The sequence below is a fragment of the Acidimangrovimonas sediminis genome (assembly GCF_002871005.1).
In the GTDB taxonomy this organism is placed as follows: domain Bacteria; phylum Pseudomonadota; class Alphaproteobacteria; order Rhodobacterales; family Rhodobacteraceae; genus Acidimangrovimonas; species Acidimangrovimonas sediminis.
The window spans coordinates 1-112766 of sequence record NZ_PHSN01000007.1 but is presented as its reverse complement, the minus strand read 5'-3'; the positions used below and the strand labels follow the sequence as shown (position 1 = coordinate 112766).

Below are 112766 nucleotides of genomic sequence, written 5' to 3'. Positions count from 1 at the left end.
GATCGTCTTCATCAGCGCGCGGTGCCGGTCGTGATCCGCCTTGATCTCGGCATAGATGTCGGACATCGTTTCCTCCTTGCAGTCAGTCGTGTTGGGTCAGTCGGGGGCGATCGGGGTCTGTCGGAACGCTTTGACGCGTCCCGCTGTTCCCATGTGCGGCGCTAGGACCGGCGAGGCGCGGATTTCCGCAAATCACAGAAAGCGTTACTTCCGGGGGGCAGGCGCCATGCTAGCATTCCCCGAGTCGGCGCGACGCCGGCCATGCCGGGCCCGCGGGCCCGCTGTGCCAGGATGACGATATGAGTTTTTCCCCCACCACCGCGGCGATCCGCTTCGGTTACGGCCTGTCGCCGACAATGCCGCCCCCCGCCTCTACCGCCGCCCTGATGGCCGAGCTGACCGCCCCCGACGCGATGGCCACGCGCTACCCCCTGCCCTCGCAGGAACAGGCGGTGACGCTGGGCCGCGCCCTGCGCGATGCCCGCGCGCTACAGAAGACGGAGGGCGACCGCAGTCGCAACCGCGCCGTGCGCGCGGCACGGCTGGCGCTGCGCGGCGCCGAGGCGGAGGCCTTCGTCAACCAACTGCAACGCGCGGTGCAGTCGCCGCATGGCTTCCGCGAGCGGTTGCAGTATTTCTGGTCGAACCACTTCACGGTGCAGGCCAAGAACAACATCTCCGCGCTCTACCCCACCGCCTTCGGCGAAGAGGCGATCCGCCCCCACCTGGGCGGCAGCTTTGCCGACATGCTGAAGGCCGCGACCACCCACCCCGCGATGCTGCTCTACCTCGATCAGAACAGCTCGATCGGGCCGAAGTCGCGGGCGGCGAAGCGGATGGACGCCCGGCGCAAGCGCCAGCTGGGCCTGAACGAGAACCTCGCGCGCGAGCTGATGGAGCTGCACACCCTCGGCGTGAGCGCGCCCTACACCCAGACCGACGTGCGCCAGATGGCCAAGCTGCTGACCGGGCTGGGGTTCAACTCCGAGGGCGGGTTCGTCTTTCGCCCCGGCTGGGCCGAACCCGGCGCCGAGACGGTGCTCGGCCGTCACTACGGCGGCGAGGAGCCGGCGCGGCTTGCCGACATCTTCGCAGCCCTCGACGACATCGCGGTGAACCCGGCGACGGCGAAACACATCTCGACCCAGCTCGCCACCCATTTCGTGGCCGACACGCCCGACCCCGGCCTCGTCACGGCGATGACGCAGGCCTACACCACCTCGAAGGGCGACCTGCCCACCGTCTACCGCGCGATGTTCGATCATCCGGCGGCCTGGGCGCCGGTCGGCCCCGGCGGCAAGGCGCGCCAGCCGTGGGACTTCATCGCCGCAAGCCTGCGCAGCCTAGGCCTGCCGCCCGATGCGCTCGACGGTCTCGACGCCGGTCGGGTGCAGCGGTTCCTGACCAACCCAATCAAGCTCATGGGACAGCCCTGGCAGAAACCCTCGGGGCCGGACGGCTGGCACGAGGAGGCAACGGCCTGGATCACCCCGCAGGGCCTTGCCGCACGGATCGACTGGGCGATGAAGGTGAACCGCTTCCTGACCCTTGCCGACGCGGGCCCCACCCCCGCCCGCGGGAAAGATACCGATAGCGGTATGGGCACAGGCACAGGCACGGACATGGCTGGCGACGGCATGTCGGGCAGCATGAGCGGCGACATGGGTGGCGAGATGGGAGGCGGCATGCCGGCGGCAGACAGCAACGCCGCCGACACGCCCCGGGCGAAGGGGCGCGCCGCGGGCGGCGATCCGATGCCCGACCCCCGGGCCTTCGTGCAGACCGCGCTTGCCGATGCGGCAAGCCCGACCCTGATCCAGGCCGCGGCCCGCTCCGAAAGCCGGGCCGAGGGTGTGGGGCTGATCCTGGCCTCCGCCGATTTCAACCGCCGCTGACCCCTGACGCGCGAGGGCACCATGTCCGACTTCCCGACCTCCCCGACCCGCCGCACCTTTCTGAAGGCCTCGGCACTGATCGGCTGCTCGGCCGCCGCCTGGCCGCTGATGACCCATGTCACCCTGGCCTCGGCCCCGGGCGACGACCGGCTGGTCGTGATCATCCTGCGCGGCGCGATGGACGGGCTCGATGTCGTCCGGCCCGTCGGCGACAAGGATTGGGCGGCGCTCCGCACCCCCGACCTCAACGGCAACCAGCCGCCCGTGATGCTTGACAATTTCTACGCGCTGAACCCCGCGCTCGGCGATCTGATGCCGCTCTGGCAGGCGGGGGAGCTTGGCTTTGCCCATGCCGTCGCCACCCCCTACCGCAACAAGCGCAGCCATTTCGACGGGCAGGACATCCTAGAGGCCGGGACCGGCCTCGACGTGCCCGACCTGAGGGTGCGCGACGGCTGGCTGAACCGGATGCTGCAATCGGTGCCGGGGATCGAGGCCGAAACCGCCTTTGCCGTGGGCCGTGACGACCTCAAGGTGATTGGCGGCAAGGCGCGCTATTCCAGCTGGGCCCCCGATACCCGACTGATCCTCAGCCAGCAGAGCCGGCTGTTGCTGGAACAGGTCTACCACGACGATCCGCTGTTCGCGCAGGCCGGCACCCAGGCGATGGACCTGGCCGACCAGCTGGGCGACGATAAGCCGATGGATCCGCGCCAGATGCGGCAGGCGGCGCAGCGGGCCGACCAGGCCTCGGCCCTTGCCGCCTTCGCCGCCGACCGGATGCGCGAAAAGACCCGCATCGCCGCCTTCTCGATCAGCGGCTGGGACACGCACCGCCGCCAGTCGGGCGTGCTCAGGACCCAGCTGACCGGACTTGCCCGGGCGATCCTTGCGCTGAAGAAGGGGCTTGGCCCCGAATGGAAGCGCACCACCGTCCTCGCCATGACCGAATTCGGTCGCACCGCGCGCGAGAACGGCACCGGCGGCACCGACCACGGCACCGGCGGCGCGATGCTGATGGCGGGCGGCGCGATCCGCGGCGGCAAGGTCTACGGCCGCTGGCCGGGGCTGAGCGAGACAGCGCTCTACCAGCGGCGCGACCTGATGCCGACCGCCGATGTGCGGCTCTATGCCGCCTGGGCGATGCGAGGGATGTACGGGATCGACCGCACGACGCTGAGCGACAAGATCTTCCCGGGGCTCGACATGGGCGACGATCCGCGCATGCTCTTGTGATCACGAAGGGCGCAGCCTGCTTTTCACCGCCCCCGGAATTCGCCTAGGATCGCGCCGTGATGAAGAGCAACGGGGGACATGGTGAATTTCTTCAGAAGCTGGACGGGGATCGCGATCCTGGCCGCGGTGGCGGTGGCGCTGCTCCTGCTCGGCAACGCGCAGTTGGAGCGTAGGATTGCCGAGATCGGGGATCCGCTGATGCCGTCGAGCGACACGAGCAGCTCCGGCAGCCCCGCCCCCGAGACAGGCAGCCCGGACACTTCGGCCCGAAACGACGGTTCAGCCGAGGCGACGCAAGCCACCGCCCCGGAGGCCGGCACGACGCCGAAGGGCGGAACGGACACGCCGAAGCCGTCCGAGACCGGCTCCGCGGCAGACACCACCGCCCCGCAAGCGGCTGACGGAAAGGCTGCCGCAAGCGCCCCTGCGCCCACCCCCGGTGCGAGCACGGCAGGAAAGACCGCGGCGGACAAGGGCACGGACAACGCCTCCGTCGCCGCCAGTGACCCGGGCGCCGACAAGACGACGTTCGACAAGGCGGCGGCGGACAAGACGGCACGCACCGCGCCTTCCGCGGCCCCCAGCGTGGCGACCGGCACCGCCACCGACGGCACCCAGGCCCTGTCGGGCGACACCCTGCGTATCGGTGACGCAAGCTTTCGCATCGCCGGCCTGACCTGCCCCTCCCCCGACAGCGACGCAGGCCGCCGCGCCAGCGCCACGGCCCACAGCTTCATGCAGAGCCGCGGCACGATGACCTGCAACTGGCACGAGACCTCCGCCGGGCGGATCGGCGACTGTACCGCCGATACCGGCGACGGTGTGCGGCGCCTGTCGGACGTGCTGCGCGCCTCGGGCGACTGCCGTTGACGCGGCCCGCCGACCGTCGCCGCCCCCGCGGCATCCCCGGCCGGGCCGCACGGCGGGGGATTGCCTGACCCCGGGGCCTGCGCTACCCCGTCAGGATCCCTTCGCCCCACTGCAGAGCGAGCATCCCATGGCGCAGACCCCGAAATTCGGCCGACCGCTTCCCGACTGGACCCCGCCGCGTGCGCCCGATGCCGAGGTGCTTGAGGGCCGGTTCGCCCGGCTCGAACGACTCGATGCCGATCGCCACGCGGCCGACCTTCACCGCGCGAACTCCGCCTCCGACGCGATCTGGAACTACCTGCCCTACGGCCCGTTCGGCGCGGCGGCCGCCTATCACCGCTGGGCGCGCGAGATGGAGGGCAGCACCGACCCATTCTTCTATGCGATCCGCGACCGCGCCACCGGGCACCTCGGCGGTGTCGCCAGCTACCTGCGCATCACCCCCTCCGTGGGCACGATCGAGGTGGGGCACATCAACCTTTCCCCCGAGCTGCAGCGCACCCCCGCCGCGACCGAGGCGATGTACCTGATGATGCAATGGGCCTTCGAGGCGGGCTACCGGCGCTACGAATGGAAATGCGACGCGCTGAACCTGCCGTCGCGGCGCGCGGCGCAGCGGCTGGGCTTCAGCTACGAGGGCACCTTCCGGCAGGCCACGATCTACAAGGGCCGCAACCGCGACACCGCCTGGTTCGCCGCGATCGACGCCGACTGGCCGCCGCTCAAGGCCGCGTATCAGGCCTGGCTTGCGCCCGGCAACTTCACCGACGCGGGCGGCCAGATCGAGCGTCTGTCGGACCTCACCCGCCTTGTCAGGGTCTCGGACGATCCGGGTCTGAAGGGCTGACCCTCCGGCCGTTTCTGGCGTCCTGCCACAGGCCCGCATCGGCGATCCACCAGCCCGGCTGATACATCGACAGCGCCGCCGCCCCCTGCGCCGCCCCGCCGGCACTGGCGAAGAGGCCGAAGCAGGTGGCGCCCGACCCCGACATCCGCGCCAGCAGGCAGCCGGGCAGCGCCGACAGCGCGCGAAGCACCTGCTCCACCTCGGGGCAAAGCGCCATCGCCGGCGCCTCGAGATCGTTGCGCTGCATCGACAGCCAGCCGGCCAGCGCCGCCGCGTCAGGCCAGGCCGGCAGGGTTTCGGGCATCGGCGGGTTGTCGGGGCTGGCAAGCGCGCGAAACACCGCCGGGGTCGATACCGCGACGCCGGGATTGGCCAGCACCATCCACACCGGCGGCACCCCCGCCACCGGGCTCAGCCGTTCGCCAAGGCCCTGCATCCGCGACGCTTCCGCCGCCACGCAGACCGGCACGTCGGCCCCCAGCCGCATCAGCGCCTCCGCCCCGGGCATTTCCCGGCCCGTGAGCGCCGACAACGCCCGCAGGCCCGCCGCCGCGTCCGAGGACCCGCCGCCGATCCCCGCCGCCGCGGGCAGATGCTTGTCGAGGGTCAGGGCCACGCCGTCAGCCCCGAGGAGCTGCGCGGCGCGCAGGACGAGGTTGTCGCCACCCACCGGCACCCCCTCCGCACGCGGGCCGGTCACGCGCAGCGTCAGCCCCGCACCGGGGGCAGCACTCACCCGGTCACCTACATCCGCGAACACCACCAAGCTGTCGAGCAGATGATAGCCGTCGGCCCGGCGGCCGGTGACATGCAGCGTAAGGTTGACCTTGGCCGGGGCGAAGGCCTCAGCCGGCATGGTCAGCCGCCATTGGTCGTCACGGGGTTGGAGGCCTTGGCCGGCTCTTCCGGCATCTTGCCCTCCTCCTTCAGCACCGCGTCCAGCCCCTTCGACAGCTTCTCGCGCAGCCGCGCGGCCAGCTGATCGTCGGGCCCGTAGGACAGCGCGCGGCGCCACTGGAACTGCGCTTCCAGCTTGCGGCCCACCGCCCAGTAGACATCGCCCAGGTGATCCGTGACCACCGGGTCCACCGGCTCCATCTCCGACGCCTTCTCCATCACCGGCAGGGCCTTTTGCACGTCGCCCATGCGGTAATAGGCCCAGGCCAGGCTGTCGCGGATGAAGCCGTCGTTCGGCCGCTCCGACACCGCCTTCTTGATCAGGTCGAGCGCCTCGTCCAGCTTCTCGCCCCGGTCGACCAGCGCATAGCCGAGGTAGTTCAGCACCTCGGGCTGATCCGGATTGAGCTTGAGCGCCTCGCGCAGGTCGGGCTCGGCCCGGGACCAGTCTCCCGCGCGTTCCTCGGACATGCCGCGCATGTAGAAGACCACCCAGTCCCCGGCCTCGCGCTTCACGCCGATCAGGTCGACCGCCTTGTCGTAGGCCTTGACCGCCTCGCCCCAGCGCTCCTGCTGGCGCAGCATGTCGGCATAGCCGGCCTGCACCTCGAGGACCTGCGGATAGACCTTGGACAGACGGCCGAGGATATCGGTCGCCTCCGCCGCCCGCCCCTGGTCGTAGAGGGTGTCGGCCCGGCCCATCTCGGCCACGAAATAGGACGGGTCGTCCTTGGGCACCGACCCGTAGACGTCAAGCGCGAGGTCGTATTGCCCTTCCTTGTTCAGAAGCTGCGCGGTCAGCAGCGCGGCCCCGGTCAGGTGCGGCCGCAGATGCAGCGCAATGCGCGAGAACATCAGCGTGTAGCTGTCCGACGCCTGCCCCTGCAGCGCGGTGGCCACGGTAAAGAACACTTCGGCCAGCCCGTCGCGGGCATTGCGCACCACCGTGAACGGCAGCGTCTCGCCGGCCTTGAGCTTTTCGCGCATCGCGTCGATGCCCGGGTCGCTGCCCTGCGGGAAGTTCGCGTCGAGAAGCTGCAGCGCCTGCTTGCCGCGTTCCAGCTGGCTGAGGATCTGCGCCTCGGCGATCAGGCCGCGGCGGGTCAGTTGCATGCCCTCGGGGCCCTTGCCGCCTAGGATCTTCTCGGCGCCCTCGAAATCGCCGACCGACGCCAGCGCCAGCGCCTTGTGATACAGGCCGAACCCCTGCATTGCCGGCGCCTTGATCACCTTGTCGAAGGCGGCGGTGGCCTCGCTCATCTTGCCGGCGCCGAGATCGGACCAGGCGGAGACCAGACCGTCGACCAGCGACCCCACGCCCGACCCCTTGTCCAGCTCGGCCAGGACCGCGTCGTATTGGCCCTTGTCCAGCTGATCGCCCAGCAACACGAGAAGCGCGACCTGGCTGCGGATGTGGCGCTTCTGCATGTCCCGGGCGATCGGGACGGCGGCCCCGAAATTGCCGAGCAGCACGTCGGACTGGATCGCCGTCTCCATGATCGCCGGCTGGGTGTTGTCCAGCGCCAGAAGCTGGCCGGTATAGCGCGCCGCGGCGGCGTAATCGCTGTCGTGGCTGGCCTGGCGCGCGGCAAGGTAGGCGCCGGCCGTGCCCGCGGGCAGCAGCGTCAGCGCATCGTCCTGCGCCGCCTTCGCCGGAACTTGCTTGGCGGCGGCCTCGCCCTGGGTCGCGGCGACAAGCGGCAGCGGCAGGGCGACGAGGCCGGCGGCAAAGGCGGAGACGAGGCCAAGGCGGAGGGCACGCATCAGATCGGGTCCTTTCACGGGCTAAATCGCTTCCCCAAAGCTAATGGCCCGCCCCGCCGGAGGCAATGAGCAGGCCCGCGCAATCCGATCTTTTCGCGAAATCCCGCGGAACCGATCACTGCTTTGCGCGTTAGCTGACGGGATTGGTGCGGCGGCAGGCAGACCGGGAACGGTGCGGCCCCCGGCGCAGGCCGTGCACCAGTCCCACTTTCCCCTTTTCCGTCACGACCCGCCGCCATCTGGCAGCGGCGCCGATGTGCCCCGCACGACCGCGGCCGCGCAGGACATCTGCCTTACATGTTGGGGTAGTTCGGCCCGTCGCCGCCCTGGGGCGTGGTCCAGTTGATGTTCTGGCTCGGGTCCTTGATGTCGCAGGTCTTGCAGTGCACGCAGTTCTGGAAGTTGATCTGGAACTTCGCCTCGGCGCCCTCGCCCACGACCTCGTACACCCCTGCCGGGCAGTAGCGCTGCGCAGGTTCGGCATATTTCGGCAGGTTGACCCCGATCGGAACCGACGGATCCTTGAGCTTCAGGTGGCAGGGCTGGCTTTCCTCGTGGTTGGTGAAGGAAAAGCTCACGTTGGTCAGCCGGTCGAAGCTGAGCACGCCATCGGGTTTCGGATAGTCGATCGGCTGGAAATCCTTCGCCTCGCCGGTCGCGGCGGCATCGGACTTGCCATGACGGAGCGTACCGAAGAGCGAGAAGCCCAGCGTGTTGGTCCACATGTCGAGCCCGCCAAGCGCGAGGCTGGGCCAGAGGCCCCATTTCGACCACATCGGCTTCACGTTGCGGACCTTCTTCAGATCCTCGCCGATGTCGCCCTCGCGCACATCCTTTTCATAGGCGGTCAGCTCATCGCTCGCCCGGCCCGCCTCGATCGCGGCATGGGCGGCCTCGGCCGCGGCGATGCCCGAAAGCATAGCGTTATGGTTGCCCTTGATCCGCGGCACGTTGACCATGCCCGCCGAACATCCCAGAAGCGCCACGCCCGGCGCCACCATCTTGGGCAGCGATTGCAGGCCGCCCTCGGAAATCGCCCGCGCGCCATAGGCCACGCGCTTGCCGCCCTTCAGAAGCTCGGCCACCATCGGGTGATGCTTGAAGCGCTGGAATTCCATGTAGGGGTAGAGGTAGGGGTTCTTGTAGTTCAGGTGAACCACGAAGCCCACGTAGACCTGATTGTTCTCAAGGTGATAGACGAAGGACCCGCCGCCCGCGTTCGAGTTCAGCGGCCAGCCCATCGTGTGGGTCACCGAACCCGCCTTGTGCTTGGCCGGGTCGATCTCCCAGATCTCCTTCATGCCGAGGCCGAACTTCTGCGGACAATGGCCTTTCGACAGGTCGTACTTGGCGATCACCTCTTTCGACAGCGACCCGCGCACCCCCTCGGCAAGGAAGACATACTTGCCGTGCAGTTCCACCCCCGGCTCGTATCCCGGGCCCTCGGTGCCGTCGGGGTTCTTGCCGAACTCGCCCGCGACCACGCCCTTCACGCCGCCCTTCTCGTCATAGACCAGCTCGGAACACGACATGCCCGGGAAGATCTCCACCCCCATCTCCTCGGCCTGTTCGGCCATCCAGCGGCAGACATTGCCCATCGAGACGATGTAATTTCCGTGGTTCGACATCAGCGGCGGCATCGGCCCGTTCGGGATCTTCATCTGCCCGCCCTCGCCCAGCACGAAGAACCGGTCCTCAGTCACGGGGGTGTTGAGGGGGGCGCCCTTTTCCTTCCAGTCCGGGATAAGGCGGTTCAGGCCGACCGGGTCGAGCACGGCGCCCGACAGGATATGCGCCCCCACCTCGGAGCCCTTTTCGAGGACGACGACGTTCAGACCCTCGTCGAGCTGCTTGAGCCGGATCGCGGCGGAGAGGCCCGCGGGGCCTGCGCCGACGATCACGACATCATATTCCATCGCTTCGCGGGTGGTCTCGGTCATCATCTACCTCCTGGGGGCGCACGTCCGGCGCCGTCTCGTCCCTTAATTCGCGGCTCCAGCGTTAGCGCGCCGATGCGCGCAGGGCAATCGTGACGCCGCATCAGAAGGATGCAAGCGCAGAAAAAACGTGCTCCGGCGCCGGTGGCCACGGCGCCACTTTCCACACTCCTGCCCCCGCCATCCCCCGTGCCCCACACCGGCACACAACCGCAGGCCTAACCGCTCCCCCCGCCTTGCCTCTTGCATTTGCCCCCCATCCCGGGTCAGGTGAGGAGAAACGTGGAACGGCGCCATGGCCTCCGGAGGAGGCCAAGTGGCGTCTTTTTTGCAAAGTGACCGATGGAAAAGATCCCGATGACACGCGCGGGCTACACCGCGCTCGACGAAGAACTGAAGGTGCTCAAGTCCAAGGAGCGGCCCGAGGTGATCCGTGCGATCGCCGAGGCACGCGAACATGGCGACCTGTCGGAAAACGCCGAATACCACGCCGCCCGCGAGAAGCAGAGCTTCATCGAGGGCCGGATCAAGGAACTCGAGGGCATCCTCGGGCGTGCCGACGTCATCGACCCGGCCAAGATGTCGGGCACGATCAAGTTCGGCGCCACGGTGACGCTGGTCGACGAGGACACCGACGAGGAACGCACCTACCAGATCGTCGGCGAGGCCGAGGCGGATATCGAGCGCGGCCTGCTCAACATCAAGTCGCCGCTGGCCCGCGCGCTGATCGGCAAGGATGAGGGCGACAGCGTCGAGGTGCGCACGCCCGGCGGCGAGAAGGCCTACGAGGTCCTGTCCATCCGCTTCGTCTGAGCGGAGGCCCGGGAGGGGTGTCCGGAGGGTCGGGAATGAACGAGAAATCAAGCGAACCCGGCGGCGCGCCGGGCGCGAGCGATGACGCGGATCGGCCGGTCGCGACCGGCGGCAACGTGTCGGAAGCCCTGCGCGCCGACGCGCAGGAGATGGCGGCGCGGCTTGCCGCGCAGCCATCGGCAGCGCCACGGCTTGGCGGCGCCCATGCGGCCCCCGGCGGGAACGGCGCGAGAGCCGGAAACGGCGGCACCGACACCACCGGTGCGGGCACCGCGCAGCGCGCCTCGGCGGGCAGCGCCGGGCCGGGTGGTGGGGCGGGTGCCGGGCCGGGTGGCGGAGCGGGCCCCGGTCCGGGCGCCGCCCCGCGGACCGTCAGCGGACAGGTCTCCGGCTTCGGCACCTATGCCCGCCAGCGCCCGCCCGAGCGGATCACCCAGACCGAGGTGATCGCCGGAGCGCTGACCCTGATCTGGGTGATCGCGGTGGGCACCTTCTTCGGCCTGACCGGCGGCTCGGTCACCGGCAGCGGCGCGCTGACCGCGGTGATGACCCTGCTTGCGGTGTTCCTGCCGGTCGCGATGATCTGGGTCGCGGCCCTGAACGCCCGCACCGTGCGCGACCTGCGCGAGGAGGCCCAGCGTCTGCAGGCCGCCGTCGACGGCATGCGCGCGGCCTATGTCCAGCACAGCCAGGCCGCCTCCCTTGGGATTCGCCCGACCGTCGAGAAGAAGCTCGACGAGATCGCCGCCGCCCAGCGACAGACCGACGCCACGCTTGCCACCTTTACCTCGCGCCGCGACCACCAGCGGGTGATCCCGTCGATCGACCGCAAGGCCGCGCTGACCATCGCACCCGCCGCCGCGGCTGACGAACAGCCCCGCCTCGCCCTTGGCACCGCGCCGGATGAGGGCCAGCGCCCGGTCGAGACGCAGGCCTTCGTGCGCGCCCTGAACTTTCCCGAGTCGGTCGACGACAAGGAAGGGTTCCGGGCCCTGCGCGCCGCCCTCGAGGACCGCGAGACCGCGCGCCTGATCCGGGCGGCACAGGACGTGCTGACCCTGCTCAGCGAGGACGGCATCTACATGGACGACCTCAAGCCCGACCGTGCCCGCCCCGAGGTCTGGCGCCTTTTCGCGCAGGGGCAGCGCGGCCACGCGATCTCGGGCCTCGGCGGCGTGCGCGACCGGTCGAGCCTTGCACTGACCGCGGGGCGGATGCGCGCGGACCCGGTGTTTCGCGACGCAGCGCACCACTTCCTGCGCCAGTTCGACAAGAGCCTGGCCACCTTCGAGAAGGCCGCGACCGACCAGGACCTGGCCAACCTGGCCGAAACCCGGACGGCCCGCGCCTTCATGCTGTTCGGCCGGGTGACCGGAACCTTCGACTGAGTGTTTCCGGATCACACACTAATCACGGCGGCGTGACGCGGCTATCCTGACCGCGTTTCCGGGCAGATCCTCCTCCCGGTCCGGAGAGGTCGCACCCCCATGGTTCTGTCCACGCTCGCCCACACCCGCCGGCACGTCCGTGTTGCACTGTCCACCGCCGAAGGGCGCCTACGCCTGGCCGCGGGCCGCCCGCCCAGGCTGAGCGGCGCCTACCCCGATTACACCACCGCACTGGCCGCCGTGCCCCCAGGCGCGATGGGCGGCTACGACCATGCCGAGATCGCCGATGTCGCCTTCGAGGCGATGTGCGCCCTGACGCTGTGGGACTATCCCGTGATGCTCTGGCTGCGCGAGATGTGGCACGACGGCATCGGCATCGTCGACGCGGGCGGACACATGGGGACCAAGTACATCGCCTTCGGGCCACACCTGGCGATCGACCGCGCCCGCTGGACCGTCCTCGACCTGCCGGCGATCTGCGCCGCCGGACGTGCGCGGCAGGCCCGCGGCGCGCTGCCCACGGCGATCGGGTTCGCCACCGCGCCGCAGGAGGTGCCGGCCTGCGACATCCTGCTCGGCTCGGGCCTGATGCAATACATGGACGCGCCGCTTGCGTCCCTGATCGGGGCGCTGCCGGCGCGCCCCCGGAGGATCATCCTCAACAAGGTCGCCACGCGCGAGGGGCCGACGGTGGTGACGCTGGAGCGGATCGGCGGCGCGCGGGTTCCCTACCAGATCCGCAACCGCGCCGGGTTCGAGGCCGAGCTCGCCGCCCTGCCCGGCTATCGTCTGCGCGACCAATGGGAGATCGCGGGCCTGCAACGGGTGATCGGGACCCACCCCGCGCTCGGCCCGAGCGACAGCCGGGGCTACGTGCTCGACCTGGCGGAGTGACACGGCAGGCGCCCTCGTCGTCGCGCCTCCGCGCGCTCCTCGTGGCCGGGGCGGACGACGCGTGCCCGCGAAGGGCACAAGGAGACGGCCGTGGGGGTCGCAATCTGCGTCGCAGTCAGCCGAAGCTCCCCGCGAACTCCTTCCTCAGCAGCGCCTTCTGCACCTTGCCCATGGTGTTGCGCGGCAGTTCCGGCAGCACCGCATAGCCCTTGGGCTGCTTGAACTTCGCAAGCCGCGCTTCAAGCGCCGTGCGGATCGCCGCCTCGTCCGGCCCGTCGCCCGTGGGCACCAGCACGGCAAACACCGCCTCGCCGAAATCCGGGTGGGGCACGCCGATCACCGCCGATTCCAGCACACCTGGCTGTTCGTCCAGCACCAGCTCGACCTCCTTGGGATAGACATTGTAGCCGCCCGTGATGATCAGGTCTTTCTGCCGCCCGACGATCGAGATGTAGCCGCGGTCGTCCTGGGTTCCGATGTCGCCGGTGATGAAGAACCCGTCCTCGCGCAGTTCCTCGCGGGTCTTTTCCGGCATCTGCCAGTAGCCCTGGAACACGTTCGGCCCGCGCACCTCGATCATCCCCGGCTCTCCCTGCGGCAGCGCCGCGCCGGTTGCGGGGTCGGTGATCTTCACCTCCACCCCCGGCAACGGAAAGCCCACCGTCCCCGCCCGGCGGTCGCCGTCATAGGGGTTCGAGGTGTTCATGTTGGTTTCGGTCATTCCGTAGCGCTCGAGGATGCGGTGCCCTGTGCGTGCCTCGAAGGCGAGGTGCGTCTCGGCCAGGAGCGGCGCCGAACCGGAGGTGAAAAGGCGCATGTGCTGCGCGATGTCGCGGGTGAAGCGCGGATCGTCCAGCAGGCGGGTATAGAAGGTGGGCACCCCCATCATCGAGGTCGCCCGGGGCAGGTGCGCAAGCACCGCGTCGGTCGAGAAGCCCGGCAGGAAGATCATCGACCCGCCCGCCAGCAGCACCGTGTTCGAGGCGACGAACAAGCCGTGGGTATGGAAGATCGGCAGCGCATGAAGGAGGACATCCTCCGAGGTGAAGTGCCAGAACGCCACCAGCACCTCGGCATTGGACAGAAGGTTCGCATGGCTCAGCATCGCGCCCTTCGACCGGCCCGTGGTGCCGGAGGTATAGAGAAAGGCGGCAAGGTCCTCCGGCGCCCGATCCACGGGGGTGAAGCTGTCGGGCCGGGCCGCCACGAGATCGGCAAAGCTGCCCGCACCGTCGGCCCCCATGGTCAGGGTCCGGGCGCCATGTGCGGCCGCGACCGGCGCGAGGGCATCGCGCTTCGCCGGATCGCAAAGGAACACGCGCGGCGTCGCGTTGCCAAGGAAATACCCCACCTCGTCGGGCGTATAGCCGGTGTTCAGCGGCAGGAAGATCGCTCCGGCCATCACCGTCGCGGCATAGAGCGCCAGCGCCTCGGGGCTTTTGGCCACCTGCACCGCCACCCGGTCGCCCGGCGCGACCCCCTCGGCCACCAGCGCATCGGCCTGCCGCGCGATCAACGCGTGGAAGGCGCGGCCCGTGATCTCGGTCCCGTCGGGCAGGATCAGGAAAGCGTCGTCGCGCGCGGCAAGCGGCGCGAAGAGCGCGTCGTAAAGTGTGTTGGCCATGGGCTCCTCCATCCGGTCGGCCATTTCTGGCACTTCGGGGAAAGAGGCTCAAGGTGGCGGGAGACGCGGCACCACTTCATCCGCCCCTGCCACGGGGTCGCGACCCGGGATCCGGGCGGCGCCCGCCCTCCCCCGGCAGGGCACAATGGCAACGTCTACGCACGGACAAACGCTGGAAGGGGTGGGTCAGCTACAGTGCAGACCATGAACGTAGGGCAGCGCCCGCCCGAGGCCGGGCGGGTGCCTGATCGAGGCTCAGCAGAGCAATCTCAGGCGGCCTTTACCGCGCGGACATGCGGGGCGGCCTCGATCACCAGCGGGTGCAGGCCCTCGCCCCCCGCCTCGATCGCGGCGAAAAGCTGGGCGCGCATCCGCGGCTCCCAGAAGTCGCTGATGTGGGCGGCAACCCCGGCGACGCCCTCGTCATGGGGTTTCGAGGCGAAGAAGGTGGCGATCTGGTTCGCCATGCGGATCAGCTTGTCAGGCGACATCTGCGTTCCTTTCCGGACGGATGCGGTCGGGATGGGTGAAGACCTCGAACCCGTCGCCGCGGGCGAGGCCTATGAGGGTAAGGCCCAGTGCCTCGGCCAGCCGCACGGCATGGGCGGTGGGGGCCGAGACGGCAATCATCACCGGCGCCCCGAGGGCGGCGCATTTCTGCACCATGTCGATGGAGACCCGGCAGGTAAGCACTACCGCCCCCATGCCAGTGTCCACACCCCCGGCAAGCAGCGCCCCCGCCAGCTTGTCGAGCGCGTTGTGCCGGCCCACGTCCTCGCGCGCCAGAACCATGCCGCGGCCGGGGATGAAAAATCCCGCGCCATGGGCGGCCCGCGTGACGTCGTGCAGCGACTGGTGGCCGGGCAGCGCGGCCATCGCCGCCGTCACCTGTGCCGGGGTCAGGGAAAGCGCGGCGGTAACCTGGGCCACATCGCGCAGCACCGCCTCGATCGAATCGAGACCGCAGAGGCCGCAGCCCACCGGCCCGGCCATGTGCCTGCGCCGCGCGGCGAGACGGGCCTCGGCCTCGGTGCCAAGCCACATCTGAACGTCGATCCCGGCCGCACCCACGAGGACCTGCAGGTCCTCGATCTCGTCCGGGGTGGCGATCCCCTCGGTCAGGGCGAAGCCACGCCCGAAATCTTCCAGATCCGCGGGCGTGGCCATCATTACCGCCTGCGTCGTGCCGTTGAAGGACAGCGCGACGGGCATCTCCTCGGGCAGTTCGCGCTGGCGCTCCGACGTCTCACCGCCCCGGTAAACCCGGGTGGTGTGCGGACGGTGTGCCTTGGCGGGGCGTTTTTTCATCACTCGGCCGCCGGCAGCACGCGGCGGGCGGCCTCGGACTGCGCCTCGTATTCCACCTGCCATTCGGAGGGGCCGTTCGAGGGCGCGACCTGCACCGCCGTCACCTTGTATTCCGGGCAGTTCGTCGCCCAGTCCGAGAAGTCGGTGGTGATGACGTTGGCCTGCGTCTCGGGGTGGTGGAAGGTGGTGTAGACCACCCCGGGCGCCACCCGGTCGGTGACCTTCGCACGCAGGCTGGTTTCCCCGGTGCGCGACGCCAGCCGCACCCAGTCGCCGCTACGCAGCCCGCGATCCTCGGCATCCTGGGGGTGGATCTCCAGCACGTCCTCGGCATGCCAGGCAGTGTTGTCGGTGCGCCGGGTCTGGGCACCCACGTTGTACTGGCTGAGGATCCGCCCGGTGGTCAGCAGAAGCGGGAAGCGCGGGCCCACCTTCTCATCCGTCGCGACATATTCGGTGCGGATGAACTTGCCCTTGCCGCGAACAAAGCCGTCGACGTGCATGATGGGCGAACCCTCGGGGTGTTCGTCGTTGCACGGCCACTGCACGGATCCCAACTCGGTGATCCGCTCGTAGGTCACGTTGGCAAAGCTGGGCGTCGTGGCCGCGATCTCGGCCATGATCTGCGAGGGGTGGGTATAGGTCCAGCCCGCGCCCATGGCATTGGCCAGCGCCTGCGTCACCTCCCAGTCGGCATAGCCGTTCTTCGGTGCCATCACGCGGCGGACCATGTTGATCCGGCGCTCGGCATTGGTGAAGGTCCCGTCCTTTTCAAGGAAGCTCGACCCCGGCAGGAAGACATGGGCGTAATTCGCCGTCTCGTTCAGGCAGAGGTCGTGGACGATGACGCAGTCCATCGCCGCCAGACCCGCCGCGACATGGTGGGTGTCGGGGTCGGATTGCAGGATGTCCTCGCCCTGGATGTAGAGGCCCTTGAACGTGCCCTCGACCGCCGCATCCAGCATGTTGTTGATGCGCAGGCCGGGCTCATCCGAGATCTTGGTGTTCCAAAGCGTCTCGAAGATCGCGCGGACCTCGGGGTTCTTGACGTGGCGATAGCCCGGCAATTCGTGCGGGAACGACCCCATGTCGCAGGAGCCCTGCACGTTGTTCTGGCCGCGCAGCGGGTTCACGCCGACGCCCGGACGGCCGATGTTGCCGGTCATCATGGCAAGGTTGGCGATGGCAATGACCGAGGTGGAGCCCTGGCTGTGCTCGGTCACGCCGAGGCCGTAGTAGATCGCCCCGTTGCCGCCACCGGCATAGAGGCGGGCAGCCTTGCGCACCTCCTCGGCCGGGACGCCGGTGGCGGATTCGACCGCCTCGGGGCTGTGGCTCTCGTCGGCGACGAACGCCATGTAATCGGCGAATTCGTCCCAGTCGCAGCGTTCGCGGATGAACGCCTCGTCATAGAGCTTTTCGGTGACGATGACATGTGCCAGCGCCGTCAGCATGGCGACGTTGGTGCCGGGCTTCAGCGGCAGGTGGTGCGCCGCGCGGATGTGCGGCGACTTCACCAGGTCGATGCGGCGCGGGTCGATGACGATCAGCTTCGCCCCCTGCCGCAGCCGCTTCTTCATGCGGCTCCCGAAGACCGGGTGGCCATCGGTCGGGTTGGCGCCGATGACGATCATCACGTCCGAATGCTCGACCGAGTCGAAATCCTGCGTTCCGGCCGAGGTGCCGAAGGTCTGGCCCAGGCCATAGCCGGTGGGCGAATGGCAGACCCGGGCGCAGGTGTCGGTGTTGTTGTTTCCAAAGACCTGTCGGGTCAGCTTCTGCACGAGGTAGGTTTCCTCGTTCGTGCAGCGCGACGAGGTGATGACGCCGATCGAATCCTGCCCGTATTCGGCCTGCAACCCGCGCATGCGGTCGGCGGCGAAGGTCAGCGCCTCGTCCCATTCGACCTCGCGCCACGGATCCTCGATCCGCTCGCGCACCATGGGTTTCAGCACGCGGTCCTGATGCTGGGCATAGCCCCAGGCGAAGCGGCCCTTGACGCAGGAATGCCCGCGGTTCGCCTTGCCGTCCTTCCACGGCACCATGCGCACCAGCTCATCGCCGCGCATCTCGGCCTTGAAGGAGCAGCCGACGCCGCAATAGGCGCAGGTGGTGATGACGGAATGTTCCGGCGTGCCGATCTCGTGCACCGCCTTTTCGCGCAGGGTGCCGGTGGGGCAGGCCTGCACGCAGGCTCCGCAGCTGACGCATTCCGACCCGAGGAAGCTTTCGTGCATCCCCGCGCTGACGCGGCTGTCCCAGCCCCGCCCCTCGATCGTCAGGGCAAAGGTGCCCTGCACCTCTTCACAGGCCCTGACGCAGCGCGAACAGACGATGCATTTCGACGGATCGTAGGTGAAATAGGGGTTGGATTCGTCCCGCGGCAGGTAATCGGGGTTGCCCATGTCACCATCGAGCATGCCGCGCAGGCCCCGTTCCCCCAGACCACGGGCGCGCGCATCGCCTTTGGCCAGCGTGCCGGAGCCGTCGTCATAATGGTTCGCGCCGGGCTGATAGCGCACGTCGCGCAGGCCCACGGCGCCGGCCATCTCCTGCAATTCGCAATCGCCGTTGGCCACGCAGGTCAGGCAGTCCAGCGGGTGGTCGGAGATATAGAGCTCCATCACCCCGCGGCGCAGGTCCTTGAGCTTGCCGGTCTGCGTGTGCACGACCATGCCCGCCGCCACCGGCGTGGTGCAGGAAGCGGGCGTGCCGTTGCGGCCCTCGATCTCGACAAGGCACAGGCGGCAGGAGCCGAAGGCATCGACCATGTCGGTGGCGCAGAGTTTGGGGATGGTGATCCCCGTCTCCTTGGCCGCCCGCATGACCGAAGTACCCTCGGGCACCGTGACCTCGGCACCGTCGATCGTCAAAGTCACCATCGTCGTCGACCGGCTGGCGGGGGTGCCGAAATCCTGGTCGAGGCTGGTGGGAATGATGAAGTCCTTCATTCGGCGGCCTCCTGATGGGTGCCCGTGAATTCGTCGGGGAAATGGGTCAGCGCGCTCATCACCGGGTAGGGCGTGAAGCCCCCCAGCGCGCAGAGCGAGCCGAATTTCATAGTGTTGCACAGGTCGGTGAGGATCGGGATCGCGCTGGCATCACCGCCCGCGATCCGCTCCAGCGTCTCGACGCCGCGCACGGCGCCGATGCGGCAGGGGGTACATTTGCCGCAGCTTTCGATCGCGCAGAACTCCATCGCGAAGCGCGCCATTTCCAACATGTCCGCCGTGTCGTCGAAGATCGTCAGGCCCGCATGGCCGACCAACCCGTCGGCGCCCGCGAATTCCTCGTAGCCGAAGGGGGTATCGAACAGCGCGGGCGGGAAGTAGGCGCCCAGCGGCCCGCCCACCTGCACCGCCTTCACCGGGCGGCCGCTGGCGGTGCCGCCGCCGATGCCCTCGACGATCTCGCCGAGCGAGAGGCCGAAGGCACATTCGTAAAGGCCACCGTGCTTCACGTTACCCGCGATCTGCAGCGGGATCGTGCCGCGCGACCGGCCAAGGCCGAAATCCTTGTAGAAGGTCGCGCCATGCGACATCACCACCGGCACCGTCGCCAGAGAGATCACATTGTTCACCACCGTGGGGCGGCCAAGGAACCCTTCCAGCGCGGGTAGCGGCGGCTTGGCGCGAACCACGCCGCGCTTGCCCTCGAGGCTGTTGAGGAGGCTGGTTTCCTCGCCGCAGACATAGGCGCCCGCGCCGATCCGGATCTCCATCTCGAAGGTCTTGCCGGAGCCGAGGATGTCGGTGCCCAAAAGCCCGCCTTCGCGCGCCACGCGGATCGCCTCGGCAAAGACCGCGTTGGCGTCGGGGTATTCCGACCGGGCGTAGACATAGCCCTTGGTGGCGCCGGTCGCGAGGCCCGCGATCACCATCCCCTCGATCAGGGTGAAGGGGTCGCCTTCCATCAGCATGCGGTCGGCGAACGTGGCGCTGTCGCCCTCGTCCGCGTTGCAGACGATGTATTTCTGCTCAGCCTGCGCCCCCGCCACCGTCTTCCACTTGATGCCGGTGGGAAAGCCCGCGCCTCCACGGCCGCGCAGGCCGGACTCGGTGACCTCGGTCACGATCTGCTCGCCCGTCATCGCCAGCGCCTTGCGCAGGCCGGCAAGGCCGCCGTGATGTTCGTACTCCGCCAGGTCCAGCGGGTCGATCACGCCGACGCGGGCAAAGGTCAGCCGCGTCTGGCCCATCATCCAGGGCAGTTCGTCCGTCAGGCCAAGCGCCTTCGGATGGTCGCCGAATTCGGCGTCGAAGAGGGCGGGCACGTCGGCGGCGGTCAGCGGACCGAAGGCGCGGCGGCCATCCTCAGTCTGCACCTCCAGCAGCGGCTCCAGCCAGACCATGCCGCGGGTGCCATTGCGGGTGAGGGTGATGTCGAGCCCGCGCCTGGCGGCCTCTGCCTGAACGGCCTTCGCCACGTCGTCGGCACCGAGCGCCTTGGCGGCGGAATCGCGGGGGACGTAGATCCTCATTTGCCCACCTCCGTCAGCAGGGCATCGACCCGCGCCTCGTCGATCCGGCCCACGACCTTGCCGTCGATCATCGCGGCGGGCGCGCAGGCGCAGAGACCGAGGCAGAACACGGGCTCAAGCGTCACGGTTCCGTCGCGCGTCGTCTCGTGCCAGTCGATCCCCAGCTTGCCCCGGGCATGGGCGGCAACGCGGTCGGCCCCCATCGACTTGCAGGCCTCGGCACGGCAGAGCTTCAGCACGTGGCGCCCGGCCGGATCCTCGCGGAAATCATGGTAGAAGGTCATCACGCCATGCACCTCGGCACGGCTCAGGTTCAGCCCCTCGGCGATCTGTGGAAGCGCCGCGCGCGGGACGTATCCAAAGGCCTCCTGGATCGCGTGAAGGATCGGCAGAAGCGGCCCCTCGACGCCGTCATGGGTGGCAAGGATTTCCTCGACACGCACAGCGATGTCCTGATCGTCCAATGGCATAAACCCCTCCCGGCTTGGCTGGGGGCCATTTCTAACCTGCACGATAGGCAAATCAATATAGACATTCCGTCATTTGATTGATGCAATCTATCAAACCGAGCGCAATGTCCGGCCGAATGATGCCGCCAGGCGGCCCCCGGCCTTCCCCCTGACTGGCGCCATCCTAGGCGCCGGCCCCGACCGTCGCGATCTTGGCCGCATCGGCCAGCAATGCCTCCAGCAGCGGGGTGTGCGGCTCCCGCCAGGGCGCGATCAGCCCGACGACCGAATGGACCTCGGGCGCCCGGATCGGGATCGCGCGGAAATCCGCGCTGGCGAAGAGATCGGCCATCGCCTCGGGCACGACCGAGGCCCAGCGGCCGGTCGCGACATGGGCCAGCAGCGCGATCATCGAGTTCGACTCGACCGGGGCCGAGACCGCCACGCCCGCCTCGGCGAGGAAGTGGTTCACGATCCGGCGGTTCTGCATCTCCGGGGTCAGAAGGCACAGCGGGACCTCCCCCAGCTCGTTCCAGGCGATGCTGTCGCGTGCGGCGAGGTCCATCCTGCCCGACACCAGCAAGCGATAGCCCTCGGAGTAGAGCGGTACGCGCGCGACCCGGCCCAGCGGCTCGTTGTCGAGATAGGTGACGCCGGCGTCAAGCTCGAGATCCTCGATCTCCTGCAGGATCTCGGCCGAGGTGCGCGAAAAGATCCGCAGATGGACATTGGGATGCGCCGCGGTGAACCGGTCGGTCAGCCGCGCGATCATAGGCAGCGCGGTGGGAATGACGCCCAGCCGCAGCACCCCCGACAGGCCCGCGCGCACCGCCCGCATCTCCTCGCGCAGGCTGCGCGCGTCGCCCACGATCCGGCGCGCCCAGTCGAGCACCCGCAACCCCTCGGGCGTCAGCCCCTGAAAGCGCGAGCCGCGCCAGACCAGTTGCACCCCCAACTGGTCCTCGAGCTGCTTGATCGCGCTGGACAGCGTGGGCTGCGTCACGCCGCAAACCTCGGCCGCACGGCCGAAATGCCGTTCCGCCGCGAGCGCCATGAACATCTCGAGCTTGTCGATCATCCCGGGATCCTCCCCTGGCAAGAGGTAACACCCGCCCGCCCGCGCAACAATCGCCGCGCGCGGCCGCGCCGTCTCTTGTTCGCCGCGCCGCCGCCGCCTACATCGGGACGATGGCACGCTGGTCCCCCCTCCCCTCCCGCCCGACGGTCGCGGTTCTTCGTCTGCAGGGCGTCATCGCCGCGGGCGGCCGCCGCGGTGCCGGCATGAACGATGCCGCCCTCGCCCCGCTGATCGAAAAGGCCTTCTCCAAGGGCCGGCCCGAGGCGGTGGCGCTGACGATCAATTCGCCCGGCGGCTCGCCCGCGCAATCGAGCCTGATCGCCGCCCGCATCCGCCGCCTGGCGGATGAAAAGGAAATCCCCGTCCACGCCTTCGTCGAGGACGTGGCGGCCTCGGGGGGGTACTGGCTGGCGACCGCGGCCGACAAGATCTGGGCCGATCAGACCTCGATCCTCGGCTCCATCGGCGTGATCTCGGCAGGCTTCGGCTTTTCCGAGCTGATCGCCCGGCACGGGATCGAAAGACGAGTGCACACGGCGGGCAAGTCGAAAAGCTTTCTCGATCCGTTCCAGCCGGAAAAGCCCGAGGACGTGGAACGCCTTCAGGCCCTGTTCGAACCGATGCACCGGATCTTCATCGACCAAGTGAAAGCGCGGCGCGGATCGCGGCTGTCGTCGGAGGCGGAGCTGTTCGACGGCTCCTTCTGGCTTGGCCAGCAGGCGGTCGACCTCGGCCTTGCAGACGGCATCGCCCACCTCGTGCCGAAGATGAAGGCGCTTTACGGCGACAAGGTCAGGTTCCGGACCTACGGCCCCAAGCGCGGCCTTCTGCGGCGCCTCGGCGCCGAGGCCCTGTCGGGCGTCGCTGCCGAGGCGGAGGACCGCGCGCTGATGGCACGGTTCGGGTTGTGACCGGATGGTGAAGCTGGTCTCCCTCTTCCTGATCGCCATCGTCGTGCTGGCGATGTTCGGGCGCCTCCGGGTGCCGGGGATGAAGGGGCGTAAGCTCTCCAAACCCGGGACCTGCCCGCGCTGCGGGCGGTTCCGCATCGGGCGCGGCCCCTGCCCCTGCGAGACAAAGACCTGATGGCCATTGATATCGTGCAGGTGCTGGCCGGGCTGGTGCTTCTGGTGCTGGCGGGCGAGGCCCTGGTGCGCGGCGCCGTGAACCTTGCGCTCAGGCTGGGGATCCCCTCGCTGATCGTCGGGCTGACGGTCGTCGCCTTCGGCACCTCGGCGCCGGAATTGCTGGTGTCCGTCAAGGCGGTGACGCAGGACGCCCCGGGGATCGCACTGGGCAACGTCGTCGGGTCGAACATCGCCAACATCCTGCTGGTGCTGGGGATCCCCGCGATGATCTCGGTCATCCATCCGGGCGACAACCACGCGCGACGCAGCTACCTGACCATGGTCGCGGCGACGATCCTGTTCATCATCCTCGCCTTCCTCGGGCCGTTCCGCTGGTGGCACGCGCTGATCCTGCTCGGCGCGCTCGCGCTCATGCTGTGGGACAATTACCGCGAGGCGCGGGCCCATCGCGCCGCCGGCGACCCCGAGGAGGTGCTGGAGGGCGCCGACCCCGCCCTGCCCGGCTGGAAGATCGCGGCCTACCTCGTGGCGGGCCTTGTCGGCCTGCCGCTTGGGGCCCAGCTTCTGGTCGAGGGCGCGGTGGGGATCGCGCGCGCCTACGACATCTCGGAAACCGTGATCGGGCTGACGCTGGTCGCGGTCGGCACGTCGTTGCCGGAACTCGCCACCTCGGTCGCCGCGGCGTGCAAGAAACAGGCCGACGTGGCGATGGGCAACGTGATCGGCTCGAACGTGTTCAACCTGCTGGGCATCATCGGCATCGCCGGTCTTGTCGGGCCCCTGCGCGTTCCGCAGTCGATGCTGCATTTCGACCTGTGGGCCATGCTCGTCACGACACTGGTGATTGCACCTTTTGTCCTCGGGCGACGTAACATCACCAGGATCTGGGGACTCGTCCTGACCGCCGGCTATGTCGTGTTCCTGATCGCACTGGCACATTGACGCCCGACACGGGGCGCAGGAGGAACGTGATGCAGCCTGGCAAGGCATTGGTGACGGGCGCGGGCAAGCGCCTCGGGCGGGCGATGGCCCTGTATCTCGGGCAGCGGGGGTTCGACGTGGCGGTGCATTACGCCACCTCCGCCGACGCCGCGGAAGAGGTCGTGGCGGAGCTGCGCGCCATGGGCCGCACCGCCACGGCCCTGCAAGCCGACCTGCTGGACGAAGACGCAACCGGCACGCTGGTCGGCCGCGCGGCAGAGGCGCTGGGGGGCCCGCTTACCGTGCTGGTCAACAATGCCTCGATCTTCGAATACGACAATGTGCGCAGCATGAGCGCGGAAAGCTGGAACCGGGCGATCGGGTCGAACCTGCGCGCCCCGGTGCAGCTTGCGCAGGCCTTCGCCGAACAGGCCCCCGGCGCCATCGCGGATGCGGCGGGTGAGCCGGTGGCGCAGGCGATGGTTCTGAACATGATCGACCAGCGCGTCTGGAAACTGACGCCAGAGTTCATGTCCTACACCATCGCCAAGATGGGACTGTGGGCCTTTACCCGTACCGCGGCGCAGGGCCTTGCGCCCGACGTCCGCGTCAACGCCATCGGCCCGGGGCCGACGCTGAAGGGCGCCCGGCAGAGCGACGAACACTTCTCCCGGCAGCGCGCGGCGACCGTCCTGCAGCGCGGATCGGGGCCCGACGACATCGTTGCGGCGCTTGGATTCTTCCTCGATTCGCCGGCGGTTACGGGGCAGTTGATTTGCCCGGACGGGGGGCAGCACCTGGCCTGGCAGACCCCCGACATCCTGGGCGTGGAGAGTTGAACCAGGGCGCTCACGCGGGGCCGCACGGCCACTTGTCCACCCCCGCCGAAAGTTTCACACAAACGTTAGGAATCTGTTAGAAAAATCAGGAACTTGCATGGGCTATAAAATTTTTCCGCTTGAAATCAGTCGGTTATGATTGCGCTCATTTTTTCAGCATCCTAATGAATCCGCAAGAATCCTTCGAAAAATCAGGGCCGCCGGAAAGTTGCCACCAGACTTATCCACAAAATCCGTGGACAGCTTTTCTCTTGTCAACCTCGCCAATAGATTGCAGCCCGAAAGGGAATCGTAAGCTACGTTATGACTGAAAGCCCCTCTCCCGATTCGCCCGAAAGTCCGCGGCAGGATGCGGATGCGACGGATGCGCCTTCCCCCGATGCGGCGACCGCCGGCAGCGGCCCGGTGGCGACCGGTCAGGCGGTGATTCAATCGTACCTCAAGACGCTCGACGGCTCGCCCGGGGTCTACCGGATGCTGAACGAGAAGTCCGAGGTGCTCTACGTCGGCAAGGCGCGCAACCTGCGGGCCCGGGTGTCGAACTATGCCCGTCCCACCGGCCATTCGCAGCGCATCGCCCGGATGATCCGCGAGACGGCGTCGATGATGTTCCTCACGACCCGGACCGAGACCGAGGCGCTGCTACTGGAACAGAACCTGATCAAGCAGCTCAAGCCGCGCTACAACGTGCTGCTTCGCGACGACAAGTCGTTCCCCAACATCCTGATCAGCCGCACCCACGATTTTCCGCAGATCAAGAAGCACCGCGGCAAGCGCACGGAAAAGGGCCGCTATTTCGGCCCCTTCGCCTCCGCCGCCGCGGTGAACCGCACGCTGAACCACCTGCAGCGGGTCTTCCTGCTCCGCAACTGCACCGACTCGATGTTCGAAAGCCGGACACGGCCCTGCCTGCTCTACCAGATCAAGCGGTGCTCGGCGCCCTGCGTCGGCCGCATCGACCACGATGCCTACGAGGCGCTGATCGAGGATGCCGAGGCGTTCCTCGAAGGCAAGACCACGAAGATCCAGGCCAGCCTCGCCGCCGAGATGCAGGAAGCCTCGGACGCGATGGAATTCGAACGCGCGGCGGCCCTGCGCGACCGGATCAAGGCGCTGACCCAGGTACAATCCGCCCAGGGGATCAACCCGCAGGGCGTGGCCGAGGCAGACGTGATCGCGGTGCACGTCGAGGGCGGGCAGGCCTGCGTTCAGGTTTTCTTCATCCGAGGCCACCAGAGCTGGGGCAACCACGATTTCTACCCCCGCACCGGCTCGGGCGCCGAGGAGGGCGAGATCCTCGAGGCGTTCCTCGCGCAGTTCTACGAGAACCGCCCGCCGCCGCGGCTGGTGCTGACCTCGCACCCGGTCGAGGAGCATGACCTCGCCCATGAGCTTCTGTCGGCCCGCGCCGGACGGAACGTGGAACTGGCCGTACCCAAGCGCGGCGAGAAGGCCGAGCTGGTGGAAAACGCCGCACGAAACGCCCGTGAGAGCCTGGCGCGCAAGATGGCCGAAAGTGCCAGCCAGACGCGCCTGCTGACCGGGCTGGGCGAGGCCTTCGATCTTGACGGCCCGCCGCAACGGATCGAGGTCTACGACAACTCGCATATCCAGGGCACGAACGCGGTGGGCGCGATGATCGTGGCGGGGCCCGAGGGGTTCCTGAAAAGCCAGTACCGCAAGTTCAAGATCAAGGGGACCGAGATCACACCCGGCGACGATTTCGGCATGATGAAGGAGGTGCTGACCCGCCGCTTCACGCGCTTGCTGAAGGAAGACCCCGACCGCGAACTGGGCACCTGGCCGGATCTTCTGCTGATCGACGGCGGCGCCGGGCAGGTTTCCGCGGTGCAGGAGATCATGGAGGAGATGGGGGTCGAGGATATCCCGATGATCGGCGTGGCAAAGGGCATCGACCGTGATGCCGGCAAGGAGGAATTCTACCGCCCCGGCCAGCGGCCCTTTGCGCTGCGCCACAACGATCCGGTGCTCTACTTCGTCCAGCGCCTGCGCGACGAGGCGCACCGCTTCGTCATTGGCACCCACCGCGCGGCCCGCGCCAAGTCGATGAGCGCGAACCCCCTGGACGACGTGCCGGGCGTGGGGGCATCGCGCAAGCGGGCGCTGCTCGCGCATTTCGGCTCGGCCAAGGCGGTGACGCGGGCGGGCCTGTCCGATCTGCAGGCGGTCGAGGGGATCTCGGACACCATTGCCCAGACCATCTACGACTTCTTCCATCACGACTGAGGCGCCCCGCCCCGCCGCCTCTACGCCACCCCGCCGGACGGACATGGGGCTGGACGCGGCCCACGCCCCGGCTATCTGCTTGCGACATCCGGGCGACCGCGGCGCCGCCCGAAGACCGGCAGACACGAAGGGAGGATCACCATGGCAAGAACCGCGATCATCGAGGCCCAGGGCGGGCCGGAGGAGTTCAAGATCGTCGACCTAGAGGTCGGCGCCCCCGGCCCGGGCGAAATCCGCATCCGGCACGAGGCCGTGGGCCTCAATTTCATCGACGTCTACCAGCGCTCGGGCGTCTACAAGCTCGACATGCCGCATGCGCTGGGGATGGAGGCCGCGGGCGTGGTCACCGCCGTGGGCGAGGGTGTCACCCACCTCAAGGAGGGCGACCGCGCCGCCTATGCCGCCACCCCGCCCGGCGCCTATTGCGAGGAACGGGTGATGCCCGCCGCGCAGGTCTGCCCGCTGCCCGACGGGATCTCGTTCGAGGAAGGCGCGGCGATGATGCTCAAGGGCATGACGGTGGTCTACCTGTTCGAGCGGACGGTGCCGCTGAAGGCCGGCGACTGGGTGCTGTTCCATGCCGCGGCGGGCGGCGTCGGCCTCATTGCCTGCCAATGGGCAAAGGCGCGCGGCATCCACCTGATCGGCACCGCCGGAACCGACGAGAAATGCGCGCTGGCCAAGGACGCCGGCGCAGAACATGTCATCAACTACCGCACCGAGGATTTCGTGGCCCGGGTGAAGGAGATCACCGGCGGTCGCGGGGTCGATGTGGTGATGGATTCGGTCGGCAAGGACACGTTCGAGGGCTCGCTCAAGTGCCTGCGTCCGGTGGGCATGATGATCTCGTTCGGCAATGCCTCGGGCGTGGTGCCGCCCTTCGACCTTGGCCGCCTCGGCGCGATGGGGTCGCTGCAGGTGACGCGGCCCACCCTCTTCACTCACATCGCCCGACACGAGACCTGTCAGGCGATGGCGAAGCAGCTGTTCGATATGGTCGTCAGCGGCAAGGTGAAGATCGCGATCGACCAGCGTTTCCCGCTGGAGCAGGTGGCCGAGGCGCATCGCACGCTCGAGGCGCGCAAGACCACGGGTGCCACGATCCTGACGCTCTGAGCCCAGCCAAGGCGCAGGTTTCGGGGCAAGTTTCGGGGATGGGCTTCAGCGCAGCCCGTCCTCGCCCTTCACCTGCGCCACACTCAGCCCGCCCATGCGGTCATGCACCCGGCCGCCCCGCGCCATCGCCAGCGCGAACAGGATCTCGCCCGTCCGGGGGCCATCGGGCAGGCCCACCTCGATCGCATCGAAATGGCTGCGGACATAGGCTGCGTTGATATGGCCCAGCGGCACGTCGAGGCGCGCACCCATGCCGCCCACCTTCATCGCCGAGGGCACGATCGCCTTGGCCTCGCCCAGCCGCTCGCGCATCGCGTAGCCGCCCGGCACGTGCCACAGCGCGCCATGCTCGATCTCGCCGCCCTCGCCGACGATGGCGCCCTTGCCGTAGCTGTCGATGCCCGCAAGGCCGCCCATCGCCGCGATCAGGCGATCGGTCAAAGCCAGCCCCAGCGGCTTCAGGTCTTCCATCGCCGGCTGAAGCTCCGGCTCGTAGCGGCCTGCGAAGGGGTTCGCGACCAGCGCCACGATGGCCCCCCTCTGGCGCGGGGTGGCGGCGGCGGGGCCACCCTCGTGGTGGATTTCCTCGAGGAAGATCATGGTCTTGCGGATGGTGAAGTCAGGCATCAAGGTCCTCCGGATCAGGGGCGGGCACGGCAACCGTCGCAGGGGCAGCCACCTTGGCGGCGCCTGTCGCGGTGGGCACGGATTCCGTCGCCCGGGTCTCCCCCGCAAGCGACAGGAAGGCGGCGCCGATCAGGCCCCGCGCGTGATATCGGTGCGCCGCAGCAAGACCACGGTCAAGCGCGGCCCCAACCTCGTCGCGCGAGAGCGTTCCGACGGCAACGGTGACGAGGCGGCTGCCCAGATCGCTGTCAGGCGCCAGCTCCCGCGCGGGCCGGCGCACGATCGCGCAATGGCCCGGCAGATCGACGGCATTGGCGATCATCGTGGCGGCGGCGTCGGCCTCGGCCGCGGTGCGCGCGATGACGGTCACCGCATCGGCGATGCCGAGCGAGTGACTGCGCCCGCGCCAACCCGAGGTGGCGATGCCGCGCCACGGTTGGTCCGAGGTCAGGCCCAGCCCGGCAGCCCCCCCTGCGATGGCGGCGGACAGGCGCGCGTCGCCCGCCAGATGACAGGCGATGTCGCCGCCGTTGTTCACATGCGCCTTGGTCAGCCCCGGCACGGCGGCCATCGCCGCCAGCACCGCATCGGCCACCGCCCCCGCGACGGCGGCCATCGGGGTGATGAATTCCCCGGCATAGGGCGCGACCGCGGCGGCCATCGCCCGGGCGACGGGACCGGAGGGGGCCTGCGGCGCGGCAGACCGCAACACCGGGAGCTCGGCGACGAGCTCCTCCAGAAGGCCGCTGAAACGTGCCATGGCCTGCGCGTAGGCCAGCTCGCGCACCTCGGAATTGGCCCAGAGGATCAGGTCGATCGGCCCGTGGTTCAGGTGCAGCCGCGCGCCGTCGGGCAGGTATCCGGCCTGCACGGCCATCACCCCTTCGCCGGCGGCGCGACGGCGCGCCAGTCCGCCCCGTATTCGCCACCCTCCTCCAGCACCTGCCTGAGCGGGCGGATCGCCCCCTCGTGCCCACCCAGTGCAAGGTAATCCGCCCGGCTCATCGTGAATTCGAGCGGCGCCACCAAGGCGGGCGTCGGCACATGGCCGAAGGCATCGCCGGGCGTCTCCAGCACATCGACGAGGAAGGTGATCCCCCCACCGGGCCAGACCCAGGCCGGCGCGCCGCCGCAGGTGACGGTCGCCCGCCCGTCCTGCACCGCGCGTGTAAGGCGGACGGGGTTGCGCGTGGCGCCAGAGCGCAGGCTGCCCCCCGCCCCGCCGGTGAACATCACCGTGCACATCGCCGGTTCGCAATTCTCGGCGATCAGCGCGACCGAGGGGGTTAGCGTGGACGGCATAGGCTGCGGCGTCGGCACCAGGGCGTCATCGAGGACATAATAGGCCGCGTGCTCTCCCGTGGTCGACACCATCAGCAGCGACAGCCCCGGCCGCGCTCCCTTCTTCGCGTTCCATTCGCCCAGGATCGTCAGCGGGTCGTCGATATCCGTGCCGCCCCAGCCAAGGCCCGGCGCGGCCACCTGGAAATAGCGCCCGGGCGTGGACCGCCGGCCCTTGATGCGGATCCCGGTGTCGGGCCAGCCCAGCACCTTGCCCGCCTGATGTTCGCTGACCACGCCGGTGATGTGGTCATCCACCACCACCACCTCGTCGACCAGCCCCTGCCACTGCGCGGCAAACATCCCGATGGTGGCCGAGCCACAGCCGACCCGCATGCGCTCCTCGCGCACCCCGTCGACGATGGGCGCACAGCCGGCCTGCACCACCACCCTGGCGCCCGCATCGATCGTCAGCTCCACCGCCGCGCGGTTGCACAGCGCCATCAGCGCATCGCAGGTCGCCCGCCCCTCGGCCTTCGACCCGCCGGTCAGGTGATCGACCCCCCCCAGCGACAGCATCTGCGATCCGTATTCCGAGGTCACGACAAGGCCCACCGCCTCGCCCCCCGCGCGCACCACCGCGCCCTCGTCGCCGAGATGCCGGTCGGTGTCGATCTTCACCTTGACGCCGCAATAGGAATAGATCGCCTCGGTCACCACGGTGACCACGTCGACCCCCTCTATCTCGCGGCTGACGATGAAGGGCGCGGGCTTGTAATCGGGATAGGTCGTCCCCGCCCCCACGGCCGAGACGAACAGGTCCGCATCCGACAGCGTGCCATCCCAATCGGCCCTGAGGAAGGGGCGGATCTCACCCCCCGCCTCCAGCCGCCGGTCAAGCACCGTGGCCGGATCGCAGCGCACGATCCTGCCGCCGTGGTTGGCGTAACGGTCGCAGGCGCCGGTGCGGCCCTCGGCGACGTAGCACATCACCGGGCAGGCATCGCACCGGATCTTCTCGGCGCGCATCCGGTCGCCGGGCAACGCCCCCTCCGACGTGTCCGCACGCATGTCATGGGCCGGATCGGTCATGGGTGGCCCCCTGTGCTGTTCCAGGCGACGCAGACAAATTCCTTCGAAGGAATTTGCAAAACTCTTCGAAGAGTTTTGTCCACCCTCATCGTCCCGCCTCCCGGATCGCCCGGAGCACCCTGTGCGGCAGCGCCGGCAGATGCGTGACCCGCGCGCCGCTGGCATGGCGGATCGCCGACAGGATCGCCGGGGCCGTCGGGATCAGCACGTGCTCGCCCAGGCCCTTGGCGCCCAACGGCCCCTTGGGATCGGGCACCTCGATCAGGATCGGGTCGATCCGCGGCATGTCGCCGGTCGTGGGGATCAGATAATCGTGCAGGTTCTCGGTCCGGCCCGGCACGTATTCCTCCATCAGCGCCATCCCGAGGCCCTGCGCGATCCCGCCCTCGATCTGTCCCAGTGCCAGCAACGGGTTCACCACCCGGCCCAGGTCATGCGCCGCGGTGATCCGCCCGACCTTCACGGTTCCCAGCATCATGTCCACCGCCACCTCGGCCAGGTGCGCGCCGTAGCCGTAGACGGCATAGGGCACGCCCTGCCCGTTCTCGTCGAGCGGTTCGGTCGGCGGGTCGTAGCTCTCCTCGGCCATGAGAACATAGCCCTGCGCCCCCGCAGCGAGGTCGGCCAGTGCGATCTCGGCCGTGCCGGTACGGTCGGCGACCAGCAGCTTCCCGGGCGCGAGCGTGATCCGCGCATCGTCGCCCCGGTTGGTCCGCGCAAGGATCTGCGCCCTGAGCGCCCACCCCGCCCGCAGCGCGGCATTGCCCGTCACCACCGTCTGGCGCGAGGCAGAGGTCTTGCCGCAATCCGGCGTCAGGAAGGTGTCCGGCCCGACCAGCGCGATCTCTGCCACCGCGACGCCAAGCGCATCGGCGAAGATCTGCGGGATCACGGTGTTGGAGCCCTGCCCGATATCCGTCGCCCCCTGGTGCAGCACCAGCCGCCCATCCCGGGTGATCCCCGCCCGCACGGTCGAGGGGTTCGGCAGCGCCGTGTTGCCGCAGCCGTACCAGCAGCTTGCCACCCCGATCCCGCGCTTCACCGTGCCCCCTGCCGCGTTGAACTCCGCGACCTCGGCCAGCGCCGCCTCCCATCGCGGCGTCAGCGCGTCGAGGCAGGCGCCGATCCCCACGCCCCGCATCTCCTGGCCGCAGACGGAGCGTTCGCCCTCGGCCAGCGCGTTCAGGCGGCGGAAGGCAAGCCGGTCCATCCCCAGCGCCTGTGCAAGGTCGTCATAGGCCGCCTCCTGCACCACCGCCGCCTGCGGCACGCCAAAGCCGCGGAAGGCCCCGGCGACGGGGTTGTTGGTGTGCATCGCCACCGTCTCGGCACGGTAATTGGGGGTGCGGTATGGGCCGGAGGCATGCACCGGCACCCGGTTCGCCACTGTCGGGCCCCAGCTTGCATAGGCGCCGGTGTCGAAGGTGCCCTCGAAATCCATGCCGCAGATCCGGCCCGAGGCATCGGCGCCGATCCGGGCGCGCATCCGCGCCGGGTGGCGCTTGGTGGTGGATTGCATCGATTCCGTCCGGCTGTAGACCATCCGGCAGGGCCGCCCGGTCTTCAGCGCCGCAAGCCCGATCAGCGGCTGCAACGACACGTCCAGCTTCGATCCGAAACCGCCGCCCACCGCCGAGGGAATGATCCGCACCTTGCCTGGCGCGAGGCCCAGCACCCGGGCCACGTCGTCGCGGTCCATCACCGGCGCCTGGGTACAGGCGCGGATCGCCAGCACGTCGCCTTCCAGCCAGGCAAGGCCGGCCTCGGGTTCGATATAGGCGTGTTCCACGAAGGAGGTGCGCGCCGTGGCCTCAGCCACATGGGCGGCGCCCGCCAGCCCCACCGCCGCATCGCCCTGCACCACCCGGCCCCGGGTCAGCACGTTGTCGGGCCGGGCGGCCAGCACCGCCCGCGCCCCCGCCGCGGCCTCGGGGTCGGTCACCGGGTCGAGCGGCTCCCAGATCACGGGAAAGTCGTCGAGGTCGAGCGTGGCCATCACCTCGGCCTCGCCCACCACGATCGCGATCGCCTCACCGCGCAGCCGCGCCTCGCCCTCTGCCAGCGCGGGCTGGTCGGCGAAGGGCGGGATCACACCGAACCGGTTCTCGCCCGCGATATCGGCAGCGGTGAAGACCCGAACCTGCCGCGGCCCGGCCCAGTCGATCAGGTCACCGAAGACGAAGCGGGCCGCCGGATGTGGCGCACGGACCGCCCGGACCACCAGCGCCCCGGCGGGCCAGAGATCTGCGCCGAATGCCTCGGTCCCGTCGACCTTGGGCAGGCCGTCGAGCCGCTCCAGCGCGGCGCCGACGGCGGCCCCCGCCGAGGGTGCGGGTCCCACCATGTCGCGCCCCGCATCGCAGACCGCGGCGATGATCCGGCCGTACCCGGTGCAGCGGCAGAGCACTCCGCCGAGGGCGGCGCGGGCCTGGTCTTCCGTCGGTGTGGCGACCTCCTTCAGAAGGGCCGTGGCGGCCATCAGCATCCCCGGCGTGCAGATCCCGCATTGCGCCGCTCCGTGCCGCAGGAAGGCGCGCTGCAGCGCCCCCAGCGCCGCGCCGCCCTCCGCGGTCTGCGACAGCCCTTCCACGGTGCGGATCTCGCATCCCTCGGCCTGAGCCGCGGGGGTGAGACAGGCACAGACGGGGGCGCCGTCGATCAGCACGGTACAGGCACCGCAATCGCCCGCGTCGCAGCCAACCTTGGTTCCCGTCAGGCCCAGATCCTCGCGCAGCACGTCGGACAACCGGCGCGCGGGATCGGCGGCGACGGGGCGCGCCGCGCCATTGACGGTCAGTCGGATCATCGGCACCGCACGGTTCATCGCATCCCCTCCGCCGCCAGGCCACGCAGCGCACGGCGCACCAGTTCCACCGCGACGACACCCCGGTATTCCGCGTCGCCCCGCACGTCGCCGATCGGCGCCAGCGCGGGGGCGACCAGCGCCTCGCTGACCGCAGCCGCCGCGTCTTCTGGCGCGATCCCAGCAAGCGCCGCCTCGAGCGCCGGCAGCCGCGACGCGACCGGGCCGCAGGCCCCGACGGCCACCGCGGCACGGTCGATCCGCCCGCCCTTCACCACCAGACGCGCCGCCACCATGGCGATCGAGATCACGAGGTAGCGCCGCGCGCCCAGCTTCAGGAAAGCGCCCCGCCCCGCCGCAGCATGGCTCGGCACATGGATCGCCACCAATACCTCGCCCGGCGCCAGCGCGGTCCGGCGTGCGCCGGCAAGGAAGGCCGCCAGCGGCAGCCGCCGCATCCCCGCGGGGCCGGCCAGCTCCACCTCGGCCTCCAGCGTCAGCAGGCCGGGCACACCATCCGCCGCGGGCGAAGCGTTGCACAGGTTGCCGCCCAGCGTGCCGGCATTCTGGATCTGCACCGAACCGACCTCGCGCGCCGCGGCCTTGAGCCCGTCAAAGGCCGGCGGAAGCGCCGCCGAGAGCACCTCGGACCAGCGCACCGCCGCGCCGAAGCGCCAGCCGCCGCGCGTCTCGGAGATGCCGCGCATCTCGGCCACGCGGGTGAGGTCGATCACCGGTCCACTCAACGCTTGGCGCCGGGTCGCGGGGAACAGGTCGGTACAGCCCGCCGCCACCACGCCACCCTCGGCCAGAAGGCCGATCGCCTCGGTCAGGGAGGCGGGGCGGTGCCAGGCGGACATGACGGGACCTCCTCGGAGATTGTTCGCATACAAACACTGTGCCCCTGCCCCCGGACCTGTCAATCGCCAATGTCGAATGGGGGCGGCCCCGCATCGCCACTGCCCGGGAATTCACCACGGCGGCGCGACGGACACGATTTCACCACCCGTTCACCGCCCGCGCGATTTCCCGCTTGCGCGAGGCGCGCATTGCCACAAGGATCGGATCAGGATGGAGATTTCGGACAAGACCGCACCCGGCGGGGCAGCGCGAGAGGCAGGGGAGATCGGCTACACGCTCGACACCCAGGTGGGCTTTCTGCTGCGGCGCGCGACGCAGCGCCACCTCGCGATCTTCGCGGGGCGCATTCCCGATCTGACCGCGACCCAGTTCGCCGCGCTGGCCAAGCTGTGCGAGGCCGGGCCGCAATCGCAGAACGCCCTGGGGCGTCTGACGGCGATGGATGCGGCGACGATCAAGGGGGTGGTTGACCGGCTGCGGGCCAAGGGCCTCGTCGCCGCACGCAGGGATCCTGACGACCAGCGCCGCATCACCCTTGCCCCCACACCCGAGGGCCGCGCCGCCTTCGACGCCTCGGTCGGGGCGGCCCATGCGATCACCGCCGAGACGCTGGCACCGCTGACCGAGGCAGAGCGGAAGACCTTTCTCGACCTGCTGATCAGGCTGACCTGACGCCGCCGCGGGGCTGACTTCGGCGCGCCCCGATGCCGCGGGGCCCGCGGCCTCAGGCGCCCTTTCCGGCGGCGATGAGCGCGCCCCAGATCCGCGCGGGCGTCGCGGGCATGTCGAGATGCGCCACGCCCTCGGGTGCCAGCGCGTCCATCACCGCGTTCATCGCCGCCGGAAGCGATCCCACGGTCCCCGCCTCGCCCACGCCCTTGGCCCCCAGAAGGTTTCCGGGCGAAGGCACGCCGCGCAATTCGATGTCCACCCGGTGCATCAGGTCCGCACGCGGCATCGGGTAGTCCATGAAACTGCCCGACAGAAGCTGCGCATCGCCGTCGTAATGCGCCATTTCGCCGAAGACCTGCCCCAGCCCCTGTGCCAGCCCGCCGATGATCTGCCCCTCGACCAGCGTCTTGTTCATCACCGTGCCGCAATCGTCGACCGAGGTGTAGCGCAGGAGGGCACACGCCCCGGTCTCGGGGTCGATCTCGACCTCGGCCACGTGCATGCCCGAGGGGAAAGCGCGCGGCCCCGGCAATTCAGCCATGGTGTCAAGCTGGCCGGGCAGCTCCGCCGCGATGTCGGCGAGTGACAGCGACCGGTTGGACCCCTCGGCGGAGAAGAGGCCGTCGTCGTAGCTTAGCGCCTCGGGCGACAGGTCCATCAGCTCCGCCGCAAGCGACCGCGCCTTGGCAAGCATCTGGCGCCCGGCCTCGGTGGTGGTGCTGCCCTGCGCCATCATGCTGCGCGACCCGAAGGCGCCGCCGCCCGTGATCCGCGGACTGTCCGAGCGCCCGCCCTTAAGGCGGATCCTGTCGGGCGCCATTCCCAGCTGCGCGCCCAGCATCTCGGGGAACACCGTCTCGTGCCCCTGCCCCGAGGCCACGGCGGCGGTGTGAATCGTCAGCATGCCGTCCACTTCCCATGTCAGGGCGACCTGGTCGACCTGCGTGCCCCCGCCCGCCGGTTCGATGAACAGCGCACAACCAAGGCCACGCAGCTTGCCCTGCGCGCGGGACGCGGCGCGGCGGGCGTCGAACCCGTCCCAATCCGCGCGGGCCAGTGCGGCGTCGATCAGGCTGCCGAAATCGGCGCTGTCGTAGGAGGTGGGCGCCGGCATCGCCGGAATGTCGTAGGGGAAGGCCGCCACGGGGATCATGTTGCGGCGGCGCAGGTCGATCCGGTCGAACCCGGTCTGGCGCGCCGCCTCGTCCACCAGCCGCTCCACCACATAGGCCATGTCGGGCCTGACCGCGCCACGATAGGCCGACACCGGCGTGCGGTTGGTCAGCACCAGCCGGATCGTCCCGCCGACCGCGGGGATCGCATAGGCGCCGAAGGCCATCTGAAGCGGGTTCTGTATCGCCGTCACCGGGCCCGCGGCCGAGACATGCCCGCCCATGTCGGCCAGAATGTCGTGCCGGATCCCGACGAACCGACCCTCGGCATCCAGCCCCAGTTCCGCGCTCAGGGTCAGCCCCCGGCCCTGGTAATCCGACAGGATCGATTCCGACCGTGACGAGACCCACTTCACCGGCCGCCCCACCCGCTTCGCGGCCAGCGCGACGGCGGTGTATTCGGGATAGATCTGACCCCGCACCCCAAAGGCGCCGCCCACGTCCTCGGCGTGCAGGCGCATCTGATCGGGGCCGAGGCCCGTCACCGCGGCCAGCCCGCCGCGCAGGGGCGTGATCCCCTGGCTCGGGCTCCAGAGGTCGAGAATATCGCCATCCCAGCGCGCCAGCACCGCCTTCGGCTCCATCGGGTTGCCCAGTAGACGCGGGCTTTCCAGCGTGATCCTGACCCGGTGCGCGGCACCCTCGATCGCGGCCTCCACCGCCACCGCATCGCCAAAGTCGAGCGTGAAGGCGGTGTTGCCGGGGATCTCGTCATGGATCAGCGGCGCGCCCCCTGCCAGCGCGGCGGGCATGTCGGGGACGACCTCCAGCCCCTCCAGATCCGGCACGATCAGATCCAGCGCGTCGCGCGCCTGCGCCTCGGTCTCGGCCACGACGATGGCCATCGGCTCCCCCACATACCGCACGCGATCGGTGGCGAGCGCCGGCTTGTCGGCAACCAAAAGCGAGGATCCGCCGCGCCCCTTGAATGGCATCGGCGCCACGCCGCGGCGATAGCCCGCGGCCTCCATGTCGGCGCCGGTGAGCACGGCGAGCACGCCCTCCGCTGCCTCCGCCTCGGCGGTGTCGATGCCGCGGATCACCGCATGGGCCACGTCGGAGCGCAGGAAAGCGGCCCAGGCCTGCCCCGGTAGCGAATGGTCGGCCGTATAACTGCCCTGCCCCGTCAGCAACCGGGGATCTTCGCGCCGCCCGTTGAAGCGTTCCGTCATGTGCTGCCTCCGCGCTGCTGGTGGATCGGCCCTGCGGCCCGGGCAAAGCATAGGGCGCGGCGCGCCGAGCACCAGAGGCGCCGGTAGCGGGCCAGTCACGGCCACAATCACGGGCCGACCTCGGATCACGGCGCCAGGCCCGGGCGCCCGGCAAAACGAAAACGGCGCGCCAGCTTCCCGGCGCGCCGTTCCCCGTTTCATGTGTCGGGGCCTCATATGGCGGGGTCTCAGACCGCGGCCGATTTCCTCCGGCGCGACATCACCACCGCGGCGATGATCAGCAGGATCACGATCACCGCGACCGCCACGCCGACCCAGAACAGCGTCGCCGCGTTCCGGATAAGCCAGGGCGCGGCGCCGCCCGCCTCGATCTGCGGGATGTCCGCGGCGGTCAGCTTGGCCGAGCCGTTGCCGAAGGTCGCCGTGACGTAATTCGCGACCGAGGCGATCTGGGCATCGCTGAGCGTGTCGTGGATCACCTGGTTCGAGGCGCTGAAGGCCGGCATCACGGCCATGCCGTCGGCGCCCTTGCGGTGGATCCCGTCGACGATCGCCATCACCACGTTGTTCGGCTTCGGCGCCCCCACCGCGCTGTTGTTGGTCAGCGTCGGGTAGTGGCCGTCGTCCGAGCCCTGCCCGTTGATCCCGTGACAAGCCGCGCAGGCGGTGTTGTAAAGCTGTGCGCCGTCGGTGTTGTCGGTCGCGCGGTAGCCCGGCTTGTCCGCGGCCACCATGCCCGGCTCGATCTTGGTCCAGTCCACCGGCTGCGCCTTGCCCACCGCCCAGGAGGGCTTCGACTGGCCTTCGGTCCGGATCGGCGGGACGGTGCGCAGATAGGCGGTGATCGCCGCGATGTCCTGGTCACTGAGGTAGTGCAGCGAATGGGTGATCGCGTCGGCCATCGGGCCACCGGCCTGCGCCTTGCCCTTGGCATGGCCGTTCTTCAGGTAGCTCTCGATCTCGGCATCCGACCAGCCGCCAAGGCCGCTGACCTTGTCCGAGGTCAGGTTCGGCGCCTCCCAGCCGTCGACATTGGCGCCAGCAAGGTACTTGCCGTTGTCGGTCGCCATGAAGGCGTTGCGCGGGGTGTGGCAGGTCGAGCAATGGGCAAGGCCCTGCACGAGGTACTTGCCGCGGTTCTGCTGCGCGTCAAGCTTGGGGTCGTCCTTGAACGGCCCGGAATTGGCAAAGATCAGGTCCCATCCCATCATCATGCCGGGCAGGTTGAACGGGAACTTCAGCGAGGTCTTGACCGAGGGCGCCGCGTCCACCGGCTTGACCTGCCTGAAGTAGGCGTAAAGCGCCTTCATGTCCGCATCCGTGATCCTGGCGTAGGACGGGTAAGGCATCGCCGGGTAGAGGTGGCTGCCGTCGGGCCGCACCCCCTTGCGCACAGCGCGGGCGAATTGTTCCTCGGTCCAGTTGCCGATGCCGAACCGCTTCGACGGCGTGATGTTCGACGAGACGATCTTGCCCATCGGCATCGAGAAGACATAGCCTCCCGCCATCGGCTTGCCGTCGCGGGCGGTGTGACAGGCGGCGCAATCGCCGGCCCGGGCAAGGTATTCGCCCCTGGACACCAGACCGCCCCCCGCATCCTGCGCCAGCACGGGCAGCGCGAGGCCCAGGGCGAAGACCGAGACGATGACCGGGACGATGGCCGGGACGAGCGCGGCGAAGCCTGCGCGTTTGAGACGTGTCAGGCGCATCTCAGACCTCCTTCGCGATGACATCGGCCGAGCGGATCGCCAAGGCGACTGCGGTCAGCGTCGGGTTGACCACCCCGGCGGCGGGAATGACGCCGACCGAGGCCACGAACAGGTTGTCGTGGTCCCAGCTCCGGCCCTCGTGGTTCACCACCGAATCCTTGGCGTCGGCCCCCATGATGAGCGTGCCCATCAGGTGGTCGTGGTTCTCGAAGCCGTGGATCTTGGCGATCGTGCCGCCCATCCGCTTCGCCATGTCCTGATACATCTCTCGCGCGACCACGGCGCCGGCCTTGACGTAATCGTCGACGTCGAAGTGGATCTTGATGCCCGGGTTGCCCAGGCTGTCCTTCCACGCCGGGTTCGGCTGGATACGGTTCGCGGGCGAAGGCAGCATCTCAAGGAACGAATAGACGAACTGGTAGCGCGCGCTGTCGCGCATGATGCGCGCGTCCAGTTCCTTGCCCATCAGCCCCTCGTTGATCGCGGCCTCGGCCAGCGAGATCTGCGGGTTGCCGTTGGCCAGCGCGGTCTTGTTGGCCGAGTGTTCCTTGCGGAAATCGCCATCGCGCCAGTTCATGATGGTCAGCTGCTGCACCGGGCCGCGGCCCGACCACATCGCATCCTCGCCGGCCATCAGGTCCATGCCGATGCCGATGTGGTCCATCAGGTTGCGGCCCACCATGTCGGACGAGTTGCCCACCTCGTTCATCATCATCAGCTTCGCCGTCTCGAAGCTGTGGGCGGCAAGGACGAACACCTTGGCGGTAAGCTTCGTCTCCTTGCCCTCCGGCGTCATGTAGCTGACCGACCTGACCTTCTTGCCGTCGCCGACCTCGATCCTGGTCACCACCGCCTCGGTGATCAGCCTGGCGCCCGCGCGCACGGCCTTATCGGCATGGATCGAGCCGTTGTAGAGTGTGCCGATCGGACAGACCTGATCGCAGTTGTTGTTGCCCTCGCAGGCCGGGCGGCCATCCCACGGCTTGTGGATGCGCACCGTCGGCTCGGTGCACATCGCGTAGTCCTGCGTGCCCAGGGCATCGTGCATCTTCTGGGCGTTGTAGGTGAACTTCTCGGCGTTGATCGGGTAAGGTTTCGACCGCCGCGGATAGGCTTGGCCCTTGTGCGTGCCCGACTGGTCCTCGCCGTCGCCGCCCGAGATCCCAAGCTGATACTCCGCCCGGGTATAATAGGGTTCCAGGTCGTCATAGCCGATCGGCCAGTCGCGCCCCTTGCCGTAAAGGCTGTTGAGCTTGAAATCGTTCGGGATGTAGCGCCAGGTCGCCCCGCCCCAGTGCCAGGTGGTGCCGCCCACCAGCTTCAGCATGCCCGGCATCATCTCGAAGCTGCCGGTGTTCTGCAGGTAGCCGGGCTGATAGCTGGTCGGCGCCCAGGGGTTGTTGGGGTAGGGATCGTTGTGGTCGTAGTGACGGCCCGAATTGCGGAAGTTCATCAGGATCTTCCAGCGCGGAACCGACGGCCCCGCCTCGAGAAGGATCACCGACTTGCCTTGCCGGGCAAGCTCGTAGGCCGCGTTGGATCCGACCGCGCCGGAGCCGACGACGATCACGTCTGCGTCGAAATCTTGTGCCAAAGGGAATGTCCTTGATTGTGCTGGGCTGGCGGAGGGCTGGCTGTCCGGCGACCCGGTCAGATCCTCCCCGGCCTCTCGGCCCAGTAGCCGGTGCCCCAGCGCGAATAGCTGGGGATCGGGGTGTAGGGATGGGTCAGCTGGAAGGTCAGCGCCTGCGTGTAGGTCACGAACTTCACGTCATCGACCGACGACAGCGCCTTGGGCGTGCCCGAATAGCCGAGGTAGAGCGCCCCGATCAGCAGCTTTGCCGTATCCTTGAGATCGCCCTCGAACCCGGGCGCGTCCTTGAGCATCTCGACATCGGTGATGTTGTTGCTGGCCGCGAAATCCTGAAGCTTCGCCAGCGCCGCGGGAAAGCCGGGGTGGTTTTCTGTGATAGCGCTCCCGGCGCGTTCTGCCAGTGCCTGATCGACCTGCTTTCCGGTCACCAGATGGGCCATTTTCTGCAGGTCCGCGACATCGGTCGCCGCGGCCCCCGCCGCATGTGCCCCAACCGGGAGAACCGGCCCAGAGGCCACCGCCACAACGGCTGCAGTCCCCATGAGGAACCGCCTTCTATCTATAATTGCTGCCTTATCGGCCGTTCTTCCCGGGGAAGTGCTGTTCATCTGACGCTCCTGACCTTCCGGCTCCGCGTTGGCCCGGCCCTGCGTTCGCATCCTGCTGGAACAAGAAGAATGGAGGCGGAAGGAGCCCGGCGCTGTACACGCGTCTATTTACTCGCGTGCCCGGTAGCATCAAGCGGAATCCCGCCAATATTTGAGAGCGCTCTCATGTCGCATGGCGAAATGCCGCAAATCAAGGGGATAGCCCCGATCACAAAATCGCTATTCTCTGGAAACCCGGCGCGTCAGCCGACCGGCGGTGCGCTCGATCCGCGCCGCACCAGTGTTACGGGAACGACTCGGGCCGTTGCCGGGAGGTCCTTGCCGTCGCTGCGCAGCCGTTCCTCCAGCAGCGCCACGGTATCGCGCCCGAAATCGCCCGAGGGCTGGTGCACCGATGTCAGCGACAACGATTCCGAGCGCGCGTCGAGCGAGTCGTCGAAGCCCACGACCGACACGTCCTCGGGCACCCGGTAGCCGAGGCCGCGCAGCTGGTTGATCGCGCCGATGGCGATCCGGTCGTTGGCGCAGAAGATTGCGGTGGGGCGCTGCGGCCGCGCCATCAGGGCATTCACCCCGTCGCGGCCACCGTCCAGGTCGAACCATCCCTCGTGGATCAGCGCGGGAAGGCCCGCGGCCTCCATTGCGGCGCGGTAGCCCGCGCGCCGGCCGCCCGCTCCTGCCCCGCCGCCGCCGGTGATATGGGCGACCCGCCGGTGGCCGAGGCCCAGCAGGTAATCGGTCGCGGCCCGCGCGCCCACCTCGTCGTCGCCAAGGACGCAGCTGATCCCCAGATGCGTCACGTCGCTGCCGAGGTAGACGCAGGGCAGGCGCGCGCAGATCTGCTGCAAGAGTTCCAGGTCATGCGGCGTGCCGATCAGGATCGCCCCCTCTGCGCGCAGGTTCAGAAGACGCTCGGTCTCGGCCAGGCCCATGTCCTGCCCGACCTTGCCCAACTGGATCGCCGGATCGAAGCCCCGGCGCAGAAGCTCGTCCGAGATCGCCGAGGCCATCTCCATGTGATAGGGGTTCATAGGCTCGCCGATCATCACGCCGACGATCGAGCTGCGGTTGCTGGCCAACGCCCGGGCCGCGGCATTGGCGCGATACCCAAGCTCAGCCGCCGCCTTTTGCACCTGCTGGCGCTTGGCCTCGTTCACGCCGGCATCGCCGCGCAACGCCCGCGAGGCCTGCGCGCGCGAGACCCCGGCCTTCAGCGCGACATCGTCAAGTGTCGGATGGAATCGCTCCACGCCGCCCTGCTCCTCCTGTCCCGGCAGACTTCTGCCAGAACGCGGGGCGCGTCAAGATGCGCGGGGCCGTGCCCGGCCCTGCCCTCAGGGAATGATCTTGCGGTCGCGGAACTCGTCGAACAGCTTCAGGAACATGTCCGTGCTGTCGACCACCGGCGCAAATCCCGCCTGGCGGATCTTCGTCGTCGACGAGATCACATCCCAGTCGCAGTTGAAGATGAAGTCGCCAAAGCCCCAGGCCGCGATCTTGTCGAAGGGCACGTCGAGCAGACCGTGCTTTTGCCTGATCTTCTCCCACAGCGGGCCCTTGTCGGCCATCATCTCGGCCAGCGGGATCTGCCTCGGCTCTCCCGGATCCATGTCGAAATGCGCCGCGATGCGCTTCCACAGCGGGCGCCAGCGGAAGATATCGCCGTTCGTCAGGTTGTAGGCGGTGCCGCCCTGCGCCTCGGTCGCGGCCCAGGCCGACCCCTCGGCCAGCTGCGCGGCCGAGGTGACCTGCGCCAGCCGGTCGTAGCAGCGGGCGGAACCGGGAAAGCGTAGCGGCAGGCCCAGTTCACGGCAGATCGCGGCATAGACGGCGATCACCATGGCCAGGTTCATCGGGTTGCCGATGGCGAAACCGCAGACCACGTCGGGCCGCAGCACGACCTGGTCCCAGGCCTTGCCCGCGGCATGGCCGGTCAGCCAATCCTCCTGGTCGTAGTAGAACATCGGCGGCATGACGCGCGGGTCATCCTCATGCGCCGGGGTCGGAAAGGCCCCCAGATGCGCACCGTAATACTTCGCACCCTCATAGAGCACGACCCGCCGGAGCGCGGGCGAGGCAGCCTCGGCCCCGGCGACGAAATTCTGCAGCATGGCAAGGTTCACCGCGACCTGCTCGGCCGGATCGGCCTTTTCCTGGTAGGCGGCGAAGAACGCATGGGTGAAGGGCCCTGCCCCGGCCAGCGCGGCACGGGTCCCCTCCGCGTCGAGAAGGTCGACCGGAAGATAGCGCGCCCGGGTCTCGAAATCCGGCGTGCGGCGCGAGATCGCGGTGACCCGCCATCCCAGGCGGTCGGCAAGATGTGTGACGAGGCTGCGGCCGATCACGCCCAGCCCCCCGGCGACGAGTGCATGGTTTGTGGACATCACTGCTCCCTCTCCTGGCCTTGTCCGGGGCGGCGGTCGTTCCGCCCGGGATACGAGCTAGTTTTCGCTGCGGCGAAAAAACGGTGCGGCGCGTCAACGGACCTTTCGAGAAAATCGAAAGGTTGTGTAGGAACCGATCTGGCTGGGCGGCGCGCCTGGTGGGCGATGGCGGACCGGCGGGGGCGCTGCCCCCTGCACCCCCCGGGATATTTTCGCTCAGAAGAAGGCAGGAGGACTAGGTGCCGGAGGGACGGGCGGACCGCCCGGGTCCGGTGAAGGGGACCCGGGCGCGGAGGTGGCGTGAGCCGGGAGGGGCTCAGGCCAGGTGGTGCACCTCCTGCAGGCCATAGACGGGGGTGTCGAGCCCCTCCATCCGGGCCTTCAGCTGCAGCGCGAGGTAGAGCGAGTAGTGCCGCGACTGGTGCAGGTTGCCGCCGTGGAACCACAGGTTGGGCTGCTGCGTGGGCTTCCACATGTTGCGCTGTTCGCCCTCCCAGGGACCGGGATCCTTGGTGGTGGCAGACCCCAGGCCCCAGACCTTGCCCACCCTGTCGGCGACCTCCTGACTGATCAGGTCGGCGGCCCAGCCGTTCATCGAGCCGTAGCCGGTGGCCAACACCACGAGATCCGCATCCAGGTGCGTGCCGTCGGCCAGCACCACCCCGGTCTCGTCGAAACGCTCCACCTGGCCCTTCACCAGCTTGACCTTGCCGTCGATGATCAGCTGGCTGGCGCCGACATCGATGTAGTAGCCCGAGCCGCGGCGCAGGTACTTCATGAAGAGGCCCGAGCCGTCATCTCCCCAGTCGAGTTCGAACCCCGCCTTCTCCAGCCCCTCGTAGAAGGCGGCGTCGCGTTCGCGCATCTGGTCGTAGAGGGGGATCTGGAACTCGTGCATGATGCGGTAGGGCAGCGAGGCGAAGATCATGTCGGCCTTCTCGGTCGTCACGCCGTTCGCCACCGCCTCCTCGGAATAGAGCGCGCCGAGGCCGATCTCCATCAGGCTGTCGGAGCGCACGATATGGGTCGAGGAGCGCTGCACCATGGTCACGTCGGCCTCGGCCTCCCACAGCGCGGCGCAGATGTCGTGGGCCGAGTTGTTCGAACCGATCACCACGACCTTCTTCCCGGCCCAGTCGTCCGGCCCCTTGTGCTGCGAGGAATGCTGGATCGTGCCCCCGAAGCTGTCCATCCCGGGGAAGGACGGCATGTTCGGCTTGCCTGACATCCCGGTGGCGAGCACCAGCTGCGTGGGGGTGAGCGTGACCTTCTCGCCATCCCGGTCCACCGTCACCGTCCATTTCCCGGTGGCCTCGTCGAAGGCCGCCTTCTCGACGGTGGATCGGGTCCAGTAAGGGATTTCCATCACCCTAGTGTACCATTCCAGCCAGTCGCCCACCTTGTCCTTGGGGGTGAAGACCGGCCAGTTGTCGGGGAACTTGATGTAGGGCAGGTGGTCGTACCAGACCGGGTCATGCAGGCAGAGCGACTTGTAGCGGCTGCGCCACTGGTCGCCGGGGCGGTCGTGGCGGTCGATCACGATCGCCGGCACCCCGAGCTGCCTCAGCCGCGCTCCCAGCGCGATGCCGCCCTGCCCGCCGCCGACGATCACCGTGTAAGGCTGCACTTCCTGGCCCAGCATCGCCGCCTCCTCGTCGCGACGCTCCTTCCAGCTTTGGCGGTTGCGCTGCGCCCCGTGCTCGGCGCCCATGGGCCGGCGGGTGCCACGGCTCTCCTCGTAGCCCTTCAGCTCCTGCAAGGCGGTCAGCAGGGTCCAGATCCGGCCCTCCCTCAGCCGCACCAGCCCCCAGCCGCGCCCGGCCTTCGTCTCGAAGGTCAGCCAGGCGGTGATGACGCCGCCCTCCTCGGCGGGCGCCTCGCCCTCCTGCAGACGGAAGTTGCCCGGGCGGGTATGATCGAGCTGATGGCGCAGCATGTCGGCCACGCCCGCCGGCCCCTCGACCGTCCGGATGTTCCAGCTGACCGCAACCAGGTCGCGCCAGTAGCTGTCGGTGGCAAAAAGCGCCGCCGCGCGCTCCGGCTCGCCCGCAGCGAGTGCGGCGTTCAGGCTGTCGAGCACCTCCTCGGTGCGGGTCGTCACGGTGGAATCAAGCATCGCGTCTCCTCCTCTGCGCTTCGCTCGGGGCGGAGTATCGGCGCGAGGCGCGGGTCCGATCCATGGCCGAGGGGGCGACAGGCGGCGAAATCCTCACCGCCGCGGCGCGGCATGTTGCGCGCGCAACGCCGTGCAACGGGTGGGAGAGGATTGGCGCGGCCGCCTCGGCACGCCCCCACTTTGCCACCACGGCTGCCCTCACTGCGGCGGCGTCAACCCCGCCCGGCGCAACCGGCGCAATACGGTGGAGCGGTTCACCCCCAACCGCCGCGCCGCCCGTGCCATGTTCCAGTCGCAGGCCTCCATCACCTCTTCAAGCGCCTCCTCGGTCGCCGGGTCGGCCTCGTCCCGGGCCCCGACGGGCGCGGGCAGGTCAGGCAGGTCGATCACCCGCCCTTCGACCAGGGCCACCGCAACGTCGAGCACCTGCGCCAGCTCGCGGATGTTGCCGGGCCAGGGTCGGCCCATCAGATCGGCCCTGGCCGAGGGCGACAGCCGCAGCGGGTCCGGCGCCCGGCGCCGCAGAAGCCGGTCGATCAGCCAGCCCAGGTCATGGCGCCGCCGGAGCGGCGGCAGCGACAGCACCGCCCCGCTCAGCCGGTGGAACAGCGGCCGCGGCAGACCCAGCCCCGCCGGCGGCAGGCAGGTGGTGGCGATCGCGCGCAGCTCGGGCCGCCGGTCGAGGAGCGCCGACAGCGCCGCCGCCGTCCCGGAAGGCAGATCCTCGGCCCGGCGCAACAGAAGCGTGGCCGGCCCCGGCTGGGTCGCCGCAGCCGCGGCCAGCGACCCGGGTGTCAGCCCGGCACAGGCGAGATCGAGGAACCCCGCGGGCGGGCTCATCATGTGGATCGCCCGCGCCAGTTTCGCCTTGCCGGTACCCGTCTCGCCACCGATCAGCAGCGGCACGGCGGTCGGTGCCAGCTTCTCGGCCGCGGCCAGCAGCCGCGCCATCGCCGGATCCCCGCCCGAAAGCCCCGCCAGCGCCCCGCCCCGGGGCGGCGGCCGCACGCCCGCCACCTGCCGTGGCAATCGCGGCATCTGCGGCGCGATCGCGTGACCGAAGATCGCGCCGCCGTCGCGCATCGCGACGACACGTTCCTCGGTCGGGCGGTCGCGCATCAGCTCGGGCAGGTCGTCGACCGAAAGGTGCAGCACCTCCTCGATCCGCCGCCCGAGGATCGGCCCGCCCTCGGGCATCAGCCGCCGCACGCCCCGGGTGTGGCCCACGACACGGCCCGACCCGTCCAGCCGGATCGCCGCCTCGGGATCGACATCGAGGAATTCCGGGCTGGCCGACAGCCGCAGCACCCAGTCACGCCGGCTCTCTGCCATCAGGTTCGCCATCTCCACCCGCCGTGCCGCCGCGGTGACCAGACTCATCGCCAGCTTCTGGCTGGTCTTCGGCTGCGGCGCCCGCAACAAGGAGATGTCCAGCACCGCCGCCAGCTTGCCGAGGCTGTCGAAGATCGGCGCGGCAGTGCATGACAACGCGGTATGCGCGTTGCCGAAATGATCGTCCTGATGGATCGTCACCGCCTCCTCGGTGAAGATGCAGGCGCCCACGCCGCAGGTGCCAGCCAGATCCTCCGACCAGTTCGACCCGAGATAAAGCCCCGCCCCGCGCAGATCCTCGGCGAAATGATCGTCACCGAAGAAGTCGACGCAGACCCCGCGCGCATCGGTCAGCAACAGCACGTAATTCTGCCCGGCCACCTGACGGAACAGGCTCTGCAAGCCCGACCGCGCCGCGGCGATCATCCACTCCGCCTGCTTGCGGTGATCGCGCAGCTCCGCCTCGGTGACGATATGGGCGGGATCGCGGCGCGTGGGATCCATGCCATAGACCTCGACACAGCGCCGCCAGGACGCGGATACGCAGCTGTCGCGCCCGGTCTGGGTGCCCTCCAGCACCCGTTCGATCTCCTCGACGTGCCGGTGATCCCTCACGGCGCATCTCCTCCCTCGGGGAGAAGCCTACCATCGCGCCCCCCGCCATGGCGAGAAAAGATGCAGCCCCTGCCGGGCACAGGCGAACGACCGCCCCCTCCTTTCTGCTCTCAAATATCCCGGGGGTCCGGGGGCTGGCCCCCGGCGCCGGCTCAGAAGAAGCTCTGCGGATCTATATCGATGACCAGCCGCAGGTTCGGCGGCTGCCTGAGCTGCCGGACCCAGCGCGTCAGCGCCGCCTGCAACGGCGCCCCCTTCGGCGCCTTGACCAGAAGGCGCACCCGGTGCCGCCCGCGGATCCGCGCGATCGGCGCGGGCGCGGGCCCGAAGACCGTGGCACCGATCGCACGGAGCGGGGCGTCGCGGCGCGCCAGCTCCGCCCCGAAATCGAAGACCGGCTGCGCCTCCGGCGCCGACAGGATGATCCCGGCAAGCTTGCCATAGGGCGGCATCCCCGCTGCCTCTCGCTCCGCCGCCTCGGCGCGCCAGAATCCCTCCTCGTCGCCCGACAGGATCGCCCGGATCACCGGGTGGTCGGGCTGGAAGGTCTGCAACAGCGCCTCGCCCGGCTTGTCGGCCCGCCCCGCCCGGCCCGCCACCTGGCGCATCAGCTGGAACGTCCTTTCCGCCGCGCGCAGGTCGGACCCCTGCAAGCCCAGATCCGCGTCGATCACCCCCACCAGCGTCAGCAGCGGAAAGTTGTGCCCCTTGGCGACCAGCTGGGTGCCGATGATGATGTCCGCCCCGCCCTCGGCGATCGCCTCGATCTGCGCCTTGAGGGCGCGCGCCGAAGAGAAAAGGTCCGACGACAGAACCGCCACCCGCGCGTCGGGAAAGCGCTCCGCCACCTCTTCGGCCATCCGCTCCACCCCCGGGCCCACGGGCGCCAGCTTGCCCTCGACCTCGCAGGCGGGGCACTTGTCGGGGATCGGCTTTTCCGCGCCGCACTGGTGGCAGATCAGCCGCTTGAGGAACCGGTGCTCGACCATCCGCGCATCGCAATCGTCGCAGGCGATCTGGTGCCCGCAGGCCCGGCATATGGTGACCGGCGCATAGCCGCGGCGGTTGAGGAACAGAAGCGCCTGCTCCCCCGCCGCGATCCGCGCCCTGACCGCCGATTGCAGGCTGGGTGAGATCCAGTGGTTCGCCTCCAGCGCCTCGGCCCGCATGTCGATCGCGCGCATCTCGGGCAGTTCGGCAGCCCCGAACCGCGCGGGCAGGTCGACCCGGGTGTACTTGCCCGCCTCGGCATTGGCCCAGGTTTCCAGGCTGGGCGTGGCCGAGGCCAGCACCACCTGCGCCGAACAGAGCGAGGCGCGCAGCACCGCCATGTCGCGGGCGTTGTAGAGAACGCCGTCCTCCTGCTTGTAGGAGGTGTCGTGTTCCTCGTCGACGACGATCAGGCCAAGATCGCGAAACGGCAGGAACAGGGCCGAGCGCGCGCCGACCACCAGCTGAGCGCCCCCTTCCGCCACCATCCGCCAGACCCGGCGCCGCTCGGTCTGGGTCACGCCGGAATGCCACTCGGCGGGCTTTGCGCCGAACCGCGCCTCGACCCGGGTCAGGAACCCCGCCGTCAGCGCGATTTCCGGCAAGAGCACCAGCGCCTGCCGCCCCTGCGCCAGGCACTCCGCCACCGCCTCCAGATAAACCTCGGTCTTGCCCGACCCGGTGACGCCCTTGAGCAGCGTCGTGCCATAGCGCCCGCCCCCGACCGAGGCGCGCAGCTTAGCCGCCGCCTCCGCCTGCCCCGGGCTGAGCGCGTGCCCCGCAAGCCCCGGGTCGAGATGCGGAAACGGCGTGTCGCGCGGCGCCTCCTCTTCGGCCACCACGCCCTGCGTGACCAACCCCTTGACGACCGAGGAAGACACGCCCGCCGTCTGGCTCAGCTCCGACAGCGTGAGCGCGGCGCCCCCCACCGCATCGAGCGCGTCCATCACCCGGGCGCGGGCGTCGGTCATCCGGTCAGGTTCGCCATGGCCGCGGCGATAGACCCGGCGGCTGGCCGGCGCATCGCCCAGCCCCGGCGCCCGGGTCGCAAGGCGCAGCATGGCCGGCAGCGAAGTCAGCGTGTAATCGCCCGCCCGCTGGAGGAAATCGCGCAATTCCCCGCGCATCGGCGCAAGATCGAGCACCCGGCCCACCGGCCGCAGCTTTGCCGCGTCAAAGCTCCCCTCACCCTTGCCCCAGACCACGCCCATCACCCGGCGCGGCCCCAGCGGCACCTCGACCCAGTCCCCGGTCGAGCACCCGCCCTCGGGCGCGAGGTAGTCGAGAATCCGGCCCAGCGGCTGCGTCGTGAGCACGCCCAGGCGCTCTCCCGCCCCGAACTCCGCACCGATTTCCGCCCCGTAACCCGCCCCGAACACGCCGCAGCCCTCCTTTGCGGGGTTTAACAGCCCCGCCCCATGCGCTAAACCACCGCCCGAGCGAACGCGCAACCCAGGAGGGTCCCCCATGAAGTTCTTCGTCGACACCGCAGATGTCGAGGCCATCAAGGAGCTGACCGCCCTTGGCATGGTCGACGGCGTCACCACCAACCCGTCGCTGATCATGAAATCCGGGCGCGACATCCTCGAGGTGACCAAGGAGATCTGCGAGATCGTCGCCGGCCCCGTCTCGGCCGAGACCGTCGCGCTGGATGCCGAGGGCATGATCGCCGAGGGCCGCAAGCTGGCCAAGATCGCGCCGAACATCACCGTCAAGGTGCCGCTGACCTGGGACGGCCTCAAGGCCTGCAAGGTACTCTCGGACGAGGGCCACATGGTCAACGTCACGCTGTGCTTCTCGGCCAACCAGGCGCTTCTGGCGGCCAAAGCCGGCGCCACCTTCATCTCGCCCTTCGTGGGCCGCCTCGACGATATCAACGTCGACGGGATGGAGCTGATCGCCGATATCCGCACGATCTACGACAACTACGACTTCAAGACCCAGATCCTCGCGGCCTCGATCCGCACGGTGAACCACGTGAGCCAGGCCGCCATGATCGGCGCCGACGTGATGACCGCCCCGCCCGAGGTGATCCGCAAGCTAGCCGCCCACCCGCTGACCGACAAGGGCCTCGAGGCGTTCCTGAAAGACTGGGAAAAGACCGGCCAGAAGATCCTCTGACGGATCGGCCGACTGCTTTGGGGAAAGGCGCCGCCGCAAGGTCGGCGCCTTTTCTCATTCCCCAGTCCGGGTCGGGACCACAGGCGAGGCGCCCCTCGGGTCTGTCAGGCGCCGGGGGTTTCACACCCCCGGACCCCCGTGGGATATTTTCACTCAGAAGAAGATGGACGGGCGCGCGCGGCTGGCGCAGCAGCCCGGCCGGCGTGTCGGAAGCGCCTCAGGCCGAGGTCTCGTAGAGTTCCGCCCCTTCGATCGCGTTGCGGATCGCCCGGGCGAAATCCGCCGGCGCCGCGGTCAGCAGGCCCACCTGCGCCCCGGCAAAGAACCGCTCCACCTCCGCCTCGATCGCCGCCACCTGCACGCCGCGCAGGGCCGCCTCGAGATTCAGCACCGTCGATGGCGGCGTGACGAAGAAATCCCCGGTCACCACGACCTCGCGGATCCGGTTCTGCAACGGCCCTTCCAGCCGGACATGCGCCGCGATGCGCCCGCCCCGCCCGGTGAACCCGCCCGAGCGCACATCGGAGGGATGCGCCGGATCATCGATCGCGTAGACGAAACAATCCTGCCCGATCTCCTCGTCGTAGATCTCGCGCGCCTTCGCCTCCTCCGCCGCGGTGATCTCGCCCGGCTCGGGCGCGATCCCCAGTGCCTCGCGAAAGCCCTCGGTCACCGCCGCCCTGATCTCCGCCAGCGGCGGCGGGGCACCGTCGAATAGCTCGGTCAGCGTCACCACCCGCTGGGCGCCGCTGGTCTGACCGCGCTTCGCGAGCTTCGCCGCCGGGATGTTCAGAAGCTGCGCCATCCGCGCCGCGTTCATGTCCACCAGCACGGTACCCTGGTAAAAGATCGTGTCGCCGTCAAAGAACCCGCCGGTCCCGCCGATCTTGCGCCCCTCGACCTCCAGATCGTTGCGTGACCGGTACCTCACCGCGGGCCCCAGCCTCGACAGCCCCGCCGCGCAGGCCTCGCAGAGCGCCCGAGCGACCTCGCCAAGGTCGCCCAGACCCAGCGTCTGCTTGGAAAACACGAGTTCCCATCCGAACTGCCCCTCGTCGAGGTAGAGCGCCCCGCCCCCGGTGATTCGCCGCCCGATCCCGACCCCCTCCGCACGACACGCGTCGAGGTTCAGCTCCTGGCTGATCGCCTGGTGCCGCCCGACAAGAACTGAGGGCGGAAAGGTCAGGAACCGCAAGGTATCGGGGATCTCCCCCGCCTTGTGACATTCGATCAGCGCCTGGTCGAAGGCCATCTGCGCGCGGCACCCGCGCAGCCCGGTATCGATCACCCGAAACGGCTTCGTCATCGAAATCTCCTCCCTGGAAATGCCCCCGTTCTTTCTTGTTCAAATACTCCGGGGGGTGCAGGGGGGCCGCGCCCCCCTGCCTTTGGTCAGATGTCGAATTCCTCGCCATCCTCGTAGCTCTCGCCCGGTCGCAGCATGTTCAGCTGGCTGCGCACCTTGCGGATATCCACCTCCTTCAGCGGGAAGGGGTAGGATGCGATGTTCGAGGGCGGGCTGTCGCCATAGGGCCGGTCGCAGGCCGAGATATCATCGGCGAACTTGCCCGGGCAGCCCGAGGTGCGGAACGCGATGCCCGCGTCGACGATCGCCGAGAGCTCCGATTTCGGCATGCCGAAATCAACAATCCGCCCATGTGCGTCGAAGGTCATCTGATCCACGCGCACGCCGCAGTAATCGACGAGGTAGCGCGCCAGCTGCACCCGGCGCCACTGGTCGCGCGGGGTGGCGGGCAGGTGATCCATCAGCGAACCCTTTTCGGGGAAGAAGCAGAACATGTGGCTGTGGCCGCCCATGTCCACCAGCTTCTGCACCAGCAGCATCACCTCGTATTCGGTCTCGCCCATGCCGACGATGATATGCGCGCCGAACTTCTGGGGCCCGAAGATGTCGCGGGCATCCTCGAGGATCTCCCAGTACTTCCGCCAGCTGTGGGGCGATTGCACGCCCTTGCCGCGGGTCCGGTCGAAGAGCTCCGGCGTCGCGGCATCCAGCGCCACGGTGAAGATGTCCGATCCCATCTCGTGCAGGCGCTTCACGTCGCCCCGCGTCATGGTTTGCGGGTTCGACAGGATCGAGATCGGGATCCGCCCCGGGTCGATCCGGTCGGTCCATTTCTTCAGCACCGTGAAGGTATCCTTGTCGGAATTCGGATGCGTGATCATCGAGATGCACATCCGGTGGAACGGCGTCGCCGGATCGCCCGCGATCCGCGCGACGATCTCGTCCATGCTGACGGCGGGCCAGTCGACGCGGATGAAGTTCCGGTCGGCATAGTTGCGCTCCGCCTCGCGGTGGCGGGCCAGCCCGCAATAGGCGCAATTGGCCCGGCACCCCTCGGGATAGGTCAGCAGAAGGTTCAGGCAGCGGGTGCAGGAACAGCCGTGCATCTGCCCCTCGACGAGCCCCAGCGTGATCGCCGCGGCCGTCGACATCTGCACGTAGTCGGGAGAGCGCATGTGCGGCGTCATCACCCGGTAATCGGGACGGTAGAGGCCATGCGGCGCGATATCCGCGTCCTTCACCGGCTTGCCGTTGCGAAACGGTGCGGGGGTGACCCCGGGCCGGCGCGGCGCCATCACGTCGAAAGCGTTGAAATCGGCGCCCCCCGCGCCGGCCGCCCCGGGCATTGCAGTCTCGGGCTTCAAGCAGGTCATGCTGTCTCCTCCGCCGTTTGTGTCTCCTGACGGGCCAAGGCCGTCTCCTCCCGCGTCCAGTAGTCCGGATAGGCGATCCAACCGCGGCGCAGGGCGTCGGGCCCCGGCACCGCACCGCCGCGATAGGCCGCCAGCAGCTGCCGCCGCCGGCGCACCGCCAGCGCAACCGAGGGGCCGAAGGTGTCCTCGACCTCTTCCGCATAGGCCTCCAGCGCCCCCGCCTCGCCGCCGAGGAAGGCCGCCGCCGTCTCTCCCGCCAGTGCGCCCGAGATGACGGCCGCGCTGATCCCCGCCCCCGTCACCGGGTTGGTCAGCCCCGCCGCATCCCCCGCAAGCAGCACCGGGACCGCCCCGATCCGCGCGGTCAGCCCCACGATCCCGCCCACCGGGATCAAACCCCCGGTCGTGCGATGGACGGCCGGACCCAGCCGCCCACGGGCGACGAGTTGCGCGTGCAGCGCATCGAGGAGCGGCTTCAGCCGGTCCTTCTGCCCGGGCACCACGCCAAGCCCGAGGTTCGCGACCGTCCCCTTCGGAAACAGCCAGGCATAGCCGCCCACGATCTCGGGCCTGAGGAAGATATCCGTCGCCCCGTGCGCCCTGAGCAGGTCCACCGTGATCTGCCGCGTCTCGACCAGCTCCGCGTTCGAACAGCCCGCCGCCGCCCCCACGGGCGAGCGCGGGCCATCGGCGCCGATGATCAGCCGTGCCGTCACCGTCTCCTGCGCCGCCCCCGCGCCGATCGTCACCACCCCGTCCGGGGAAATCGCCCGCACCGGCGTGCCGAAACGGCACTCCGCCCCCGCCGCCCGGGCCTTCTCGATCAGCGCCTGGTCGAACCGGGCCCGGTCGATCATGTGGCCGCGGAAATCCGGGGTCAGGTGCGACGGATCGGCCCCCACGAAAGTCTCCATCTCCGCGATGTCCTGGATCCGCGCCGCCCGCACCTCCGGCACCTCGGCGCCGGTCATCATCGGCACGAATTCCGCGCATTGGACCGGCAGGCCGGGCCGCGCGCTGCGCTCCACCGCCAGCACGGAAAGCCCCGCCCGCGCCGCCGCGGCCGCCGCCGCCGCGCCCGCCGGCCCGAGGCCGGAGACGAGGATGTCGTAGCGCCGGGTCATGCCGCGCAGGAGGGGATCTTCACCCTCCCCCCGCCGATATCCGCGCCGATCTTGATCGAGCAGCAGGCATGTTCCTGGTGCCACGGCCGCCCGATCGCGCGCGTCACCGCCAGCGCCCCCTCGGCCGGGAAGGCGATCCCGTCGAGGCCCGCCATCACCGCGTAGGCATCGACCACCCGCTTGTGCATCCCCGCGGGCCGGGCGCAGCCCAGAAGCACCTGCTTGTCCTTCAGCCGCGAGCGCGCCTCGAGGAAGATCCGCCCCACGTCATGCGTCGACGGCGTCCTGAACGTGCCGGGCCTGGCGTAGAACGGCATGATCACCACCAGCACCAGCGCGTTGACCGGATAGCGCGAGACGATGTCCAGCGCCCGCGCCTCGCCCCTGATCTCGCCGTAGTGCAGACCGACGACGATATGCGGCGAGACCTCCATCTTCGTTGCCGTCAGCGCGGCCAGCGTCGCCTCGAAATCCTCCACCGGGCGGTCGAGGTGATAGACCTGCCGGATCGTGTCGTCCGATCCGATCACGTCCATCATCGCGGTGTCGACGCCCGCCGCTTCCATCCGCTTCGCCCCCGCCGGGTCGGTCAGCGCGGTGTGGATCGCGATCTTGAGGTGGGGAAAATCGCGCTTCAGCCCCTCGATCACCGGGTAGAACCGCTCGTACCGGATCTCGTTGCGCCGGTTCGACCCGCCCGACAGCAGGAACCCCTGCAGATCCTGCAACAGGATCAGGTCGCGCACCTTCCGGTCCAGCGTCTCGGGCTTGGTCGCGGGGATCATCGGCTCCAGGATCTTCGCCTGGCAATGGTCGCAATCCAGCGCGCATCCGCCCGCGGTGACCGAGAAGGCGGGGAAAGAATTCTTGCCACACCCCTTCACCTCGGTCGAATCGTATTCCTTGAAGGTGGGGGTCGAGAAGCGGATGTCCCGCGCCATCATCTGCGGTGCGAGACGCTCCATCTCGGCCACCAGCGCGGGGTCGAACTCCGCATCCTCCAGCTCCTCGATCGCCGCGATCCGGTCCAGCCATTGCGACATGCGTTCCTCCCCTTCCCTCGGCCGTCAGGCCAGTTCCTCCTCCGGCGCCAGCACCGCGGCGGCAATCTCGCGGAAGCGGTCGCGGATCGCGCCGTCATTGCGCGGATCGGCCAGCGTCGTGGTCCAGTGCGGCTGCATCTCGTCCTCCTCGTCGACGAGATCGCAGTCGAGCGATCGCAGCAGCGCGCGGCTCTCCTCCGGCAGGGTCTCGGGGATCGGATACCCCGCAAGCCGGCCCCAGAGCCCGGTCCAGAGCCGCGCGACCGTCCAGGGATTGTACCCCCCGCCACCCAGCACCGCCGTGTGCGGCGCCACCAGTGTCAGCGACATCACCGCATCCCAGAGCGCGGTGCTCGACAGTTCCAGCGACGACAACGGATCGCCCTTAAGCGCATCAGCGCCACAGGTGATCACCACCGCCTGAGGCGCGAACCGGGATGCCAGCGGCAACACCGCCGCAGTCATCAGATAGTCGAATTCCGTGTCGTTCATCCTGCCCGGCACCGGCAGGTTGCGGGCCGAGCCGCCGGCCCGATCGCCAAGCGCACCGCTGAACGGCCAGCGGTTTTCCTCGTGGATCGAGATCGTCATGACCCGTGGATCGCCGGCAAAGGCCGCCTCCACCCCGTCGCCGTGATGCGCGTCGAGATCGACATAGAGGACACGCTCCAGCCCTGCCTCCAGAAAGGTCAGGACTGCGAAGACGGGATCGTTGAAATAGCAAAACCCCGAGGCGTAGTCGCGCATGCCATGATGCGTTCCGCCCGAAGGGTGATAGGCGACGCCCCCGTCCAGCGCCAACCGAGCGCACTGGACAGACCCCCCGACCGAAGTGCTGGCGCGTGCGTAAAGGCCGGGAAACAAGGGGTTCTCCAGCGTGCCGATCCTGTAGCGCTCGCGCAGGGCCTCGGGCACGCGGCCCTCCCGTTCGCAGGCGGCGATGGCGTCGATGTAATCGGACGCATGGAACTTCAGCAGATCGTCGCGGGTCGCGCGATAGCTTTCCTCGTAGCCATCGGGCAGCCAGCCCAACTGCTCCGACAACGTCAGGACCGGTCCGATACGCTGGATCGCCAGAGGGTGGTTCCCCCGGTATCCGGTCGCGCGATAGATCTCGGAACTGATGAAACGGGCGGGCATGGGAGCCTTTCTGCGGACACCCCGACTGGCGACGGAAGCCGGGCGGGGCGGGTTCATCTTCTCTGACTCTTATATATTCCAATAATTATATTCGAAAGCAAATCATTCCGGCGAAAATCTGGGTCATGCCCGTTCTGCCCGCCGCTTACCCCCCGGTCGCCGGGGCCTCGCAAGCGAAGATCTCGTCGTAAAGCGCCCAGGTCGCGGCGGCGTCCTCGGCATTCATCTTCTCGTGCGCTTCGCCGAGGTGGACCAACAGGTGATCACCCGGCGCAACCGTCTCGTGCTGCATCAGGAACAGGCTGACCTCGCGCAGGACGCCCCGCGCGACACAATGGGCCGTAAGGCCCTCCACCCGCTCCACTCGCATCGGAATCGTCAGGCACATCGTCCAGCCCTCCCCGCTGTACTCCTCCCGGGCTCTCCCCGCGTTCGCCCCCGCCGCGCCCCCGCCGCGCCCCGGTATCATCGCGGCTTCGTGAAGCCGGGCGTTGATTCAGATCAAGGAACCGGCCCGACTCGAGGTACAACATATTCACATATGATTCATTGTCGAGGCGCGTCATGACCCCTGCTGCCGACCCGGCCGAGACCGACGCACCCGGCGTTGCCATGCAGGCGGCGGTGGAGCGCATCGTCGTGCTCGGCATCGGCAACGTCCTGCTGAGCGACGACGGCATCGGCATCCATGTCCTGCGGCAGCTGGATGCCGAGGGCATTCCGGAGGGGGTGGCGCTGCGCGACGGCGGCACGATCGGGCTGACCCTGCTGGCCGGGATCGACGCCACGACCGGCCTGATCGCCGTCGACGCGATGGAGATGGGCGCGCCGCCCGGCACGTTGCAGGTGCACGAGGGCGCGGCGATGACGGCCGTTCTGCAAGGCGCACGCCATAGCGCGCACGAGGTCGCGCTGTCCGATCTGATCCAGGCCGCGGACCTGTCGGGCATGGCCCCGGCCCGGCGCGCGCTGGTCGCGATCCAGCCCGAGACGACGGGCTGGGGCCTTCAGCCGACGGAGACGGTCAGCGCGGCGATCCAGCCCGCCGCCGCCGCCGTGCGCAACCTGGTCCGGAGGTGGCACGATGACCGCAGAGAGCCATGACACCCTGCGCACGGGCCTTGCCCGCAGTCTCCTGCGCGAGATTGCCGACCGGCTGGCCCAGTTGGCCGACACCGGCGAGGCCCACGCCATCGACCTGCGCGCCCTGCCCCTCTCTCCCGCCGACCGAACCGAGCTGCACGAGGTTCTGGGCACCGGCGAGGTCGAGGCCGTCCTGCATGTCGCGGGCGAAAGCACGCTGCGCGAGACCGCCTTCACCGGCGTGTGGTGGGTGACCCACCGCGGCGAGGGCGGCGCCATCGCGGCCGAAACGATCGAGATCTGCGCGGCGCCCGAGATCCTGTACGCGCAAAGCGCCGATATCGGCTGGTCCGCCGCGCGGCTGGCCGAGGAACTGAGGGGGGACCGGGATGCGACGTGAGGAAAAGATCGGCGAGACGCTGGCGGCGCGGGGCATCTCGCGCCGGGCGCTTCTGAAATACACGGCCTATCTGGCCGGGCTGATGGCCCTGCCGCCGATGGCCGGACGTGCCATGGCCGAGGCGCTGGCCGATCAGCCCCGACAATCGGTGATCTGGCTCAGCTTCCAGGAATGTACGGGCTGCACGGAATCGCTAACCCGAAGCTTCTCGCCCTCGATCCAGGACCTGATATTCGAGCTGATCTCGCTCGATTACCACGAGACGCTGATGGCGGCCTCGGGCCAGGCCGCGGAAGAGGCGATGGCCGCGGCGATGGCGCGCAACAGCGGCAAGTACCTGCTTGTGGTCGATGGCTCCGTCAGCACGGCGGATGGCGGGGTCTATTCGACCAATGCGGGCAAGGCGAACCTCGACACGCTGAAGGCGGTCGCGGCGAACGCCGCCGCGGTGGTGTCGGTCGGGACCTGCGCGGCCTTCGGCGGCATCCCGATGGCGAACCCCAACCCAACCGGCGCGACGGGGGTCGACACGATCGTGACCGGCAAGCCCGTGGTGAACATCTCCGGCTGCCCGCCGATCCCCGAGGCGATCGCGGGCACCATCGCGCATTTCGTGACCTACGGGCGGCTTCCCGCACTCGATCACCTGAACCGGCCGCAGGCGATCTTCGGCGACACGATCCACGACCGCTGCTACCGCCGGCCGTTCTACGACAAGGGCCTGTTCGCCAAGACCTTCGACGACGAGGGCGCGCGCAACGGCTGGTGCCTCTACGAGGTCGGCTGCAAGGGCCCGGTCACCTACAACGCCTGCGCCACGTTGAAATGGAACGGCGGCGTCAGCTTTCCGATCCAGTCGGGCCACGGCTGCCTTGGCTGTTCCGAACCCGGGTTCTGGGATCGCGGCAGCTTCTACAAGCCGCTGTCCGCTTCGGTCATGGGCAACAACGCGCTGCTGGCGGGGGCTGCGATCCTTGGCGCCGGCGCCGGCGGGGCGACGGCCCTGATGGCGCGCAGCCGGCGCGACGCGGCAATCTCGGCCGCCGCCTCGGCCTACAGAGAGGGCGGTGGAACGACAGGCGCCCCCGCCGGAGACACCCCAGGGAAGGAGACGACGAAATGAGCTTTCTCGACTTCGCGCGCGGGCCGGCGCTGAACGTGGCCATGGCCGTCTTCGTGCTGGGGGTGGTCTGGCGGCTTGTCGCGCTCTTCGCGATGCCCTGGGCCGATGACCGTTCAGTCCCGCGCGAGGGCGCGCCGGGGCGGGTGCGGGGCGCGGTCGGTACCATGGTCCGCCATCTCTGGACACCGCGGGAATTCGGCATGACCTCGCGCTTCGCCATCGTCAACGGCTACATCTTCCACATCGGCCTTGCCGTCATCGTCTTCGGTTTCGTTCAACACATCCTGTTCATCAGGGGGCTGATCGGGCTGTCCTGGCCGGGGCTGCCCACCGGCGTGATCACGCTGGTCTCGGTGGTCACGCTGGCCTCGCTGATCGCGGCGCTGGTGCACCGGCGGACCAGCCCGGTGCTGCGGCTGATCTCGACCCTCAACGACTACGTCACCTGGATCGTCACTGCCCTGCCGGTGCTGACCGGCCTTGCCGCCGTCGCCCACATCGGCGCCCCCTATCAGACATTGCTGGCGATCCACATGCTGTCGGTCGCGGCGCTGCTCATCTGGTTTCCCTTCGGCAAGCTGATGCACGCCTTCCTCGTCTTCGTGACCCGGGCCGAGACAGGCGCCTTCTACGCCCGCCGCGGCGTCAAGATCTGAGGAGCGGACGCCATGACACAGAGAGTCGTCGTCGACCCGGTCACCCGCATCGAGGGCCACCTGCGGATCGAGGCCGAAACCTCGCCGGGGGGGGAGATTACCGGCGCCTGGTCCTCGGGCACCATGGTCCGGGGGATCGAGCTGATCCTGCAAGGCCGCGACCCGCGCGACGCCTGGGCCTTCGCCCAGCGGATCTGCGGGGTCTGCACGCTGGTGCATGGTATCGCCTCGGTCCGGGCGGTCGAGGATGCGCTGGACTATCAGATCCCGCCAAACGCCCAGCTGATCCGCAACCTGATGATCGGCGCGCAATATGTGCACGACCACGTCATGCACTTCTACCACCTGCACGCGCTGGACTGGGTCGACGTGGTCTCGGCACTGAAGGCCGACCCGAAAGCGACCAGCGCGCTCGCCCAGTCGATCTCCAGCTATGCCAAGTCGAGCCCCGGCTATTTCTCGGACGTGCAGAAGAAGCTCAAGACATTCGTCGATCAGGGCCAACTGGGGATCTTCGCCAACGGCTACTGGGGCAGCCCGCTATACAAGCTGCCGCCCGAGGCGAACCTGATGGCGGTCGCGCATTACCTCGAGGCGCTGACATGGCAGCGCGAGGTGGTGCAGCTGCACGCAATCTTCGGCGGCAAGAACCCGCATCCGAACTTCGTCGTCGGTGGCGCGCCCGCACCGATCAGCCTCGACGCCGATACGCTGGCCGCGACCTCGGTCAACGTGCAGGGACTGGAGATCGTGAAGAACGTGATCGCCAGGATGCAGGCCTTCGTAAACGAGGTCTACCTGCCCGACACCCTGGCCATCGCGTCGTTCTACAAGGACTGGTTCCGGCGCGGCGAGGGCGTCGGCAACTTCATGACCTTCGGGGATTTCCCCGAGGACGGCACGGGTGATCCGTCGAAATGGCTGATCCCCGCCGGGGTGATCCTGAACCGCGACCTCACGACGATCCACCCCGTGGACCTCAACGACCCGATGCAGGTGCAGGAATTCGTCGCGCATAGCTACTATGGCTACTCGACCGGCAAGGATACCGGCCTGCACCCCTACGACGGGCAGACCAACCTCGACTATACCGGGCCGAAGCCGCCCTTCGAACAGCTCGACGTCGCCAAGGACTATTCGTGGCTGAAGTCGCCGCGATGGAAGGGAAACGTGGTCGAGGTGGGGCCGCTGGCCCGCGTCCTGATGTTGAACGCCAAGGGGTTCGAGCCCGCCGTCGAGCTGACGCAGAAGGCGCTGCGGCAGCTCGACCTGCCGCTGGAGGCGGTCTATTCGACGATGGGCCGGACCGCGGCGCGGACGCTGGAATCGAAAATCGTCGCCGACCAGATGTCGACCTGGTACGACGCCCTCATCGCCAATATCCGCAAGGGAGAGCTTGCCGTCTTCAACGACGCCAAGTGGGACCCCTCGACCTGGCCTTCGGTTGCCAGAGGCGTGGGCTTCATGGAGGCGCCGCGCGGCGCACTTGCACACTGGATCGTCATCAGGGACGGCAAGATCGACAATTACCAGGCGGTCGTGCCCTCGACCTGGAACGCGGGGCCGCGCGACGAGGCCGGCAAGCCCGGCCCCTACGAGGCCGCGCTGATGGATCGCCACACGCTGGCCGACCCGAAACAACCGCTGGAGATCCAGCGCACGATCCATTCCTTCGACCCCTGCATCGCCTGCGCCGTCCACGTGGTGGACCCGCAGGGCGAGGAACTGACCCAGATCCAGGTGCGCTAGGAGGCCGCCATGACCGAGCAACGCAAGATCGACGTCGACGCGGCGATGCGGACCTTCACGGCGCAGACCGAGGAACACGTGATCGCCTATGCGCAGGCCTGCCTGCGCTGCGGGCAATGCGCCGATGCCTGCCTGTTCTACCGCACCTCGGGCGACCCGCGGCACACGCCGGCCTACAAGCTGGTGCCGATCCAGAAGGCCTATCGCGCCGCGCATTCACCGCTGAAATGGCTCGGCCTCGCGCCGAAGCTGACCGAAGAGGACCTGACCGGGTGGGAAGACCTGATCTTCGACACCTGTACAATGTGCGGCCGCTGCACCGAGGTCTGCCCGATGGGCATCGACATCGCCTCGATCATCGGCCAGGCGCGCAAGGCCTGGGTCGCGGCGGGGCTGGGCCCCGAGGATCTTTTGGCCGCGGCCGACACCAGCCGAGATCGGGGCAGCCCGCTTGGGCTGACGCCCGACAAGCTCGTCGAGCGGGTCGAATGGCTGGAGGATGACGACGAAACCGAGATGCCGATCGACAAGGAGAAGGCGGAGGTGCTGCTGACCGTCTCGTCGATCGAGGCGATGAAATACCCGGAATCGCTGGCCGCCATGGCGAAGATCCTCAACCACGCCGGCGTCGACTGGACCTTTTCGACCAAGGGATACGAGTCGACGAATTTCGGCTATCTCGCCGGCAAGCCCGACGTGGCGAAGGTTATGGTGGAACGGCTGGTCGCGGGCGCCGAGGCCTGCGGCGCAAAGATTGTGGTGATCCCCGAATGCGGGCACGCCTATGGCGTGTTCCGCTGGTCAGCGGCGAACATCCTGGGCCGCGAACTGCCGTTCGAGGTACTGCACATCACCGAATACATCGCCAGGCTCAAGCGCGCGGGAAAGCTGAAGCTGAAGCCCTACGACACGCCCTTCACCTACCACGACCCCTGCCAGGTCTCGCGCCGCGGCGGCGCGGCGGCGGATGCGCGCTACATCCTCGAGGGGTTTGCCACGAAGTTCCAGGAGATGACGCCGACAGCCGAGATGAACTGGTGCTGCGGCGGCGGGGGCGGCGTGCAGGCGATGGGCCGCGCCGCCGAGCTGCGCAACAAGGCGTTCAGGATCAAGCTCGACCAGATCGAGGCGACACATACCAAGACGCTTATCTCGGCCTGCGCCAACTGCCGCCTGACGATGGACGAAAGCACGAAGTACTGGCACTGGGACGGCGAGCTTGCCAGCATCGTCGAGGTGATCGCCGACCACCTGATCGAGGAAGAGGACGCGTGAGATGGCCGACAAGCTCCTGATCATGATGGTGAACACCGACCCGCGGAACGGCGAGGAGCTGGGCGCGCCGCTGTTCCAGGCGACGGTCGCCGCCGCGATGGACTACGAGGTGGAGGTCGTCTGTACCGCCACCTCCGGCAAGCTGATGAAGAAGGGCGTGGCCGAGGGGCTGGTGGTCAAGGAAGGCTCTCCCAAGACCGTCTACGACTTCATCAAGGACGCGCACGAGGCGGGGGCCACCTTCTGGTGCTGCTCGCCCAACCTCGATCTCTTCGACATGACCGAGGCGGATCTGATCCCCGAATGTTCGGGCATCATCGGCGGCGCCGCGGTGATCGAGAAGGTGATGGAGGAAGATTACAAGGTGCTCAGCTACTGAGGAGGGCGGCACCGATGCGAGGGGGCGGGCGCCCGGCCGATGGCCGGGCGTCCGGCGTTTCACGCGCCCCTCCTCGTCGTCCTTCCGGACGCTCGTCGCAGGTGCGCCGAGGAGCGCCCGGCAGGGCCCCGACGAGGCCCCGTCCGCGACCCTATTCAAAAATTCGAATGCGAGGTTGACGGAGTGCCCCCGGCGCGGTCTCCTGCGCGGGAGCGAATTGACCGGGGGAGGCGGCCGTTCCGTGGCCCGCCGCGGCGCGCACCGCCCTCCCCCCGCGCGGCAGGAGGCCCGGCGTGAAGACCATCTGCGTGATCCAGCACACCGAGGCGGAATACCTCGGGCTGATGGAAGACCATCTCGAGGGGCGCAACATCCGCTTCGTCTACAAGCGTCCCTTCACGTCGGGCGGGCTGTTGCCGAGTTCGACCGAGGGGTTCGACGGGCTGATACTGCTGGGCGGCGGGCCCTATGGCATCGTCTCGGGGCACATCCTGCCGTCCATCGGGCACGAGCTCCGGCTGACGCGGGCCTTCCTCGACGCGGGCCTGCCGGTCGTGGGGATGGAACTGGGCTCGGTGATTCTCTCCACCGCGGCGGGTGGCGGCGCACGCGAGGCGCCCCTGAGGTTCGACGTGGCGCGCGCCATCGCCACCGCGCCGGGCCATCTCGGCGGACATCTGCCGCAGAGCTTTCCGATCGGCTGCTACCTTCGCGACGCCCCGGCGATCCCACCGGGCGGCACCATCCTCGCCGCGGGTGAAACGGGGGAGCCTCTGGTCTTCTCCACACGCGGGAATTGCCTTGGTTTCCTGGGTCATCCGGGCATGAAACGCGGTATGATGGAGGATCTGATCATGGAATTCGCCGACACGCCGGAAGACTGCGTCACCCCGCTGCAGGAGCTGACGGACGCACAGGCGGAGATCGGCGCCGCGCTGACGGACCTGATGGTCGGCGTCGTCTCCGCGACCGGCTGGATGTGATCCTGGCCACCCCTCGTCCCCCCGGTCTGGCACTTCCGGACCATGCCGCGGCACGACGGTATTGCTTATTCAAATTTGTGCATCTAACGTAGATCAGGAGGAGGAGGGAGACGCAAAGGCGACCAATGGCCGCGCCCCTTCAGCGCAAACGGGATCATGGGAGGACCCCTTGGCTGACAAACTGATCATCGTGATGGTGAACACCGACCCGCGCAACGGCGAGGAGCTTGGCGCACCGTTCTTCCAGGCCACCGTCGCCGCCGCCATGGACTACGAGGTCGACGTGATCTGCACCGCCACCGCCGGGCGCCTGATGAAGAAGGGCGAGGCCGAGAAGCTGGTGGTCAAGGAAGGGTCGCCCAAGACCGTCTACGACTTCATCAAGGATGCGCACGAGGCGGGGGCGAAGTTCTACTGCTGCTCGCCCAACCTCGATCTCTTCGACATGACCGCCGACGACCTGATCCCCGAATGCGAGGGCATCGTTGGCGGCGCAAAGGTGATCGAGGACATCATGGAAAACGACGACGCCAGGGTCCTGACCTACTAGGGCCCCGCCCTCCGGGATCGACGTACCCGGGGCGCACGAGACATCGCCAGACGCAGACACTCGCCGAAGGGAGGCTCCGGTGACGGTTCACGCAAAACTACCAGACCCGCAGATCAGCGACCCGGTCTCGGACAAGCCCGTCGTGCCCTACGAGAAGCTCGAGGAGATCTTCGACGACATCCGGGGCCACGCGGTCTATCACCACGAGATCCACGGTTGCCTGAACTGCGGCATCTGCACCGCGACCTGCCCCTCGGCGCATTACTACGATTACTCGCCACGCGAGATCGTCCAGCTTTTGTGGACCGAGAACCTCGAGGGCATCTACGACGCCATGCAGGAAAAGATCTGGGCCTGCGCCCAGTGCTACACCTGCGCCGCTCGCTGCCCGTTCGAGAACTCGCCCGGCGGCCTTGTCATGATCATGCGCGAAGTCGCGATCAAGCACGGGATGGAGACGGCGAAGGAGGTGCTGCGCCCGTTCTCGCGCGTGCTGCTGAAGCTGGTGTCCACCGGCAACCAGCTGGCGCCCAACATGATCACCAAGGAGGCCTTTCCCGACTGGGGGCCGAACGTCGCCAAGGTCGATGCGCCGCTGATGATTTTGCGCAAGGCGATCCCGATGCCGACCATGCACACTCTGGATACGGCGTGGGAGGTGAACCTGAAAACCTCGGTCGAGCTTTACACGATCTGGGAGGCCACGGGCGTCCTCGATCAACTGGAGATGGTCGACGAGAACCTCTTCGACGTCGTCTCGGACGTGATGGATGAGAAGCGCGAGGAATGGGACGACTGGCTCGAGGAACAGGAAGACGACGGGGACGACGACGATTGAGCCCGGCACGTCGCCAGGGCGCGGCGGACCAAGCGAGAGGAGACCAGCGATGGCAACCGAAGAGAACACGGGCGGCGGCGCATTTTCGGGCTTCGGCGCGGACTGGCAGCCCTCGAACCTGAGCCGGGACGAGGCGCGCCGCGCCACCGACTGGGTCGAGGCGAAGATCGACAAGCGGTCGATGCTGACCTCGAAGGAGCGCAAGGAAGACGTGCGCGACGCGATGTGGCAGCTGGAGAAGGAGGGCCAGATCAAGGTTCACCGCGTGGGCGACCACAACGAACCAATCATGGCGAAAACGCTGTACGGCTGGGACAAGAAGATCCCCACGACCAACCTCTGGCACCACAAGTCCTGCGGCCAGTGCGGCAACATCCCGGGCTATCCCTCGTCGGTCCTGTGGCTGATGAACAAGATGGAGCTGACCTATCTCGACGAGACCGACCAGACCTCGTGCACCGCGTGGAACTACCACGGCTCGGGGATCGGCAACGTGGTCTCGCTGGCGGCGGTGTTCCTGCGCAACTACCACCAGGCCTATGTCTCGGCCAAGGCGCAGGGGCTGCCCGAGGGCACCTATTACCCGCTGATCCACTGCGGCACCTCGTTCGGCAACTACAAGGAGATGCGGCACTTCCTGGTCCACTCGGCCGAGCTGCGCGAGGAGGTCACCAAGATCCTCGGCAAGCTGGGGCGTCTGGTCGACGGCAAGCTGCTGATCCCGGAGGAGCTGGTGCATTATTCCGAGTGGCTGCACGTCATGCGCCACCGGATCAGGAATTATCAGGAGATCGACGTCTCGAACATCCGCACCACGGTGCACCCGGCCTGCCACGTCTACAAGATGGTGCCGGAGGACGTGATCTACGACGACACGGTGATGGACGGGAACCGCGTGGCGGTAACCACGGGCCTTCTGCAGACGCTGGGCACGCAGGTGATCGACTATTCCACGTGGTACGATTGCTGCGGTTTCGGCTTCCGCCACATCATCGGCGAGCGTGAATTCACCCGCTCCTTCGCGATCGACCGCAAGATCAAGGTCGCGGTGGAAGAGGCGAAATCCGATGTCATGATCGGCCATGACACCGGCTGCATCACCACGCTGGACAAGAACCAGTGGATCGGCCGCGCCGTCGACAAGGTCTACGAATTGCCGGTCATGGCGGATTGCCAGTTCGCGGCCATCGCGCTCGGCGCGCATCCCTACAAGCTGGCGCAACTGCACTGGCACGCCTCACCGTTCGAGACCCTGCTCGAGAAGATGGGAATCGACTGGGAGCAGAAGAAGGCCGAATTCGAGGCCTACCTAGAAGAGGTCAAGGCGGGCCGGATCGAGACCCTCTACGACCCGAAGCGGGCCATCACCTCGGGCCCCGGCTACGTCAAACCCAAAGCACTTGCAGGAGCGGAGAAGTGAGCCAGCCCATCCTGATCGTCGGCGGGGGGCCTGCGGGCCTTTCCGCCGCCCATGCCGCGGCCAGCGCAGGCCGCAAGGTGACCCTGATCGAGAAGGAGGATCGTCTCGGCGGCGCACCCATCCTGTCGGGATACGCCAAGCTGGTGCCCAGTCACGAATGGGCCTCGGACGTGATCGGCGCAATGGTCAAGCGGGTCGTGGACAACCCCAATGTCACGGTCAGGACCGGCGCGCGGGTACAAAGCTTCGACGGCACGCCCGGCGCCTTCACGGCGACGCTGAAGGACGGCGGCAAGGTCGAGGTCGGCAGCGCGATCCTGACCACCGGGTTCACCCATTTCGACAGCGTGAACAAGCCCGAGTGGGGCTTCGGCACCTATCCCGACGTCGTCACCACCACGCAGTTGGAACAGATGATCTCCTCCGGCAAGGGCGTGCGCTGCCCCTCGGACGGGCGCAAGCCGGACCGCGTGGCGATCCTGCTGTGCGTGGGCTCTCGCGACCGCCAGATCGGGCGCGAGTGGTGCTCCAAGATCTGCTGCACCGTCTCGGCCAACCTGGCGATGGAGATCCGCGAGGAACTGCCGGAGTCGAATGTCTACATATACTACATGGATATCCGGACCTTCGGCCTCTACGAGGGCGAATTCTACTGGGGCTCCCAGGAGGAATATAAGGTCAAGTACATCAAGGCCCGGATCGCCGAGGTCACCTCGGACGGCAAGCGCCTGCTGGTGAAGGGCGAGGATACCCTCGTCAAACGCCCGATCTCGATCCCCTTCGACATGGTGGTGCACGCCGTCGGCATGGACCCGAACGTCGACAACATGACGATCTCGTCGGTCTTCGGGGTGAAGCTGAACAAGTACGGCTACATCGAGCGCAAGAACACCTACACCACGCTGTGCGAGACCTCGCGCCCCGGCGTCTTTGTGGCGGGCTCGGCGACCGGGCCGGAGACGATCGACGACTCGATCGCGCAGGGCTCGGCCGCGGCGATGGCGGCGCTGACCTTCGTGCCCGCCAAGACCCCTGCAGAAGCGGCCGAGTGATGTTCGGGCTCGGGCGCAAACCGCGGGAACGGGAGGTCCGCAAGGACGCGCCCGTGCTGGACCTGTCCGGCCCCGTCCTGCGGCGCGCGTTCGAGCATCTCGTCAAGTCGGCCGAACCCACCGGCGGGGTGGAGCGCTACGTCATGGCGCTCGCCCTCAAGGCCTCGCTCTTCGAGGAGATGCTGGGCAAGGGCCGCGTGGCGGAGCTTACCGAGATGGAGTTCCTCGACCTCGCCGCCTTCATCACCCCGGTCAGGCGCAAGGTGGGCAGCTACATCGGCGAAAACGGGTTCGAGGCGCTGCGGAGCCGGCTTGAACGCCTGCTGGCAGGCTGGTCCGACCTCGGCACCGTCGACACGCGATTGCAGGATTTCACCGGCGCCTTCCCGGACGACAAGGCGCACCGCTGGGTCCGCGACCTCGGCGCCGAGGTGCTGCATTTCATCGCGCCAGACCGCTACCCGCTGATGTGCCGCTGGGTCTGGGACGCGCGCGTCAAGACCGGCGTCCTGCGCGAGATCTGGTTCTCGGACGACGTGGCGACCGCCCGGATCGCGGTGGACGATGACTTCGCCGCCTTCAGGATGCTGAGCACGGAACTGGAAGAGTTCCTGACCACGCAGGGCGTCTTCCGCGACCTGCCCTTCTACACCGATCTGCTGATGTCGCATGTCTACGCCGATTACATCAACGATCGCGGCGGCTCGCTGATGCGGGCCGAATTCGCCACCTCGTCGGACCCGATGCTGCACACGCGGCGCATGCTGGGCCTCGACGCCGTCGATACCGAGACCGGACGCACCCGCCTCAAGCTCATCGACGGCACTGCCCATGTCCTCGGCACCCCGAAGGGGATTTCCCACCAGGAGAACAGCTGATGCCCATTCACGAGAAATCCCTGATCCGGCCCGAGAAGCTGGTCGAACACGAAGAGCTGGTGATCGAGGGAATGGACGTCTCGGGCCACTGGTCGACCTTCATCGAAGGCCGGTCGGTTCCGGATTACAACGAGACCCTGCAGGAAGAGATCGCGGCCCTGCCGGGGGGCGAGAACATCCACCGCTGCTGGCAATGCGGATCCTGCACCAACGCCTGCACCGTCAACGCGCTGAACCCCGACTTCAACCCGCGCTACTGGATCTACCTGATCCGCATGGGCATGGAAGAGGAGCTGCTGCGCGACAAGGACATCATCTGGCAATGCGTGTCGTGCAACAAATGCACCTACGCCTGCCCGCGCGACGTGGTGCCGGAACAGGTGATGAAGGCCACCTCGCACTGGCTGGAACTGAAAGGCCACACGCCGAAATCGCCCTCGATGATCTTCGACGAGGCGTTTTCCGAGCAGGTGTTCGAACGCGGCAAGATCGAGGACGGGCTGGTGCTGCGCGAATTCTTCAAGCGCACCGGCCAACCGGTGACCCAGCCCTGGCTGGTGGCCCTGGTTTCGGGCCTCGTGAAGCGGTTCCCGGTCTTCTACCTCATGAAGCTTGGCCTCGCGACGGTGTTCCGACCCAGGACCCGGGGCTGGGGCAAGGCCCGCGATGCGATCGAGGAATACGTCCACGAATGCGAAGAGCGTAACCGCCGCGCGGTCGGGCTCGGAACCAAGGGAGCGAAGTGATGGCCGGAGACATGAAATACAAGCGGGTCGCCTATTACCCCGGCTGCGCGCTGGAGGGGTCGGGTCACGCCTACAACCGGTCGACCAAGGCGGTGGGCAAGGCACTGGGCCTCGACCTGGTGGAGGTCGAGAACTGGAACTGCTGCGGCGCGATGGAAGTGAAGAACATCGACCCCAAGATCCAGACCTACCTGTCCGCGCGCACCCTCGGCACGACCGAGGAGATGGGCTTCGACACCGTGATGGCGCCCTGCAACGGCTGCTACCACAACCTCAAGAAGGCGGAATACGACCTTGGCCATGACCCGGCCTCGGTCGAGGTCAACGACCGGCTGGCCACCAAGGCCGGTCACCGCCCCTACAAGGCCGGCAAGGTCGAGACGATCCACGCGCTGGACTGGATCAAGCATTCGATCGGCGAGGACGGCATCCGCGAGCGAGTGAAGAACTCGCTCAAGGGCGTCAAGATCGCCAACTATTACGGCTGCATGTACACCCGCCCGCGCCACATCTTCCCGGAAAAGGACCAGGGCCCGGGCACGGAATCGACCGCCAAGCCGCATTTCATGGACGACATCCTTGCCGCCGCCGGGGCCGAGAACGTCGACTTCCCGCTCAAGACCGCATGCTGCGGCGGGGCGCACACGCTGTCGGACAGCGACACCTCTACGAAGCTCGTCCTCAACATCCTGACGGCGGCCGAGGCCTGCGGTGCCGAGGTGATCGCCACCGAATGCCCCACCTGTCACACCGGGCTCGAGATGCACCAGGTCCGGGCCGAAAAGGTCCTTGGCAAAAAGACGAATATCAAGATACTTTACTTTACGCAGCTGTTGGGCATGGCGCTGGGGCTTTCCGCCCGCAAGGTCGGCGTCAACGAGAACTTCTCGGATGCCCGCCCGCTGCTGAAGGAAAAGGGGCTGGGATGATGACGTCCTTGGAGAAGCGCCTGACCATCGGGGAGATCGAAGCGCGGATCGACGCGATCATCGCCACCCCCAACGCCATGCTCATGGCAGAGGCCCCCGCCCTGGCGGAGGAGATGCTCTCGATGGGCGAGTCGATCCTCGAAGCCTGGCTGGACGCCCGCGGAGAGACCCCCACCGACGAGACGCACGAGGGGTTCCGCCTGCTTGCCCTTCACCGCCAGGGCGCGCGAGGCAACCCCAGTTTCAACGCCTGCCGCGAGACCTGCCGCGAGCTGGTCTATCACCGCAACCTGATCCTGTACGACCCGGCGGCCGCGGATGTCGCCCACGCGATCCGCGTCGGCGCCATGGTCGTGCGCCACCTCGCGCTCTTCATCGGCGGCAAGTTGCAGGCCGACGGGCTGGGCGAATTCTGCTGCTCGTCCCGCCCGATCCGCAGGGCCGAGACGACCCCGAACGACAAGGAAACCGCTTGAGCGATGGAGGCCTGAAATGCCTGTGGTGCGTGGCTGCAACCTTCCCGACGACCTGCTGTACGACGTCGACAACAACCTTTGGTACCGCGACGAGGGCGACGGAACCTTCACCGTCGGCATGACGATGATCGCGACCGGCATGGCCGGCCAGCTGGTCGCCTTCACCGCCAAGAAGGCGGGCAAGACGATCAAGGCCGGCAAGTCCTGCGCGACGGTCGAGTCGGGCAAGTGGGTCGGCCCCGCCAAGCTCGGCTTCGACGCCGAGATCGTGGCGACCAACGACACCCTGGTCGCGAACCCCTCGCTGGCGAATTCCGACACCTACGGCGAGGGCTGGATGGTGAAGGTGAAGCCCGAGGATCCCGCGGCCACCGCGGCGCTGACCAGGGGCACCGACGTGGCCGGCCCCTACGAGGCCAAGATGGACGCCGACGCCTTCGCCGGCTGCAACGCATAGCGCGGCGGGCCTGGCAAAGGCCTCTCGCGACGGCGGCCCTGCAATGGCGGCCCGGACTGAAGGCCCCGTGATCGCGGGGCAATGACCGCAGGCCCGGTCGAAGATTTCAACGAACGCCGGCCCCGCCGGCTGGAGGAAAATATGCTCGACGATACCAATGCCAAGTCGATGACCATCATCGTCACGAAGGGCACGCTCGACTGGGCCTATCCGCCGTTCATCCTGGCCACCACCGCGGCCGCGATGGGGATCGAGACGACGATGTTCTTCACCTTCTACGGCCTCCAGCTCCTTAAGAAGAAGCTGGACCTCAAGATCAACCCGCTGGGCAACAGCGCGATGGAGATGCCGATGGGCGGCGGCCACATGGCGATGCCGAATATCGTGGCGGCGCTGCCGGGGATGACCTCGCTCACCACCACCATGATGAAGAACATGATGAAGAAGAAGGGCGTCGCCTCGATCGAGGAACTGCGCGACCTCGCGCTCGAGGCCGACGTCAACATGATCGCCTGCCAGATGACCATGGATCTCTTCGAATACAAGCGCGAGGACATGATCGACGGCCCCACCCTGGGCGGCGCGGCCAGCTGGGTCGACGTCGCGGCGAAAAGCGACATCAACCTCTATATCTGACGAGAGAGAAGAAGGAACACACGACATGGCCGACCAGGTTCTCGACGCCAAGGGGCTGAACTGCCCGCTGCCGATCCTGCGCGCGAAAAAGGCGCTGAAGGACATGCCGACCGGGGCGGTGCTGCAGATCGACGCCACCGACCCGGGCTCGGTGAAGGATTTCGAAGCCTTCTGCCGCACGACCGGCAACGAGATGATGGAGCACAGCGAGAAGGCGGGCGTCTACACGTTCCTCATCAAGCACACGGCCTGATAAGCGTGGCCCGATCAAGCACGGCCTGATCCGGGCAATTCCCGCATTCCTCGGCCCGTCCGGAACAAGGCGGCCCGCGGTCCGGTTTCCGGCCGTAACATGCCCCCCCGGGGGCCCGACGATCCTCTGGCCCCGGCCCGCGCCGCCCGCTACGCTCCGCCCATGTTCGACGGCATCGAGATCACCATTGCAGAGGAAGGCGGCAAGCTCGCGGCCCGGGTCCGGCCCGCCCCCGCGCTGCCCCTCGCCCGGCTGATCGCCGGCAAGTCCCCCGAGGAGGCCGCCACCCTGCTGCCCCGGCTCTTCAGCCTCTGCCGCTCGGCGCAGGAGGCCGCGGCACGGCTCAGCCTCGGCCTCGACCCGGGCGACAGCGCTGCTGCGCTGCACCGCGAATTGCTGCGCGACCACCTGCTGAAACTCGGCCTGACCTGGCCGCAGCTGCTCGGCCTGCCCCCCGCCCCCCTGCCCCGTCCGGGAACCGAGGCCGAGGCGCTTTTCGGCCCGGCACGCCACCTCCCCGACACGCCGGCAGCCCTGGCCCGCTGGCGCGCCGAGGGCACCGGCGCCGCCCCGCTGCTGGCCGCGCTCGACCGCGCCTTCGCCCCGGGCGAGGCGGTCGCCAACCTCGCCCCCGTCACCGACGACACCGCGCTCGCCGCAGCCCCGGTCGAGAATTCCCCCGGCCTGCGCCACGCCGCCCACCCGCTTCTGCGCGCCATCGAGGCCAGCCACGGCCGCGGCCCGCTCTGGCGCGCGCTCGGCCGCCTCGCCGATGTCGAGGCCGCCCTCGCTGGCCGTCTCCCCGCGCCCCGGCGCCTGCCCGACGGCACCGCGCTCGCCGCAGCCGCCCGCGGCCTCTATGCCCTGCGCCTCGACACCGAAGGCGGCCGTGTCACCGGCCTTACCCGTCGCACGCCCACCGACCACATGCTGGCCCCCGGCGGCATGCTGGACCAGTCGATTGCCACCCTGTCCGCCACCAAACGCCCGCTTGCCGCGCTGGTGGTCGACCTCCTCGACCCCTGCGTCGCCTGCACGCTGAAGGAGACCCGCGATGCATGAGATGTCGCTTGCCGAAGGCATCCGCGAGATCGTTGAAGCCCAGGCCCGCGACCACGGCTTCACCGCCGTGCGCAAGCTGCGCCTCGAGATCGGCGCCTTCGCCGGTGTCGAGAAACCCGCCCTCGCCTTCTGCTTCGAGACGGTGATGAAGGGCGGCCCGGCGGAAGGCGCCGCGCTCGAGATGATCGACCTGCCCGGCACGGCCCTGTGCTACGATTGCGGCGAAACGGTCGAGATCGACGACCGCCTCGCCCCCTGCCCGAACTGCGGCGGCACCCGCCTCCTGCCCAACGGAGGCGACGAGATGCGCATCAAGGACATGGAAGTGATCTGAACGCCGCATCCGGCGCCCCGACCCGCGCGTCTTTCTTGCCGAAATACTCCACGGGGGTGTGGGGGTGTGAAACCCCCACGGCGCGGGGCACGGGGGGCAGCCGCCCCCCGCACCAGCACGTCCTCAGCCGTCCACCCGGATCCGCGCGTTGGTCGGATCGAACGGGCTGTCCTCGGCGACCACCGCCTTGTAGGCCTCGCCGAACATCCGCACTTCCAGCTCGGTCCCGACCTCGGCCAGCTCGGGCGAGACATAGCCCATGCCGATCTGTTTGCCGAACCCGACCGACCAGCCGCCCGAGGTCAGGCGCCCGACCTTCACCCCGTCCTTGAGCAGCGCCTCGCGCCCCCAGGGGTCGGCATCCGCCGGGCCATCGATCAGCACGGTCACGCATTTCGACCGGATGCCGGTGGCGACCATCGCTTCCTTGCCGTGGAAGTCCTTTCCGAGGTCGATGAACCGGTCGAGCCCGGCCTCCAGCGGCGTCGCATCGCGACCCAGCTCAGTGCCGAAGGCGCGGTAGCTCTTCTCCTGACGCAGCCAGTTCTGGGCCCGTGCGCCGACCAGCTTCATCCCGTGCTTTTCGCCCGCCGCCATCAGCTGGTCGAACAGGTAATTCTGCATCTCGATCGGGTGATGCAGTTCCCACCCAAGCTCACCGGTATAGGCCACGCGGATCGCGCGCACCGGGCACATGCCCAGCTCGATGTTGCGCATCGAGAGCCACGGGAACCGCTTGTTGCCCAGCACCGTCTCGGGCGCCGCATCCTTGACGATCTCCTTCAGGATATCGCGCGAGGCAGGGCCCGCGATGGCAAAGACACCCCATTGGTTGGTCACATCATGGATGTCGATCCAGCCGAACTCACCCATCTTGTCCTCGGCCGCCTTCTTGAGGAAGTCGGCGTCATAGGCCGTCCAGGCCCCGGCGGAGACGAGGTAATATTCGTCCTCGGCGATCCGGACGATGGTGTATTCGGTCCGCGTCGTGCCCTGGACCGTCAGCGCATAGGTCAGGTTGATGCGGCCGACCTTGGGCAGCTTGTTGCAGGTGAACCAGTCGAGGAACTGAGTGGCACCCGGCCCGCGCACGATGTGCTTGGTGAACGCGGTCGCGTCGATCAGCCCCGCGGTCTCGCGCAGCGCCTCGGCCTCGGCCTTGGCATATTGCCACCAGCCGCCGCGGCGGAAGCTGCGGCTCGCGTGGTCGTCAAAGCCCATGGGCGCATAGTAGTTCGGGCGTTCCCAGCCGTTCACCTGGCCGAATTGCGCGCCCTTGGCCGCCTGCCGGTCATAGGCGGGCGAGGTCCGCAAGGGACGCGCCGCTTCGCGCTCTTCGTCCGGGTGGTGCAGGATGAAGACGTGCTCATAGGCCTCTTCGTTCTTCTTCACCGCGTAGTCGGTGGTCATCCAGCCGCCGTAACGCTTGGGATCGAGCGCGGCCATATCGATCTCGGCCTCACCCTCCACCATCATCTGGGCGAGGTAATAGCCGGTGCCGCCCGCCGCCGTGATCCCGAAGGAAAAGCCCTCGGCCAGCCACATGTTGCGCAGCCCCGGTGCGGGGCCGACCAGCGGGTTGCCATCGGGGGTGTAGCAGATCGGGCCGTTGAAATCGTCCTTGAGGCCCGCGGTTTCCGAGGTCGGGATCCGGTGGATCATCGACATGTATTCTTCCTCGATCCGCTCCAGATCCAGCTGGAACAGGTCGGCGCGGAAGCTTTCCGGCACGTCGTAGATGAAGCGCGCGGGCGCGTTGCGCTCATAGGGCCCGAGGATCCAGCCGCCGCGCTCCTCGCGCACGTACCACTTGGCGTCGGCATCGCGCAGGACCGGATGCTCCGCCCCGCCCTGCTTGCGGTACGCGACCAGCGCCGGATCGGGCTCGGTCACGATATACTGGTGCTCGACCGGGATCGCCGGGATCTTGATGCCCAGCAGCCGCGCGGTACGCTGCGCGTGGTTACCGGTGCATGTGACGACATGCTCGGCCATGACGACGGTCTGTTCTTCGGACGGCACGAGGTTGCCGCCCTTCTCGATCATCTTGGTCAGCGTGACCTTCCACTCCGACCCGGTCCATTCGTAGGCGTCGGCCTGCCACTTGCGCTCGATCACCGCGCCATGCTGGCGTGCGCCCTTGGCCATGGCCTGGGTCACGTCGGCAGGGTTGATGTAGCCGTCCTGCGGATGGAACAGCGCGCCCTTCAGGTCATCCGTGCGCACCAGCGGCCAGCGGTCCGAAATCTCCTTGGGGCTGAGGAACTCGTGGTAGACACCCGCGGTCTCGGCGATGGAGGAATAAAGCTTGTACTCGTCCATCCGCGCGTCGGTCTGGGCCATCCGCAGGTTGCCGACCACGGCAAAACCGGCATTCAGACCCGTCTCGGCCTCCAGCGTCTTGTAGAAATCGACCGAATACTTGTGGATATGCGTGGTCGCGAAGTTCATGTTGAACAGCGGCAGCAGCCCCGCCGCATGCCAGGTCGAGCCCGAGGTCAGCTCGTCGCGCTCCACCAGCATGGTGTCCCACCCCGCCTTGGCAAGGTGATAGGCGACCGAGGCGCCGACGGCACCGCCGCCGACGATCAGGGCTTTGACATGGGTTTTCATCGGCCGACTCCCTCGTCGCATGGATTTGGCCCCATATGAGCCAGAGCGAGGGTGCCGCGGCGTGAGACGCCCGACATTTGGCGGCGGAAAACGACATCGGCGATGCGAGGTTCACCGCCGCCGCGCGGCCGGGCCAAATTCCTTCGAAGGAATTTGCAAAACTCTTCGAAGAGTTTTGTCTCACGCCCCCGGGGTCAGGCCTCTGCCCGCTCCCGCGCAGCCGAGACCGCCTGCATCGCCTGTGCCGCCAGTTCGAACGACTTCAGCCGCGCGGCATGGTCGTGGATCTGGCCGGTCAGGATCACCTCGTCGGGCTCGTAGCGGTCGACCAGGGCGCCCAGCTGCCGGGTCACCGTCTCGAGGCTGCCGGCGGCGGTGACCCGCTGCGCCTCGTCCACCCGGGCGATCCAGCGCGGATCGGCCACGTCCTCGATCCGCTCGACCGGCCGCGGCAGGGGGCCCGGCTGGCCGGTGCGCAGCTTGATGAAAGCCTGCTGATAGGAGGTCCGCAGGATCCGCGCCTCTTCGTCCGTATCCGCCGCGCAGATGTTGGCGGCAAGCATGAAATAGGGTTTCTCCCCGCCCAGACCGGGGCGGAAGTTCGCCCGGTAGAGCGCCAGCGCCTCCTCCAGCGCGTCAGGCGCGAAATGCGAGGCGAAAGCATAGGGCAGCCCGAGGTGCGCCGCCAGCTGCGCGCCGTAAAGGCTCGACCCCAGGATCCACAGCGGCACATGGGTGCCGGCGCCGGGCACGGCGCGGACCGGCTGGCCTTCCTGCGGGTCCTGAAGAAGGCCGTACAGCTCCACCACGTCGTCGGGGAAGGTGTCGGCCTGGCTCATACCCCGGCGCAGGGCGCGCATCGTCAGCTGATCGGTGCCCGGCGCCCGGCCGAGGCCGAGGTCGATGCGGCCGGGAAACAGCGTGGCCAGCGTGCCGAACTGCTCGGCGATCACCAGCGGCGCGTGGTTGGGCAGCATCACGCCACCCGATCCCACGCGGATCGTCTTTGTCGCCGCCGCGACATGGCCGATCACCACCGCGGTGGCGGCCGAGGCGATGCCGGTCATGTTGTGGTGTTCGGCCAGCCAGTAGCGGTTGTAACCCCAGCCCTCGGCATGGCGGGCAAGGTCGGCGGTGTTGGCCAGCGCATCGGCAGGAGTCGCGCCCTCGGGCACGGGCGACAGGTCGAGGACCGAATAGGGAATCATGGGGCCTCCGTGGGTTCCGTTGTCCCCGATATAGGCCCCGCGCCGCCGCGGACCAGTCGCCGTCGCCGGTTCAGCCCTTCGGACAGTCGAGCGTGCCGCCGCGGCGGATGCAGACCCGGGGCGCTGCGGCCGCTGGCGGGGTGGCCGCTGCCGGGACACCCGCCGGGGTCCGGCCGGGCGCCACGATCCCGGGTGCGGCCTTGCCCTGCGCGGCGGGGGCGGCGACGGCCTTGTCGGATCCGTCACCGTTCAGCAGGTAGATGCCGCCCGAGACCAGCGCGACGATCAGGATGAAGAGCACGGGATAGGTGCGATGCATGAGGCCTCCGGGTTGCGATCTTCGTCGATCTTCCGGGGCGCGAGGCTCGGCGGCGATCGCGGCGCGAGTGGGGCCGTCCCGCGGCATTGACGGGGAGATTTCGCTGCACGCATCGCCCCTTCCCCGGGACCGGGACCGACAGTAACGGAAACGGGTTGCGCGGCGTGCGCTACATCACCCCGGGCACCACCTGGTCCGGCGGCCGGTGGCCATCGGCGAAGGTCTTGATGTTGATGATCACCTTCTCGCCCATCTCGATCCGGCCCTCGACCGTGGCCGAGCCCATGTGCGGCAGCAGCACGACATTCGGGAGTTCGCGCAGCCGCGGGTTGATCTCGTGGCCGTGCTCGAAGACGTCGAGGCCCGCGCCCGCGATCTCGCCCGCGCGCAGGCCGCGGGTCAGCGCGTTCTCGTCGATCACCTCGCCGCGCGAGGTGTTCACGATCACCGCCGAGGGCTTCATCAGCTTCAGCCGCCGGGCGTTCAGCAGATGGAAAGTAGAGGGCGTGTGCGGGCAGTTGATCGACAGCACGTCGACCCGACTGACCATCTGGTCGAGGCTTTCCCACCAGGTCGCCTCGACCTCGGCCTCCTGTTCGGGGCGCAGGCGTCGGCGGTTGTGATAGTGGATCTGCATGCCGAAGGCCCGCGCCCGGCGCGCCACAGCCTGCCCGATCCGCCCCATTCCGAGAATGCCGAGGCGCCGCCCGCCGATCCGGCCGCCCATCATCGCGGTGGGGGCCCAGCCCTCCCACTTGCCCGATTGCATGAGGGCCAGCCCCTCGGGAATGCGCCGCGTCACTGCCAACAGGAGCGCCATCGTCATGTCGGCCGTGTCCTCGGTCACCACGCCGGGGGTATTCGACACGAGGATGCCCCGTTGCCGGGCCGAGGCCACGTCGATATGGTCGATCCCGGCGCCGTAATTGGCGATCAGCTTGAGCTTGTCGCCGGCCTGCGCCAACAGGCCCGCGTCGATCGTGTCGGTCACGCAGGGCACCAGCACGTCGGCGCGGCGCATTGCCGCGGCCAGCTCGTCGCGGGTCATCCGCGTGTCGGGGTCGCGCAGTTCGACGTCGAAAAGCTCCTTCATCCGGGTCTCGACGGCGTCCGGCAACCGTCGCGTCACGACAACACTCAGGCGCTCCACAGGCATGTGATCCCTCCCTGCACTTCTCAACGGGGCCTCCGGATGGCAAAGTGACCCATAGCTCGGCAAGGCACAAGCGCCCAGAGCCCCGCAGGATCACCCGGCGACACTATGACCGGGCAGGGCCGGAACGGGGACGGCACGGCGCGACGAGAGGCCGCTCACGGGCAGAGGCAGAAAACGACATCAGGCAGGCGGGCAGACCATGAATCGCAGGGACTTCACCCTTTGGGCGGCAGGCGCCGCCGGGACATTCGTGCTTGCCGCGGGGCCGATCCTGCGCGGATCCTTTGCCAATGCGCAGGAGGCGACGGCAGACCCCGGCGGCGAGGCACCCACCACCAGGTCGGAGGTCCAGGCCGATCCCCATGTCGGGCCGGTGACCGGGCTGCCGCTGCCGCGCTATGTCTCGCTCAAGGGCAAGGAGGGCAACGTGCGGCGCGGCCCCGGCCTCTCGAACCGCATCGACTGGGTCTTCACCCGGGCCGGCATGCCGCTTCGGGTGACCGCGGAATTCGAGCACTGGCGCCGGGTCGAGGATCAGGACGGGCTGGGCGGCTGGATCCACTACACGCTGATCTCGGGGATCCGCACGGTGCTGTTCACCGAACAGATGACCGACATGCGCGATGCGCCCGAGGCGAAGGCCCGGCTTGACGCCAAGGCGCAGGAAGGCGTGATCGCCCGGCTTTACGAGGCGCGCCGCGACTGGGTGCGCGTGGGCGCCGACGGCAGCCGCGGCTGGGTGCCGAAAACTGCCGTCTGGGGCGTGGACCCGGGCGAGGTCTTCCGCTAATTCCGGGGCGCAAACGCGACGCCCGCCCCGGAGGGAGACCCCTTGAACGACCATCCCGATCTACGCCTCAACGTCTCTGCCGGGCTGGCATCGGTCGCGGTCGCGCTGACACTTGTGCTGCTGAAGGTCTGGGCCTTTCTGACAACCGGATCGCTGTCGGTCGCGGCGACGCTTGCGGACAGCGCGCTGGATCTCGTGATTTCGCTCGGCGGGCTGGCGGCGATCCTCTACGCGGCGCGGCCTCCGGATGACGACCACGCCTTCGGCCACACCTCGGCCGAGGATCTGACCGCGCTGGGTCAGGCGCTGTTCATCTTCGCCTCGGCCGTGGCGATCACCTGGGCGGCGATCGGCCGCCTGCTGGCTCCGGGCCGGGTGCAAATCGAACGCGAGGGGCCGGCGATCATTGTGATGGTCGTGGCAATCGTGCTGACCCTCGCCCTCGTGGCGTGGCAGCGGCGGGTTTCCATGCGGACGGGAAACCGCGTGGTCGCGGCCGATCAGCTGCATTACATCGGCGACCTGGTGCCCAATATCGGCGCCATCCTCGCGCTTGCGATCTCTGCGCGCTGGGGCTTCACCCAGATCGACAGCCTTGTCGCGCTGGCCGCCGCCGCGCTTATGGCCTTCGGTGCGCTGCACATCGGGCGCGGCGCCTGGGACGCGCTGATGGACCGCGGCGCCGATCCCGCCGTGACCGCCCGGATCGAGGAGATGACCCGGACCTGGCCCGGCGTGCGCGGCCACCACGACATCAAGACGCGCACCGCCGGCAGCCGGTTGTTCGTGCAGATCCATATCGAGCTTGACGGCGACCAGACCCTGCACGAGGCGCACGAGATCGGCGCGGCGCTGAAGCGCGCGATCATCGAGGAATACCCGCAGGCCGACGTCATCATCCACAAGGACGTGGCACGGGGCTGAACCGCTACGGCGTGGCCGCGGCCTGCGGCCCGCACGGGCCCGCCGCCGCCAGCAGGTGAAAAGATGGACGGGAGCGGCTTTGTTCCGGGCCCCCGGTCACAGGCCCCCGATCACAGGCCTTCACTCACTTCAGAAGGTTCAGCAGGCCCTTCTTGGCCTCATCCTGCAGCTTCTTCTTGACCGCGTCCTGCGTGCTCTGGCCCTGATCCGGGGTCACGCCCAGCTTCTTGGCCAGTTCGGACTTGGCCTTGTCCTGCAGCTTGCCCTTCTCGATGTCGAGCTTCTGCTTGGCCAGCGCGTCCAGGTCGAGGCCGAACTTCGGCTTGGCCCAGGGCCCCTGGATCGTCACCGGCACGCTGATCCCGCCCGTGCCGTCGGATTTCTCGAGCGCCGTGGGCGTCAGCGTGTAGTTCAGCGTCTGGTCGCCCAGGTTCACCGTGCCTGTCCCCGCCGCCGTCAGCAGCGGCGCCTTGAGCGACAGGTCCCTGTTGGTCAGCACACCCTTGTCGATCGTGAAGCTGGCGGTGATGGAATCGAAGATCGTCTTTGCCCCCGCGCCCACGTAGTTCAGGTTCATGGTCTTGAGCATGCCCAGAAGGTCCAGCCCCTGCAGCTCCCCCTTGCCGAGGCCGACACGCCCCGACCCCGAGAGCGACCGCACCAGCGCTGCCTGCGAATTCCCCGAGGCCGCCAGCTTGAGCGTCATGTCGCCATTTGCCACCAGCCGCTTGAAGTCGAGAAACGCCCCCAGAAGCTGCTGCATGGCGACGCCCTTGGCCGACAGGTCCGCCGTGGTCGACAACCCGCCGCGGGAATTCGCCACCATCTGACCGGTGACGGTGCCGCCATAGCCCTGAAGCTGCTTGAGGTCGACGACCGCGCGCCCGTTGTTCAGGGCCACCCCGATCCGGGTCTTGCCGACCTTGGCCGCGCCGAAATCGATGCTGTCGGCGGTCAGCGCGACGTCGGCGTCGACCGCCTGCATCCCACTCACGTCGATCGGGTCTGTCGACCAGCCGGAGGATGCCGGCGTCGCCGCCTGCCCCCCGTTCTGCGACCCGCCCTGCGCGGTGGCCGCGGTAGACGAACTGCTTCCGGCGGTCAGCCCCGTGAGATCCAGCGCCCCGGCCCCGACCTGGGCGCTGACATGGGGGCGCCCCTTGGGAAAGGTCACGTCCGAGGCAAGCGTCAGGTGATTGCCGTCAAGCGTCACCTCACCATCGCGCAGGTGCATGCTGCCCTCCGGGGCGAGCGTGACGTTGCCCTTCAGCGCGACCAGGTCGTGCCCCAGCCCCTTCGGCAGGTCCGGGGCCGAGGCGCCGAAAAGCGCGGCCAGCGCCGCAGGTTCCTTCAGCGTGGCGTCGAGCGCGCCCTGCGCCGCCACCGGATCGGTGCCGAGCTTGCCCTTGAAGGCGATGGTCGAGCTTGCGATCCCGCTCGACAGGTCGACCGGCACGACCTTGCCCCCGAGGAAGGTCGAGAATTCGCCCAGCGTGCCGTCAAGCTTCAGTGGCTTGCCGTTCGCCTCGGCCGTCATCTTCAGCGTGGCAGGGCCGGTGAACTTGGGAATCGTCAGCGTCGCGTCGATCTTGGTCAGCGCGATCTTCTGCCCGGTGCCATGGTCGATCCAGGTCACCGAACCGTCCTTGATCACCCCCTTGTCGAGCGAGAACGCCTGGATCCCGCCCCCAGATGCCGCGCTATCGGTCGTCTCGGTCGGGGCAGCCGTGCCTTTTGCCCCACCTTCTGCCGTGCCCGACCCAGAGCCGGAGGCCGCCGGGAATTCCCAGTTGCCCTGCCCCTTGGCGTCGCGCTCCAGCAGGATCCGGGGCGACAGCACCTCGACCTTGGTCACCTTGATGTCGCCCTGGATCAGCGCCATCGGGTCGATGCCGATGTCCAGCCCCTTGGCCGCCAGCATCGGCCCGGCCTTGGACCACGCGGCATTGGCGATGGTGACGGCCCCGGTCCGCACGCCCAGCCTCGGCCAGAGCGTCGGGTGCACCTCGTCCGACAAGGTCATGGCCCTGCCGGTCGCGGCCTCGAACTGCTGCTCGGCCAGCCGCGCGATCTTCTTCGAGGGAATCAGCAGGAGCGCGCCCGCCCCCAGCAGCACGATCAGCACCAAGAGCCCGAGCCCGCGAACGATCCAGCGCATGGCAATTCCCTGTTCTTCTACCTGCTCGCCGTCAGCCTAGGAGACCCGGCCCCTCCCTTCAAGGCCGCGTGACCTCCACCGGGCGGCAGCCGCGGGAGCGGGCCGGCCCCTCCCCCGCGGCGCGGTCCGGGCAGCCCCTCAGAACCGGCGGGTCCAGCCGACGGAGGCCGAGACCTGATGCATGTCGATCGTCACATCGCCCCCTCCGAGCGAGGCCGGCACCGCCCCGCTGACCGAGTTCTTGGGCACGTAGACCAGCGCGAAGTCGAGCGTGTCGCGCGGGCTCATCTGGTAGCTGCCGCCGACGGTGAAGTGATCTGTCACCACGCCCGGCGCCACGATGTTGAGCGTGACCTGGCTCGATTTAACGGGGTTGGTCGAATGCGCGTAGCCGAAGCGCCAGGTCATCCGGTCCGATTGCCGCCAGACCGCGCCGATCTTGTAGACCGTGACGTCATCCCACCCGAAGCCCGAGTTTCCGGGGGCGCCCAGCGGCATCGGCGAGGTGTTGGCCGGGAACGGGTTCGCCACGGAATCGACGCCGGAGTACCAGATCCGCTGGATATCGGCGAGCACGGTCCAGCGGGGCGCCACCTTGTAGGCCATTCCCAGCGTGATCTGCGCCGGGATGTCGAAGCTGCCGCCATCGGCGAAGAGGCCCGCGTAATCCTTGAACTTCGACATCCGCATCTTGGTCTGGCCCGACAGGCCGACGCTCAGCTCCGGCGTCAGATCGGCCTGGATACCGGCGCGCAGGCCGACGCCGTAGGAATAATCGTAGCCGTTGTTCGACAGGTTCGCCGGATCGTTAGAATAGGGGCTGAAGAGGCGCAGGCCATAGGCCTTGAACCATTGGGCAACAAGGGTCGGCGCGATGCCCCAGCGCACGCCGCCGGTCTCCTTGGCGTAGGTGATCGACAGGAACAGCTGATTCAGGTCGACCCCGGCCTTGCCGTCGCAGAACACGCCGGTCGAGGACGGCGCACCCGGCGGGCAGGGATTGACCCGCGTCATCGCCGGGTACGAGGTGTTCATCCCGCCGTTGCCATAGGCCGCGATGTTCAGCGTGCCGCCGTTGGCCAGCGGCATGGTGTAGCCGAAGTTCGGCACCGGAAAGACCTTGTGCCCGCTGTCGACCCGCCCCTGAGAGATCACCCCGGTGCCGGTGGCGGTAAAGCCGCGGTGGGGCGAGAAGGCCTCTATCCCCAGCGAAAATTGGCGCCCCATGCCGGCAACGGCGGCCGGGTTGACGGCCGAAGACATCGCGTTGAAGCCAGGCGCGGCGACGCCCGCACCCGCGGTGCCGCGCGACGCGGCGTCCGGGCCGAGCGCGAAATAGCCCTCGGTCGCATGGGCCGGCACGCTCAGAAGCGCGGCCGCCGCCGCGCCAAGACCTGCACGAAGCAGATGGGTTCGTTTCACTGTCATCATCGGATGGCCTCCCTCTCGCGCCGCGCCGGACCGACGCAGACAGCTGGTTACCGGCCCCGCGCCCCCTCCTGTTCCCTCGGCGCGCAGAAACCGTCATCAGATTACATGCGAATTCGTGCATTCCCACATATTTTTGCGGTCCTCGTACCCATCGCGCGGCAAACCCGTCGCCACGGGCCATTCACCACCATACTTTCCCCGCTGGCCTGCCCCCCGTCTTCCCCACAGGGCCCTTCCCCGCAGCCCCTGCCCGCGCTATATGCGCGGCCATGTCCCACGCCCCGTCACAGAACCCGCCGAACCTGCGCCCCGACCTCGCCCGCGCGAGCCTGACGCCCGAGGCCGCCCGGCCCGGCCAGCCGCGCATCGGCATGGTCAGCCTCGGCTGCCCCAAGGCGCTGGTGGACAGCGAGCGGATCCTGACCCGCCTGCGGGCCGAGGGCTACGCGATCAGCCCCGATTATACCGGGGCCGAGGCGGTGATCGTGAACACCTGCGGTTTCCTCGACAGTGCCAAGGCGGAAAGCCTGGACGCGATCGGCGAGGCCCTGCGCGAGAACGGGCGGGTGATCGTTACCGGCTGCCTGGGGGCCGAGCCCGATTACATCACCGGCACGCATCCCAAGGTTCTGGCCGTCACCGGCCCGCATCAATATGAACAGGTGCTGGACGCGGTCCATGCCGCCGTGCCGCCCGCGCCGGATCCGTTCGTCGACCTGCTGCCCGCCTCGGGCGTCAGCCTGACACCGCGGCACTACAGCTACCTGAAGATTTCCGAGGGCTGCAATCACGCCTGCAAGTTCTGCATCATCCCCGACATGCGCGGCCGTCTGGTGTCGCGCCCGGCCCATGCCGTGGTGCGCGAGGCCGAGCGGCTGGTCGAGGCCGGGGTGAAGGAACTCCTCGTCATCAGCCAGGACACCTCAGCCTACGGCCTTGACCTGAAGCATGCCGAGGAGCGCGGCCACCGCGCCCATATCACCGATCTTGCCCGCGATCTCGGATCGCTCGGCGCCTGGGTCAGGCTGCACTATGTCTATCCCTACCCCCATGTGCGGAACCTGATCCCGCTGATGGCCGAGGGCCTCGTGCTGCCCTATCTCGACATCCCGTTCCAGCATGCCCATCCGGACACGCTCAAACGCATGGCGCGGCCGGCGGCGGCGGCAAAGACGCTGGACGAGATCGCCGCCTGGCGTCGCGACTGCCCCGACATCACCCTGCGCTCCACCTTCATCGTGGGGTATCCCGGCGAGACGGAGGCGGAATTCCAGACGCTGCTGGACTGGATGGACGAGGCCCAGCTCGATCGCGTCGGCTGCTTCCAGTACGAGAACGTCGCCGGCGCCCGCGCCAACACCCTGCCCGACCACGTCGCCCCCGAGGTGAAGCAGGAGCGGTGGGACCGCTTCATGGAAAAGGCCCAGGCGATTTCCGAGGCGAAGCTGGCAGCCAAGGTGGGCCAGCGTATGGACGTGATCGTCGATGCGGTCGACGACGAGGGCGCCACCTGCCGCACCAAGGCCGACGCGCCCGAAATCGACGGCAACCTCTTCATCGACGAGGGGTTCGAGGGCCTGACCCCGGGCCAGATCGTCACGGTCGAGGTCGACGAGGCCGGCGAATACGACCTCTGGGGCCGGCTCTCCGACTAGCCACGCCGCCGGGCGGAGGCCACGCCAGACATTCCCGTCCCGACTTCCCCGGCCTACGTTCCCTGCGTGACCGCCAAAGCGAAAGGGCCCGCACGCGGCGGGCCCTGACGTCGTTGGAGCGATCGGGAAGCGATCAGCTCTTTTCCTTGTAGGTCGGCATCTTCTTCAGCTGCGCCTCGGTCTGGCTGACGTAGACGCGCACGTCGTCGCTGTCCTGCTTGGTCATGACGTGCAGCTGGTCCATGCTCAGCTTGACCGGCTTCTCGCCGATCCCGAGGAAGCCGCCCACGTCGACCACCGCGCCGTTCACCTTGTTGCTCGACGGATCCATCACGAGCTTCGACACCTCGCCGATGTTGTCGCCCTTGGAATCGTAGACCGAAGCGCCCTGCAGCTTCTTGGTCGAGATCGACCCGGTATCCGCAGTGGTGTAGCCGTCGGCCTTGGCCTTGGCCATCGGGCTGCCCTTGGCATCCGACGCGCTGTCGTTGCCGGCCATCTTGTCCCCGGCCTTGTCGGCCATCGAGTTCATGCCCTGCTTGGCGCTGTTGGCGGCATCCGCCGTCTTCTGCGCCGCGCTGTTGGCCATGTTGGACGTCGCATCCGCGGCGTTGCTGGCCATGTTCGAGGTGGCATCGGCCGCGTTGTCAGCCGCGTTCGCGGTCTTGTTCGCGGCGGAATTCGCCATGTCCTTGGTGTTGTCGGCGGTCTGTTGCAGCCACGACTTCTTGAAGGCGGGCGCTTTCTCCAGCTGATCGCGCGAGGCGTTCACCACGAGGTAGCTGTCCGAGGTCGACTTGGCGTTCGCCGGCATCTTCCACTGCAGGGCATCCCAGCTAAGCGCCACGGTGTGCGAACCGATCCCGAGGAAGCCGCCCACGTCGACCAGAACCGCGTCGACCTTGCCTTCCTTGGTCAGGATCACGTCGCCGACCTGGCCCACGTCGTCGAGATTGGCCTTCGGGTTCGACGCGGTATCGGAGGAGCCCCCGTTCGACATCTGCGTCGAGTTCGAGGCCGAATCGCCCGAGCCGCCGTTATCCGACGTCGATTTCGACTTGGGAATGTAGATGTCCTTGCCGATCAGTGCGCTGGCCATGACATCGTTCTTCACCGACTGCTGCGACACGTCGCTGGCAAAGACCGTGCCCGAGGAGGCGCCGGCATCCGCCGACATCTGCGTGGTCGCCGAGGACTGGCCCGACGACTGGTCGCTTGCAGCGCCTTCCGCCCAGGCGGTCGAGGTCATGCCGGTGCCCATGGCGGCGACGATCGCGGTGGTCATCAGAATGCGTTTCATGTGTCTCTCTCTCCCTAGTGTTGGAGGTTTCCGAGGGGCGCCGGGGAGGTGGGCCCTTGCCGCCCCGTGCCATGACACAAAAATGCCCGAGCCCCCGGTTCCGTTCCCGACGGAACCGGAGATTGACGTAAAAAGATGGGACAGCCTCGCTGTCTCACCCCCCGCAACACAGGTTACGCAACAGGAGAAAACAACATGTTTTCAATGTTTTACTGATTATTCGGAAATCGGCTCGGCGAGCATCCTATTGTCCGCGCAAGCGTTCCAACCCGCCGCGGTTCCCGCAGAATTCCGGCGGCGCGACGGTCGGTACGGCGCGCGCCAGCCACGCCGTGCAGGCCTCGCAGCGACGGCAGGCCCCGCACCGGCCCACCATCGTCTCAAGCTCCGCCCGGTCGAGCCAGCCGTCAAGCAGCGCCTGCGTCAGGTTCACACCCGCGACCCGCGCCATGCCCTGCGTCATCCAGTACCCGCGCTCCACGGGTGATCCCAATCCGGGCGTTCCCAATCCGGGCGATTCCCGAGCGGGCGATCTGGGTCTGGGCGATTTCGATCCGGCCATCGCCTCAACCCTCGGCAAGACGCCCGAGCAGCGCCTTGTTGCGGCAATATCCCGGCGCCGCCGCGTGGCCTTTTTCAGGCTGGGTGTCGAGCCACTCGGCACAGGCATCGGGGTGGTCGCAGTTGGCGCAGCGCAGCACCGCCGCGCGCAGCCCCTCGGGCGCGACCGCGCCGCGTTCCAGCGCCTGGCCAAGGTCAGCCCCGGTCGCGCCGCTCATCCGGTGCAGCAGCGTCATGTGATGGTCGATCTTGTTCCAGGAAATCATCGCGCCGTCCTCCTTGCAGGTCCCGCCGCCGGTCGCGGCCCTTGGCGAAAACTGCCAAGGCGGCCGTTGCGCCGCCATGACCCAGATCAAGTGATCCGCGCCGTCCTGCCCTCGCCCGCTCCGGTCGGCGCGAAGCCGCCGCACGATGGCGCTTGCGGGTGCCGCCGGCTCTTGTATCCTGAGCCCATGTTCACCATCGAGCACGACTTCGACGCGACCGTTGTCACCCTCGTCGACGAGGGCGGGACGCATTTGCAGGAGGACGTCGTCCTCAACGCCTTCGACGATTGCGTGACGCTCACCCAATACGACGCCCAGCGGGACGAGACGGTGACGATCACCCTCTCGATGGCGCAGGTGACCGACCTTGCCGCCGCGCTGAACCTGCCCGAGGGCATCTACCGCCGAAAGGGCTGACCTTGCCCTCGTGACCCTGTGGCCTTGGCCCACGTCGTGCCCGGAGGGTTTCGACGAGAGGGGAGCCCATGAACGGCCCCTGCCCGGCGTCCACCTTCTTGATGGCCCGAATTCCCAAGGATGCGACAGGTGCCAAAGGCGGCGGCAGCAGGCGCCCCGGCCTTCAGTCCAGCCGGAACAGCTTGTCACGCCCGCTCGCGCCGCGCAGGAGGGTAAGCCGCGTCTTCGCCACCCCCAGCGCCTTGGCCAGCAGCTTCACCACCTCGGCATTGGCCTTGCCGCCCTCTGGCACCGCGGTGACGGCGATGCGCAGCACGCCGTCCTCGGCCGGCGTCACGGCGTTGCGCGCGGCGCGCGGCGTTACCCGTACCGCGATTTCGGCCCCCGGACGGGCGAGGTGACTGAGGTCGGGCGGGCGCATCTTCTCCTCGATCGGGCCGGGCGGGCGGATTTCCGCTGGCATCGGGTGTAACCCCTTCGTAGGCTTCGCACAAAAGGGGGACGAAGGGAAAGAACATGGCGACTGCCTTCTACTGGGACGAGCGCTGTTTCTGGCATGCGGGGGGCAGTTTCGCGCTGACCGTGCCGGCCGGGGGGCTGGTGCAGCCGATGCCGGACGGTCTGCCCGAGAACCCCGAGACCAAGCGGCGGCTGAAGAACCTGCTCGACGTGACCGGGCTGATACGGGACCTCGCCCCGCGGACGGCCCGGCCCGTCGGTATCGAGGAGCTGACGCGGGTGCATCCCGGCGCCTTCCTGCGGCAGTTCAAGCAGATGTCGGACGCGGGCGGCGGCACGATCGGTCACGCCACCCCCTTCGGCAAGGGCGGGTACGAGATCGCGGCGCTATCGGCGGGGCTGGCGCGCGGCGCGCTTTACGACGTTCTGGGGGGCCGCGCGGTCAATGCCTATGCCCTGTCGCGCCCGCCGGGGCACCATTGCCTGCCCGAGCATCCGAACGGCTTCTGCCTGCTGGCCAACATCGCCATCGCGATCGAGGCGGCGCTGGCCGACGGGCTGACCCAGCGGATCGCCGTGGTCGACTGGGACGTGCACCACGGCAACGGGACCGAGGCGATCTTCTACGACCGGCCCGAGGTGCTGACGATCTCGCTCCACCAGGAACGGAACTATCCACTGGACACCGGCGATGCCGAAGACCGCGGGGCGGACGCGGGCCATGGCGCGAACATCAACATCCCGCTGCCGCCCGGCACCGGGCACCGCGGCTATCTCGAGGTGATGGAGCGGATCGTGGTACCCGCGCTGGAGCTGTATCAGCCCGACGCGATCATCGTGGCCTGCGGCTTCGACGCCGCGGCGGTCGATCCCCTCGGCCGCATGATGGCCACGGCTGAGACCTTCCGCCTGATGACCCGGATGATGGTCGAAACCGCGGCGGAGCTTTGCGAGGGAAGGCTGACGATGGTGCACGAGGGCGGCTATTCGCAGATGTACGTGCCCTTCTGCGGCCATGCCGTGCTGGAGGAACTGTCGGGCAGCACAGTACGCGCCCCCGACCCGCTGGCCGCGACGCTGGAGGCGCGTCAGCCCGGGCCGCGCTTCGACAACTGGCTGAGCGCGCAGATCGCCGAGATGGAGGATTTCTTCCTGTAGGCGGGGAGGAGCAGGGCCAGTGCCGGCCCGGAGCGCAATGGGCGGCGCCCGACCCTGGGTGGGCGCTTTTACTCCGGTCGTGGTCGGCACTTTATCGTCTCACACGCCTCCCACGATTGAGCGCGCAGCGACGGCGCAATGCGCCCTCCCGGGGGAGGGTCGGGCGCGGCCCGGGCTAGTCGCCCGGACCAACGGGCGGTCAGGGTGCCGCCCTACTCCTCCGGTCGGCTGATCCGTCCGCCGCCGACCGCCGCCGCGACCCCGGTTGTCGTGGCGCAGGAGGTGGGCAAGCCACGCAGCACCCGGACGGCCAGATGCGCGAAGGCCTGCGCCTCGATCATGTCGCCGTCGAGGCCGGTCTCCTCGATCGCCACGACCGGGCAGGACATCCGTTCCGACAGCATCGCCATCAGCGTCGCGTTGTGCCGCCCGCCCCCCGAAACCAGCATCACCTCGGGCGGTGCGGGGAAATGTTCGGCCCCGCGCGCGACCGAGGCCGCGCAGGCCGCCGTCAGCGTGGCCGCCGCGTCGGCATCGTCCAGATCGGCCACCATCGTCGCAAGCTGGGCGAAATCGTTGCGATCCAATGACTTGGGCGGCATCCGGTAGAAATACGGATGATCGAGGAAGGCCGCCAGCACCGCCTCGTCCGGCACACCCTCGGCGGCCAGCGCCCCGCCCTCGTCCCGTGGCGTGCCGCGGCGCGCCTGCATCAGGTCGTCGACCGGCGCGTTCGCCGGCCCGGTGTCGAAGGCCAAGAGCGCCCCCGCCTCCTCGGGCCGGGTCTTGCGCGGATCGGCCCAGGTCACGTTGCCCACGCCGCCAAGGTTCAGGAAGGCGACCGGCGCGTCCAGCTCCATCCACCGCGCCAGGGCGAAATGGTAGAACGGTGCCAGCGGCGCGCCCTGCCCGCCCAACTCCACATCCGACGACCGGAAATCCCACACCACCGGCAGGCCCAGCACCGCGGCCAGCACGTCGCCGTCGCCCGCCTGATGCGTGCCGCGCCCGCGCGGGTCATGCGCAAGGGTCTGGCCGTGAAAGCCCACGATCTCCGCCTGATCGGTCAGATGCGCCAGGCATTCGGCATGGGCCATCTCGACCACCTCGGCCGCCTCGGTCACGCCCGGATCCCCCGGCCAGCACCCCAGCGCCGCACGCAAGACCTCGCGTTCCTCCGGGGCATAGGCGCGGTAATGGGTGTCGCCGAACGCCATGACCCGCTCGCCATCGGTGTGCAGAAGCGCCGCGTCCACCCCGTCGAGAGAGGTCCCCGACATCGCCCCAAGCGCCCAGATCGGCCCGATATCGGCCCCACGTCCCGACCGCAGTCCCGATCGCAGCCCCGACCTCGTTTCCGCCATTTGACTGCCCCGATTGCCCCACCTGCGCCACCCGCCTGCTCGGATCCCTTTTCCTCGGGCCGCAGCGCCTCTATAGAGAGCGCCTGAGACGAGGCCCGGGCAACGCCGCCCGAAGCATGGACCAAAGCGAGATGACCTACCATCCGAAATCCGACTTCCTGCGCATCATCATCGAGCGCGGGTTCCTGGCCGACTGCACCGACCTGCAGGCGCTGGACGAGAAACTCTCGAACGGGATGGTCACCTGCTATATCGGCTATGACGCCACCGCGGCCTCGCTGCACGTCGGGCACCTTCTGAACATCATGCTGCTGCGCTGGTTCCAGAAGACCGGGCACAAGCCGATCACCCTGATGGGTGGCGGCACGACCAAAGTGGGCGACCCCTCCTTCCGATCGGAAGAACGGCCCCTGCTGGGCCCCGAGCAGATCGACGCGAACATCGACGGCATGGGCAAGGTCTTCGCCCGCTACCTCGATTACGCGGCGGACGAGGCCGAGGCCGGCAACGGCGCGCTGATGCGCAACAATGCCGAATGGCTGGACAGCCTGAACTACCTCGAGTTCCTGCGCGACATCGGGCGGCACTTCTCGGTCAACCGGATGCTCAGCTTCGAAAGCGTGAAGTCGCGCCTCGACCGGGAACAGAGCCTGTCGTTCCTTGAGTTCAACTACATGATCCTCCAGGCCTACGACTTCCTGGAGCTGAACCGCCGCTACGGCTGCCTTCTGCAGATGGGCGGGTCCGACCAGTGGGGCAACATCGTCAACGGGATCGACCTGACCCGCCGGGTGCTGGATCACGAAATCTACGGCCTGACCACGCCGCTTCTGACCACCTCGGACGGGCGCAAGATGGGCAAGAGCCAGGGCGGTGCGGTCTGGCTGAACGGCGACATGCTCTCGCCTTACGAGTTCTGGCAATTCTGGCGCAACACCACCGATGCCGACGTGGGGCGGTTCCTCAAGCTCTATACCGAGCTGCCGATCGAGGAATGCGACCGTCTGGGCGCGCTTCAGGGGTCCGAGATCAACGAGGGCAAGATCCGGCTGGCGAACGAGGTCACGACCCTGCTGCACGGGGCCGAGGCTGCGGCGGCGGCCGAGGCCACGGCGCGCGAGGTGTTCGAGAAGGGCGGCGTGGGCGAGGATCTTCCCACCCTTGTCCTGACCGCAGATCAGGTCGGCGAGGGCATCGCCAACACCGCGCTCTTCGTGCAGGCGGGTCTTGCCGGCTCGGGCAAGGAGGCCAAGCGCCTGTTTGCGGAGGGCGGCGCCCGGATCAACGACGAGGTGGTGACCGAGGCCCGGCTGATGTCGCGCGACGAGATTGCCGCCGGCCTGAAGCTGACTGCCGGCAAGAAGCGTCACGCGCTGGTCTCGCTGGGCTGAGGCCCGGGCCTGGCCGACTTCGCGGCACATCCGCATCAGAAGATCGGCCACGTCCTGCGGGGGCGTGGTCGACGCTACCAGCCCATCTTGCGCGACAGCTCCGTCGCGGCGGCGAGGAGTTCGGGCAGGAAATGCCGCTCCATGTCCTCGACCGTCCGCCGCGCCGATATGGTCGAGGCGTTGAGCGCGGCCATGACGCGTCCGTTCGGGCTTCGGATCGGCACGGCGATCGACCGGATGCCGATCTCCAGCTCCTCGTCGATCACGGCATAACCCTGCTGGCGGACTCGCTCGATCTCGGCCAGGAACTCGGCGCGATCGGTCTTCGTCTTCGCGGTCAGCTGCTGCAGCGGGTTGCCGCGCAGCCAGCCCTCCAGCTCCGCATCCGGCAGCCCCGCGAGCAGAACCCGCCCGATCGACGAGCAAGATGCCGGAAGCCGCGTTCCATTGACGATCCGCGACGAATAGATCCGCCGGACCTCCACCCGCTCGATATAGACGATGTCGCCGCCGTCGAGGATGCCGACCGAGGCGCTTTCGTCCAGCTTCTCGGTCAGCGCGGTCAGGATCGCGTAGGACCCCTCGCCCACGCCAAGCGGCAGCAGGAAGCCCCGCGACAGGTTGATCAGCTTGGGCGTCAGCCAGAACACCTTGCCGTCTGTGTCGACGTAATGCAGTTCGTGCATCGTCAGCAGCAGGCGGCGCGAGGTGCCGCGGCTGAGGTTGGTCAGCCGCGCCGCTTCGGTCAGGGTCAGGCGGCCGCGCTGGCGGATCGCCTCGGGAGAGGTGAAACATTCGAGAATCGCCATCGCGCGGCCGACCGCACTGACGAAATCGGTCTTGCGCGGCTCGTCCTCGGAGAGGTTATCTTCGGGCTCTGTGGTCATGACCTCTGATCGGTTCGGGCAGCCTGCGCCGCGTTAGGCACCCACTCTACCCCGCACAGGCAAGGCAGATAAAGTGGACAATTGTCCGCCATGCGGTTGCTTTGCCTCGACCCTTGACACCGGCGCCGTCTCATGAGTTTCTTGGACATATGTTCGCATAACGGACATTTGGGAGCCTGACCTTTGCCGAGCGTGCTGCGCCCGGCCGCGAGAGGGCCGCGCCCGCCGGCAGAAAGGCCGGGACAGGAGCCCGAAAAGACGGGCCGGGGGAAGAGGCCGGGGAAGAGAGGCTTGGGGGAAGTTCATGATCGACAAGTTCGTCACATCCGTCGCCGAGGCGCTGGAAGGCGTGCCCGATGCGGCGACGCTGCTGCTCGGCGGGTTCGGCGCGGTCGGCCAGGCCAACCATCTGATCGAGGGGCTGCTGGAAACCGGCGTCGCCAACCTGACAATCGTGGCCAACAACGCGGGTTACGGCGAGGTCGGCCTTGCCCGGCTGCTGAAGGAAGGCCGGGTGCGCAAGCTGATCTGCTCCTACCCGCGGATCGCAGGCTCCACCATCTTCGAGGAACTCTACGGCGCCGGCAAGCTGGAGCTGGAGCTGGTGCCGCAGGGCACGCTGGCGGAACGGATGCGCGCGGCGGGGGCGGGCATTCCCGCGTTCTACACGCCGACGGCGGCGGGAACGCAGCTCGCCGCGGACAAGGAAACCCGCGCCTTCGACGGCGTGCCGCACGTGATGGAACACGCGCTTTCCGGCGACGTGGCGCTGGTCGAAGCCTGGTGCGCCGACCGCTGGGGGAACCTGACCTACCGGAGGGCCGGGCGCAACTTCAACCCGGTCTGCGCCACCGCGGCGCGGCTGACGATCGCACAGACCCAGACCGTGGCGGAGCTGGGAGAGATGGATCCCGAAACCATCGTGACGCCGGGCATCTTCGTCGACCGGGTGGTGCACCTGCCCTACGGCGACCCGCAGGATTGAGAGGGGCGAGAGGAGATGAGCAACTGGACCGCAAGGGACCGCGCCGAGATCGCGCGACGCGTCGCGCAGGACATTCCCGAAGGCTGGTACGTCAACCTCGGCATCGGCATCCCGACGCTGGTCGCCGACACCGTGCCGGCGGGGCGCGAGGTGATCTTTCACGCCGAGAACGGGCTTCTCGGCGTCGGCCCCGCCCCTGCCCCGGACGAGCTTGACCGCTGGCTGATCAACGCCGGAAAGCAGCATGTCACGCTGCTGCCCGGCGGCGCCTTCTTCCACCATGCCGACAGCTTCGCGATGATCCGCGGCCGTCACCTCGACCTGTGCGTGCTGGGCGCCTACGAAGTCTCGTCCGGCGGCGACCTCGCGAACTGGGCCCGTTCCAGCACCGACACCGCCCCTGCGGTCGGCGGCGCGATGGACCTGGCGATCGGGGCACGGCGCGTCTGGGTCGCGATGGAGCATGTCACCCGCAGTGGCGTCCCCCGGCTGGTCGAAAGCTGCGGCTACCCGCTCACCTCGGCAGGGCGGGTGAAGCGGATCTACACCGACCTCGCGGTGGTCGACGTCACCCCCGAGGGCTTCGCCGTGCGCGACATGGTCGAGGGCATGACGCTTGCCGACCTGCAAGACAGGACCGAGGCGCCGCTCAGGATGGCCGAGGAGGCCTGACCCGGGGGTCAGGCGGAGGAGGCACCGGGGCCGCAGGCGGCCGCCGCGCCGGGGGGAGGAACGGAATGGGTCTCGAACGCCGTATCGCCGCGCTGGAGGACCGGGCGGAAATCGCCCAGCTCCGGGCGCATTACTGCCACGTCCTCGATCACCGCCAATGGGACGAGCTGGCCAGCCTCTTCACCGAGGATGGCCTCTTCGACGGGCTGGCCCGCGTCCAGGGGCGTGACGCGATCCTGCGCTTCTTCCGCGATACCGTCTCGCCCTCGGCCGAGGGCATCTGGCATTTCTGCACCAGCCCGACGATCCAACTGGCAGAGGACCGCAACCACGCCAGCGGGCGGATCTCGATGCAGTACCTCTCGCTGGTGGACGGCGTCAGCTACATCTCGGCCGGACATTACGACGACGCGTTCCGGCGCGAGGACGGAGCCTGGCGCTTCGCCCGGCGCAAGATCGACTTCCATTACATGGCACCGCTGAGCGAGGGCTTCGTCGGCCGACCGACCTACATCAGGCCCGAGGGGCAGCCCCGCACCAGCGCCCCCGCGTGACGGACAGACAGAGGAAGAGGGAGGACACATGATACAGTCTCGCCAGATCGGCCGCGCCCGGGTGACCCGCGTGCTGGAATACGCCGCCCCCACCCATGACCCGGCCTTCCTGTTCCCCGATCTTGACCAGGCCGAACTCGACGCGCTGGCGCCGCTGGTCGCGCCACACCATTACGTGCCGTCGATGAACCGGCTGATCGTGACGATCCAGATCTGGATCGTGCAGATCGACGACAAGGTGATCCTGATCGACACCGGGGTCGGCAATGCCAAGACCCGCAAGGCGCCCCGCATGACGCAGCTCAACAACCGGGTGCCGGAATGGCTTGCCGCCGCCGGTGCCGGGTTCGGGCAGGTCACCCACGTGGTCCAGACCCATCTGCATTCAGATCACACCGGGTGGAATACCGTCCTCGACGGCGAAAGCTGGCGCCCGGCCTTCCCGAACGCCCGCTACCTCTTCCCCCGGCGCGACTACGACCACTGGCAGGAGGCCCTGTCCCGGGGACCCGACATGACGATGGACCAGAGCTGGGAGGATTCGGTCACCCCCGTGGTCGAGGCCGGCCTCGTCGATTTCGTCGAGGACGACGCGGGCACGATCCTCGGCTGCCTGGGGGTCGAGCCGGTGCCAGGCCACACGCCGGGGATGCTGAGCTACCGCCTCGCGTCCGAGGGCGAGGAAGGGCTCTTCTGCGCCGATGTCTTCCATTCGCCGCTGCAGATCCTCAAGCCGGAACTGAACACCGCCTATTGCGTCCTGCCCGAGGTCGCGCGCGAGACCCGCGCCCGGGTGCTGGCCGAGGCGGCCGAGCGCGGCACGCTGATCATGCCAATGCACTTCGGCGTGCCCCATTGCGGCACCATCCGGCGCGAGGGCGACGGCTATCGCCTTGAAGGCGCAAGCTGGCCCGCGCTGACATTGCCCGGCTGACCTCCTCGACAGGGCGGGCAATGCGAAGCCCCGGATCCCGCGAAGGATCCGGGGCTTTCCCTTGTCTCACCTCTGTGTTCCGCCTCCGATTGCCGCCTCGGCCCTAGCCGGCGGGTCGGGGGTCGTCGCGGAATTCGGTGGCCGCGAAGGAGGGCCGCGTGGCAATACCCGCGTGCCATTCTGTCAGCGCCGGGCGCCCCGTGCGCCAGCCCAGATCGCCGAAACGAAAATCCAGGTAGCAGAGTGCCACCCCGAGCGAGACATGCCCCGCGTCGAACGCGCGTGCGGCGGTTCCACCGATCGCGGCCTCTAGGTGATCCAGCGCCGCCCTGAACTTGCGCGCACAGACCTGCTCGATCCGCGGATCCTGCGCCTCGGGCTTGCGCATGAACCGCTCGATCAGCAGGGTCATCCCGGTCTCGATCATGCCGGTCCCCAGCGCCTCTTCGGTAAGCGCGGCAAGCCGCATCTCGGGCTCGGCCGGGAAGAGCCGCGGCCCACGGTCCGATGCCCCGTCGGCCCATTCCATGATCACCCGGCTGTCGAAGATCGGCGGATGGCCCTCGCGTTCCAGCGTCGGGATCTTGGCCAGCGGGTTGGTGGCGAAGAACGCCTCCGGGGGCACCATCGGGTCGGCCAGGGTACGGCGGGTCTCGACCGTCTCGGCCAGCCCCTTCTCGTGCAGCGCGACCATGACCTTGCGCACGTAGGGCGAGCGCGGCGACCAGTGCAACAGCGGCATGTCTTCTCCTCCTCCGGGTCCTGCCGGGCCGCGGCGGCCCGGGCTTTCGCTTCGGTCCGGTCAGCGCCGGGCGGCGGTGCCGGTGATCTCGCGGCCATGGATCAGGGCCAGCTGCCCTGCGCCGGGATCGTTGAGGGTCATCGCGGCGACGGGGCCGTCGATCTGGACAAGAACGCTCATGACCCGCCTCACAAGCCGACGCTGAAAAGTGACCGGCCGCCGCAGATGTAGAGAAGCTGGCCGGTGAAATAGTCGTTCCCGTCCGACGCGAAGAAAAGCGCGGCGCGGGCAATGTCTTCGGGCCGCCCGATCCGGCCCACCGGCACCCCCGCAACGACATAGGCGGCCTTGAACTCCGTCATTCGTGGGCTCCTCCCTCACGGCAAGCGCCGCATGCCCCATGGTCCGCGTAGAACACCCTGCACGCCAAATCCCGCTGTAAGCGGCGTGCCCATGTGGCGCCGGAAGCACCCCGGAGACGCCCCGCCAACCTGCCTCCCAATCTGAGCCCCGCCGGGCCGAGCGCCATCCGGGCCGGGCGTCGCCGCATGCGCCGACCGCCGGGATGGCCGGTCAGTAGAGCTCCATGAGTTTTCGGTTGTCCGAAAGCTCCCCGGGCCGGCCCTCCCAGATCATCTTCCCGGATTTCATCACCTCGACCCGATCCGAGATCTTCAGCGCCTCGCGTACGTTCTGCTCGACCAGCAGGATCGACAGCCCCTCCTCCTGCTGCAACGCCCGGATCGGGGCGAGCAGGTCCTGGAAGAGCTTGGGCGCCAGCCCGATCGACGGCTCGTCAAGCAGCAGGATCCGCGGCCGGCTGAGAAGCGCGCGCCCGATGGAGACCATCTGCGCCTGCCCGCCCGACAGGGTGCCGGCCCTGCGGTGGCGGAACTCGGCGATCACCGGCAGCACGCCCAGCACCCAGTCGCGGCGCGCCGCGCGCTCGGCCTCGGGCACGCCGACCGCCCACATGCCCATCTCGAAGATCTCGTCCACGGTGAGGTTGGGAAAGATCCCCCGCCCCTCGGGCACCATCGCGATCCCCTGCAGGGCCAGCGCCTTGGGGGTGGCGCCGGTGACCGTCTCGCCGCGCAGCACCACCTCTCCCGACCCGGCCGGATGCAGGCCGAAGAGCGTCTTCATCAGCGTCGACTTGCCGGCGCCGTTGTGGCCGATGAGGCAAAGCACCTCGCCCTCGTTCAGCGCGATCGAGAGGTCTTCGAGAACCATCGCGCCGCCGTAGCCGGTGGTCAGGTTGCGGGCTTCCAGAACGGCGCTCATGCCCGGTCTCCGAAATAGATCCTGGTCAGCTCCGGGTCCTCCAGAACCGACTTGGGGTCGCCATCGGCCAGCAGCCGGCCGCGGTCGAGAAAGGCGATGCGGTCCGAGATGCCGACGACGATGTCGAGGTTGTGCTCGATGATGCAGACTGTCACCCCTGCCGCGACTTCCTCGCGCAGGAGGCGCAGGAAGGTGGCGTAGCTGTTCGGATCGAGGCCCGAGGCGGGCTCGTCCAGCAGCCACAGCCGCGCCTCGGCGGCCATGATCCGCGCCATCGAGAGGAACTTGCGCTCCGCATAGGCAAGGTCGACCGCCCTCGTGCGGGCCTTGTCGGCCAGGCCCGTGCGTTCCATCACCCGCGCCACCTTCTCGCGCTTCTCCTTCGCCGAGGGGCCCGAGACCGAGAACGGCAGCGCGCCCGGCTCCATCACCGTGAGGATGTTCTCCTCGACCGTCATGTCGTTGAACAGCCGAAGATCCTGAAAGGTGCGGGCGATGCCGAGGCGGGCGATGCGGTAGGGCTTCATCCCGCCGATATCGCGCCCGAGCCAGCGCACCGTCCCCCCCGACCGCGCGAGATGTCCGGTGATCAGGTTGAAGAACGTGGTCTTTCCCGCGCCGTTCGGGCCGACCAGCGTGGTGACGATCCCGGCGCGCAGGTCCATCGACACGTCCGACACCGCCCTCACCCCGCCAAAGCTCTTCTCGAGGCCGCGGATCTCCAGCAGGACCTCTTCCGACGGGTCTGCCTTGGCCAGGGTCGCCTCAGTCACCTGCGCCGTCATTTCGCGCCCTCCATCTTACGAGCTTCGGACTGACCCGCCGCAGCCTTGAGAGCATCGCGCTTGCGGCGCTTGCGCGCGCCCGCCGAGCGCCCGACCAACCCGCCGGGACGGAAGATCATCAGCACCGCCATGCCGAGACCGTAGATGATCTGCTGGATCGCACCGATCTCGGTCTGGGGCAGGAACCACAGGTAGCTGAGCAGCCCCGGCAGGATCAGCAGAAGCGCCGCCCCCACGACCGGCCCCAGCGCGGTGCCGGTGCCGCCGATGATCACCATCGCCATCACCAGGACCGACGTGTTCAGGGTGAAGCTCTCGACGTTGATGAAGCTGAGGTAGTTTGCGTAAAGCACACCCGCCACCGCCGCCAGCGCCGCCGACACGACGACCGAGATCGTCTTGATCAGCGCGATGTTCTTGCCGAAGCTTTCGGCCGCGCTCTCGCTGTCGCGGATCGCGGTAAGCGAGCGGCCGAAGCTGGAATGCACCAGCAGGCGCGTGACGATCAGCACGAGGACGGCCACCGCGGCGGCCAGCGGAAAGAAGGCCGCGGGGCGGTAGATGTCCTCGCCGAACATGCGCACGGCAGGAATGCCCACAAGGCCACCGATGCCGCCGGTCGCGCCCTTCCATTCCGAGAAGACGGTGATCGCCAGCATCTGCAGCCCGAGCGATGCGGCGACGAAATATTCGCCCCGGACCCGCAGCGCGGGCAGGGCCAGCGCCAGCGACAGAAGCGCCGCCACCACCATTGCCGCCGGGATCGTCACGAAGAGCGAAGCCGAGACATGCATCGCCATCTGCGCGCCGACATAGGCACCGACGCCGAAGAACACTGCATGCGCGAGCGAGAAGATCCCGGCGTAGCCCATGATGAAGTTCAGCGTGACCGCGAGGATCGCGTAGATCGACACCAGCACGCCGAGGTTGAGAAGATAGGCTTCCATCCGTCGCCCTCCCTAATGTGCCGTCGCGCGGCCGAAGAGACCGGCGGGGCGCAGGATGATCACCAGGAACAGGATCGCGAAGGTCACCGCCTCGCTCCACTGGCTGGGAAAGGCGATCAGCGCGAGGTTCTCGGCCAGCCCCAGGACGAAGCCCGCGACAAGTGCGCCGCCGATCGACCCGATCCCGCCGACGATCGTCGCGGCGAGCGAGATCAGCATGACGTGGTGCCCCAGCGCCGGGTTCAGCCCCGAGCCGAGCGCGGTCATCACCGCGCCCGGCACCACCAGGGCCGACCCGAGCGCGAAGGCGATCGACGACAGCCTCCGCGGGTCGAGGCCGAAAACACGGATCAGCTCGGGCGAATCCGCCAGCGCGCGGAGCGCCATCCCGGTGTGGGTGCGCCGCAGGAACAATTGCAGCGCGGCGAAGAACACCGCCGCGCAGGCGATCGCGATCCAGGCCAGCGGCGCGACATAGACCCCTTCCATCAGCTCGCGCGACTGGCTGAGCGTCGAGTCGATGGTGACGAAGCTGCGCCCGAACACCATGCCCACGACGTTCTCGACCACGATGCCGATGCCGAAGGAGGCAACGAAGACGGTGAAGAACGATCCCTCGTGGCGCTGGATCGGCGCGTAGACCAGCCGGTCCATGGCGACGCCGAAGGCCATTGCCGCCAGCGCCGCGAGGACGATGCCCGGGATCATCCCCAGCCCCGCCGTGTCGGCCCAGTAGAAGACATAGGCCGCCAGCACGAAGGCCGCGCCATGGGCAAAGTGGAACACCCGCGTCGCCCCGAAGATCAACGAGAAGCCGACCGCCGTGAGCGCGTAGAGCGCACCGGTCTGAAGCCCGGTGAGCGTGAGTTGAAGCCAGAGCATCGTCGCACCGTCAGTTGATATCGACGGTTTCCTGGGGCTGACCGGCCCCGTCGACGATCTTGTTCACCTGGATCGGCGCAAGCAACGTGCCGTTGTCCTGGAACGACACCGTGCCCCCCACCAGGTCGAAGCTCTTGGTCGCCTTGCGCTCGGCCAGCAGGTTGGCACCGGTGATCGGCTTGCCCGCCTCTTCCAGCTTTTGGGCGAGGATGCCGAACAGCAGCACCGCGTTATAGTAGTTCACGATGTAGGCGCTGGGTTTCTTGCCATCATGTGCCTTCTGGTAATCCGCGAGGAAGCGTTGGGTGACCTTGTCGCCGGCTTTATAGTTCACCGCCTGCGTGGTGTAGAGCAGCCCTTCCGCCTGGGGCAACTTCAGCGCGTCGGGGGTCGAGAATCCGGAATAGGAGGCCAGCTGTGCCTTCACCCCGTTGTCGCGCAGCTGCTTGGCGATCTGGATCTGCTGCGCCCCGTAGGAGGCGATGTAGACCGCATCGGCGCCCGAGGCCCGAACCTTGGCCGCGATGCCCGAGAAGTTCTGCGTGCTGGTCGGCACCGACAGCTCGGCCACCAGCTTGCCATCCACCTTGGGAAGGTTCGCGTTCAGCTCGTCAAGGATCGACTGACCCAGCGGATCGTCGACATAGACCAGCGCGACCTTCTTCATGCCGTGCTTGGCGAGATAGGGCACCATCGCGCGCACCTCGAGGTTCGCCAGCGGAATGACGTTCCAGAAGTAATCGCCCAGCTTGGCAAGGTCGGGCCCGACGCCGCCGCCGTTCACGGCGACGGTCTGACTGCGCTGCGCCAGGGTCGAGATCGCTTTGGACACACCCGTGAACGCCGAGAGGACGTAGGGCACCTGCTTGACCTCGACCAGCTTGGTCATCGCGACCACCGCAGGCTGCGGCAGGGCCTGGCTGTCCTCGTAGAGGATCTTCAGCGGTTCCTTGAGCATGTGATCGGCATTGATGTGCTCGGCCGCGAGGTCCGCGCCCGACTTGAAAACGTCCCCGTAGATGGCGTTTGTCCCACTCATCGGGAACACCGCCCCGATCTCGACATCCTTGCCGAACGCTCCCCCCGCCAACATGCAGACAGCTGCCGTCGCAGCCCAGACTCTGGCCCTCATCGGTCTCTCCTCCCGTCGCTCCTCCACATTCGCAGCGTGGAGTCCACCATGCGAACTTATGTTCATGGTATTGGATGCGGGGGGCCTGTCAACCTCGTTCGCGGGTCATGCGCAGGTTTGCGTCGGTGTGCCGGGCGCGACCGTCATCACCCCGGTCGCCTGGCGGCGGCCGGGGTGATGACGGCAGGCGGAAGGCGCGTTCTGCCCGGGTCAGCCCCGGGCGGCGGGGCCGAGCAGCGACTCGACAAGTTCGGCCACGTCGAGGATCAGCCGCTCCTGGTGCCAGTGCGACAGGATCTGAAGGCTGATGGGCAGGCCCTCGGCAGTGGTGCCGCAGGGCATCGCCAGCGCCGGGTGCCCGGACAGGTTCAGCGGAAAGGTGAAAGGATACCAGGCGCCGCGCACGGTGCCGTGGTTGCCGCCCACCGACACCTCGCCCGCGGTGTCCACGCCGATCGGCAGCGGCGGCGCCGTCAGCGTGGGCGAGACGATCACATCGAGATCGGCCAGCGCCGCCTGCAACTCGGTGAAGAACCGTGTGCGATCGTAGGTGGCCTGCGCCACGTCGCCGGCGGTCAGGCGCCCGCCCTCCTCGATCCGGGCCAGCAGCGTGGCGTCGATGACATTGCCGAACCGCGCGACATGCGGCCCCACGCGCGACGCAAGACCGTTGCGCAGCACGGTCAGGAAGGCGGGCTCCAGCGCGCGGAAATCCAGATCGATCTCGGTGACGATGGCGCCCTCGGCCTCCATCGCCCGCACCGCGGCAAGGGTCGGCGCCGCGACCTGCGGATCGACCGAGGCGCCGCCGCGGGGCAGCCAGCCCACGCGCAGCCCCCTGAGCGTATCCGTGCGCCGCGCGGGCGGCAGCGCCCCCTGCCCCCAGGGATCGCGGCTGTCGAACCCGGCCATCACCTCGAAGAAAAGCCGCGTGTCGCCCACGTTGCGGGCCATCGGGCCGACGTAGGAATTGGCGCCGAAAAGATCGGGCAGTTGCAGGTGCGGGATCCGCCCCAGCGTGGCCTTCAGCCCCACGATGCCGCAGCAGGCTGCCGGGATGCGGATCGACCCGCCGCCGTCCGACCCGATCGACAGGGGGCCCATCCCCGCCGCCACCGCCACGGCCGAACCGGAGCTGGACGCGCCCGGCGTATGGCCCGGATGCGTCGGGTGCAGCGTCCTGCCCGAGACGGGAGAGGTCGCCTCGGGCTTGTGACCGAACTCGGGCGTCGTGGTCTTGCCCAGCAGGATGCCCCCGGCGGCGCGGCTGCGCGCAACGGAAACGCCGTCCTCGGCCGGCACGTTCGCCTCGAAGATCTTCGAACCCTGGGTCGTGCGCATCCCCGCCGTATTGATCAGATCCTTCACGGAATAGGGTACGCCGTGGATCGGCCCCAGCGCCTCCCCCGCCCTGACGGCCGCCTCGGCCTGGCGGGCGGCGGCCAGCGCGCCCTCGGCATCCACGGTGACGAAGGCGTTCAGATCGGCCCGCGCGGCGATCCGGTCGAGCGCGGCCTGCGTCGCCTCGACTGGCGAGAGGGCGCCCTTGCGGATCTGGGCGGCCATGTCACGGGCGGAAAGGTCAAGGATGTCGGTCATGGCGGGGTCCTTCGGGGCTGCGGGCGGGAAGCGCGGGTCAGAGCAGGTTGCGCCCGCCGTTGATGGCGATGGTCTGGCCGGTGACGAAGCGCGCCTCGTCCGAGGCGAGGTAGGCCACGAGGCCCGCCACATCCTCGGGCGAGGCGATGAAGCCCGCGGGGGTGGCGGCGACCAGCGCATCGAGGGTTTCGCGCGGGATGCACCGGTGCGCCTCGGTCGCGATCGCGCCGGGGCAGACGGCGTTGACGGTGACGCCCTTCGGCGCCAGCTCCATCGCCAGCGCCCGGGTGAAGCCGATGACGCCCATCTTGGCGGTGGCGTAATCGGCCAGCCGGAGGTCGCCCGACAGCGCCGCGTCGCTCGACATGTTGACGATCCGGCCATGTCCCCGTGCGGCCATCCCCGGCGCCACGCGGCGCGACAGGCGCATCGTGGTGATCAGGTTGATGTCGAGGACGAAACGCCAGGTGTCCTCCTCCGACTCGCAGAACAGCCCCGCCCTTTCGCGGGCGCTACGGCCGAGGTTGTTGAAGAGGATGTCGACCGGGCCGAACCGGGCCTCCACCTCCTTCAGCGCGCGGGCCTGCGCCTCGGCGTCGGTGCCGTCGAAGGCGCAGGACAGCCAGCGGCCGCCGTCGCCGCCGGGGTCGCCGCCGGGGCCATTATCGTGGCGATTATCGGGTGCGGGCGCCTCCACGAGGTCGAAGACCGCAACCCGCGCGCCTTCGGCGTGAAACCTGCGCGCGGTGGCGCCGCCGATGCCGCCGGCACCGCCGGTGATCAGCACCGTCCTGTCCTGGAAACGGGTCATGGCGCCCTCAATGAAAGCTGCGCCCGGCATCGACGGCCAGCGTCGTTCCGGTGATGTAGGAGGCCGCGGGCGAGGCGAGGAAGACGATCGCCTCGGCAAGCTCATCGGGTTCGGCCACCCGGCCCAGCGGATAGCGCGCGCGGATCTGGTCGAGCCGGGCCTCGCTGTCGGCATGGTCGCGGTAGCTCTGCTCGAAGAGCGGGGTCTGTACGGCACCCGGGCAGACGGTGTTGACCCGGATGCCATGCGCGGCCCAGTCCAGCGCCAGCGACTTCGACAGCATCACCACCCCCGCCTTGGAGGCGCAATAGGCCGCCCGGTCGGGGATCGGCGACAGCCCCGCCGCCGAGGAGACGTTGACCACCGACGCCCGATCGGAGGCGCGCAGGTAGGGAAAGGCCGCGCGGCAGGCCCGCATCGGGCCGTTCAGGTTGATGTCGAGCACGTGGTTCCACTCGGCATCGCCCATCTCGGAGAATGGGGTCTCGAGGTCGATGCCCGCGGAGTTCACGAGGATGTCGATCCCGCCCAGGGCCGCGGCCATGGCGGCGACCGCGGCCTCCAGCCCCGGCGGATCGGTCAGGTCGGCCACCGCCGAGGCGATCCCCGGAACGGCCACGGCCTCGCGGTCGATCACCGCGACGGCCGCACCGCGCGACAGAAGCATCCGCGCCGTCGCCAGCCCGATGCCCGAGGCCCCGCCGGTGATCAGCACCCGCAGGCCGCTGCACGCCCCGCTCATGCCGTGGCCATCAGCCCGGGCCGCATGTCGGCGGCGATGCGGTCGCAGCGGTCGATCCAGACGCCGGTTTGCGCCGTGACATGCCGGATGAACTTGTCCAGCAGGATCGCGCCCGAGGGCTGGCCGATGAATTCCGGGTGGCAGGCCAGCACCATCATCCGCTCCTCGGCAAAGAGCGTGTCGAATTCCCAGCTCCAGATATCCAGCACCTGCCGCGGGTTGGTGATGGTGCGGCCCGGCAGGATCTTGGCGAACTGGAAATAGGGGCTGTCGGTGTTGATGTAGCGGAACGGCAGCTCGACGCAGTCGATCTCGGCGCCGCGGACCTTGAGCATGTAGGGCTCGTCATTGTCGAAGAAGTTGGAGGAATAGCGGAAATCGTATTCCTTGATCAGGTCCATGGTGACATCGGTCACCTCGGCGGCGGGCGACCTCCAGCCGCGCGGCGCCTCGCCGGTCGCCTTGATGATCGCCTGCTGCGCGCGCTCCATCTCCTCGCGCTCTTCCTCGGGGGTGAGGGTGACGATCCAGCGGTGGGTGTGGCTGTGGTGGGCGATCTCGTGGCCGTCCTTCAGCAGCGCGTCGATTACCTCCTGGTGCGCCTCGACCACCACGCCGGGCACGAAGAAGGTGGACTTGATGTCGTAGCGCTTGAGTACCTCGAGCACCCGCCAGACGCCGCGCTTCCAGCCGTAGGCGCCCTGCGACATCAGGATCGGGCGGGTGTGGGCCTCGGGGTCGCGCGCCGTCCACATCGTCTCGCAGTCGAGATCGAAGGTCAGCATCATCGGGAAGCCTTTGGAGGTAAAGCTCATGGGTCTTGTCCGTTCGGGTTGGTGTCAGAAGAAGCGCGTGAGCGAGGTGCGCCACTGCGCGATGATCAGCGCGACGGCGGCGCCCGCGATCAGCAGGGTCGAGGCGGCAGCGATGGACGGATCGACGCCCTGGTCGACGGCGGCGTAGATCTTGACCGGCAGGGTCGACTGGCGCGGCGTCAGCAGGAAGATCGTCACCGGCACGTTGTCGAGCGAGGTGACGAAGGAAAACACGCAGCCCGCCATCAGCCCCGGCTTCAGAAGCGGCAGCGTGACCAGCCGGAAGGCGGTGAAGCTGCGTGCGCCCAGCACTTGCGCGGCCTCCTCGATCTGCGGGTTGATGCCCACGAGCGACGCCATGGCCGAGCGCACGACATAGGGCAGCGTGATCAGCACATGCGCCAGCACGAGGATCAGGGTGTTCCCCCGCAGCCCCATGAGCGACACGAACTGCAAGAGCGCCACGCCGATCACCACCGCCGGAAAGACCAGCGGCGCCATCACCAGCGACAGGATCGCCTCGCGTCCCGGCACCATGCGGTGGTGCAGCGCGTAGCTGACCATGGTGCCGAAGATCAGCGACAGGATGGTCGCGGCGCAGGCAAGCCACAGGCTGGTGCCGATGGCCCGCAGGTAGCCGTCGTCGCCCAGCACCTCGGCGAACCAGTGCAGCGTCCATCCCTTGGGCGGCACGGTGAGGTAGGTCGTCTTGGTGAAGGAGGCCAGCACCACGACCACGGTCGGCGCGTTCATGAAGATCAGCACGGCAGCGGCGGCCAGCACGATCCACACGGAATTGCGGCGCGGCATCATCAGGAGTTCCCCCCGGAGATCCCGCGCGTCAGGCGGTTGCCGATGCGGTTGGCGCCCCAGATCAGCGCCAGCGCGATCACCGTCAGCACGAAGGCCAGCGCCGCCCCGCCGGGCCAGTTCAGGTTGGTCATGAACTCCTCGTAGATCTGCGTGGCCATCACCCGGTAGGTCGGCCCGCCGAGCATCCGCGGCGTCACCAGCGCGCTGATCGACAGCACGAACACGAGGATCGACCCGGTGAGGATCCCCGGCAGCGCCAGCGGCAGGGTGATGGTGAAGAAGGTGCGCAGCCGCGAGGCCTTGAGGATCAGGGCCGCGGCCTCGACATCCGCGGGGATGTTCTGCAGCGCCGGGATCAGCAGCAGCACCATGAACGGCAGGAAGATCTGCACAAGACCGATCGTCACGCCGGTCAGGTCGTACATCAGCGGCAGCGGATGCGCGATCAGCCCTGCGCCGATGAGCGCCTCATTGATGATCCCGCGCGGGGCAAGCAGCACCATCCAGCCGAAGGACCGCACCACGATGTTGCACAGGAGCGGAAAGATCACGAGGAGGATCGAGGCGGTCTGCACCTTCGGCCCCGACCGCAGGATGAAGAGCGCGAGCGGAAAGGCCAGAAGGAGGCAGAGCGCGGTGACGATCACCCCCAGCAACAGCGTGCGCCCGATGATCGTCAGGTAGAACGGGTCGGTGATGACGCCGATGTAATTCTCCAGCGTCCAGCTGTCGCCGATCCCGGACATGCCGGAATAGTTGCGCAGGCTGAGCATGCCCATGATCGCCGTGGGGGCGAGGAAGCCCACCACCAGCAGCACCGTCACCGGCGCGATCAGCCACAGGCCCGAGATGCGCCGCGCGCTCATGCCCCTGCCGCCCCGGCCGGGGCCACGAAGACCCGTTCCGGCGCGACGCTCAGGCGCACCCGGTCGCCCGGCGCCAGGGTCGCGCGCGGATCCTGCTGCGCCACCCGGGCCAGCAGCTCAACCCCTTCGGCAACCGCCACGAGGAACTGAACCGAGGCCCCCTCGAACAGCCGCAGCCGGATCGTACCCTCGATGGCACCCGCCCCCGCATCGTCCGCGATCGGCGCGATCGCCACATCCTCCTGTCGCAACGTCACGCGCACCGGTGTGCCATCGGCCAGCGTGTCGTTTGCCGACGTGAGGGCGATGCCGCCACCCAGATCCACCCGGGCGCCGCGCATCGTGCCCGAAAGCTTGTTGGGGCTGCCGATGAAATCCGCGACGAAACCGGTCGCGGGGGAAAGGTAGACCTCCTCGGGCGTGCCAATCTGCTGGATCACGCCGCCGGCCATCAGGCAGATCCGGTCCGACAGCGTCATCGCCTCGTGCTGGTCGTGGGTGACGAAGATCGAGGTGAGCCCGAGTTCGGCCTGCAATTGCTTCAGCTCGATCTGCATCTCCTCGCGCAGCTGCGCGTCGAGGTTGGAGAGCGGCTCATCGAACAGGAGGATCCCCGGCCGCGGCGCGATCGACCGCGCCAGCGCCACGCGCTGCTGTTGCCCGCCCGACAATTGCCGCGGGTAACGGTCACCCAGATGGCCCAGACGCACCCGCGCCAGCGCCTCGGTCACGCGGCCGGAAAGCTCCGCCCCCTTCACGCCGAGCCGCCGCAACCCGAAGGCCACGTTGTCGGCGACCGTCAGGTGCGGGAACAGCGCGTAGGACTGGAACACGAGGCCGAGGTTGCGCCGGTTCGGCGGCAGGCGGGTCACGTCCTCGCCGCCGATCAGGATCTGGCCCGAGGTCGGCGCCAGCAGCCCTGCCACCATGCGCAGGATCGTGGTCTTGCCACAGCCCGAGGGGCCCAGCAGCGAGACGAACTCGCCCTCGGCCACCTCGAGCGAGACGGATTTGACGACCTCCGTCTCGTCATAGCGTTTGACCAGCGAACGTAGGGAAAGCGAGGACAAGGCGGGCTCCGTCTTGCGGGGAAGGTGACAGGTTCAGGGCACCCGCCGCCCGCGGGGAAGCAGCGCGGGCGGCGGGTGCGGGGCAGGCCCTCGCGGGCCGTCAGTGGGTGATCTGGTGTTCCCAGGTCTTGCGCCACTTGCCCACGTCGGCCGCGACCTTGGCGGGATCGGGGAAGTAGATCGTGCCGTATTTCTCCGGCGGCACGGCCTTGGCGGCGTCGCCCGTCAACTTGACCGTCTTGTTGACCGAGCCCTCGTACATCGTGTCGGCAAAACATTTCTGCGCCGGCGCCGACAGCACGGTGTCGATGTATTTCTCGGCCCCCGCGACGTTCTGGGCGCCCTTCGGGATCACCAGCGCCACCTTGATGCCGACGGCACCCTCCTTCGGGTAGGCGACGGCCACCGACAGGCCCGACTTGGCTGCGACGGTGGCACGGTCAGGATACCACGGCGCGATGTCGATCTCGCCGCGCTCGAACATTGAAATCAGCTGATCGGCCTGGGTGTAATAGGCGCTGACATGGGGCGAGACCGCCTTGATCGCCTTGAAGCCCGGGGCGAGGTCGTCGATGCTGCCGCCGTTCATCCGCGCCGCGGCCAGCAGGAAGTCGACCCCCGCCGTGCCCGAGATGTCGGGCAGCGCCGCGCGGCCTTTCTTCGCCGCGGCAAAGACATCGGCCCAGCTGTCCGGCGGCGTCTTGTAGGCCTTGGGATTGTAGGCGATGACCGTCGCGCTCCACTGGTAGATCACGTACTGGCCATCGGCGCCGATCGAGCCCTTCACGAGATCCTTGGAATTCGAGACCTTCGACATGTCGATCTTGGTCAGCAGCCCTTCCGAGGCCAGCTGCTGGGCGAAGGAATTGTCGATGTAGACGACGTCGTAATCGCTCTTGCCGCCGGTGGCGCGCACCTTGGCCGCGAATTGCGACGAGCTGCCCTGCTGCGTGACGACGGTGTCGCCCGAGGCCTTCTCGAACGGCTTGATGTGGCACTGGTCCGCAGCCTTGGCGAAGGAGCCGCCGAACAGGCCGACGACAAGATCCTTGGCCTGGGCGCTGGCCCCGGCGCAAAGCGACGCGGCAAGGATGCCGCCGAAAATCACTCTCTTCATGTTTTCCCCGTTGGTTGTGGCATCGTCTTGCCTCCGACCCTAGGGACACATCCTGCAATTTGTCTTTCTAAAAAGATACCATAAAGATTAAAAATCGCGCCATGGCATCCTCCTGCCCAAGAACCAAGCAAACCGGGGGAAGCCGGAGGGTGCTGCTGCGCCTGCCCGCGTCACGTCGGGGGCGGGCGTCCGCCGGTCACCCGATCGAATTGATCAGAATCATCCGCCGCAGCAGGTCGATCAACAGCTGGCGCTCATCCTCGCTGAACATGCGCGTCAGGTTGCGCTCGGCCTCGGCCTGAACCGGCATCACCTCGGTCGCGGTGCGCAGGCCCTCCTCGGTCAGCTCCACCACGACGCCGCGGCCGTCCTCGGGGTCGGTCATGCGGCGGATCAGCCCCTGCTTTTCCGTCCGTGCAAGCAGGTTGGACAGGCCGCCCGAGGTGATCAGCAAGGTTGCCTGCAACGCCTTGGGCGACAGCCGGTAGGGCGGGCCGGAGACCCGCAGCGTGGCGATGATCGCGTAGGTGGTGTACTTCAGCCCGAACTTCGTCGTCGTCTCGTTCATCCGCTCGAAGACCATCTCTCCCAGCATCAGGAGGCGGCCGGTCACCGCCTTGCCGGAGGTATCGAGCTCGGGCACCTCGCGCGCCCACATCTCGATGCCGCGATCCGTGAGATCCCGTTCCTGGTCCATTTCGAAGGGCATGACACTCACCACTCTTTCTTTTCGAAAAGATAGTTCGAAGATGGCTCAGGGAAAAGTCATCATCGCGCCCCCCGTGGCAGCCCTCCTCAAGGCGCCGCCCCCTTCCCGCCCGTATATGGCCCGCACCCGCCCGACCTCACGGAAGCGTCATGCATGCACATGCTGCATGGCGGCAATTCGCTATCTCCGGATTGTGCAGGCGCAGCAATTTCATATGTTAGCGCCAACAGCAACGAATACGAAGCAAGAGGAAGACCGATGGCTACCCTGAGCACGACCCATGTTGCCGGCTTCGCCCGTACCGGGCGGCTGGGCCTCCTGAAATCGCAACTCGACGCCGCGCTGGCCCGCCGCCGCGTGTACCGCACGACGCTGAACGAACTGCGCGCACTGTCCGACCGCGACCTCGCGGATCTGGGCATGCACCGCGCTTCGATCCGCCAGGTGGCGCTGCAGGCCGCGAACAACGGCTGAACAAGTTCCCGGAAGGCCTCTCCTCCTCCCTGGGCCTTCCTGATTGCGCGGCGGCATCCCTCCTCCCTGATGCCGCCGCGCCTTTGATTCCAGGCCCCCGCACGACGCGGGCCGGCCCTGCCCCCCTCCCCAGCCCGGAAGTGATGCGTCTTGAAGCGCAAACCCGCGTATGCTCGGGTGGTGACCGGCCGGTGCGGCCGCTGCGAGGGATAGGCCTTTGACTCTGATGCAGAACGCCACGACCGACCCGGCACTGACCGGCGTCGTGCTGCTTGGGCTCCTCCTGCTCATGTCGCTTGCCGGCGGTGTCTTCAGGGGCCTGTTCCTGGCCCTTTTCCTGAACCGGATGCTGCGCATAGCCCTGCCCCTGTCGTTGGGGGCCGGGGGCGTCTACTGGCTTGCGCATACGTTCTGAACTGGGCGCATGAGGCCTTGCCGACGCCCCCGAGCCCGTGCATCGCAGTCGAGGTGATGGCGGCGTTGTGGCTGCGGGCGAAGATCTGGTGGAGACGGTTGAGATCCTCGGTCCGGGTGGCCTGCCCCCCTTGGGTCCCTCGTTCATAGCGAGAGTCTGCGGGTTTGAGTTTGGTAGTCTGGGCGGTCTTTCTGGGCAAGCGCGCCGGGCGTCGTCCAGGGTGTCGAAGATCTCCTCGTTGAGATGGCGTAATCGG

The 112766-nt window shown here is 68.4% G+C and carries 107 protein-coding genes (1 of these 107 running past the window's edge); 48 read left to right on the top strand and 59 right to left on the bottom strand.

Features of this window, described 5'->3' with window-relative positions:
* A protein-coding gene (locus tag CVV76_RS08695; protein ID WP_102224245.1) for a hemerythrin domain-containing protein crosses the window boundary here: on the bottom strand, positions 1–66 show its 5' portion. It extends 411 nt beyond the left edge of the window; only the first 66 of its 477 coding nucleotides appear in the window; it begins with the start codon at positions 64–66; its stop codon lies off the left edge, out of view.
* Between the two features lie 233 nt (positions 67–299).
* Between CVV76_RS08695 and CVV76_RS08690 the strand changes: the two genes are divergently transcribed.
* The 4 genes from CVV76_RS08690 to CVV76_RS08675 all read left to right on the top strand — a co-directional run bounded on the left by CVV76_RS08690 (position 300) and on the right by CVV76_RS08675 (position 4848).
* Complete coding sequence (locus CVV76_RS08690; RefSeq protein WP_102224244.1) at positions 300–1895, top strand: DUF1800 domain-containing protein; 1596 nt, start codon at positions 300–302, stop codon at positions 1893–1895.
* A 21-nt stretch (positions 1896–1916) separates the two neighbouring features.
* Positions 1917–3131, top strand: a complete 1215-nt coding sequence (locus CVV76_RS08685) for a DUF1501 domain-containing protein (protein WP_102224243.1) — start codon at positions 1917–1919, stop codon at positions 3129–3131.
* A gap of 78 nt (positions 3132–3209) precedes the next feature.
* Entirely contained in the window at positions 3210–4001 is a 792-nt protein-coding gene (locus CVV76_RS08680; RefSeq protein WP_102224242.1) for a hypothetical protein, read from the top strand.
* Between the two features lie 127 nt (positions 4002–4128).
* Positions 4129–4848: a GNAT family N-acetyltransferase gene (locus CVV76_RS08675; RefSeq protein WP_102224241.1), complete on the top strand. Its 720-nt coding sequence runs from the start codon at positions 4129–4131 to the stop codon at positions 4846–4848.
* Here CVV76_RS08675 and CVV76_RS08670 read toward each other — a convergent pair.
* The 3 genes from CVV76_RS08670 to CVV76_RS08660 form a co-directional block, all read right to left on the bottom strand.
* Entirely contained in the window at positions 4814–5704 is an 891-nt protein-coding gene (locus tag CVV76_RS08670; protein WP_102224240.1) for a 4-(cytidine 5'-diphospho)-2-C-methyl-D-erythritol kinase, read from the bottom strand. The two genes, CVV76_RS08675 and CVV76_RS08670, sit on opposite strands and share 35 nt — an antisense overlap.
* 2 nt (positions 5705–5706) lie before the next feature.
* Complete coding sequence (locus tag CVV76_RS08665; RefSeq protein WP_102224239.1) at positions 5707–7509, bottom strand: tetratricopeptide repeat protein; 1803 nt, start codon at positions 7507–7509, stop codon at positions 5707–5709.
* 293 nt (positions 7510–7802) lie between these two features.
* Positions 7803–9449, bottom strand: a complete 1647-nt coding sequence (locus CVV76_RS08660) for an electron transfer flavoprotein-ubiquinone oxidoreductase (RefSeq protein WP_102224324.1) — start codon at positions 9447–9449, stop codon at positions 7803–7805.
* A 339-nt stretch (positions 9450–9788) separates the two neighbouring features.
* On the opposite strand from CVV76_RS08660, the gene greA reads away from it, so the two are divergent.
* From greA to CVV76_RS08645, 3 genes are all read left to right on the top strand, one after another.
* Positions 9789–10259: a transcription elongation factor GreA gene (greA, locus tag CVV76_RS08655; RefSeq protein ID WP_199178542.1), complete on the top strand. Its 471-nt coding sequence runs from the start codon at positions 9789–9791 to the stop codon at positions 10257–10259.
* Positions 10260–10687: 428 nt separating this feature from the next.
* Positions 10688–11647, top strand: a complete 960-nt coding sequence (locus CVV76_RS08650) for a hypothetical protein (protein WP_102224322.1) — start codon at positions 10688–10690, stop codon at positions 11645–11647.
* Positions 11648–11746: 99 nt separating this feature from the next.
* Entirely contained in the window at positions 11747–12541 is a 795-nt protein-coding gene (locus CVV76_RS08645; RefSeq protein WP_102224238.1) for a methyltransferase, TIGR04325 family, read from the top strand.
* A 115-nt stretch (positions 12542–12656) separates the two neighbouring features.
* On the opposite strand, the gene CVV76_RS08640 is transcribed toward CVV76_RS08645, so the two are convergent.
* The 7 genes from CVV76_RS08640 to CVV76_RS08610 form a co-directional block, all read right to left on the bottom strand.
* The gene (locus CVV76_RS08640) at positions 12657–14165 is read right to left on the bottom strand and encodes a malonate--CoA ligase (RefSeq protein WP_102224321.1); all 1509 of its coding nucleotides are present in this window, start codon (positions 14163–14165) and stop codon (positions 12657–12659) included.
* A gap of 269 nt (positions 14166–14434) precedes the next feature.
* Positions 14435–14656 carry a formate dehydrogenase subunit delta gene (locus tag CVV76_RS08635; RefSeq protein ID WP_102224237.1) on the bottom strand — a complete coding sequence of 74 codons (222 nt, stop codon included), beginning with the start codon at positions 14654–14656 and terminating at the stop codon, positions 14435–14437.
* Positions 14646–15473, bottom strand: coding sequence for a formate dehydrogenase accessory sulfurtransferase FdhD (fdhD, locus tag CVV76_RS08630; protein ID WP_102224236.1), 828 nt, complete (start codon positions 15471–15473; stop codon positions 14646–14648). The genes CVV76_RS08635 and fdhD overlap by 11 nt, the downstream gene beginning before the upstream one ends.
* Positions 15473–18424 carry a formate dehydrogenase subunit alpha gene (gene fdhF / locus CVV76_RS08625; protein ID WP_102224235.1) on the bottom strand — a complete coding sequence of 984 codons (2952 nt, stop codon included), beginning with the start codon at positions 18422–18424 and terminating at the stop codon, positions 15473–15475. The genes fdhD and fdhF overlap by 1 nt, the downstream gene beginning before the upstream one ends.
* Positions 18421–19953 (bottom strand): formate dehydrogenase beta subunit, encoded by a 1533-nt coding sequence (locus CVV76_RS08620; RefSeq protein WP_102224234.1) that lies wholly within the window; start codon positions 19951–19953, stop codon positions 18421–18423. The genes fdhF and CVV76_RS08620 overlap by 4 nt, the downstream gene beginning before the upstream one ends.
* A complete protein-coding gene (locus tag CVV76_RS08615) occupies positions 19950–20423 on the bottom strand; it encodes a formate dehydrogenase subunit gamma (RefSeq protein WP_102224233.1) in 474 nt (157 codons plus the stop codon). The genes CVV76_RS08620 and CVV76_RS08615 overlap by 4 nt, the downstream gene beginning before the upstream one ends.
* Positions 20424–20586: 163 nt before the next feature.
* On the bottom strand, positions 20587–21480 hold the full coding sequence (locus CVV76_RS08610; protein ID WP_102224232.1) for a LysR family transcriptional regulator: 894 nt from the start codon (positions 21478–21480) through the stop codon (positions 20587–20589).
* Positions 21481–21590: 110 nt separating this feature from the next.
* On the opposite strand from CVV76_RS08610, the gene CVV76_RS08605 reads away from it, so the two are divergent.
* From CVV76_RS08605 to CVV76_RS08585, 6 genes are all read left to right on the top strand, one after another.
* Positions 21591–22391 carry a S49 family peptidase gene (locus tag CVV76_RS08605; protein ID WP_102224231.1) on the top strand — a complete coding sequence of 267 codons (801 nt, stop codon included), beginning with the start codon at positions 21591–21593 and terminating at the stop codon, positions 22389–22391.
* Positions 22392–22395: 4 nt separating this feature from the next.
* On the top strand, positions 22396–22566 hold the full coding sequence (locus CVV76_RS25170; RefSeq protein ID WP_199178541.1) for a hypothetical protein: 171 nt from the start codon (positions 22396–22398) through the stop codon (positions 22564–22566).
* Positions 22566–23510 carry a calcium/sodium antiporter gene (locus CVV76_RS08600; protein WP_102224230.1) on the top strand — a complete coding sequence of 315 codons (945 nt, stop codon included), beginning with the start codon at positions 22566–22568 and terminating at the stop codon, positions 23508–23510. The genes CVV76_RS25170 and CVV76_RS08600 overlap by 1 nt, the downstream gene beginning before the upstream one ends.
* 29 nt (positions 23511–23539) lie before the next feature.
* Entirely contained in the window at positions 23540–24328 is a 789-nt protein-coding gene (locus tag CVV76_RS08595) for an SDR family oxidoreductase (RefSeq protein ID WP_102224229.1), read from the top strand.
* 303 nt (positions 24329–24631) lie between these two features.
* Positions 24632–26575: an excinuclease ABC subunit UvrC gene (uvrC, locus tag CVV76_RS08590; RefSeq protein WP_102224228.1), complete on the top strand. Its 1944-nt coding sequence runs from the start codon at positions 24632–24634 to the stop codon at positions 26573–26575.
* A 141-nt stretch (positions 26576–26716) separates the two neighbouring features.
* The gene (locus tag CVV76_RS08585; RefSeq protein ID WP_102224227.1) at positions 26717–27691 is read left to right on the top strand and encodes a quinone oxidoreductase family protein; all 975 of its coding nucleotides are present in this window, start codon (positions 26717–26719) and stop codon (positions 27689–27691) included.
* Positions 27692–27736: 45 nt separating this feature from the next.
* Here the strand turns inward: CVV76_RS08585 and CVV76_RS08580 are convergent, their stop codons facing one another.
* The 5 genes from CVV76_RS08580 to CVV76_RS08560 all read right to left on the bottom strand — a co-directional run bounded on the left by CVV76_RS08580 (position 27737) and on the right by CVV76_RS08560 (position 34354).
* Positions 27737–28318, bottom strand: a complete 582-nt coding sequence (locus tag CVV76_RS08580) for an amino acid synthesis family protein (protein WP_102224226.1) — start codon at positions 28316–28318, stop codon at positions 27737–27739.
* Entirely contained in the window at positions 28311–29195 is an 885-nt protein-coding gene (locus tag CVV76_RS08575) for a UPF0280 family protein (protein WP_199178540.1), read from the bottom strand. The genes CVV76_RS08580 and CVV76_RS08575 overlap by 8 nt, the downstream gene beginning before the upstream one ends.
* Positions 29195–30670 carry a 6-hydroxynicotinate reductase gene (locus CVV76_RS08570; protein WP_233192783.1) on the bottom strand — a complete coding sequence of 492 codons (1476 nt, stop codon included), beginning with the start codon at positions 30668–30670 and terminating at the stop codon, positions 29195–29197. Before CVV76_RS08570 ends, CVV76_RS08575 begins: the two co-directional genes overlap by 1 nt.
* Positions 30671–30776: 106 nt before the next feature.
* A complete protein-coding gene (locus CVV76_RS08565; protein ID WP_102224223.1) occupies positions 30777–33515 on the bottom strand; it encodes a molybdopterin-dependent oxidoreductase in 2739 nt (912 codons plus the stop codon).
* Entirely contained in the window at positions 33512–34354 is an 843-nt protein-coding gene (locus tag CVV76_RS08560) for an FAD binding domain-containing protein (protein WP_102224222.1), read from the bottom strand. Before CVV76_RS08560 ends, CVV76_RS08565 begins: the two co-directional genes overlap by 4 nt.
* 211 nt (positions 34355–34565) lie before the next feature.
* Between CVV76_RS08560 and CVV76_RS08555 the strand changes: the two genes are divergently transcribed.
* Positions 34566–35027: a MarR family winged helix-turn-helix transcriptional regulator gene (locus tag CVV76_RS08555; protein ID WP_102224221.1), complete on the top strand. Its 462-nt coding sequence runs from the start codon at positions 34566–34568 to the stop codon at positions 35025–35027.
* Positions 35028–35079: 52 nt separating this feature from the next.
* On the opposite strand, the gene CVV76_RS08550 is transcribed toward CVV76_RS08555, so the two are convergent.
* The 9 genes from CVV76_RS08550 to CVV76_RS08510 form a co-directional block, all read right to left on the bottom strand.
* On the bottom strand, positions 35080–37371 hold the full coding sequence (locus tag CVV76_RS08550; RefSeq protein WP_158243121.1) for a xanthine dehydrogenase family protein molybdopterin-binding subunit: 2292 nt from the start codon (positions 37369–37371) through the stop codon (positions 35080–35082).
* 227 nt (positions 37372–37598) lie between these two features.
* The gene (locus tag CVV76_RS08545) at positions 37599–39080 is read right to left on the bottom strand and encodes a c-type cytochrome (RefSeq protein WP_102224219.1); all 1482 of its coding nucleotides are present in this window, start codon (positions 39078–39080) and stop codon (positions 37599–37601) included.
* A gap of 1 nt (position 39081) precedes the next feature.
* Positions 39082–40674 (bottom strand): GMC family oxidoreductase, encoded by a 1593-nt coding sequence (locus CVV76_RS08540; RefSeq protein ID WP_102224218.1) that lies wholly within the window; start codon positions 40672–40674, stop codon positions 39082–39084.
* Between the two features lie 56 nt (positions 40675–40730).
* The gene (locus CVV76_RS08535) at positions 40731–41282 is read right to left on the bottom strand and encodes a sugar dehydrogenase complex small subunit (RefSeq protein WP_269844483.1); all 552 of its coding nucleotides are present in this window, start codon (positions 41280–41282) and stop codon (positions 40731–40733) included.
* Positions 41283–41524: 242 nt separating this feature from the next.
* Complete coding sequence (locus CVV76_RS08530) at positions 41525–42532, bottom strand: LacI family DNA-binding transcriptional regulator (protein ID WP_102224216.1); 1008 nt, start codon at positions 42530–42532, stop codon at positions 41525–41527.
* 84 nt (positions 42533–42616) lie between these two features.
* Entirely contained in the window at positions 42617–43666 is a 1050-nt protein-coding gene (locus tag CVV76_RS08525) for an SDR family oxidoreductase (protein WP_102224215.1), read from the bottom strand.
* A 316-nt stretch (positions 43667–43982) separates the two neighbouring features.
* Positions 43983–45782, bottom strand: a complete 1800-nt coding sequence (locus CVV76_RS08520; RefSeq protein ID WP_102224214.1) for an NAD(P)/FAD-dependent oxidoreductase — start codon at positions 45780–45782, stop codon at positions 43983–43985.
* 198 nt (positions 45783–45980) lie between these two features.
* The gene (locus CVV76_RS08515; protein ID WP_102224213.1) at positions 45981–47729 is read right to left on the bottom strand and encodes a sigma-54-dependent Fis family transcriptional regulator; all 1749 of its coding nucleotides are present in this window, start codon (positions 47727–47729) and stop codon (positions 45981–45983) included.
* 152 nt (positions 47730–47881) lie between these two features.
* On the bottom strand, positions 47882–50188 hold the full coding sequence (locus CVV76_RS08510; RefSeq protein ID WP_102224212.1) for a primosomal protein N': 2307 nt from the start codon (positions 50186–50188) through the stop codon (positions 47882–47884).
* Between CVV76_RS08510 and fsa the strand changes: the two genes are divergently transcribed.
* A complete protein-coding gene (fsa, locus tag CVV76_RS08505) occupies positions 50187–50840 on the top strand; it encodes a fructose-6-phosphate aldolase (RefSeq protein ID WP_102224211.1) in 654 nt (217 codons plus the stop codon). The genes CVV76_RS08510 and fsa overlap by 2 nt on opposite strands.
* A 217-nt stretch (positions 50841–51057) precedes the next feature.
* On the opposite strand, the gene CVV76_RS08500 is transcribed toward fsa, so the two are convergent.
* From CVV76_RS08500 to CVV76_RS08475, 6 genes are all read right to left on the bottom strand, one after another.
* Positions 51058–52146 carry a lipoate--protein ligase family protein gene (locus CVV76_RS08500; protein WP_102224210.1) on the bottom strand — a complete coding sequence of 363 codons (1089 nt, stop codon included), beginning with the start codon at positions 52144–52146 and terminating at the stop codon, positions 51058–51060.
* Between the two features lie 86 nt (positions 52147–52232).
* Entirely contained in the window at positions 52233–53519 is a 1287-nt protein-coding gene (locus tag CVV76_RS08495; protein WP_102224209.1) for a radical SAM protein, read from the bottom strand.
* Positions 53516–54643, bottom strand: coding sequence for a geranylgeranyl reductase family protein (locus CVV76_RS08490; RefSeq protein ID WP_102224208.1), 1128 nt, complete (start codon positions 54641–54643; stop codon positions 53516–53518). The genes CVV76_RS08495 and CVV76_RS08490 overlap by 4 nt, the downstream gene beginning before the upstream one ends.
* A complete protein-coding gene (locus tag CVV76_RS08485) occupies positions 54640–55686 on the bottom strand; it encodes a radical SAM protein (RefSeq protein WP_102224207.1) in 1047 nt (348 codons plus the stop codon). The genes CVV76_RS08490 and CVV76_RS08485 overlap by 4 nt, the downstream gene beginning before the upstream one ends.
* A 24-nt stretch (positions 55687–55710) precedes the next feature.
* A complete protein-coding gene (locus tag CVV76_RS08480; protein ID WP_102224206.1) occupies positions 55711–56826 on the bottom strand; it encodes an acetoin utilization protein AcuC in 1116 nt (371 codons plus the stop codon).
* A 145-nt stretch (positions 56827–56971) separates the two neighbouring features.
* Positions 56972–57214 (bottom strand): HypC/HybG/HupF family hydrogenase formation chaperone, encoded by a 243-nt coding sequence (locus CVV76_RS08475; protein WP_102224320.1) that lies wholly within the window; start codon positions 57212–57214, stop codon positions 56972–56974.
* Positions 57215–57390: 176 nt separating this feature from the next.
* Here CVV76_RS08475 and CVV76_RS08470 point away from each other — a divergent pair, with 176 nt between their 5' ends.
* From CVV76_RS08470 to hypA, 21 genes are all read left to right on the top strand, one after another.
* On the top strand, positions 57391–57930 hold the full coding sequence (locus CVV76_RS08470) for a hydrogenase maturation protease (protein ID WP_199178539.1): 540 nt from the start codon (positions 57391–57393) through the stop codon (positions 57928–57930).
* Positions 57911–58309 (top strand): hydrogenase expression/formation C-terminal domain-containing protein, encoded by a 399-nt coding sequence (locus CVV76_RS08465; protein ID WP_102224205.1) that lies wholly within the window; start codon positions 57911–57913, stop codon positions 58307–58309. The genes CVV76_RS08470 and CVV76_RS08465 overlap by 20 nt, the downstream gene beginning before the upstream one ends.
* A complete protein-coding gene (locus tag CVV76_RS08460; protein ID WP_102224204.1) occupies positions 58299–59432 on the top strand; it encodes a hydrogenase small subunit in 1134 nt (377 codons plus the stop codon). Before CVV76_RS08465 ends, CVV76_RS08460 begins: the two co-directional genes overlap by 11 nt.
* A complete protein-coding gene (locus CVV76_RS08455; RefSeq protein WP_102224203.1) occupies positions 59429–60088 on the top strand; it encodes a nitrate reductase in 660 nt (219 codons plus the stop codon). The genes CVV76_RS08460 and CVV76_RS08455 overlap by 4 nt, the downstream gene beginning before the upstream one ends.
* A 12-nt stretch (positions 60089–60100) precedes the next feature.
* Positions 60101–61837 carry a nickel-dependent hydrogenase large subunit gene (locus CVV76_RS08450; protein WP_102224202.1) on the top strand — a complete coding sequence of 579 codons (1737 nt, stop codon included), beginning with the start codon at positions 60101–60103 and terminating at the stop codon, positions 61835–61837.
* 9 nt (positions 61838–61846) lie between these two features.
* A complete protein-coding gene (locus tag CVV76_RS08445) occupies positions 61847–63112 on the top strand; it encodes a (Fe-S)-binding protein (RefSeq protein WP_102224201.1) in 1266 nt (421 codons plus the stop codon).
* 1 nt (position 63113) lies between these two features.
* On the top strand, positions 63114–63491 hold the full coding sequence (locus CVV76_RS08440; RefSeq protein WP_102224200.1) for a DsrE/DsrF/DrsH-like family protein: 378 nt from the start codon (positions 63114–63116) through the stop codon (positions 63489–63491).
* 293 nt (positions 63492–63784) lie between these two features.
* Positions 63785–64474 carry a type 1 glutamine amidotransferase family protein gene (locus CVV76_RS08435; RefSeq protein WP_102224199.1) on the top strand — a complete coding sequence of 230 codons (690 nt, stop codon included), beginning with the start codon at positions 63785–63787 and terminating at the stop codon, positions 64472–64474.
* 169 nt (positions 64475–64643) lie between these two features.
* Positions 64644–65024 carry a DsrE/DsrF/DrsH-like family protein gene (locus tag CVV76_RS08430; protein WP_102224198.1) on the top strand — a complete coding sequence of 127 codons (381 nt, stop codon included), beginning with the start codon at positions 64644–64646 and terminating at the stop codon, positions 65022–65024.
* A gap of 79 nt (positions 65025–65103) precedes the next feature.
* Positions 65104–65862 (top strand): 4Fe-4S dicluster domain-containing protein, encoded by a 759-nt coding sequence (locus CVV76_RS08425; protein ID WP_199178538.1) that lies wholly within the window; start codon positions 65104–65106, stop codon positions 65860–65862.
* A 49-nt stretch (positions 65863–65911) separates the two neighbouring features.
* Positions 65912–67282 carry a heterodisulfide reductase-related iron-sulfur binding cluster gene (locus CVV76_RS08420; RefSeq protein ID WP_102224197.1) on the top strand — a complete coding sequence of 457 codons (1371 nt, stop codon included), beginning with the start codon at positions 65912–65914 and terminating at the stop codon, positions 67280–67282.
* Positions 67279–68334, top strand: coding sequence for an FAD-dependent oxidoreductase (locus tag CVV76_RS08415; RefSeq protein ID WP_102224196.1), 1056 nt, complete (start codon positions 67279–67281; stop codon positions 68332–68334). The genes CVV76_RS08420 and CVV76_RS08415 overlap by 4 nt, the downstream gene beginning before the upstream one ends.
* 53 nt (positions 68335–68387) lie before the next feature.
* A complete protein-coding gene (locus CVV76_RS08410; RefSeq protein ID WP_146010272.1) occupies positions 68388–69212 on the top strand; it encodes a hypothetical protein in 825 nt (274 codons plus the stop codon).
* The gene (locus tag CVV76_RS08405) at positions 69212–69958 is read left to right on the top strand and encodes a 4Fe-4S dicluster domain-containing protein (protein WP_102224194.1); all 747 of its coding nucleotides are present in this window, start codon (positions 69212–69214) and stop codon (positions 69956–69958) included. Before CVV76_RS08410 ends, CVV76_RS08405 begins: the two co-directional genes overlap by 1 nt.
* A complete protein-coding gene (locus tag CVV76_RS08400) occupies positions 69958–70887 on the top strand; it encodes a CoB--CoM heterodisulfide reductase iron-sulfur subunit B family protein (RefSeq protein ID WP_233192777.1) in 930 nt (309 codons plus the stop codon). Before CVV76_RS08405 ends, CVV76_RS08400 begins: the two co-directional genes overlap by 1 nt.
* Positions 70884–71363, top strand: coding sequence for a hypothetical protein (locus CVV76_RS08395; RefSeq protein ID WP_102224193.1), 480 nt, complete (start codon positions 70884–70886; stop codon positions 71361–71363). The genes CVV76_RS08400 and CVV76_RS08395 overlap by 4 nt, the downstream gene beginning before the upstream one ends.
* A 16-nt stretch (positions 71364–71379) precedes the next feature.
* A complete protein-coding gene (locus CVV76_RS08390) occupies positions 71380–71820 on the top strand; it encodes a glycine cleavage system protein H (RefSeq protein ID WP_199178537.1) in 441 nt (146 codons plus the stop codon).
* Positions 71821–71961: 141 nt separating this feature from the next.
* Positions 71962–72456: a sulfur carrier protein DsrE2 gene (dsrE2, locus tag CVV76_RS08385; RefSeq protein WP_102224315.1), complete on the top strand. Its 495-nt coding sequence runs from the start codon at positions 71962–71964 to the stop codon at positions 72454–72456.
* A 25-nt stretch (positions 72457–72481) separates the two neighbouring features.
* On the top strand, positions 72482–72709 hold the full coding sequence (locus CVV76_RS08380) for a sulfurtransferase TusA family protein (protein ID WP_102224192.1): 228 nt from the start codon (positions 72482–72484) through the stop codon (positions 72707–72709).
* Between the two features lie 162 nt (positions 72710–72871).
* Positions 72872–73771, top strand: a complete 900-nt coding sequence (locus CVV76_RS08375) for a hydrogenase expression/formation protein HupK (protein WP_146010271.1) — start codon at positions 72872–72874, stop codon at positions 73769–73771.
* Positions 73764–74105, top strand: a complete 342-nt coding sequence (gene hypA / locus CVV76_RS08370) for a hydrogenase maturation nickel metallochaperone HypA (protein WP_102224191.1) — start codon at positions 73764–73766, stop codon at positions 74103–74105. Before CVV76_RS08375 ends, hypA begins: the two co-directional genes overlap by 8 nt.
* Positions 74106–74228: 123 nt before the next feature.
* On the opposite strand, the gene CVV76_RS08365 is transcribed toward hypA, so the two are convergent.
* The 4 genes from CVV76_RS08365 to CVV76_RS08350 form a co-directional block, all read right to left on the bottom strand.
* Positions 74229–76718: a GcvT family protein gene (locus tag CVV76_RS08365; protein ID WP_102224190.1), complete on the bottom strand. Its 2490-nt coding sequence runs from the start codon at positions 76716–76718 to the stop codon at positions 74229–74231.
* A 194-nt stretch (positions 76719–76912) separates the two neighbouring features.
* A complete protein-coding gene (locus CVV76_RS08360; protein ID WP_102224189.1) occupies positions 76913–77926 on the bottom strand; it encodes an LLM class flavin-dependent oxidoreductase in 1014 nt (337 codons plus the stop codon).
* A 70-nt stretch (positions 77927–77996) separates the two neighbouring features.
* Positions 77997–78245 carry a hypothetical protein gene (locus CVV76_RS08355; RefSeq protein ID WP_102224188.1) on the bottom strand — a complete coding sequence of 83 codons (249 nt, stop codon included), beginning with the start codon at positions 78243–78245 and terminating at the stop codon, positions 77997–77999.
* A gap of 169 nt (positions 78246–78414) precedes the next feature.
* Positions 78415–79401 carry a 2-hydroxyacid dehydrogenase gene (locus CVV76_RS08350; RefSeq protein WP_102224187.1) on the bottom strand — a complete coding sequence of 329 codons (987 nt, stop codon included), beginning with the start codon at positions 79399–79401 and terminating at the stop codon, positions 78415–78417.
* A 199-nt stretch (positions 79402–79600) separates the two neighbouring features.
* Here CVV76_RS08350 and CVV76_RS08345 point away from each other — a divergent pair, with 199 nt between their 5' ends.
* The gene (locus CVV76_RS08345) at positions 79601–80191 is read left to right on the top strand and encodes an SH3 domain-containing protein (protein WP_102224186.1); all 591 of its coding nucleotides are present in this window, start codon (positions 79601–79603) and stop codon (positions 80189–80191) included.
* 42 nt (positions 80192–80233) lie between these two features.
* Complete coding sequence (locus tag CVV76_RS08340) at positions 80234–81115, top strand: cation diffusion facilitator family transporter (RefSeq protein ID WP_102224185.1); 882 nt, start codon at positions 80234–80236, stop codon at positions 81113–81115.
* A gap of 124 nt (positions 81116–81239) precedes the next feature.
* On the opposite strand, the gene CVV76_RS08335 is transcribed toward CVV76_RS08340, so the two are convergent.
* Together CVV76_RS08335 and CVV76_RS08330 are read right to left on the bottom strand one after the other, a co-directional pair.
* Positions 81240–83273, bottom strand: a complete 2034-nt coding sequence (locus tag CVV76_RS08335) for an AsmA family protein (RefSeq protein ID WP_102224184.1) — start codon at positions 83271–83273, stop codon at positions 81240–81242.
* A 138-nt stretch (positions 83274–83411) separates the two neighbouring features.
* A complete protein-coding gene (locus CVV76_RS08330) occupies positions 83412–84701 on the bottom strand; it encodes an OmpP1/FadL family transporter (protein ID WP_102224313.1) in 1290 nt (429 codons plus the stop codon).
* A gap of 272 nt (positions 84702–84973) precedes the next feature.
* Between CVV76_RS08330 and rimO the strand changes: the two genes are divergently transcribed.
* The gene (gene rimO / locus CVV76_RS08325) at positions 84974–86359 is read left to right on the top strand and encodes a 30S ribosomal protein S12 methylthiotransferase RimO (RefSeq protein WP_102224183.1); all 1386 of its coding nucleotides are present in this window, start codon (positions 84974–84976) and stop codon (positions 86357–86359) included.
* Positions 86360–86492: 133 nt separating this feature from the next.
* Here the strand turns inward: rimO and CVV76_RS08320 are convergent, their stop codons facing one another.
* From CVV76_RS08320 to CVV76_RS08310, 3 genes are all read right to left on the bottom strand, one after another.
* Positions 86493–87659 (bottom strand): PRC-barrel domain-containing protein, encoded by a 1167-nt coding sequence (locus CVV76_RS08320; protein WP_102224182.1) that lies wholly within the window; start codon positions 87657–87659, stop codon positions 86493–86495.
* 244 nt (positions 87660–87903) lie between these two features.
* The gene (locus CVV76_RS08315; protein WP_146010270.1) at positions 87904–88152 is read right to left on the bottom strand and encodes a DUF6455 family protein; all 249 of its coding nucleotides are present in this window, start codon (positions 88150–88152) and stop codon (positions 87904–87906) included.
* 73 nt (positions 88153–88225) lie between these two features.
* On the bottom strand, positions 88226–88486 hold the full coding sequence (locus CVV76_RS08310; protein WP_146010269.1) for a DUF6455 family protein: 261 nt from the start codon (positions 88484–88486) through the stop codon (positions 88226–88228).
* A gap of 186 nt (positions 88487–88672) precedes the next feature.
* On the opposite strand from CVV76_RS08310, the gene CVV76_RS08305 reads away from it, so the two are divergent.
* Entirely contained in the window at positions 88673–88903 is a 231-nt protein-coding gene (locus tag CVV76_RS08305) for a hypothetical protein (RefSeq protein ID WP_102224179.1), read from the top strand.
* A 163-nt stretch (positions 88904–89066) separates the two neighbouring features.
* On the opposite strand, the gene CVV76_RS08300 is transcribed toward CVV76_RS08305, so the two are convergent.
* Complete coding sequence (locus tag CVV76_RS08300; protein WP_102224312.1) at positions 89067–89324, bottom strand: DUF167 domain-containing protein; 258 nt, start codon at positions 89322–89324, stop codon at positions 89067–89069.
* A 95-nt stretch (positions 89325–89419) separates the two neighbouring features.
* On the opposite strand from CVV76_RS08300, the gene CVV76_RS08295 reads away from it, so the two are divergent.
* A complete protein-coding gene (locus CVV76_RS08295; RefSeq protein ID WP_102224178.1) occupies positions 89420–90520 on the top strand; it encodes a class II histone deacetylase in 1101 nt (366 codons plus the stop codon).
* A gap of 212 nt (positions 90521–90732) precedes the next feature.
* On the opposite strand, the gene CVV76_RS08290 is transcribed toward CVV76_RS08295, so the two are convergent.
* Positions 90733–91884: an anhydro-N-acetylmuramic acid kinase gene (locus CVV76_RS08290; RefSeq protein ID WP_102224177.1), complete on the bottom strand. Its 1152-nt coding sequence runs from the start codon at positions 91882–91884 to the stop codon at positions 90733–90735.
* A 131-nt stretch (positions 91885–92015) separates the two neighbouring features.
* Between CVV76_RS08290 and tyrS the strand changes: the two genes are divergently transcribed.
* A complete protein-coding gene (tyrS, locus tag CVV76_RS08285) occupies positions 92016–93275 on the top strand; it encodes a tyrosine--tRNA ligase (RefSeq protein WP_102224311.1) in 1260 nt (419 codons plus the stop codon).
* 74 nt (positions 93276–93349) lie between these two features.
* Here tyrS and CVV76_RS08280 read toward each other — a convergent pair whose 3' ends face one another.
* The gene (locus CVV76_RS08280) at positions 93350–94162 is read right to left on the bottom strand and encodes an IclR family transcriptional regulator domain-containing protein (RefSeq protein ID WP_102224176.1); all 813 of its coding nucleotides are present in this window, start codon (positions 94160–94162) and stop codon (positions 93350–93352) included.
* 304 nt (positions 94163–94466) lie between these two features.
* Between CVV76_RS08280 and CVV76_RS08275 the strand changes: the two genes are divergently transcribed.
* From CVV76_RS08275 to CVV76_RS08260, 4 genes are all read left to right on the top strand, one after another.
* On the top strand, positions 94467–95147 hold the full coding sequence (locus CVV76_RS08275) for a 3-oxoacid CoA-transferase subunit A (RefSeq protein WP_102224175.1): 681 nt from the start codon (positions 94467–94469) through the stop codon (positions 95145–95147).
* Positions 95148–95162: 15 nt separating this feature from the next.
* The gene (locus tag CVV76_RS08270) at positions 95163–95819 is read left to right on the top strand and encodes a 3-oxoacid CoA-transferase subunit B (protein WP_102224174.1); all 657 of its coding nucleotides are present in this window, start codon (positions 95163–95165) and stop codon (positions 95817–95819) included.
* A 65-nt stretch (positions 95820–95884) separates the two neighbouring features.
* The gene (locus CVV76_RS08265) at positions 95885–96373 is read left to right on the top strand and encodes a nuclear transport factor 2 family protein (RefSeq protein ID WP_102224173.1); all 489 of its coding nucleotides are present in this window, start codon (positions 95885–95887) and stop codon (positions 96371–96373) included.
* A gap of 28 nt (positions 96374–96401) precedes the next feature.
* Entirely contained in the window at positions 96402–97307 is a 906-nt protein-coding gene (locus tag CVV76_RS08260; protein ID WP_102224172.1) for an MBL fold metallo-hydrolase, read from the top strand.
* 103 nt (positions 97308–97410) lie between these two features.
* On the opposite strand, the gene CVV76_RS08255 is transcribed toward CVV76_RS08260, so the two are convergent.
* From CVV76_RS08255 to CVV76_RS08180, 16 genes are all read right to left on the bottom strand, one after another.
* Positions 97411–98049 carry a glutathione S-transferase family protein gene (locus CVV76_RS08255; RefSeq protein WP_102224171.1) on the bottom strand — a complete coding sequence of 213 codons (639 nt, stop codon included), beginning with the start codon at positions 98047–98049 and terminating at the stop codon, positions 97411–97413.
* Positions 98050–98237: 188 nt separating this feature from the next.
* The gene (locus CVV76_RS08250) at positions 98238–98411 is read right to left on the bottom strand and encodes an SDR family oxidoreductase (protein ID WP_102224170.1); all 174 of its coding nucleotides are present in this window, start codon (positions 98409–98411) and stop codon (positions 98238–98240) included.
* Between the two features lie 211 nt (positions 98412–98622).
* Positions 98623–99333 (bottom strand): ABC transporter ATP-binding protein, encoded by a 711-nt coding sequence (locus tag CVV76_RS08245; protein WP_102224169.1) that lies wholly within the window; start codon positions 99331–99333, stop codon positions 98623–98625.
* Positions 99330–100106, bottom strand: coding sequence for an ABC transporter ATP-binding protein (locus CVV76_RS08240; protein ID WP_233192775.1), 777 nt, complete (start codon positions 100104–100106; stop codon positions 99330–99332). Before CVV76_RS08240 ends, CVV76_RS08245 begins: the two co-directional genes overlap by 4 nt.
* Positions 100107–100114: 8 nt before the next feature.
* Entirely contained in the window at positions 100115–101065 is a 951-nt protein-coding gene (locus tag CVV76_RS08235) for a branched-chain amino acid ABC transporter permease (protein WP_102224167.1), read from the bottom strand.
* Positions 101066–101077: 12 nt separating this feature from the next.
* Positions 101078–101947, bottom strand: a complete 870-nt coding sequence (locus tag CVV76_RS08230) for a branched-chain amino acid ABC transporter permease (protein ID WP_102224166.1) — start codon at positions 101945–101947, stop codon at positions 101078–101080.
* Between the two features lie 10 nt (positions 101948–101957).
* Positions 101958–103079: an ABC transporter substrate-binding protein gene (locus tag CVV76_RS08225; RefSeq protein WP_102224165.1), complete on the bottom strand. Its 1122-nt coding sequence runs from the start codon at positions 103077–103079 to the stop codon at positions 101958–101960.
* A gap of 210 nt (positions 103080–103289) precedes the next feature.
* Positions 103290–104678 (bottom strand): amidase, encoded by a 1389-nt coding sequence (locus CVV76_RS08220; protein ID WP_102224164.1) that lies wholly within the window; start codon positions 104676–104678, stop codon positions 103290–103292.
* 37 nt (positions 104679–104715) lie between these two features.
* Positions 104716–105489, bottom strand: a complete 774-nt coding sequence (locus CVV76_RS08215) for an SDR family NAD(P)-dependent oxidoreductase (RefSeq protein ID WP_102224163.1) — start codon at positions 105487–105489, stop codon at positions 104716–104718.
* A gap of 7 nt (positions 105490–105496) precedes the next feature.
* Positions 105497–106231, bottom strand: coding sequence for an SDR family NAD(P)-dependent oxidoreductase (locus tag CVV76_RS08210; RefSeq protein ID WP_102224162.1), 735 nt, complete (start codon positions 106229–106231; stop codon positions 105497–105499).
* A complete protein-coding gene (locus CVV76_RS08205; protein ID WP_102224161.1) occupies positions 106228–107046 on the bottom strand; it encodes a polysaccharide deacetylase family protein in 819 nt (272 codons plus the stop codon). Before CVV76_RS08205 ends, CVV76_RS08210 begins: the two co-directional genes overlap by 4 nt.
* 24 nt (positions 107047–107070) lie before the next feature.
* Positions 107071–107859, bottom strand: coding sequence for an ABC transporter permease (locus tag CVV76_RS08200; protein WP_102224160.1), 789 nt, complete (start codon positions 107857–107859; stop codon positions 107071–107073).
* Entirely contained in the window at positions 107859–108725 is an 867-nt protein-coding gene (locus tag CVV76_RS08195) for an ABC transporter permease (RefSeq protein WP_102224159.1), read from the bottom strand. Before CVV76_RS08195 ends, CVV76_RS08200 begins: the two co-directional genes overlap by 1 nt.
* A complete protein-coding gene (locus tag CVV76_RS08190) occupies positions 108722–109795 on the bottom strand; it encodes an ABC transporter ATP-binding protein (RefSeq protein WP_102224158.1) in 1074 nt (357 codons plus the stop codon). The genes CVV76_RS08195 and CVV76_RS08190 overlap by 4 nt, the downstream gene beginning before the upstream one ends.
* 100 nt (positions 109796–109895) lie before the next feature.
* A complete protein-coding gene (locus CVV76_RS08185) occupies positions 109896–110912 on the bottom strand; it encodes an ABC transporter substrate-binding protein (RefSeq protein WP_102224157.1) in 1017 nt (338 codons plus the stop codon).
* A gap of 196 nt (positions 110913–111108) precedes the next feature.
* Positions 111109–111621 carry a MarR family winged helix-turn-helix transcriptional regulator gene (locus tag CVV76_RS08180; RefSeq protein WP_102224156.1) on the bottom strand — a complete coding sequence of 171 codons (513 nt, stop codon included), beginning with the start codon at positions 111619–111621 and terminating at the stop codon, positions 111109–111111.
* Between the two features lie 258 nt (positions 111622–111879).
* Between CVV76_RS08180 and CVV76_RS08175 the strand changes: the two genes are divergently transcribed.
* Both CVV76_RS08175 and CVV76_RS08170 read left to right on the top strand, forming a co-directional pair.
* Positions 111880–112095: a DUF1127 domain-containing protein gene (locus CVV76_RS08175; RefSeq protein ID WP_102224155.1), complete on the top strand. Its 216-nt coding sequence runs from the start codon at positions 111880–111882 to the stop codon at positions 112093–112095.
* A gap of 217 nt (positions 112096–112312) precedes the next feature.
* Positions 112313–112510, top strand: coding sequence for a hypothetical protein (locus CVV76_RS08170; protein WP_146010268.1), 198 nt, complete (start codon positions 112313–112315; stop codon positions 112508–112510).
* Positions 112511–112766 lie beyond the last annotated feature (256 nt).

What these genes read in the sequence shown, in the direction of transcription:
- CVV76_RS08235 (WP_102224167.1), bottom strand. Translation starts at nt 101,065, where the DNA reads ATGGAAGCCTATCTTCTCAACCTCGGCGTGCTGGTGTCGATCTACGCG.
- CVV76_RS08690 (WP_102224244.1), top strand. Translation starts at nt 300, where the DNA reads ATGAGTTTTTCCCCCACCACCGCGGCGATCCGCTTCGGTTACGGCCTG.
- CVV76_RS08670 (WP_102224240.1), bottom strand. Translation starts at nt 5,704, where the DNA reads ATGCCGGCTGAGGCCTTCGCCCCGGCCAAGGTCAACCTTACGCTGCAT.
- CVV76_RS08290 (WP_102224177.1), bottom strand. Translation starts at nt 91,884, where the DNA reads ATGGCGGAAACGAGGTCGGGGCTGCGATCGGGACTGCGGTCGGGACGT.
- CVV76_RS08580 (WP_102224226.1), bottom strand. Translation starts at nt 28,318, where the DNA reads ATGCCTGACTTCACCATCCGCAAGACCATGATCTTCCTCGAGGAAATC.
- CVV76_RS08295 (WP_102224178.1), top strand. Translation starts at nt 89,420, where the DNA reads ATGGCGACTGCCTTCTACTGGGACGAGCGCTGTTTCTGGCATGCGGGG.
- hypA (WP_102224191.1), top strand. Translation starts at nt 73,764, where the DNA reads ATGCATGAGATGTCGCTTGCCGAAGGCATCCGCGAGATCGTTGAAGCC.
- CVV76_RS08320 (WP_102224182.1), bottom strand. Translation starts at nt 87,659, where the DNA reads ATGAAACGCATTCTGATGACCACCGCGATCGTCGCCGCCATGGGCACC.
- CVV76_RS08680 (WP_102224242.1), top strand. Translation starts at nt 3,210, where the DNA reads ATGGTGAATTTCTTCAGAAGCTGGACGGGGATCGCGATCCTGGCCGCG.
- CVV76_RS08535 (WP_269844483.1), bottom strand. Translation starts at nt 41,282, where the DNA reads ATGAACAGCACTTCCCCGGGAAGAACGGCCGATAAGGCAGCAATTATA.
- CVV76_RS08565 (WP_102224223.1), bottom strand. Translation starts at nt 33,515, where the DNA reads ATGAACCGTGCGGTGCCGATGATCCGACTGACCGTCAATGGCGCGGCG.
- CVV76_RS08245 (WP_102224169.1), bottom strand. Translation starts at nt 99,333, where the DNA reads ATGAGCGCCGTTCTGGAAGCCCGCAACCTGACCACCGGCTACGGCGGC.
- CVV76_RS08270 (WP_102224174.1), top strand. Translation starts at nt 95,163, where the DNA reads ATGAGCAACTGGACCGCAAGGGACCGCGCCGAGATCGCGCGACGCGTC.
- CVV76_RS08575 (WP_199178540.1), bottom strand. Translation starts at nt 29,195, where the DNA reads ATGGCCGTGCAGGCCGGATACCTGCCCGACGGCGCGCGGCTGCACCTG.
- CVV76_RS08210 (WP_102224162.1), bottom strand. Translation starts at nt 106,231, where the DNA reads ATGAGCGGGGCGTGCAGCGGCCTGCGGGTGCTGATCACCGGCGGGGCC.
- CVV76_RS08510 (WP_102224212.1), bottom strand. Translation starts at nt 50,188, where the DNA reads ATGGGGGACCCTCCTGGGTTGCGCGTTCGCTCGGGCGGTGGTTTAGCG.
- CVV76_RS08610 (WP_102224232.1), bottom strand. Translation starts at nt 21,480, where the DNA reads ATGATCGACAAGCTCGAGATGTTCATGGCGCTCGCGGCGGAACGGCAT.
- CVV76_RS08265 (WP_102224173.1), top strand. Translation starts at nt 95,885, where the DNA reads ATGGGTCTCGAACGCCGTATCGCCGCGCTGGAGGACCGGGCGGAAATC.
- fdhD (WP_102224236.1), bottom strand. Translation starts at nt 15,473, where the DNA reads ATGAAAAAACGCCCCGCCAAGGCACACCGTCCGCACACCACCCGGGTT.
- CVV76_RS08600 (WP_102224230.1), top strand. Translation starts at nt 22,566, where the DNA reads ATGGCCATTGATATCGTGCAGGTGCTGGCCGGGCTGGTGCTTCTGGTG.
- CVV76_RS08255 (WP_102224171.1), bottom strand. Translation starts at nt 98,049, where the DNA reads ATGCCGCTGTTGCACTGGTCGCCGCGCTCGCCCTACGTGCGCAAGGTC.
- CVV76_RS08500 (WP_102224210.1), bottom strand. Translation starts at nt 52,146, where the DNA reads ATGACGAAGCCGTTTCGGGTGATCGATACCGGGCTGCGCGGGTGCCGC.
- CVV76_RS08585 (WP_102224227.1), top strand. Translation starts at nt 26,717, where the DNA reads ATGGCAAGAACCGCGATCATCGAGGCCCAGGGCGGGCCGGAGGAGTTC.
- CVV76_RS08230 (WP_102224166.1), bottom strand. Translation starts at nt 101,947, where the DNA reads ATGCTCTGGCTTCAACTCACGCTCACCGGGCTTCAGACCGGTGCGCTC.
- CVV76_RS08645 (WP_102224238.1), top strand. Translation starts at nt 11,747, where the DNA reads ATGGTTCTGTCCACGCTCGCCCACACCCGCCGGCACGTCCGTGTTGCA.
- greA (WP_199178542.1), top strand. Translation starts at nt 9,789, where the DNA reads ATGGAAAAGATCCCGATGACACGCGCGGGCTACACCGCGCTCGACGAA.
- CVV76_RS08225 (WP_102224165.1), bottom strand. Translation starts at nt 103,079, where the DNA reads ATGAGGGCCAGAGTCTGGGCTGCGACGGCAGCTGTCTGCATGTTGGCG.
- CVV76_RS08470 (WP_199178539.1), top strand. Translation starts at nt 57,391, where the DNA reads ATGACCCCTGCTGCCGACCCGGCCGAGACCGACGCACCCGGCGTTGCC.
- CVV76_RS08480 (WP_102224206.1), bottom strand. Translation starts at nt 56,826, where the DNA reads ATGCCCGCCCGTTTCATCAGTTCCGAGATCTATCGCGCGACCGGATAC.
- uvrC (WP_102224228.1), top strand. Translation starts at nt 24,632, where the DNA reads ATGACTGAAAGCCCCTCTCCCGATTCGCCCGAAAGTCCGCGGCAGGAT.
- CVV76_RS08455 (WP_102224203.1), top strand. Translation starts at nt 59,429, where the DNA reads ATGAGCTTTCTCGACTTCGCGCGCGGGCCGGCGCTGAACGTGGCCATG.
- CVV76_RS08310 (WP_146010269.1), bottom strand. Translation starts at nt 88,486, where the DNA reads ATGATTTCCTGGAACAAGATCGACCATCACATGACGCTGCTGCACCGG.
- CVV76_RS08375 (WP_146010271.1), top strand. Translation starts at nt 72,872, where the DNA reads ATGTTCGACGGCATCGAGATCACCATTGCAGAGGAAGGCGGCAAGCTC.
- fsa (WP_102224211.1), top strand. Translation starts at nt 50,187, where the DNA reads ATGAAGTTCTTCGTCGACACCGCAGATGTCGAGGCCATCAAGGAGCTG.
- CVV76_RS08180 (WP_102224156.1), bottom strand. Translation starts at nt 111,621, where the DNA reads ATGCCCTTCGAAATGGACCAGGAACGGGATCTCACGGATCGCGGCATC.
- CVV76_RS08405 (WP_102224194.1), top strand. Translation starts at nt 69,212, where the DNA reads ATGCCCATTCACGAGAAATCCCTGATCCGGCCCGAGAAGCTGGTCGAA.
- CVV76_RS25170 (WP_199178541.1), top strand. Translation starts at nt 22,396, where the DNA reads ATGGTGAAGCTGGTCTCCCTCTTCCTGATCGCCATCGTCGTGCTGGCG.
- CVV76_RS08570 (WP_233192783.1), bottom strand. Translation starts at nt 30,670, where the DNA reads ATGCGTGCGGACACGTCGGAGGGGGCGTTGCCCGGCGACCGGATGCGC.
- CVV76_RS08550 (WP_158243121.1), bottom strand. Translation starts at nt 37,371, where the DNA reads ATGACGGAACGCTTCAACGGGCGGCGCGAAGATCCCCGGTTGCTGACG.
- CVV76_RS08685 (WP_102224243.1), top strand. Translation starts at nt 1,917, where the DNA reads ATGTCCGACTTCCCGACCTCCCCGACCCGCCGCACCTTTCTGAAGGCC.
- CVV76_RS08335 (WP_102224184.1), bottom strand. Translation starts at nt 83,273, where the DNA reads ATGCGCTGGATCGTTCGCGGGCTCGGGCTCTTGGTGCTGATCGTGCTG.
- CVV76_RS08675 (WP_102224241.1), top strand. Translation starts at nt 4,129, where the DNA reads ATGGCGCAGACCCCGAAATTCGGCCGACCGCTTCCCGACTGGACCCCG.
- CVV76_RS08485 (WP_102224207.1), bottom strand. Translation starts at nt 55,686, where the DNA reads ATGTCGCAATGGCTGGACCGGATCGCGGCGATCGAGGAGCTGGAGGAT.
- CVV76_RS08475 (WP_102224320.1), bottom strand. Translation starts at nt 57,214, where the DNA reads ATGTGCCTGACGATTCCGATGCGAGTGGAGCGGGTGGAGGGCCTTACG.
- CVV76_RS08175 (WP_102224155.1), top strand. Translation starts at nt 111,880, where the DNA reads ATGGCTACCCTGAGCACGACCCATGTTGCCGGCTTCGCCCGTACCGGG.
- CVV76_RS08260 (WP_102224172.1), top strand. Translation starts at nt 96,402, where the DNA reads ATGATACAGTCTCGCCAGATCGGCCGCGCCCGGGTGACCCGCGTGCTG.
- CVV76_RS08560 (WP_102224222.1), bottom strand. Translation starts at nt 34,354, where the DNA reads ATGTCCGCCTGGCACCGCCCCGCCTCCCTGACCGAGGCGATCGGCCTT.
- CVV76_RS08280 (WP_102224176.1), bottom strand. Translation starts at nt 94,162, where the DNA reads ATGACCACAGAGCCCGAAGATAACCTCTCCGAGGACGAGCCGCGCAAG.
- rimO (WP_102224183.1), top strand. Translation starts at nt 84,974, where the DNA reads ATGTCCCACGCCCCGTCACAGAACCCGCCGAACCTGCGCCCCGACCTC.
- CVV76_RS08195 (WP_102224159.1), bottom strand. Translation starts at nt 108,725, where the DNA reads ATGAGCGCGCGGCGCATCTCGGGCCTGTGGCTGATCGCGCCGGTGACG.
- CVV76_RS08345 (WP_102224186.1), top strand. Translation starts at nt 79,601, where the DNA reads ATGAATCGCAGGGACTTCACCCTTTGGGCGGCAGGCGCCGCCGGGACA.
- CVV76_RS08220 (WP_102224164.1), bottom strand. Translation starts at nt 104,678, where the DNA reads ATGACCGACATCCTTGACCTTTCCGCCCGTGACATGGCCGCCCAGATC.
- CVV76_RS08390 (WP_199178537.1), top strand. Translation starts at nt 71,380, where the DNA reads ATGCCTGTGGTGCGTGGCTGCAACCTTCCCGACGACCTGCTGTACGAC.
- CVV76_RS08185 (WP_102224157.1), bottom strand. Translation starts at nt 110,912, where the DNA reads ATGAAGAGAGTGATTTTCGGCGGCATCCTTGCCGCGTCGCTTTGCGCC.
- CVV76_RS08595 (WP_102224229.1), top strand. Translation starts at nt 23,540, where the DNA reads ATGCAGCCTGGCAAGGCATTGGTGACGGGCGCGGGCAAGCGCCTCGGG.
- CVV76_RS08420 (WP_102224197.1), top strand. Translation starts at nt 65,912, where the DNA reads ATGGCAACCGAAGAGAACACGGGCGGCGGCGCATTTTCGGGCTTCGGC.
- CVV76_RS08465 (WP_102224205.1), top strand. Translation starts at nt 57,911, where the DNA reads ATGACCGCAGAGAGCCATGACACCCTGCGCACGGGCCTTGCCCGCAGT.
- CVV76_RS08380 (WP_102224192.1), top strand. Translation starts at nt 72,482, where the DNA reads ATGGCCGACCAGGTTCTCGACGCCAAGGGGCTGAACTGCCCGCTGCCG.
- CVV76_RS08445 (WP_102224201.1), top strand. Translation starts at nt 61,847, where the DNA reads ATGACCGAGCAACGCAAGATCGACGTCGACGCGGCGATGCGGACCTTC.
- CVV76_RS08360 (WP_102224189.1), bottom strand. Translation starts at nt 77,926, where the DNA reads ATGATTCCCTATTCGGTCCTCGACCTGTCGCCCGTGCCCGAGGGCGCG.
- CVV76_RS08605 (WP_102224231.1), top strand. Translation starts at nt 21,591, where the DNA reads ATGGCACGCTGGTCCCCCCTCCCCTCCCGCCCGACGGTCGCGGTTCTT.
- CVV76_RS08205 (WP_102224161.1), bottom strand. Translation starts at nt 107,046, where the DNA reads ATGAGCTTTACCTCCAAAGGCTTCCCGATGATGCTGACCTTCGATCTC.
- CVV76_RS08395 (WP_102224193.1), top strand. Translation starts at nt 70,884, where the DNA reads ATGATGACGTCCTTGGAGAAGCGCCTGACCATCGGGGAGATCGAAGCG.
- CVV76_RS08525 (WP_102224215.1), bottom strand. Translation starts at nt 43,666, where the DNA reads ATGTCCACAAACCATGCACTCGTCGCCGGGGGGCTGGGCGTGATCGGC.
- CVV76_RS08660 (WP_102224324.1), bottom strand. Translation starts at nt 9,449, where the DNA reads ATGACCGAGACCACCCGCGAAGCGATGGAATATGATGTCGTGATCGTC.
- CVV76_RS08520 (WP_102224214.1), bottom strand. Translation starts at nt 45,782, where the DNA reads ATGCTTGATTCCACCGTGACGACCCGCACCGAGGAGGTGCTCGACAGC.
- CVV76_RS08400 (WP_233192777.1), top strand. Translation starts at nt 69,958, where the DNA reads ATGGCCGGAGACATGAAATACAAGCGGGTCGCCTATTACCCCGGCTGC.
- CVV76_RS08545 (WP_102224219.1), bottom strand. Translation starts at nt 39,080, where the DNA reads ATGCGCCTGACACGTCTCAAACGCGCAGGCTTCGCCGCGCTCGTCCCG.
- CVV76_RS08635 (WP_102224237.1), bottom strand. Translation starts at nt 14,656, where the DNA reads ATGTCGCCTGACAAGCTGATCCGCATGGCGAACCAGATCGCCACCTTC.
- CVV76_RS08620 (WP_102224234.1), bottom strand. Translation starts at nt 19,953, where the DNA reads ATGAGGATCTACGTCCCCCGCGATTCCGCCGCCAAGGCGCTCGGTGCC.
- CVV76_RS08250 (WP_102224170.1), bottom strand. Translation starts at nt 98,411, where the DNA reads ATGACGGAGTTCAAGGCCGCCTATGTCGTTGCGGGGGTGCCGGTGGGC.
- CVV76_RS08555 (WP_102224221.1), top strand. Translation starts at nt 34,566, where the DNA reads ATGGAGATTTCGGACAAGACCGCACCCGGCGGGGCAGCGCGAGAGGCA.
- CVV76_RS08365 (WP_102224190.1), bottom strand. Translation starts at nt 76,718, where the DNA reads ATGAAAACCCATGTCAAAGCCCTGATCGTCGGCGGCGGTGCCGTCGGC.
- tyrS (WP_102224311.1), top strand. Translation starts at nt 92,016, where the DNA reads ATGACCTACCATCCGAAATCCGACTTCCTGCGCATCATCATCGAGCGC.
- CVV76_RS08490 (WP_102224208.1), bottom strand. Translation starts at nt 54,643, where the DNA reads ATGACCCGGCGCTACGACATCCTCGTCTCCGGCCTCGGGCCGGCGGGC.
- CVV76_RS08305 (WP_102224179.1), top strand. Translation starts at nt 88,673, where the DNA reads ATGTTCACCATCGAGCACGACTTCGACGCGACCGTTGTCACCCTCGTC.
- CVV76_RS08200 (WP_102224160.1), bottom strand. Translation starts at nt 107,859, where the DNA reads ATGATGCCGCGCCGCAATTCCGTGTGGATCGTGCTGGCCGCCGCTGCC.
- CVV76_RS08350 (WP_102224187.1), bottom strand. Translation starts at nt 79,401, where the DNA reads ATGCCTGTGGAGCGCCTGAGTGTTGTCGTGACGCGACGGTTGCCGGAC.
- CVV76_RS08275 (WP_102224175.1), top strand. Translation starts at nt 94,467, where the DNA reads ATGATCGACAAGTTCGTCACATCCGTCGCCGAGGCGCTGGAAGGCGTG.
- CVV76_RS08460 (WP_102224204.1), top strand. Translation starts at nt 58,299, where the DNA reads ATGCGACGTGAGGAAAAGATCGGCGAGACGCTGGCGGCGCGGGGCATC.
- CVV76_RS08495 (WP_102224209.1), bottom strand. Translation starts at nt 53,519, where the DNA reads ATGACCTGCTTGAAGCCCGAGACTGCAATGCCCGGGGCGGCCGGCGCG.
- CVV76_RS08615 (WP_102224233.1), bottom strand. Translation starts at nt 20,423, where the DNA reads ATGCCATTGGACGATCAGGACATCGCTGTGCGTGTCGAGGAAATCCTT.
- CVV76_RS08440 (WP_102224200.1), top strand. Translation starts at nt 63,114, where the DNA reads ATGGCCGACAAGCTCCTGATCATGATGGTGAACACCGACCCGCGGAAC.
- dsrE2 (WP_102224315.1), top strand. Translation starts at nt 71,962, where the DNA reads ATGCTCGACGATACCAATGCCAAGTCGATGACCATCATCGTCACGAAG.
- CVV76_RS08665 (WP_102224239.1), bottom strand. Translation starts at nt 7,509, where the DNA reads ATGCGTGCCCTCCGCCTTGGCCTCGTCTCCGCCTTTGCCGCCGGCCTC.
- CVV76_RS08215 (WP_102224163.1), bottom strand. Translation starts at nt 105,489, where the DNA reads ATGACCCGTTTCCAGGACAGGACGGTGCTGATCACCGGCGGTGCCGGC.
- CVV76_RS08330 (WP_102224313.1), bottom strand. Translation starts at nt 84,701, where the DNA reads ATGACAGTGAAACGAACCCATCTGCTTCGTGCAGGTCTTGGCGCGGCG.
- fdhF (WP_102224235.1), bottom strand. Translation starts at nt 18,424, where the DNA reads ATGAAGGACTTCATCATTCCCACCAGCCTCGACCAGGATTTCGGCACC.
- CVV76_RS08300 (WP_102224312.1), bottom strand. Translation starts at nt 89,324, where the DNA reads ATGCGCCCGCCCGACCTCAGTCACCTCGCCCGTCCGGGGGCCGAAATC.
- CVV76_RS08450 (WP_102224202.1), top strand. Translation starts at nt 60,101, where the DNA reads ATGACACAGAGAGTCGTCGTCGACCCGGTCACCCGCATCGAGGGCCAC.
- CVV76_RS08355 (WP_102224188.1), bottom strand. Translation starts at nt 78,245, where the DNA reads ATGCATCGCACCTATCCCGTGCTCTTCATCCTGATCGTCGCGCTGGTC.
- CVV76_RS08640 (WP_102224321.1), bottom strand. Translation starts at nt 14,165, where the DNA reads ATGGCCAACACACTTTACGACGCGCTCTTCGCGCCGCTTGCCGCGCGC.